This is a genomic window from Hafnia sp. HMSC23F03 (assembly GCF_001816025.1).
In the GTDB taxonomy this organism is placed as follows: domain Bacteria; phylum Pseudomonadota; class Gammaproteobacteria; order Enterobacterales; family Enterobacteriaceae; genus Hafnia; species Hafnia paralvei.
The window spans coordinates 232687-347770 of the sequence record NZ_KV824214.1; the positions used below are offsets into that span (position 1 = coordinate 232687).

The 115084-nt window shown below is 48.6% G+C and carries 112 protein-coding genes and 3 tRNA genes (1 of these 115 cut by a window edge); 46 read left to right on the forward strand and 69 right to left on the reverse strand.

The window, feature by feature from the left end; genetic code table 11:
- Together ftsH and rlmE are read right to left on the reverse strand one after the other, a co-directional pair.
- Positions 1–1769: the 5' portion of an ATP-dependent zinc metalloprotease FtsH gene (gene ftsH / locus HMPREF3091_RS06770; RefSeq protein ID WP_004093707.1), read on the reverse strand. Its footprint begins 175 nt before the window's first position; the window shows 1769 of its 1944 coding nt (coding positions 1–1769); it begins with the start codon at positions 1767–1769; its stop codon lies off the left edge, out of view.
- Between the two features lie 56 nt (positions 1770–1825).
- Positions 1826–2452: a 23S rRNA (uridine(2552)-2'-O)-methyltransferase RlmE gene (rlmE, locus tag HMPREF3091_RS06775; RefSeq protein WP_008814875.1), complete on the reverse strand. Its 627-nt coding sequence runs from the start codon at positions 2450–2452 to the stop codon at positions 1826–1828.
- A 140-nt stretch (positions 2453–2592) separates the two neighbouring features.
- Between rlmE and yhbY the strand changes: the two genes are divergently transcribed.
- Positions 2593–2886 carry a ribosome assembly RNA-binding protein YhbY gene (gene yhbY, locus HMPREF3091_RS06780; protein ID WP_004093705.1) on the forward strand — a complete coding sequence of 98 codons (294 nt, stop codon included), beginning with the start codon at positions 2593–2595 and terminating at the stop codon, positions 2884–2886.
- Positions 2887–3025: 139 nt separating this feature from the next.
- Here the strand turns inward: yhbY and greA are convergent, their stop codons facing one another.
- Complete coding sequence (gene greA, locus HMPREF3091_RS06785; protein ID WP_004093704.1) at positions 3026–3502, reverse strand: transcription elongation factor GreA; 477 nt, start codon at positions 3500–3502, stop codon at positions 3026–3028.
- Between the two features lie 278 nt (positions 3503–3780).
- Between greA and dacB the strand changes: the two genes are divergently transcribed.
- From dacB to pmrB, 3 genes are read left to right on the forward strand one after another with little or no spacing between them, the layout of a single operon-like run.
- Positions 3781–5214, forward strand: coding sequence for a serine-type D-Ala-D-Ala carboxypeptidase (dacB, locus tag HMPREF3091_RS06790; protein WP_070714941.1), 1434 nt, complete (start codon positions 3781–3783; stop codon positions 5212–5214).
- Positions 5215–5259: 45 nt separating this feature from the next.
- A complete protein-coding gene (gene pmrA, locus HMPREF3091_RS06795) occupies positions 5260–5922 on the forward strand; it encodes a two-component system response regulator PmrA (protein WP_004093699.1) in 663 nt (220 codons plus the stop codon).
- Positions 5919–6989: a two-component system sensor histidine kinase PmrB gene (pmrB, locus tag HMPREF3091_RS06800; protein WP_070714943.1), complete on the forward strand. Its 1071-nt coding sequence runs from the start codon at positions 5919–5921 to the stop codon at positions 6987–6989. The genes pmrA and pmrB overlap by 4 nt, the downstream gene beginning before the upstream one ends.
- Before the next feature lie 112 nt (positions 6990–7101).
- Here the strand turns inward: pmrB and cgtA are convergent, their stop codons facing one another.
- The 4 genes from cgtA to rplU all read right to left on the reverse strand — a co-directional run bounded on the left by cgtA (position 7102) and on the right by rplU (position 9965).
- Positions 7102–8280, reverse strand: coding sequence for an Obg family GTPase CgtA (gene cgtA, locus HMPREF3091_RS06805; protein WP_004093695.1), 1179 nt, complete (start codon positions 8278–8280; stop codon positions 7102–7104).
- Positions 8281–8346: 66 nt separating this feature from the next.
- Positions 8347–9288: a DMT family transporter gene (locus tag HMPREF3091_RS06810; RefSeq protein WP_008814871.1), complete on the reverse strand. Its 942-nt coding sequence runs from the start codon at positions 9286–9288 to the stop codon at positions 8347–8349.
- Positions 9289–9377: 89 nt separating this feature from the next.
- The gene (gene rpmA / locus HMPREF3091_RS06815; protein ID WP_004093693.1) at positions 9378–9635 is read right to left on the reverse strand and encodes a 50S ribosomal protein L27; all 258 of its coding nucleotides are present in this window, start codon (positions 9633–9635) and stop codon (positions 9378–9380) included.
- 18 nt (positions 9636–9653) lie between these two features.
- The gene (gene rplU, locus HMPREF3091_RS06820) at positions 9654–9965 is read right to left on the reverse strand and encodes a 50S ribosomal protein L21 (RefSeq protein WP_004093692.1); all 312 of its coding nucleotides are present in this window, start codon (positions 9963–9965) and stop codon (positions 9654–9656) included.
- A gap of 259 nt (positions 9966–10224) precedes the next feature.
- Here rplU and ispB point away from each other — a divergent pair, with 259 nt between their 5' ends.
- Both ispB and HMPREF3091_RS06830 read left to right on the forward strand, forming a co-directional pair.
- On the forward strand, positions 10225–11196 hold the full coding sequence (ispB, locus tag HMPREF3091_RS06825) for an octaprenyl diphosphate synthase (protein WP_070714945.1): 972 nt from the start codon (positions 10225–10227) through the stop codon (positions 11194–11196).
- A gap of 210 nt (positions 11197–11406) precedes the next feature.
- Entirely contained in the window at positions 11407–11706 is a 300-nt protein-coding gene (locus HMPREF3091_RS06830; protein ID WP_070714947.1) for a helix-turn-helix domain-containing protein, read from the forward strand.
- A 63-nt stretch (positions 11707–11769) separates the two neighbouring features.
- Here HMPREF3091_RS06830 and mdh read toward each other — a convergent pair whose 3' ends face one another.
- Positions 11770–12708 (reverse strand): malate dehydrogenase, encoded by a 939-nt coding sequence (gene mdh / locus HMPREF3091_RS06835; RefSeq protein WP_008814868.1) that lies wholly within the window; start codon positions 12706–12708, stop codon positions 11770–11772.
- 467 nt (positions 12709–13175) lie between these two features.
- Between mdh and argR the strand changes: the two genes are divergently transcribed.
- The 3 genes from argR to yhcN (HMPREF3091_RS06850) all read left to right on the forward strand — a co-directional run bounded on the left by argR (position 13176) and on the right by yhcN (HMPREF3091_RS06850) (position 14739).
- Complete coding sequence (gene argR, locus HMPREF3091_RS06840) at positions 13176–13646, forward strand: transcriptional regulator ArgR (RefSeq protein WP_004093684.1); 471 nt, start codon at positions 13176–13178, stop codon at positions 13644–13646.
- 430 nt (positions 13647–14076) lie between these two features.
- Positions 14077–14340 carry a peroxide/acid stress response protein YhcN gene (gene yhcN / locus HMPREF3091_RS06845; RefSeq protein WP_004093683.1) on the forward strand — a complete coding sequence of 88 codons (264 nt, stop codon included), beginning with the start codon at positions 14077–14079 and terminating at the stop codon, positions 14338–14340.
- Positions 14341–14475: 135 nt separating this feature from the next.
- Positions 14476–14739 carry a peroxide/acid stress response protein YhcN gene (gene yhcN, locus HMPREF3091_RS06850; protein ID WP_004093682.1) on the forward strand — a complete coding sequence of 88 codons (264 nt, stop codon included), beginning with the start codon at positions 14476–14478 and terminating at the stop codon, positions 14737–14739.
- Between the two features lie 193 nt (positions 14740–14932).
- Here the strand turns inward: yhcN (HMPREF3091_RS06850) and mpl are convergent, their stop codons facing one another.
- A complete protein-coding gene (mpl, locus tag HMPREF3091_RS06855; RefSeq protein ID WP_004093681.1) occupies positions 14933–16312 on the reverse strand; it encodes a UDP-N-acetylmuramate:L-alanyl-gamma-D-glutamyl-meso-diaminopimelate ligase in 1380 nt (459 codons plus the stop codon).
- Between the two features lie 168 nt (positions 16313–16480).
- On the opposite strand from mpl, the gene fbp reads away from it, so the two are divergent.
- Positions 16481–17485 carry a class 1 fructose-bisphosphatase gene (gene fbp, locus HMPREF3091_RS06860; RefSeq protein ID WP_004093680.1) on the forward strand — a complete coding sequence of 335 codons (1005 nt, stop codon included), beginning with the start codon at positions 16481–16483 and terminating at the stop codon, positions 17483–17485.
- A gap of 272 nt (positions 17486–17757) precedes the next feature.
- Entirely contained in the window at positions 17758–18288 is a 531-nt protein-coding gene (gene ppa, locus HMPREF3091_RS06865) for an inorganic diphosphatase (RefSeq protein ID WP_004093679.1), read from the forward strand.
- A 76-nt stretch (positions 18289–18364) separates the two neighbouring features.
- Here the strand turns inward: ppa and HMPREF3091_RS06870 are convergent, their stop codons facing one another.
- The 3 genes from HMPREF3091_RS06870 to HMPREF3091_RS06880 are packed head-to-tail and all read right to left on the reverse strand — an operon-like array spanning position 18365 to position 24380.
- Positions 18365–18718, reverse strand: coding sequence for a gamma-glutamylcyclotransferase family protein (locus HMPREF3091_RS06870; RefSeq protein WP_004093677.1), 354 nt, complete (start codon positions 18716–18718; stop codon positions 18365–18367).
- Positions 18718–22647 (reverse strand): autotransporter assembly complex protein TamB, encoded by a 3930-nt coding sequence (locus HMPREF3091_RS06875; protein WP_070714949.1) that lies wholly within the window; start codon positions 22645–22647, stop codon positions 18718–18720. The genes HMPREF3091_RS06870 and HMPREF3091_RS06875 overlap by 1 nt, the downstream gene beginning before the upstream one ends.
- The gene (locus HMPREF3091_RS06880) at positions 22644–24380 is read right to left on the reverse strand and encodes an autotransporter assembly complex protein TamA (RefSeq protein WP_035503572.1); all 1737 of its coding nucleotides are present in this window, start codon (positions 24378–24380) and stop codon (positions 22644–22646) included. The genes HMPREF3091_RS06875 and HMPREF3091_RS06880 overlap by 4 nt, the downstream gene beginning before the upstream one ends.
- 264 nt (positions 24381–24644) lie before the next feature.
- On the opposite strand from HMPREF3091_RS06880, the gene msrA reads away from it, so the two are divergent.
- Both msrA and HMPREF3091_RS06890 read left to right on the forward strand, forming a co-directional pair.
- Entirely contained in the window at positions 24645–25274 is a 630-nt protein-coding gene (gene msrA / locus HMPREF3091_RS06885; RefSeq protein ID WP_153188508.1) for a peptide-methionine (S)-S-oxide reductase MsrA, read from the forward strand.
- Between the two features lie 253 nt (positions 25275–25527).
- Complete coding sequence (locus tag HMPREF3091_RS06890) at positions 25528–26874, forward strand: polyamine export protein PaeA (RefSeq protein ID WP_004093671.1); 1347 nt, start codon at positions 25528–25530, stop codon at positions 26872–26874.
- A gap of 119 nt (positions 26875–26993) precedes the next feature.
- Here the strand turns inward: HMPREF3091_RS06890 and HMPREF3091_RS06895 are convergent, their stop codons facing one another.
- The gene (locus tag HMPREF3091_RS06895; protein WP_004093669.1) at positions 26994–27200 is read right to left on the reverse strand and encodes a DUF1107 domain-containing protein; all 207 of its coding nucleotides are present in this window, start codon (positions 27198–27200) and stop codon (positions 26994–26996) included.
- A gap of 331 nt (positions 27201–27531) precedes the next feature.
- Between HMPREF3091_RS06895 and HMPREF3091_RS06900 the strand changes: the two genes are divergently transcribed.
- Complete coding sequence (locus tag HMPREF3091_RS06900; RefSeq protein ID WP_070714953.1) at positions 27532–28089, forward strand: YtfJ family protein; 558 nt, start codon at positions 27532–27534, stop codon at positions 28087–28089.
- 3 nt (positions 28090–28092) lie between these two features.
- Here the strand turns inward: HMPREF3091_RS06900 and cysQ are convergent, their stop codons facing one another.
- Positions 28093–28833, reverse strand: coding sequence for a 3'(2'),5'-bisphosphate nucleotidase CysQ (gene cysQ / locus HMPREF3091_RS06905; RefSeq protein ID WP_004093666.1), 741 nt, complete (start codon positions 28831–28833; stop codon positions 28093–28095).
- A 241-nt stretch (positions 28834–29074) separates the two neighbouring features.
- On the opposite strand from cysQ, the gene HMPREF3091_RS06910 reads away from it, so the two are divergent.
- Positions 29075–31036: a bifunctional 2',3'-cyclic-nucleotide 2'-phosphodiesterase/3'-nucleotidase gene (locus tag HMPREF3091_RS06910; RefSeq protein WP_371328679.1), complete on the forward strand. Its 1962-nt coding sequence runs from the start codon at positions 29075–29077 to the stop codon at positions 31034–31036.
- A gap of 32 nt (positions 31037–31068) precedes the next feature.
- Here the strand turns inward: HMPREF3091_RS06910 and HMPREF3091_RS06915 are convergent, their stop codons facing one another.
- Positions 31069–31872, reverse strand: coding sequence for an aminoglycoside phosphotransferase family protein (locus HMPREF3091_RS06915; protein WP_070714957.1), 804 nt, complete (start codon positions 31870–31872; stop codon positions 31069–31071).
- A gap of 130 nt (positions 31873–32002) precedes the next feature.
- On the opposite strand from HMPREF3091_RS06915, the gene ytfE reads away from it, so the two are divergent.
- Positions 32003–32674 (forward strand): iron-sulfur cluster repair protein YtfE, encoded by a 672-nt coding sequence (gene ytfE / locus HMPREF3091_RS06920; protein WP_070714959.1) that lies wholly within the window; start codon positions 32003–32005, stop codon positions 32672–32674.
- An 84-nt stretch (positions 32675–32758) separates the two neighbouring features.
- On the opposite strand, the gene HMPREF3091_RS06925 is transcribed toward ytfE, so the two are convergent.
- The gene (locus HMPREF3091_RS06925; RefSeq protein WP_004093653.1) at positions 32759–33379 is read right to left on the reverse strand and encodes a BamJ family beta-barrel-assembly machinery protein; all 621 of its coding nucleotides are present in this window, start codon (positions 33377–33379) and stop codon (positions 32759–32761) included.
- A 247-nt stretch (positions 33380–33626) separates the two neighbouring features.
- On the opposite strand from HMPREF3091_RS06925, the gene HMPREF3091_RS06930 reads away from it, so the two are divergent.
- Positions 33627–34316 carry an OapA family protein gene (locus HMPREF3091_RS06930; RefSeq protein WP_070714961.1) on the forward strand — a complete coding sequence of 230 codons (690 nt, stop codon included), beginning with the start codon at positions 33627–33629 and terminating at the stop codon, positions 34314–34316.
- On the opposite strand, the gene HMPREF3091_RS06935 is transcribed toward HMPREF3091_RS06930, so the two are convergent.
- The 5 genes from HMPREF3091_RS06935 to rpsF form a co-directional block, all read right to left on the reverse strand.
- Positions 34313–34675: a DUF488 domain-containing protein gene (locus HMPREF3091_RS06935; RefSeq protein ID WP_070714964.1), complete on the reverse strand. Its 363-nt coding sequence runs from the start codon at positions 34673–34675 to the stop codon at positions 34313–34315. The two genes, HMPREF3091_RS06930 and HMPREF3091_RS06935, sit on opposite strands and share 4 nt — an antisense overlap.
- 130 nt (positions 34676–34805) lie before the next feature.
- Positions 34806–35255 (reverse strand): 50S ribosomal protein L9, encoded by a 450-nt coding sequence (rplI, locus tag HMPREF3091_RS06940; protein ID WP_004093647.1) that lies wholly within the window; start codon positions 35253–35255, stop codon positions 34806–34808.
- Between the two features lie 39 nt (positions 35256–35294).
- Positions 35295–35522: a 30S ribosomal protein S18 gene (gene rpsR / locus HMPREF3091_RS06945; protein ID WP_000135199.1), complete on the reverse strand. Its 228-nt coding sequence runs from the start codon at positions 35520–35522 to the stop codon at positions 35295–35297.
- Positions 35523–35526: 4 nt separating this feature from the next.
- Positions 35527–35844, reverse strand: coding sequence for a primosomal replication protein N (priB, locus tag HMPREF3091_RS06950; protein WP_008814855.1), 318 nt, complete (start codon positions 35842–35844; stop codon positions 35527–35529).
- Between the two features lie 8 nt (positions 35845–35852).
- The gene (gene rpsF / locus HMPREF3091_RS06955) at positions 35853–36251 is read right to left on the reverse strand and encodes a 30S ribosomal protein S6 (RefSeq protein WP_004093642.1); all 399 of its coding nucleotides are present in this window, start codon (positions 36249–36251) and stop codon (positions 35853–35855) included.
- A 376-nt stretch (positions 36252–36627) separates the two neighbouring features.
- On the opposite strand from rpsF, the gene HMPREF3091_RS06960 reads away from it, so the two are divergent.
- Positions 36628–36903 (forward strand): YdgH/BhsA/McbA family protein, encoded by a 276-nt coding sequence (locus HMPREF3091_RS06960; RefSeq protein ID WP_004093640.1) that lies wholly within the window; start codon positions 36628–36630, stop codon positions 36901–36903.
- 143 nt (positions 36904–37046) lie between these two features.
- Here the strand turns inward: HMPREF3091_RS06960 and yjfP are convergent, their stop codons facing one another.
- Positions 37047–37796: an esterase gene (gene yjfP / locus HMPREF3091_RS06965; RefSeq protein WP_070714966.1), complete on the reverse strand. Its 750-nt coding sequence runs from the start codon at positions 37794–37796 to the stop codon at positions 37047–37049.
- Between the two features lie 179 nt (positions 37797–37975).
- Between yjfP and bsmA the strand changes: the two genes are divergently transcribed.
- The gene (gene bsmA / locus HMPREF3091_RS06970; RefSeq protein WP_004093636.1) at positions 37976–38284 is read left to right on the forward strand and encodes a biofilm peroxide resistance protein BsmA; all 309 of its coding nucleotides are present in this window, start codon (positions 37976–37978) and stop codon (positions 38282–38284) included.
- A 172-nt stretch (positions 38285–38456) separates the two neighbouring features.
- Positions 38457–38732 carry a YdgH/BhsA/McbA family protein gene (locus HMPREF3091_RS06975; protein WP_004093632.1) on the forward strand — a complete coding sequence of 92 codons (276 nt, stop codon included), beginning with the start codon at positions 38457–38459 and terminating at the stop codon, positions 38730–38732.
- A 10-nt stretch (positions 38733–38742) separates the two neighbouring features.
- Here HMPREF3091_RS06975 and HMPREF3091_RS06980 read toward each other — a convergent pair whose 3' ends face one another.
- The 15 genes from HMPREF3091_RS06980 to nnr all read right to left on the reverse strand — a co-directional run bounded on the left by HMPREF3091_RS06980 (position 38743) and on the right by nnr (position 57572).
- Positions 38743–40377, reverse strand: a complete 1635-nt coding sequence (locus tag HMPREF3091_RS06980; RefSeq protein ID WP_070715257.1) for an isovaleryl-CoA dehydrogenase — start codon at positions 40375–40377, stop codon at positions 38743–38745.
- Between the two features lie 164 nt (positions 40378–40541).
- Positions 40542–41276, reverse strand: coding sequence for a 23S rRNA (guanosine(2251)-2'-O)-methyltransferase RlmB (rlmB, locus tag HMPREF3091_RS06985; protein ID WP_004093628.1), 735 nt, complete (start codon positions 41274–41276; stop codon positions 40542–40544).
- Between the two features lie 119 nt (positions 41277–41395).
- Positions 41396–43948, reverse strand: coding sequence for a ribonuclease R (gene rnr, locus HMPREF3091_RS06990; protein ID WP_004093626.1), 2553 nt, complete (start codon positions 43946–43948; stop codon positions 41396–41398).
- A gap of 41 nt (positions 43949–43989) precedes the next feature.
- On the reverse strand, positions 43990–44415 hold the full coding sequence (nsrR, locus tag HMPREF3091_RS06995) for a nitric oxide-sensing transcriptional repressor NsrR (RefSeq protein ID WP_008814850.1): 426 nt from the start codon (positions 44413–44415) through the stop codon (positions 43990–43992).
- A 396-nt stretch (positions 44416–44811) separates the two neighbouring features.
- Positions 44812–46110 (reverse strand): adenylosuccinate synthase, encoded by a 1299-nt coding sequence (locus HMPREF3091_RS07000; protein ID WP_070714968.1) that lies wholly within the window; start codon positions 46108–46110, stop codon positions 44812–44814.
- A 98-nt stretch (positions 46111–46208) separates the two neighbouring features.
- Complete coding sequence (locus tag HMPREF3091_RS07005; RefSeq protein WP_016361118.1) at positions 46209–46409, reverse strand: DUF2065 domain-containing protein; 201 nt, start codon at positions 46407–46409, stop codon at positions 46209–46211.
- A gap of 128 nt (positions 46410–46537) precedes the next feature.
- Entirely contained in the window at positions 46538–47536 is a 999-nt protein-coding gene (gene hflC / locus HMPREF3091_RS07010; protein ID WP_004093612.1) for a protease modulator HflC, read from the reverse strand.
- A 3-nt stretch (positions 47537–47539) separates the two neighbouring features.
- Positions 47540–48799, reverse strand: a complete 1260-nt coding sequence (gene hflK, locus HMPREF3091_RS07015; protein WP_070714969.1) for an FtsH protease activity modulator HflK — start codon at positions 48797–48799, stop codon at positions 47540–47542.
- A 70-nt stretch (positions 48800–48869) separates the two neighbouring features.
- Positions 48870–50150 carry a ribosome rescue GTPase HflX gene (hflX, locus tag HMPREF3091_RS07020; RefSeq protein WP_004093608.1) on the reverse strand — a complete coding sequence of 427 codons (1281 nt, stop codon included), beginning with the start codon at positions 50148–50150 and terminating at the stop codon, positions 48870–48872.
- 98 nt (positions 50151–50248) lie between these two features.
- Complete coding sequence (hfq, locus tag HMPREF3091_RS07025; protein WP_070714971.1) at positions 50249–50554, reverse strand: RNA chaperone Hfq; 306 nt, start codon at positions 50552–50554, stop codon at positions 50249–50251.
- A 229-nt stretch (positions 50555–50783) separates the two neighbouring features.
- Positions 50784–51734, reverse strand: a complete 951-nt coding sequence (miaA, locus tag HMPREF3091_RS07030; protein ID WP_070714973.1) for a tRNA (adenosine(37)-N6)-dimethylallyltransferase MiaA — start codon at positions 51732–51734, stop codon at positions 50784–50786.
- A 23-nt stretch (positions 51735–51757) separates the two neighbouring features.
- Positions 51758–53677, reverse strand: coding sequence for a DNA mismatch repair endonuclease MutL (gene mutL, locus HMPREF3091_RS07035; protein WP_070714975.1), 1920 nt, complete (start codon positions 53675–53677; stop codon positions 51758–51760).
- A gap of 54 nt (positions 53678–53731) precedes the next feature.
- A complete protein-coding gene (gene amiB / locus HMPREF3091_RS07040) occupies positions 53732–55498 on the reverse strand; it encodes an N-acetylmuramoyl-L-alanine amidase AmiB (RefSeq protein ID WP_070714976.1) in 1767 nt (588 codons plus the stop codon).
- 3 nt (positions 55499–55501) lie between these two features.
- Positions 55502–55972: a tRNA (adenosine(37)-N6)-threonylcarbamoyltransferase complex ATPase subunit type 1 TsaE gene (gene tsaE, locus HMPREF3091_RS07045; protein ID WP_004093599.1), complete on the reverse strand. Its 471-nt coding sequence runs from the start codon at positions 55970–55972 to the stop codon at positions 55502–55504.
- A 97-nt stretch (positions 55973–56069) separates the two neighbouring features.
- Positions 56070–57572, reverse strand: coding sequence for a bifunctional ADP-dependent NAD(P)H-hydrate dehydratase/NAD(P)H-hydrate epimerase (gene nnr / locus HMPREF3091_RS07050; protein ID WP_070714978.1), 1503 nt, complete (start codon positions 57570–57572; stop codon positions 56070–56072).
- Here nnr and queG point away from each other — a divergent pair.
- Entirely contained in the window at positions 57571–58716 is a 1146-nt protein-coding gene (queG, locus tag HMPREF3091_RS07055) for a tRNA epoxyqueuosine(34) reductase QueG (RefSeq protein ID WP_070714980.1), read from the forward strand. The two genes, nnr and queG, sit on opposite strands and share 2 nt — an antisense overlap.
- 308 nt (positions 58717–59024) lie before the next feature.
- Here the strand turns inward: queG and HMPREF3091_RS07060 are convergent.
- The 3 genes from HMPREF3091_RS07060 to orn all read right to left on the reverse strand — a co-directional run bounded on the left by HMPREF3091_RS07060 (position 59025) and on the right by orn (position 60068).
- Positions 59025–59100: transfer RNA gene (locus HMPREF3091_RS07060), tRNA-Gly, on the reverse strand.
- Between the two features lie 55 nt (positions 59101–59155).
- Positions 59156–59231, reverse strand: a tRNA-Gly gene (locus HMPREF3091_RS07065).
- Positions 59232–59522: 291 nt separating this feature from the next.
- Positions 59523–60068 carry an oligoribonuclease gene (gene orn, locus HMPREF3091_RS07070; protein ID WP_070714981.1) on the reverse strand — a complete coding sequence of 182 codons (546 nt, stop codon included), beginning with the start codon at positions 60066–60068 and terminating at the stop codon, positions 59523–59525.
- A 237-nt stretch (positions 60069–60305) separates the two neighbouring features.
- On the opposite strand from orn, the gene rsgA reads away from it, so the two are divergent.
- The 4 genes from rsgA to HMPREF3091_RS07090 all read left to right on the forward strand — a co-directional run bounded on the left by rsgA (position 60306) and on the right by HMPREF3091_RS07090 (position 66551).
- Positions 60306–61343, forward strand: coding sequence for a small ribosomal subunit biogenesis GTPase RsgA (rsgA, locus tag HMPREF3091_RS07075; RefSeq protein ID WP_004093595.1), 1038 nt, complete (start codon positions 60306–60308; stop codon positions 61341–61343).
- A 246-nt stretch (positions 61344–61589) separates the two neighbouring features.
- On the forward strand, positions 61590–62534 hold the full coding sequence (gene asd, locus HMPREF3091_RS07080; RefSeq protein ID WP_246839967.1) for an archaetidylserine decarboxylase: 945 nt from the start codon (positions 61590–61592) through the stop codon (positions 62532–62534).
- Positions 62535–62646: 112 nt separating this feature from the next.
- Positions 62647–65964, forward strand: a complete 3318-nt coding sequence (gene mscM / locus HMPREF3091_RS07085; RefSeq protein ID WP_070714985.1) for a miniconductance mechanosensitive channel MscM — start codon at positions 62647–62649, stop codon at positions 65962–65964.
- 53 nt (positions 65965–66017) lie between these two features.
- Positions 66018–66551: a hypothetical protein gene (locus HMPREF3091_RS07090; RefSeq protein WP_070714986.1), complete on the forward strand. Its 534-nt coding sequence runs from the start codon at positions 66018–66020 to the stop codon at positions 66549–66551.
- 206 nt (positions 66552–66757) lie between these two features.
- Here the strand turns inward: HMPREF3091_RS07090 and epmA are convergent, their stop codons facing one another.
- Positions 66758–67735: an elongation factor P--(R)-beta-lysine ligase gene (gene epmA / locus HMPREF3091_RS07095; protein WP_004093590.1), complete on the reverse strand. Its 978-nt coding sequence runs from the start codon at positions 67733–67735 to the stop codon at positions 66758–66760.
- A gap of 413 nt (positions 67736–68148) precedes the next feature.
- On the opposite strand from epmA, the gene frdA reads away from it, so the two are divergent.
- The 5 genes from frdA to blc all read left to right on the forward strand — a co-directional run bounded on the left by frdA (position 68149) and on the right by blc (position 72121).
- The gene (gene frdA / locus HMPREF3091_RS07100) at positions 68149–69948 is read left to right on the forward strand and encodes a fumarate reductase (quinol) flavoprotein subunit (protein WP_004093588.1); all 1800 of its coding nucleotides are present in this window, start codon (positions 68149–68151) and stop codon (positions 69946–69948) included.
- Positions 69941–70675: a succinate dehydrogenase/fumarate reductase iron-sulfur subunit gene (locus HMPREF3091_RS07105; RefSeq protein WP_004093586.1), complete on the forward strand. Its 735-nt coding sequence runs from the start codon at positions 69941–69943 to the stop codon at positions 70673–70675. Before frdA ends, HMPREF3091_RS07105 begins: the two co-directional genes overlap by 8 nt.
- A gap of 14 nt (positions 70676–70689) precedes the next feature.
- A complete protein-coding gene (gene frdC, locus HMPREF3091_RS07110) occupies positions 70690–71088 on the forward strand; it encodes a fumarate reductase subunit FrdC (RefSeq protein ID WP_040046331.1) in 399 nt (132 codons plus the stop codon).
- A gap of 17 nt (positions 71089–71105) precedes the next feature.
- Positions 71106–71462 (forward strand): fumarate reductase subunit FrdD, encoded by a 357-nt coding sequence (gene frdD / locus HMPREF3091_RS07115; protein ID WP_004093581.1) that lies wholly within the window; start codon positions 71106–71108, stop codon positions 71460–71462.
- Positions 71463–71572: 110 nt separating this feature from the next.
- Entirely contained in the window at positions 71573–72121 is a 549-nt protein-coding gene (blc, locus tag HMPREF3091_RS07120; protein WP_070714988.1) for an outer membrane lipoprotein Blc, read from the forward strand.
- 29 nt (positions 72122–72150) lie between these two features.
- Here blc and sugE read toward each other — a convergent pair whose 3' ends face one another.
- From sugE to efp, 4 genes are all read right to left on the reverse strand, one after another.
- Complete coding sequence (gene sugE, locus HMPREF3091_RS07125; protein WP_004093577.1) at positions 72151–72468, reverse strand: quaternary ammonium compound efflux SMR transporter SugE; 318 nt, start codon at positions 72466–72468, stop codon at positions 72151–72153.
- 178 nt (positions 72469–72646) lie between these two features.
- Positions 72647–72778 carry an entericidin A/B family lipoprotein gene (locus HMPREF3091_RS07130; protein ID WP_004093575.1) on the reverse strand — a complete coding sequence of 44 codons (132 nt, stop codon included), beginning with the start codon at positions 72776–72778 and terminating at the stop codon, positions 72647–72649.
- 96 nt (positions 72779–72874) lie between these two features.
- Entirely contained in the window at positions 72875–73006 is a 132-nt protein-coding gene (locus HMPREF3091_RS07135; protein WP_004093572.1) for an entericidin A/B family lipoprotein, read from the reverse strand.
- A gap of 88 nt (positions 73007–73094) precedes the next feature.
- Entirely contained in the window at positions 73095–73661 is a 567-nt protein-coding gene (efp, locus tag HMPREF3091_RS07140) for an elongation factor P (RefSeq protein WP_004093570.1), read from the reverse strand.
- 44 nt (positions 73662–73705) lie between these two features.
- On the opposite strand from efp, the gene epmB reads away from it, so the two are divergent.
- The gene (gene epmB, locus HMPREF3091_RS07145; RefSeq protein ID WP_070714990.1) at positions 73706–74740 is read left to right on the forward strand and encodes an EF-P beta-lysylation protein EpmB; all 1035 of its coding nucleotides are present in this window, start codon (positions 73706–73708) and stop codon (positions 74738–74740) included.
- Between the two features lie 75 nt (positions 74741–74815).
- Here the strand turns inward: epmB and hemW are convergent, their stop codons facing one another.
- From hemW to HMPREF3091_RS07170, 5 genes are all read right to left on the reverse strand, one after another.
- Positions 74816–75946: a radical SAM family heme chaperone HemW gene (gene hemW, locus HMPREF3091_RS07150; RefSeq protein WP_070714991.1), complete on the reverse strand. Its 1131-nt coding sequence runs from the start codon at positions 75944–75946 to the stop codon at positions 74816–74818.
- Positions 75939–76532, reverse strand: coding sequence for an XTP/dITP diphosphatase (locus HMPREF3091_RS07155; protein WP_070714993.1), 594 nt, complete (start codon positions 76530–76532; stop codon positions 75939–75941). The genes hemW and HMPREF3091_RS07155 overlap by 8 nt, the downstream gene beginning before the upstream one ends.
- A 52-nt stretch (positions 76533–76584) precedes the next feature.
- Positions 76585–76884 carry a DUF167 family protein YggU gene (yggU, locus tag HMPREF3091_RS07160; RefSeq protein ID WP_035503591.1) on the reverse strand — a complete coding sequence of 100 codons (300 nt, stop codon included), beginning with the start codon at positions 76882–76884 and terminating at the stop codon, positions 76585–76587.
- Positions 76885–76889: 5 nt separating this feature from the next.
- Entirely contained in the window at positions 76890–77444 is a 555-nt protein-coding gene (locus tag HMPREF3091_RS07165) for a YggT family protein (RefSeq protein WP_004093560.1), read from the reverse strand.
- A gap of 64 nt (positions 77445–77508) precedes the next feature.
- Complete coding sequence (locus HMPREF3091_RS07170) at positions 77509–78222, reverse strand: YggS family pyridoxal phosphate-dependent enzyme (protein WP_070714995.1); 714 nt, start codon at positions 78220–78222, stop codon at positions 77509–77511.
- A 22-nt stretch (positions 78223–78244) separates the two neighbouring features.
- Here HMPREF3091_RS07170 and HMPREF3091_RS07175 point away from each other — a divergent pair, with 22 nt between their 5' ends.
- Positions 78245–79270 carry a type IV pilus twitching motility protein PilT gene (locus HMPREF3091_RS07175; RefSeq protein WP_070714997.1) on the forward strand — a complete coding sequence of 342 codons (1026 nt, stop codon included), beginning with the start codon at positions 78245–78247 and terminating at the stop codon, positions 79268–79270.
- Between the two features lie 35 nt (positions 79271–79305).
- Here the strand turns inward: HMPREF3091_RS07175 and ruvX are convergent, their stop codons facing one another.
- From ruvX to HMPREF3091_RS07215, 8 genes are all read right to left on the reverse strand, one after another.
- Positions 79306–79728: a Holliday junction resolvase RuvX gene (gene ruvX / locus HMPREF3091_RS07180; RefSeq protein WP_004093553.1), complete on the reverse strand. Its 423-nt coding sequence runs from the start codon at positions 79726–79728 to the stop codon at positions 79306–79308.
- Entirely contained in the window at positions 79728–80291 is a 564-nt protein-coding gene (locus tag HMPREF3091_RS07185) for a YqgE/AlgH family protein (protein ID WP_070715259.1), read from the reverse strand. Before HMPREF3091_RS07185 ends, ruvX begins: the two co-directional genes overlap by 1 nt.
- A gap of 143 nt (positions 80292–80434) precedes the next feature.
- Positions 80435–81388 (reverse strand): glutathione synthase, encoded by a 954-nt coding sequence (gene gshB, locus HMPREF3091_RS07190; protein WP_070714999.1) that lies wholly within the window; start codon positions 81386–81388, stop codon positions 80435–80437.
- Positions 81389–81397: 9 nt separating this feature from the next.
- Positions 81398–82129 (reverse strand): 16S rRNA (uracil(1498)-N(3))-methyltransferase, encoded by a 732-nt coding sequence (gene rsmE, locus HMPREF3091_RS07195; RefSeq protein ID WP_070715001.1) that lies wholly within the window; start codon positions 82127–82129, stop codon positions 81398–81400.
- A gap of 123 nt (positions 82130–82252) precedes the next feature.
- Positions 82253–82963, reverse strand: coding sequence for a deoxyribonuclease I (endA, locus tag HMPREF3091_RS07200; protein WP_070715003.1), 711 nt, complete (start codon positions 82961–82963; stop codon positions 82253–82255).
- Positions 82964–83091: 128 nt separating this feature from the next.
- The gene (locus HMPREF3091_RS07205) at positions 83092–83625 is read right to left on the reverse strand and encodes a SprT family zinc-dependent metalloprotease (RefSeq protein WP_070715005.1); all 534 of its coding nucleotides are present in this window, start codon (positions 83623–83625) and stop codon (positions 83092–83094) included.
- Between the two features lie 232 nt (positions 83626–83857).
- Positions 83858–84355: a hypothetical protein gene (locus HMPREF3091_RS07210; protein ID WP_070715007.1), complete on the reverse strand. Its 498-nt coding sequence runs from the start codon at positions 84353–84355 to the stop codon at positions 83858–83860.
- 102 nt (positions 84356–84457) lie between these two features.
- The gene (locus HMPREF3091_RS07215; RefSeq protein ID WP_004093538.1) at positions 84458–84691 is read right to left on the reverse strand and encodes a hypothetical protein; all 234 of its coding nucleotides are present in this window, start codon (positions 84689–84691) and stop codon (positions 84458–84460) included.
- Positions 84692–85535: 844 nt separating this feature from the next.
- Here HMPREF3091_RS07215 and cadB point away from each other — a divergent pair.
- Together cadB and cadA are read left to right on the forward strand one after the other, a co-directional pair.
- Positions 85536–86861 carry a cadaverine/lysine antiporter gene (gene cadB / locus HMPREF3091_RS07220; protein WP_070715008.1) on the forward strand — a complete coding sequence of 442 codons (1326 nt, stop codon included), beginning with the start codon at positions 85536–85538 and terminating at the stop codon, positions 86859–86861.
- Positions 86862–86951: 90 nt separating this feature from the next.
- Positions 86952–89171 carry a lysine decarboxylase gene (gene cadA / locus HMPREF3091_RS07225; RefSeq protein WP_004093536.1) on the forward strand — a complete coding sequence of 740 codons (2220 nt, stop codon included), beginning with the start codon at positions 86952–86954 and terminating at the stop codon, positions 89169–89171.
- A 72-nt stretch (positions 89172–89243) separates the two neighbouring features.
- Here the strand turns inward: cadA and HMPREF3091_RS07230 are convergent, their stop codons facing one another.
- Entirely contained in the window at positions 89244–90404 is a 1161-nt protein-coding gene (locus HMPREF3091_RS07230) for a glutathionylspermidine synthase family protein (protein WP_070715010.1), read from the reverse strand.
- Between the two features lie 2 nt (positions 90405–90406).
- Positions 90407–91090 (reverse strand): DUF1190 family protein, encoded by a 684-nt coding sequence (locus tag HMPREF3091_RS07235; protein ID WP_004093532.1) that lies wholly within the window; start codon positions 91088–91090, stop codon positions 90407–90409.
- Between the two features lie 517 nt (positions 91091–91607).
- On the opposite strand from HMPREF3091_RS07235, the gene HMPREF3091_RS07240 reads away from it, so the two are divergent.
- The 4 genes from HMPREF3091_RS07240 to dhaM all read left to right on the forward strand — a co-directional run bounded on the left by HMPREF3091_RS07240 (position 91608) and on the right by dhaM (position 96006).
- A complete protein-coding gene (locus HMPREF3091_RS07240; RefSeq protein WP_004093530.1) occupies positions 91608–92708 on the forward strand; it encodes a glycerol dehydrogenase in 1101 nt (366 codons plus the stop codon).
- A 101-nt stretch (positions 92709–92809) separates the two neighbouring features.
- Positions 92810–93880 (forward strand): dihydroxyacetone kinase subunit DhaK, encoded by a 1071-nt coding sequence (gene dhaK / locus HMPREF3091_RS07245; protein WP_070715012.1) that lies wholly within the window; start codon positions 92810–92812, stop codon positions 93878–93880.
- Between the two features lies 1 nt (position 93881).
- Positions 93882–94511 carry a dihydroxyacetone kinase subunit DhaL gene (gene dhaL, locus HMPREF3091_RS07250; protein ID WP_004093526.1) on the forward strand — a complete coding sequence of 210 codons (630 nt, stop codon included), beginning with the start codon at positions 93882–93884 and terminating at the stop codon, positions 94509–94511.
- A 34-nt stretch (positions 94512–94545) separates the two neighbouring features.
- Positions 94546–96006, forward strand: coding sequence for a dihydroxyacetone kinase phosphoryl donor subunit DhaM (gene dhaM / locus HMPREF3091_RS07255; RefSeq protein ID WP_070715014.1), 1461 nt, complete (start codon positions 94546–94548; stop codon positions 96004–96006).
- Between the two features lie 44 nt (positions 96007–96050).
- Here dhaM and HMPREF3091_RS07260 read toward each other — a convergent pair whose 3' ends face one another.
- The 3 genes from HMPREF3091_RS07260 to HMPREF3091_RS07270 are packed head-to-tail and all read right to left on the reverse strand — an operon-like array spanning position 96051 to position 100465.
- On the reverse strand, positions 96051–97241 hold the full coding sequence (locus HMPREF3091_RS07260; RefSeq protein ID WP_070715016.1) for a glycoside hydrolase family 88 protein: 1191 nt from the start codon (positions 97239–97241) through the stop codon (positions 96051–96053).
- Between the two features lie 59 nt (positions 97242–97300).
- Positions 97301–98590: an oligosaccharide MFS transporter gene (locus tag HMPREF3091_RS07265; protein ID WP_070715018.1), complete on the reverse strand. Its 1290-nt coding sequence runs from the start codon at positions 98588–98590 to the stop codon at positions 97301–97303.
- Positions 98591–98635: 45 nt separating this feature from the next.
- Entirely contained in the window at positions 98636–100465 is a 1830-nt protein-coding gene (locus tag HMPREF3091_RS07270; RefSeq protein ID WP_070715020.1) for a DUF2264 domain-containing protein, read from the reverse strand.
- A gap of 225 nt (positions 100466–100690) precedes the next feature.
- On the opposite strand from HMPREF3091_RS07270, the gene HMPREF3091_RS07275 reads away from it, so the two are divergent.
- Positions 100691–101551, forward strand: coding sequence for an AraC family transcriptional regulator (locus HMPREF3091_RS07275; RefSeq protein WP_070715022.1), 861 nt, complete (start codon positions 100691–100693; stop codon positions 101549–101551).
- 49 nt (positions 101552–101600) lie between these two features.
- Here HMPREF3091_RS07275 and HMPREF3091_RS07280 read toward each other — a convergent pair whose 3' ends face one another.
- The 4 genes from HMPREF3091_RS07280 to HMPREF3091_RS07295 all read right to left on the reverse strand — a co-directional run bounded on the left by HMPREF3091_RS07280 (position 101601) and on the right by HMPREF3091_RS07295 (position 104923).
- The gene (locus HMPREF3091_RS07280; RefSeq protein ID WP_008814808.1) at positions 101601–101948 is read right to left on the reverse strand and encodes a DUF4156 domain-containing protein; all 348 of its coding nucleotides are present in this window, start codon (positions 101946–101948) and stop codon (positions 101601–101603) included.
- 234 nt (positions 101949–102182) lie between these two features.
- Positions 102183–103826: a chaperonin GroEL gene (gene groL / locus HMPREF3091_RS07285; RefSeq protein ID WP_004093509.1), complete on the reverse strand. Its 1644-nt coding sequence runs from the start codon at positions 103824–103826 to the stop codon at positions 102183–102185.
- Between the two features lie 61 nt (positions 103827–103887).
- The gene (locus HMPREF3091_RS07290) at positions 103888–104181 is read right to left on the reverse strand and encodes a co-chaperone GroES (protein WP_008814807.1); all 294 of its coding nucleotides are present in this window, start codon (positions 104179–104181) and stop codon (positions 103888–103890) included.
- A 235-nt stretch (positions 104182–104416) separates the two neighbouring features.
- Complete coding sequence (locus tag HMPREF3091_RS07295; RefSeq protein WP_210403548.1) at positions 104417–104923, reverse strand: FxsA family protein; 507 nt, start codon at positions 104921–104923, stop codon at positions 104417–104419.
- Between the two features lie 365 nt (positions 104924–105288).
- Here HMPREF3091_RS07295 and aspA point away from each other — a divergent pair, with 365 nt between their 5' ends.
- From aspA to HMPREF3091_RS07320, 5 genes are all read left to right on the forward strand, one after another.
- Complete coding sequence (gene aspA, locus HMPREF3091_RS07300) at positions 105289–106725, forward strand: aspartate ammonia-lyase (protein WP_004093504.1); 1437 nt, start codon at positions 105289–105291, stop codon at positions 106723–106725.
- A gap of 236 nt (positions 106726–106961) precedes the next feature.
- Positions 106962–108263, forward strand: coding sequence for an anaerobic C4-dicarboxylate transporter (locus tag HMPREF3091_RS07305; protein ID WP_070715026.1), 1302 nt, complete (start codon positions 106962–106964; stop codon positions 108261–108263).
- A gap of 141 nt (positions 108264–108404) precedes the next feature.
- Positions 108405–108755 (forward strand): divalent cation tolerance protein CutA, encoded by a 351-nt coding sequence (cutA, locus tag HMPREF3091_RS07310; RefSeq protein WP_070715029.1) that lies wholly within the window; start codon positions 108405–108407, stop codon positions 108753–108755.
- Positions 108731–110425, forward strand: a complete 1695-nt coding sequence (locus HMPREF3091_RS07315) for a protein-disulfide reductase DsbD (protein WP_070715031.1) — start codon at positions 108731–108733, stop codon at positions 110423–110425. The genes cutA and HMPREF3091_RS07315 overlap by 25 nt, the downstream gene beginning before the upstream one ends.
- A 59-nt stretch (positions 110426–110484) precedes the next feature.
- Complete coding sequence (locus tag HMPREF3091_RS07320) at positions 110485–111060, forward strand: division control transcriptional repressor DicD (protein ID WP_035503590.1); 576 nt, start codon at positions 110485–110487, stop codon at positions 111058–111060.
- 87 nt (positions 111061–111147) lie between these two features.
- Here the strand turns inward: HMPREF3091_RS07320 and HMPREF3091_RS07325 are convergent, their stop codons facing one another.
- On the reverse strand, positions 111148–111792 hold the full coding sequence (locus HMPREF3091_RS07325) for a YfdX family protein (RefSeq protein ID WP_070715033.1): 645 nt from the start codon (positions 111790–111792) through the stop codon (positions 111148–111150).
- 692 nt (positions 111793–112484) lie between these two features.
- Between HMPREF3091_RS07325 and HMPREF3091_RS07330 the strand changes: the two genes are divergently transcribed.
- A tRNA-Phe gene (locus HMPREF3091_RS07330) sits at positions 112485–112560 on the forward strand.
- Positions 112561–112723: 163 nt separating this feature from the next.
- Entirely contained in the window at positions 112724–113983 is a 1260-nt protein-coding gene (locus HMPREF3091_RS07335; protein ID WP_070715035.1) for a tyrosine-type recombinase/integrase, read from the forward strand.
- 196 nt (positions 113984–114179) lie between these two features.
- Here HMPREF3091_RS07335 and HMPREF3091_RS07340 read toward each other — a convergent pair whose 3' ends face one another.
- Entirely contained in the window at positions 114180–115055 is an 876-nt protein-coding gene (locus HMPREF3091_RS07340; protein WP_070715037.1) for an integrase domain-containing protein, read from the reverse strand.
- Positions 115056–115084: the final 29 nt, after the last annotated feature.

Here is a 115084-nt window from a genome sequence, read left to right on the forward strand (position 1 = left end):
TCAACCTGTGGAGCATCAATCGTTTCATATTTCATCAATGCATCTTTCATTGCATGCATGATATCCATATTTTCTTCCAGTAACTGGCGAGTACGTGCGTAGTTACGTTCAATTAATGCTTTCACTTCCTGATCGATGATGCGGGCGGTTTCATCAGACATGTGTTTAGTCTTAGATACTGAACGACCCAAGAACACTTCACCTTCTTCTTCCGCATACAGCAATGGACCCAGTTTCTCTGAGAAGCCCCATTGGGTCACCATGTTACGGGCAATGGTCGTTGCCTGTTTGATGTCCTGTGATGCCCCCGTAGAAACATTTTCAACGCCGTAAATCAGCTCTTCAGCCAAACGACCACCGTAAGCAACGGAAATCATACTTTCCAGTTTCTGGCGGCTATAACTAATTGCGTCGCCCTGTGGCAGGAAGAAGGTCACACCCAACGCACGACCACGTGGGATAATCGTGACTTTGTGTACTGGGTCATGCTCAGGAACCAGTCGACCGATAATCGCATGGCCTGCTTCATGATACGCAGTAGATTCTTTCTGCTCTTCGGTCATGACCATTGAACGACGCTCTGCGCCCATCATGATCTTATCTTTGGCCTTTTCAAACTCGACCATAGATACCACACGTTTATTGGTACGAGCGGCAAACAGAGCGGCTTCGTTGACCAAGTTAGCCAGATCCGCACCGGAGAAACCAGGTGTACCACGAGCAATAACGGAAGCATCAATGTCAGTTGCCAATGGCACACGACGCATATGAACCTTCAGAATCTGTTCACGGCCACGGACATCTGGCAACCCAACCACAACCTGACGGTCAAAACGGCCCGGACGCAGTAACGCAGGGTCCAGCACGTCAGGACGGTTAGTCGCGGCGATAACGATGATACCTTCGTTACCTTCGAAGCCATCCATTTCAACCAACATCTGGTTCAGAGTCTGCTCACGTTCGTCATGACCGCCGCCTAACCCTGCGCCACGCTGACGGCCTACGGCGTCAATTTCATCGATGAAGATGATACATGGAGCGGCTTTCTTCGCCTGCTCAAACATGTCACGGACACGGGATGCACCCACACCGACGAACATTTCAACGAAGTCAGAACCTGAAATGGTAAAGAATGGAACTTTAGCTTCACCGGCAATGGCTTTAGCCAGCAAGGTTTTACCTGTACCTGGAGGCCCCACCATCAGGATGCCTTTCGGGATCTTACCGCCCAGTTTCTGGAAACGGCTTGGATCACGCAGATATTCAACTAATTCTGCAACTTCTTCTTTTGCTTCGTCACAGCCAGCAACGTCGGCAAAAGTGGTTTTAATCTGATCTTCGGTCAGCATACGAGCCTTGCTCTTACCGAACGACATGGCACCTTTGCCACCGCCGCCCTGCATCTGACGCATAAAGAAGATCCAGACCCCAATCAACAACAACATTGGGAACCAAGAGATAAAAATAGTCGCCAAGAAGCTTGGTTCTTCTGGTGGCTCACCAACAACTTTCACATTCTTAGTTAACAAAGAATCCAGCAGTTTAGGATCGTTAACCGGAATATAGGTTGTGTATTTACCACTGTCTTTCTTGGTAACGTTAATTTCACGTCCATTGATACGGACCTCACGCACCTGATCCTGATTAACCTCAGTTAGGAACGTAGAGTAATCCACCCTACGGCTATTCGATTCGCTGGGCCCAAAGCTCTGGAATACGGACATCAGCACTACTGCGATGACCAGCCAGAGGATTAGGTTTTTCGCCATGTCACTCAAGGGATTAACCTCATATTACAACTGTGTTAACAATAAGCATCAGGGTACTATAGTTTCCGCCCTGTCGCTACGATGTATACTTCCCGCGAACGTGCTCGGGACGCATCAGGCTTACGAATCTTAACCTTCGTAAACAGGGAGCGAATCTGCGTAAGATACTCGTCAAAGCCCTCTCCCTGAAACACTTTCACTAAAAAACTGCCGCCAGGAGCTAAGACATCCTTCGCCATTTCCAGTGCTAATTCAACCAGATACATTGAACGCGGGATATCTACCGATGGCGTACCACTCATGTTGGGAGCCATATCTGACATCACAACCTGCACTTTGTCCTCGCCCACGCGATCGGTCAGCGCTTTGAGAACTAATTCATCACGAAAATCGCCCTGAAGGAAATCGACACCAACGATAGGATCCATAGGCAGAATATCGCAAGCAATCACCCGCCCGCTGTTTCCGATTTGCGTGACCACATACTGTGACCACCCTCCTGGCGCAGCGCCGAGATCAACGACGGTCATTCCCGGTTTAAATAGCTTGTCAGTGCTTTGTATTTCATCAAGTTTAAACCAAGCACGAGAACGAAGTCCCTTTTTCTGTGCCTGAATTACATATTTGTCACTAAAGTGTTCGTGCATCCAGCGGTTTGAGCTGGCGGAACGTTTTTTACCCATCTGATATTAACTCTCTAAACAACAGTTTCATCCACCTAGCTGCTTCGGAGTGTCCATGACAATGTAAGACCGATTTGGTGATACACTGGAGATGGCGGTAGAATGTACCGTTTTCAATCCCAACCTAAGCAAAAAAGACGATGAATCTGAATAACAAGCAAAAACAGCACCTAAAAAGCTTGGCCCATCCGCTCAAACCTGTTGTGCAATTAGGCAACAACGGTTTGACCGAAGGTGTTCTCGCTGAAATTGAACAGGCGCTAGCGCATCATGAACTCATCAAGGTGAAAATTGCCGCTGAAGAGCGCGATACCAAGACCTTGATTGCTGACGCCATCGTCCGAGAAACTGGTGCGTGTCAAGTACAGCTAATCGGTAACGTATTAGTCATTTACCGTCCAAGCCAAGAACGCAAGATCAGTTTACCGCGTTAATACCTTTTCGTATAAAGAAAAGATATAGCACAAACTGAGATGCTTTCTCACCCTAATAGAAAGGCCGCGATGCGGCCTTTTTCTTATCTTTACAAAAGTCATTGCCGGTTGTGCAAATTCTCAGCAATTTTCATAAAAATCAGATGTATTCGACTTTCAGAATTTCGAATTCAACTTCGCCGCCTGGCGTCTTAATCACGACGATATCGCCCTGTTCTTTACCAATCAGTCCACGCGCAATTGGCGAATTTACTGAGATGCGATTTTGTTTAAAATCGGCCTCATCATCACCAACGATAGAATAAGTTTGTTTATCTTCAGTATCGAGGTTTTCAACGCTAACGGTGCAACCAAAAATTACGCGGCCAGTATTTGGGATCTTGGTAACGTCAATCACGTTTGCATTAGAAAGTTTCGCTTCGATTTCCTGAATACGACCTTCACAGAAACCTTGCTGTTCACGAGCGGCGTGATATTCAGCATTCTCTTTCAGGTCACCGTGCTCACGTGCATCGGCAATGTCAGCAATAATTTGCGGACGGCGAGTACCCTTTAAGTACTCCAACTCTTCGCGCAGTTTTTCTGCGCCACGCAACGTCATCGGAATCTGATTCATAATATTAGTCACCTTGAAATCTATTCTGCTTAAGTCGCCCTCATCCTGACGTCATCTTATGATGACAGGAAGCGATCGGATCACAGGTTCGCAAAATGCGTCCCTCGCCCTTGGCGTTGAATAAAAAAATACTAACTCGGGCTAAAAAACCCAAGTTAAGATCGGTTTTGCATTTTGACGGGTATTTTAACGTAGAGTTCAGTAAGTATCATCGTTTACTTTAACCCTAGATGCACCGTAGTATGACAGTCACGTTACTCTGCAGTTATCCCGGGATTATGCAATTTTCACGAATTATCAGTGGATTGGCTTGTGCCTTAGCTTTTAGTACTCAAGCTGCACCCGTCCAAGATTACACGCAATATTTGCCAGATGGCGCCAACTTAGCCCTTTTGGTTCAAAAAATAGGCTCGCCAACACCTGCCATTGACTTTCATGGGCAGCAAATGGCGCTGCCTGCCAGTACGCAAAAAGTCATCACAGCACTGGCTGCATTGCTTCAGCTCGGCCCTGACTACCGCTTTTCTACCACAATGGAAACACGTGGTTCAATCAGTGATGGCAAACTCAAAGGTGATTTGATTGTGCGCTTCGGCGGCGATCCTACACTGCGACGTCAGCATATTCGTAACATGGTTACCGCGCTGAAAAAGCAGGGCATTAATGAAATTACGGGTGACATCCTCATCGACACATCCGTATTTGCTAGCCACGACAAAGCGCCAGGCTGGCCGTGGAATGACATGACTCAGTGTTTCAGTGCCCCTCCGGCCGCAGCGATTGTCGATCGCAACTGTTTCTCTATATCACTGTATAGCGCGCCTAAAGCCGGTGATAACGCGTTTATTCGTGTCGCATCCTACTATCCAGTACACATGTTCAGCGAAGTACGCACGCTGGCCAAAGGTTCACCCGATGCTCAATATTGTGAACTGGACGTGGTACCCGGCGAGCTAAATCGCTTTACCGTCACGGGTTGCCTAACTCAGCGTTCTGAGCCTCTTCCGCTCGCCTTTGCGATTCAGGACGGGGCGAGTTATGCAGGTGCTATTGTCAAAGACGAACTGCGTCAGGCCGAGATTCAAATCGACGGTAACCTACGCCGCCAGACCACGCCAAATGCCGCAGCCACCATTCTCGCTCAGACCCAGTCAGCACCCTTGAGCAGCCTGTTGCACACCATGCTGAAAAAATCTGACAACATGATTGCCGATACGGTATTCCGCACAATCGGCCATGAGCGCTTAGGTGTTCCAGGCACATGGCGCGCTGGCGCGGATTCTGTACGCCAAATTTTGCGTCAGAAAGCAGGTATTAATCTTGGTAATACCATTCTGGTTGATGGCTCAGGCTTATCCCGTCACAACCTGATTTCGCCCGCAACTATGATGCAGGTTTTACAATACATTGCGCAAAACGATCAGCAGTTGAATATCATCTCAATGCTGCCGTTAGCAGGCCACGATGGCACCTTACAGTATCGTGGCGGTCTGCATGAGGCAGGCGTAGACGGTAAAGTCTCGGCAAAAACCGGTTCCCTACAAGGGGTATATAATTTAGCTGGTTTTATCACTACGGCTAGCGGGCAGCGAATGGCGTTTGTGCAATATCTTTCTGGATATGCGGTTCCTCCGCAGGATCAAAAAATCCGTCGTGCGCCGTTGGTTCGTTTTGAAAGCAGGCTTTATAGAGACATATACCAAAATAATTAGTCTATCTAACTCAACAGGCCATACTGAGCGTATAGAATAAAGTATATGAAAATACTGATTGTTGAAGATGATGAACTGATCCAGCAAGGGCTTGCAAAAGCCCTTGGCAACGAAAGCTACGCCTGTGATTGCGCATCTACGGCAGCGCAGGCCAAAAGCTTGCAGCAGGTTGGGCAATATAGTCTGATCATCCTAGACTTAGGATTGCCCGATCTGGATGGCGCCTCACTGCTACGCCAATGGCGACGCAGCGGTGTTGATGTTCCGGTGTTAGTACTCACCGCGCGTGATGCTATAGAAGATCGCGTTGACGGTCTTGATGCTGGCGCAGATGACTATCTGGTTAAACCTTTTGCATTAGTCGAGCTACAAGCGCGCGTCAGAGCATTGATCCGCCGTTTTCAAGGACATAGCGATAATCTGCTACAGGTTGAAAATATTATTCTCAACCTTTCAACCCAGCAGGTTTTGTTTGACGGAAACCAAATTGAACTCACACCAAAAGAGTTTGCATTGCTTTCCCGTCTAATGATGCGGGCCGGTCAGACGGTAAACCGCGAGATATTGCAACAAGATCTCTATTCTTGGCAGGATGATTTAAGTTCAAATACGCTCGAAGTGCATATTCATAACCTGCGACGAAAGCTAGGCAAAGAACGGATTAAAACGGTTCGTAGCGTAGGCTACCGTTTGGAAAGCCAGCTATGATCAGCATGCGGCGTAGTCTGCTAATCATGCTGGCGCTTATTTTGCTAATCACCCAGTTGGCAAGCGCACTCTGGCTCTGGCACGAAAGCCGCGAGCAAATCAGTTTTCTAGTGAATGAAACCCTGAGCGCGAGAGCGCGCGATGCACATGTGGAAAAAGAGATCCGCGAAGCCATTGCATCGCTGTTGGTTCCTTCCCTCGTCATGATGTCTTTTACGCTGATTTTGTCCGCCATCGCCATCAGTTGGATTATCCGCCCGCTTAATAAGCTGCAACAGAGGCTGGATAAACGTTCTGCTGACAATCTCACACCCATCACACTCGATAGCAATATGCTGGAAATTGCTGCCGTTACCGGCACGCTGAACCAGCTCTTCAGTCGGCTTAGCCACACCATCCAACAAGAGCGATTATTTACCGCAGATGCGGCTCACGAGCTACGAACGCCGTTGGCGGGAATTCGGCTGCATCTAGAATTATTGGAGCAAAGTGGTGTTGCCGAAGCCCGAGCGCTAGTGACACGAATTGATCAACTGATGCATACCGTTGAGCAATTGCTCATGCTGTCTCGAGCAGGGCAAAACTTTGCCAGCGGGCACTACCAAACCATTGATATTAGTAAAGACGTCATTCCACCACTTGAGGTGGAACTGGTCGAAATGCTGAAGTTACGGCACCAGAGGCTCGAAATAGATATGCCTGCTAGGGCTGAGGTGCTCGGCGATGCGGTACTGATTCGTTTGATGCTACGTAACCTTGTTGAAAATGCTCACCGCTATAGCCCAGAAAATTCGACAATTCGCATCGTCGCCTTATGTAATGAAAAAGGCGTTGAATTACGAGTGATCGATCAAGGCCCTGGTATCGATGAATCCAAAGCGGGCGAACTAACTCAGGCGTTCCGCCGTATGGATCAGCGATATGGCGGTAGTGGCTTAGGACTCAATATCATCATCAGAATTATTCAGCTCCATCAGGGTAAACTTACGCTGAAAAACGTCGATACCGCCGGTTCAGGGCTTATCGCCAGCTGTTGGCTACCACACAATGTTTTAGCCAAGTTTTAGTTTTAGCTAAATAACACTCTTAGCCAAAAGCATTAAAAAAGGCTGCCATCGGCAGCCTTTTGCTATTCTTCAACGTATGTTTTTCAAACAATATCGTTGAAATAATGCAGGATTACTTCTGATAAATAATTTCGACACCTTCGTCGTCATCTTCATCCCAATCATCATCCCAGTCTTCGTCGGCTTCGGCTTCTGCCTGTTCCAACTGTTCACGATGATAGTCATCCCACATAAACTCAGCTTTCTTCGCTTTTTCTTTCTCTTCTTCCACTTCGGCATCGCGTGGCTGCGTATCTAGGAAGTGCATGACATCCCAGCACAAAGCGTTCACACCTTCACGGTTAGCCGCAGAAATCAGATAGTGTTTATCTTCCCAGCCCAGTGCATCTGCAATCGCCTGTGCGCGTTGCTTAGCTTCTTCAGGATCAAGGATGTCGATCTTGTTGAACACTAACCAGCGTGGCTTCTGAGAGAGTTTTTCGCTGTACTGTCCAAGCTCATTGATAATGACTTTCGCGTTCTCAATAGGATCGCTTTCGTCAATTGGCGCCAAATCGATGAGATGAAGCAGTACACGGCAGCGTTCCAAATGCTTAAGGAAACGAATGCCTAGACCAGCACCTTCTGATGCGCCTTCAATCAAGCCTGGGATGTCTGCAACCACAAAGCTCTTCTCATGATCCATACGCACAACGCCAAGGCTTGGAACCAGCGTGGTAAATGGATAATCAGCAACTTTCGGTTTTGCCGCAGATACAGCGCGGATGAAGGTAGATTTACCCGCATTCGGTAGCCCCAGCATACCCACGTCAGCCAGCAGCAACAGCTCAAGCTTCAGATCGCGCTTGTCACCTTTGGTTCCCATCGTCTTTTGACGCGGAGCACGGTTTACTGATGACTTGAATCGGGTATTGCCCAGTCCATGCCAACCGCCTTTACCCACCATCAGCTTTTGAGCATGGCGAGTCATATCACCCAGCACTTCACCGGTGTCTAGATCGACAACACGTGTTCCCACTGGCACTTTAATCGTGATGTCATTACCGCGTTTACCGGTACAGTCACGGCTTTGACCATTCTGACCGCGTTCAGCACGGAAAGACTTCTCAAAGCGGTAGTCAATCAGAGTGTTTAAGTTTTCATCGGCAAGCAAATAAACATCACCGCCATCACCGCCATCGCCGCCGTCTGGGCCGCCACGCGGAATATATTTTTCACGACGGAAGCTGACGCAGCCATTGCCGCCATCACCGGCTTCGATGTGAATCGCTGCTTCATCTACAAATTTCATTTACTGTCTCCGTAAATCATTTACCGGGCTGCTTAAGCTGAGCAACCTAGCTGTGTAAGCTGTAAGCTAGTTTTGTTCGGCCCGACGCGGCCACCAACGGTGACCCACCGCGGAAAACATCGCTCCGGCTACCACCACAAATGCTCCGATATAGCCCACCGTATTAAGCGATGGGGAAAGGAACAGATCTGGCCATACCAAAGCTAACAAGTCAGAGAACATCAGGGTAAACAGCGGGGTTAACGTCACCACCGCACTGACCTGAGCTGCCTGCCAGCGCGCCATAGCTTCAGCCAGCGCGCCATAACCAATTAACGTATTGGCCCCACAAAATATCAAGCAGGCTAACTGCCAGCCATCCAGCTGAAAAATCACCGCGGGCTTCGCCAACGGAAATAAACATATCGCACATAAAGTGTACAACAGCCACAGGATCTGTTGTGATGCTAATCGCCGTAACAGCACTTTCTGAGCGACACCATAGCTTACCCAAACCGTTGCGGCTCCCACCCCTAAGATCACACCCAGGGTGTATGCCGTCAGTTGAGTAAAGATTTCTTTCAAGCTGACGTTAAAGAACAACAGCAGGCCAGTAATCAGCATACATGCGCCAATCACCTGAGTGATGCGCATTTTTTCTTTTAAAATCAAAACACTGGCAAACATCATCCCAACAGGAGATAGCTGCCCTATAACCTGTGACGCCGTAGGGCTTAAATACTGCAACGAACTGCTGAACAGAACGAAGTTACCCAATAAGCCAAAGGTCGCAATAATGAGCAGGACCAACCAACGTCGATGCTTAAACACGCGCATCGGTGGTAATTGCTTACGAGAATAAAGAATGAAAAACAATCCAACTGATGCGATTAAAAAGCGATACCAGACAATGGTGTAAGGCTCCATCACCTGTAGAACCTGCTTCATTGCAATAGGCAATGCACCCCAGAAAATCGCCGTTGTGAGAGCAAGGCATATTCCCACTCTGACGTTCTGATTGCTTTCCATACTCAGCATCCTTGGCCTATTTGGCCCTAAACGTAAAAAAGCCCCGCAAGATTATTGCGGGGCCTTACATCTATTTAGACGCGAAAAACTTATTCAGCAACGATGCTGATGAACTTACGGTTTTTCGGGCCTTTAACTTCGAACTTGACTTTACCGTCAGCCAAAGCAAACAGAGTGTGGTCACGGCCGCAACCTACGTTGTTGCCAGCGTGGAATTTAGTACCACGTTGACGAACGATGATGCTACCTGCCAATACTGCTTCGCCGCCAAAGCGTTTTACGCCCAGACGTTTAGCTTCTGAATCGCGACCGTTACGAGTCGAGCCGCCAGCCTTTTTATGTGCCATTAATCTGCTCTCCTAGAATTAAGCGCTGATGCCAGTGATCTTAACATCAGTGAACCACTGACGATGACCCTGCTGCTTACGATGATGCTTACGACGACGGAACTTAACGATAGTTACTTTCTCGCCACGACCGTGAGCAACGATTTCAGCCTTAACTTTGCCACCAGAAACAAATGGAACGCCAATCTTGATGTCTTCGCCATTAGCGACCATCAGGATCTGGTCAAACTCAACAGTTTCACCAGTTGCGATGTCCAGCTTTTCCAGGCGAATAGTCTGACCTTCGCTTACTCGGTGTTGTTTACCACCACTTTGGAAAACCGCGTACATATAAACTCCGCATTTCCGCACGCATGGTTCGTTGCCCAATACGCGCTATAAATATTCACAATAGGGCGCGAATTCTACGCAAAAATCATTCAGAAGACAAGGGTAGAATCGGGAGAAAAGAAGAAAAAAAACACAGTTCTCTTCGCGCCGTTTATCTAATACGTTTTTCAAGTACAATCATACTATAGTTGGTGGCTTGTGACAGCCTGCATGCGGGCTTTCGCCCGGCGGAAAATGGAAACACAGTTGAATTAATACAATGAACCTAGAAAAAATTACTGAGTTAACCGCGCAGGATATGGCGGATGTGAACGCAACGATTCTTCAGCAACTGAACTCTGAAGTGAGCTTAATCAATCAGTTGGGCTACTACATTATCAGCGGTGGAGGTAAACGGATTCGCCCGATGATCGCAGTGTTGTCGGCGAGAGCATTAAATTATACGGGTGATAAACACATCACCGTCGCAGCGTTGATTGAATTTATTCATACCGCAACCCTGCTGCACGATGACGTGGTTGATGAGTCCGATATGCGCCGAGGAAAAGCCACTGCTAACGCGGCTTTCGGCAACGCTGCGAGCGTATTGGTCGGTGATTTTATCTATACACGATCGTTCCAGATGATGACCAGCCTGCAGTCATTGCGCGTGTTGGAACTGATGTCTGAAGCAACCAACGTTATCGCTGAAGGTGAAGTTTTGCAGTTGATGAACGTCAATGATCCGAACATCACTGAAGAAAACTACATGCGGGTCATTTACAGCAAAACGGCCCGTTTGTTTGAAGCCGCGGCTCAATCATCAGCGATCTTAGCGGATGCCACGCACGAGCAGGAAATCGCTCTGCAAGACTATGGGCGTTATCTCGGTACCGCTTTCCAACTGATCGATGATTTGCTGGATTATGATGCTGATGGAAAGACTCTGGGTAAAAATACGGGTGATGACCTGAACGAAGGTAAACCAACGTTACCTCTGCTGCACGCCATGCAGAACGGTTCTCCAGAGCGCTCAGCCATGATTCGCCAAGCTATTGAAGAAGGCAATGGACGTCATTTGCTTGAACCCGTTCTCGAAACCATGCATGAAGTAGGCTCTCTGACTTATACCCGCCAGCGAGCCGAAGAAGAAGCAGATAAAGCAATTTCAGCATTAGATGTCTTGCCGGAATCGCCTTATAAAGATGCGCTTATCGGGCTGGCTAACATGGCGGTCGATCGAAAATTCTAATTCTTATTTTTAGAAAAAACGAAGAGCCGAAAGGCTCTTTTTTTATTTAAAATAATATATAAAACAATAAATAAGACATGAGTAATGACTTTCTTATTATTGAAGTAATTGGAAATTAATTGAAATTTAAAGAGTGTTTTTAGATAGTAGCGATGTATGCAAGACTTAGTTTTCTCACCCTGTAAACGTGTCATCGCAAAGGAATGGATTATGGCAGAGAGTCAATGCCAAGAAGATTGGCATCACGCAGATATTATTGCTGCATTGCACAAACGGAAAATTACGCTCAGTGGACTATCAAGAGCCTCAGGGCTTTCTAGCACCACGCTCTCTAATGCATTAACGCGTCCTTGGCCTAAAGGCGAATTTATTATTGCTCAGGCGCTAGGTATTCATCCCTCTGAGATATGGCCAAGCCGCTACTATGATGTCGCCACTCATCAGCCCATTGATAGACAGCAACTTATGCGTGCACGAAGATCGAATAAAAACAAAACCGCTGACGATTAAAGTCAGCGGTTAGATTTAAGCTAAATTAGCGGGTGTCTATAAACACCCGTTTTCTATCAACAATCACTTGTTAACGAAGTTTTCGCCTAGTTCGATATCTTTGTGCAGAACTTCCAGCATACCTTCCAGTGCTTTTTGTTCAAAAGCGCTTAAAGATCCGATGGATTTACGTTCAACGATCCCCTCTTTACCCAGCAGCAGAGGCTGTGCAAAGAAGCGAGCATATTTGCCGTCACCTTCAACATAAGCACATTCAACAACGTTGCTTTCACCTTGCATAGCACGAACCAGTGAAAGACCAAAACGTGCGGCAGCTTGACCCATAGACAGCGTAGCAGACCCGCCACCGGCTTTAGCTTCAACGACTTCAGTACCTGCGTTCTGGATACGCTTGGTCAGATCGGCAACTTCCTGTTCGGAGAAAGTCACACCTGGGATCTGAGACAACAGAGGCAGAATTGTCACACCAGAGTGGCCGCCAATTACAGGCACTTCAACTTCTGCTGGGTTCTTACCTTTCAGCTCGGCCACAAAGGTATTGGAGCGGATAACGTCCAATGTGGAAATACCGAACAGCTTATCTTTATTATACACACCCGCTTTTTTCAGCACTTCTGCGGCAATTGCGACTGTCGTGTTAACTGGGTTAGTGATAATACCGATACAGGCTTTCGGACAAGTGCTGGCTACCTGTTCAATCAGATTACGTACGATACCTGCGTTTACGTTAAACAGGTCAGAACGATCCATACCCGGCTTACGTGCAACACCCGCAGAAATCAACACGATATCTGCGCCTTCCAATGCTGGACGCGCATCTTCACCGCTGAAACCTTTGATTTTAACTGCTGTAGGGATGTGGCTGAGATCGACAGCAACGCCCGGAGTTACCGGCGCAATGTCATAAAGAGAGAGTTCTGAACCTGAAGGAAGCTGAGTTTTAAGAAGAAGGGCTAGAGCCTGACCAATACCGCCGGCTGCGCCGAGAACTGCAACTTTCATTCTATACTCCTTGATTTATCTTTAATTTAAGAGTGCCGTGAATGCATTACCGCGCACCTTAGTCCATCATGTCTTAAAAAACAATCTGTTAACACAAAGATTGGGATATGACGCACTAATTCCATGTCCTACTGCAAGGTTTATAATAAAAAATGGCTTATGCATGAAAGGCATAGGGTTACAAAGTAGGAATTCGTTGCGCACTTATCACAGCTGATTACCCGGCCGTTACATTACACCCTTCCTTTACATCACAACAACATCATTTTAATAACAAACCATTCACCAATGATGAAGACTTAGTCACAGATTCGACTAACATATTCATTTTATGAGCAAGATGATAAAATCCCGCCCTTGCCGGTTTTATTTCTTAATGGCCGACTTAATATTTTTTGCACTTAAATTGCATAAAAATTCATTATTGCGCATAATAATGTCCTCTATTTCTATTTCTACGGTGAAGAATGCGAACTCCAACAAAACAAGAAGACTTGATCAAGGCATTCAAGGCGCTACTCAAGGAAGAGAAATTTAGCTCTCAGGGTGAGATCGTGCAGGCACTGCAAGATGAAGGCTTTGAGAATATCAACCAATCCAAAGTATCTCGCATGCTGACCAAATTTGGTGCAGTCCGCACGCGAAATGCAAAGATGGAGATGGTGTATTGTCTGCCTGCTGAGCTTGGCGTCCCTACGACCAGCAGCCCTCTGAAAAATCTCGTGCTAGACGTCGATTACAATGAATCCGTGGTTGTGATTCATACCAGCCCAGGCGCAGCACAGTTGATTGCACGTTTATTAGACTCATTAGGCAAATCAGAAGGCATTCTGGGAACCATTGCAGGCGATGACACGATTTTCACCACGCCAGCCAAAGGTTTTTCAGTAGAACAGCTGCACGACGCGATCTTGTCACTGTTCGATCAAGAGCTTTAAGCCGACTCTCAGGCCTGATTACTTGTCGGGCCTATTCATTTTCCCACCTTACTTCCCCCACCACTTCTCCGGCTCGGCTTCCCTCTCTTTCTGCTAGGTTAGCGTATGTGTACGGCACAATACTCTGCACCTAATGCTAATGATGGTCTTTTCACTCAACATAGGTCCTGCAACAGGGGGTAAACTCCATGTTCCGCACGTTTTGCAACATGATGTCATTTTATTGATCTTATTAGTATTTAACCCAAAAAGAACAAAATTCACCCGTTTTTTATTCCAATTAAATATATTCATTACATGAATACCAAACAAATAAACCTAAAAAATCATTAGCTCGCTATTAATTTTTCTAGTTACTAGGTGTACACTTCTTTTCGTGACATGAATCACAGTTCAATAACTAAATAAGATAATCTCTGAGGCATACATCATGAAAATTAAAACTTCTATCGCAGCTCTGGCTATTCTCTCATCTCTTTCTTTCGGTGCATTCGCCGCTCAGTTAGTCGATAACGCTCAAGCATCTAACATGCAGCCTATCGGCACTATCAGTGTTAGCGGTGTCAGCGCTGCACCTAGCGATATCAGAGCAGCATTATCAGCCAAAGCTGATGCACAAGGCGCAACCGCCTATCGTGTCGTTGAAGCGCGTAATGAAGGTTCATTCCACGCAACCGCTGAAATCTATAAATAAGATTCTGCTTCACCTGCAAGACGGGGCATAAAGCTTCGCCAGTCAAAATCGTTAACAACCGCAGTGACCAAAAAGAAAATCGTCATTGAATCTAAGATCGAAGTACTGCGGCAGAACTAGAACAGGAAAATAATCATGAAAATTAAAACTACCGTCGCTGCTTTAGGCCTTCTTTCAATGGTTTCTTTTGGTGCGTTTGCTGCACAGTCCATCAGCGCAGAGCAAGCTTCCTCTATGCAGTCATTAGGTACCATTACCACCAGCGGTATTGATGGTTCACCTTCTGATATCAAAGCACAGCTTTCTGATAAAGCCGACGCAAAGGGAGCGACTGCTTATCACATTATTGAAGCTCGTATCGATGGCAACTACCACGCTACCGCAGAGATCTATCGCTAATTAATCGCTCTAACCGTTTCATCATAAGGTCAACGTTTCCTGTGTCTAACTTGAGCTCGTTGACTAATACCCTCGTCTAACCAGACGAACCCCATTGCCTTCGCTTGCGAAGGCTTTTTTTTGCCCTCACCAAAGACAAAAAAGCCGTGGGCAGAGCCACGGCTTTTTACATCAGCGAAAGCATAGAATGATTTTATTCTTGCTCACTAATCTCTTGTTTGTGTTCTAGCGCCTTCAACAGCTTGCTATGAATGCCCTCAAAGCCGCCGTTACTCATGACCAAAATATAATCGCCAGGCTGAGCCGTTTTCGCAATCATATCGACCAATACGTCAATATCCGCACTCCAATGAGCCGGCTGAACGCAGGCTTCAGCCACTTCGGTCACTAACCAAGGAATGTGGTGAGGCTGGAACAAAAAGACCTCGTCCGCTCGACCCAGTGCCGGAGCCAAATCGTTTTTGGATACGCCCATTTTCATGGTATTAGAGCGAGGTTCCAGCACGGCTAAAATACGTGCGGTTCCACCCACTTTGCTGCGCAGAGCAGAAAGTGTTGCCAAAATTGCCGTCGGATGGTGAGCAAAGTCATCATAAACTTTGACACCAAAGGCTTCGCCGCGTAGCTCTAAACGACGACGGGCATTGATGAAGGAATCCAAAGCACGGCAGGCATCAGCAGGCAATACACCGACATGACGAGCTGCAGCAATCGCCATTAAGCCGTTATGCATATTGTGCTCGCCAACTAAACCCCAGTTCACTTCTCCCACCACGTCGCCATCCAACAGCACTTCGAAACGGCTAGCATCTGGATTCAGCTTACGTGCATTCCACGTTCCATCTTCTCCACTCAGCTCTTGCTCACTCCAGCAGCCCATGGCCATGACCTGCTTCAGGTTTGCGTCGCTGGCGGGGGAAATAATGCGGCCTTTACCTGGCACCAGACGTACCAGATGATGGAACTGTTTCTGGATGGCCTTCAGATCGTCAAAGATATCGGCATGATCGAACTCAAGATTATTAAGGATCAATGTGCGCGGGCAGTAATGCACAAACTTAGATCGTTTATCGAAGAAGGCACAGTCATACTCGTCGGCTTCAATCACGAAGAATGGGCTGTTTCCCATCCGAGCTGAAACATCAAAGTTCCCTGGCACACCACCAATCACGAAGCCTGGCTCATAACCGCACTCTTCCAGAATCCATGTGACCATACCAGCGGTGGTGGTTTTACCGTGCGTTCCCGCAACCGCAATCACCCAGCGATGACGTAATACTTCATCATGCAGCCACTGTGGACCAGAAACGTATGGAATTCCCTGCTCCAAAATCATTTCAACACAAGGGTTACCACGCGTCATCGCGTTACCAATGATCACCAAGTCAGGTGCAGGATCCAAATGTGAAGGATCGTATCCTTCCATCAAGGTGATCCCTTCTTTTTCTAGCAGCGTGCTCATCGGCGGATAAACATTGGCATCAGAACCCGTCACTTCATGTCCTAACGTCCGAGCCAGCAAAGCAAGGCCGCCCATAAATGTGCCGCAGATTCCAAGAATATGAATGCGCATATCGTTTCCAGTTGATTACATCGAGTCAGTTCACATTCTAACGCTGAGAACGGCTGACGCGAAATGGAATTACCTAGGAATCACTTTATACATTGGCTAGAATAGCTGCGAAAACGTTGGCGGTTTGTAAATAAATCGCTACTCCTTCGCAGAATCAGGGAATGTGTCATGAAAACTTTAGGCGAGTTTATCGTCGAAAAGCAGCAAGATTTTCCACACGCTACTGGCGAACTAACCGCTCTCCTCTCCGCAATTAAACTGGGTGCCAAGATTATTCACCGCGATATCAACAAAGCGGGCTTAGTGGATATTCTCGGTGCAAGTGGTGCGGAAAACGTGCAGGGTGAGGTTCAGATGAAGCTGGATCTCTATGCCAACGAAAAACTCAAGGCCGCTTTAAAAGCGCGCGGCGAGGTCGCTGGTATCGCATCAGAAGAAGAAGACGACATTGTCATCTTTGAAGGCGACCGTGCCAACAATGGTAAGTATGTGGTTTTGATGGATCCATTGGATGGCTCTTCTAACATCGACGTAAACGTTTCGGTAGGTACGATTTTCTCAATCTATCGTCGTATTACGCCAATCGGACAGCCGGTGACTGAAGAGGATTTCCTGCAACCGGGAAATCGTCAGGTTGCCGCAGGATACGTGGTTTATGGTTCTTCAACGATGCTGGTGTACACCACTGGTAACGGGGTTCACGCCTTTACCTACGATCCATCGCTCGGTGTTTTCTGCCTGTCGCATGAACGCGTACGCTTCCCTGAAAAAGGCAATATGTACTCTATCAACGAAGGGAACTACATTAAATTCCCTCTCGGTGTGAAGAAATACATCAAATATTGCCAAGAACAAGACGAAGCCACACAGCGTCCTTACACCTCTCGCTATATTGGATCTTTGGTTGCCGACTTCCACCGCAACCTGCTCAAAGGCGGCATTTATATCTACCCAAGCACTGCAAGCCATCCAAGTGGCAAGCTGCGTTTGCTGTATGAATGCAATCCTATGGCGTTCTTAGCCGAGCAAGCAGGTGGTAAAGCGACCGATGGTTTCCGCCGTATTCTGGACATCGCACCTGAAAAACTGCACCAACGTGCACCGTTCTTCGTTGGTACCAGTTCAATGGTTGAAGACGCTGAACGCTTCATGAGTGATTTCCCAGACGCATAATCCTGCCAGTACCCGTTTGGTTTTAAGTGACATTAGGCTCGCGACGCGACCTACAGCTTGAAGTATGGCGGGTATATACCCCAAATAATTGGAGTTACATCAAGGCGGCAAGGGAGTGAGTCCCGAATCACTTACTCGAGTAAGTGATTCGGGTGAACGAACGCAGTCAACACAGATGCAACGTCAAGTATGACGGGTATAGGCTGTTCATTTGTGGAGTGACCGCTATAATAGCCGTCACTCCATTTCTGGTTTGATTAAAGGAAACCGACATGAGCTTGATTAATGTCCCTGCTGGCAAAGACCTGCCAGAAGATATCTACGTAGTTATCGAAATTCCAGCTAACGCTGATCCAATCAAATATGAAGTAGACAAAGAAACTGGCTGCCTGTTCGTTGACCGTTTCATGTCTACTGCCATGTTCTACCCATGCAACTACGGCTACATCAACCACACTCTGTCTCTGGACGGCGACCCGGTTGACGTTTTGGTTCCAACTCCGTACCCACTGCAGCCTGGCTCAGTTATTCGTTGCCGCCCAGTTGGCGTGCTGAAAATGACTGACGAAGCAGGTGAAGATGCGAAGTTGGTTGCTGTTCCACACAGCAAAATGACCAAAGAATACGATCACGTCAAAGATGTGAACGATCTGCCTGAACTGCTGCGTGCCCAAATCTCCCACTTCTTTGAACACTACAAAGATCTGGAAAAAGGCAAGTGGGTTAAAGTTGAAGGTTGGGACAACGCTGAAGCGGCTAAAGCTGAAATCGTTGCCTCTTTCGAGCGCGCTAAAAACAAATAATTGTTTTTCTCCGCACGAAAAAAACACCGCCTGATGGCGGTGTTTTTTTATGTCTTTCTGGTCGGAAAGCAACGTTTTATTCGTCGCACTCCTGACCACGCTTCAGCCAATCACCGCATTTAATACGCGGTAAACCTTCTACCGAATATAGATAGATATAGATCCATGCGCTGCCAAATGGCGTTTTGATTAGCTCTCTACGATAGTCCTTACTGTTGCTTTTTAAGTCATCCAGCTCGGCTAAAATAGAAGAGGTAATGCGATAAACCTCGCAAAAGACTTTGCCTTCGCCAGGCACTACCGCTGGATAATGCCCGAGATCGTACATCTCGTAGCCTTCGAGCTCATGTTCACCTAGCAGCATAGCGTTAGTCATCCAGTGACTGTTACCCTGCTTACGACGTAGACTTCCGTATACAATAATTCGCATCACTCAAACTCAAACTGATAGAGCAAATCGAGTGCCTGGTCGAGTCCAGACACCGCTTCCAGATATAATTTAGGCATCAGGCGATAACGTAGCGTCAGCGTTGCCAACGAATCAAATATCCCTACCCCATATTTTACCTGTAATCCTGGTAGTACATAACCACTCACCACAACCTGTGAGCTGTCTCCAACGCCCTGAGCATCCAGAGATAAATTGCTTACGCCAAATGTTTCGCCGATTTTACCCACCAGCTTCCCACTTTGCGCGACCCCCATACCAATCAGCATTGAAGTCATCGCATTACTGTCCGTGCCCGAACTTTCTAATCCCTGACCACGCAGCAGATAAGACAAAGCCATCTGTTGTGACATGGCAGGATCTGAGAATACTTCTAGTTTCGGCTGATCGGCAAGCCCTGTGACACGAACACCGGCAGTAACATCATCTTCCGTAGCATCTGGATTACGAATTGCCTCAATATTGAGCAGCGGTTGTTCTGGCGGTCCGGAGAAGATAAGTTCCCCTTTACGAATCAGCAAATCCTGTCCATAAGCCGCAAAACGCCCTTCAGGAATGTTCACCTGGCCGTTCAAACCGAGTCCGTGCTCATCCTGCACCATCTTCAGATCACCCTGCAATCTCGCCTTCAGACCAAACGCGTCCAAGCGAACATTCGGCCCAATGCTGATGTTCAGGTTGCTATTGATCGGAATAGACGCCGTTGCTGGTTTGATCGGCTGACGATCGTTATTCAGCATCACCTCATCCGAAGATACTGAGACCGCACTCTCCGGTAATTCCTGCACCGTGATGCGAGCCCATGGAATGGCAACTGAACCATTCAGGGCAAACATTTTCGGCGTTGCTTCAAACACAATATCCGGTGAGACATCTAAACGCACCATCGGCGGTACCGTTATGCGAACACGCTCTCCTTTCACTGCGATCTGCGCTCGCCACGCATCAATCACGCGCCAATCAGCGTTACCGGTGAGATTTAGCTGACCGCGAGACGTTTTAATCACCCCTTGCAGCGCTGAGCTCATCCCTTCGAAGTTCACGGCCAAATTACCGTCGGTAATATCAAACGGCATAAACTGACCGTCAATATCCACCTTATCCAGCGCCATACGACCATAAATTTGTGGCTGCTGTGCATTACCCCCTAAACGGAGAGCCGCGTTAAGCATACCCTGTGCTTTTTCGCCGGACATCAATGCTGGATTCAACATCGCCAACGAAATGTTCTTGATATTAACGTTCCCCGACAGATTTCTCCGCCCCTGAGGATCGGCAACCTGCACATTACCGTCTAACTGGCCGTTACCGGCAATCTTGATCAGCCAATCAAGCTGAGCACGACCATGATTCAGCGCGGCGTTCAAATTCAACGTATCAAAAGCAATAGGAAGCGAGTTCCCCTGCACGACCTGTTGAACCTTGACCCCTTTACCACTCAGAGTCACTTTTGCTTCAGGTAATGCTTCTCCCTCTTTCCAGCTCACATCCGCGCGACCGGTAAACACGCCATTTAGCGCAGTGTCTGGGCCTAAGAACGGTTTAATCATCGCCAAATCAAAACGGTTAAGCACTACGCTGGCATTACCACTGGCTCCCGCTTCTATGGTCTTAGGCACACAAACTTCGGCATTCGGGTTCAGCCAACAGTGAGGGCCAACGCTAATTTTTTGCTGGGCATTGAGATAGTCGAGGGCAATAGGACGCGTCAAACGCCACTCACCCACCGGAGTATCAAAGCGAGTATCGTTTAACGTTCCCTGCCAACGTTCTGTAGCTCGATCGAAGCTGCCTTTCAGCGCTAACTGTCCTGAAATGGGATCGCCATTGATTTTCAACTGTAGCTGATGCTGTTTCTCGCTGCCCTTGGCGTCCAGTGTGAGTAAGCTAATCAGGAAATCATCCTGTTTAAGCTGTTCGACACGCACATTCAAATTACCTTCAATTTGTTCAGCGGAGCGAACATCGCCGTCAAGCTTAACGCGGTTGATCGTCAGCGTTTGCCACTGCAAACCAGACGCGGTGAGATCGGCGAGTACCTGCGGCGCCTTAAGATTACCACGCAGTTTCAGCGTACCCTTTGCGGTTCCCGCTAATCCAGGCAGGTTGCCATCAAGGCGCGGAGCATCGATAACCGCATCTAATGCCCACTTATCTGACAGCTCGCCGGTGATATCAATCTTGTTACGCCCCAGACCGATATGCATTTCAGGGATTTTCCACTGCCCAGCCTGATTTCCCGTCAGGTTGCCACGTACATCAACCTGATTTTGCTTCACGTTGCCCGCAAGCTGAAGCACTGGCACGCGTAGCTGCCAATTACCACCGTACAGACTCCCCTGAGTTTCAATCTTGCCATTCAGCTTCGCGGGCCACTCAGGCCATTGTTTCGCGGTATTGATGCCGTCTAAGGTTAGCTTGCTTTTCCAGCTAATCGCCTTACTCCAGTCAACCAGCGCCGATAAATCGGTATTCCCCTGTAGCGCGGCAACACGTAGGCGGTTCAAATTAAACTGCTGGTCGGTGCCTTTACCATCCAGCGTAATTTTAGCTGCTGGGATCTCATTGCCACTGATATCCGTACGCATTGATAGCGCGTAATCTTTTCCACTACCGTTCAGGCGCACTCGGATGTTTTTTGCCTGATATTCAGAGGCTCCCGTCAGCGGCCACTGTACTCCAGGGCTTTCTAAGGTCAGCGCCAGAGGCAGACCTGCCTTAGCCAACTGAGTTTCAGCCGCCAGCGTGGCTTTCAACGGACCAGAGAGATTCGCATCAAGCGTCAATACATCGCGCAGGTTGCCTTTAATACCTAACTTCAGCTTTTCGCCCTTGACGGGATCAACGTTCAGATCTGCATTCAGACGGAAATCCATCGGCCATTGATCGCTCAACGTCGCCTGACCATGCATCGACACATTGCCCTGCGGCGAGCGAACCTCGAGCGTATGTAAACGTAACGCACTGTCTTTAGTGACGGCTCTCACCAACAATGTATTCACCACAATGTCGCTATCACCGGTAACACGCAGTTGGTCACCGGAAATACGCTTAACGGTAAGATCCAATGGCAAACGCAGTTCAGGCAGATCCGGAAGTAGCGGTTTAGCAAATAGCTCCGCCAGCACTTCTCCTAATGGTTTCTCTGGCGCCGTCTTTTCCGCTTCGGCCTGAGCTTCTTTCTGCGCATCAGCCTTGGCCTGCTCTGGCTTGACGACCTGTTTCGCCACGTGTTCCGCAGCGTCACTCGCCGCCTGTTTAGCACTCTCGGCCGCCGCATCCATGGCAGCCTGAGTGACTGGCTTATCTTTGATAGCAACGGCAACGACCTGATCCTGAACCGGTGTAGCAGGCGTTTTCGGTAACGCCACCAGCAGAGATTGAATATGAGTCGGCAACAGCGTCAGGCTGCGATCTCGCCATTCGGCACCAGTGCGAAACTCATCCAGTGAAATGGCGGTATCATCGACGGTAACGTGCACGTTATTGATCCGCAGTAAACGAATCGCAACCGGATAAGGCGCTTTCAGCTCGGTCAGTGGTTCACTGTTGGTTTCTTCTGGAGCAGGTTCTGACGGAGCGAGTTCTTGGGTGTTGATAGCAACATCGATCTGATTCGCCGTCAGCGCATTCAGACACAGCTCACTTTTTTTCAGGCACCCCACATCAACCGCTAGATGGAATTCTCCGGCCTTCACTTTCACGCCCGGCATCTGATAGGAAACACCGGTTAACGTTAGATTACGCCAGCCGCCGGTCACTCCCGCGATATCTAATCCCGGAACCCAACGCGCCGCACTGTTGATAACAAAATGAAGACCCGGTGTACTGATGACTGTTCCAATCAGACCCACCACCAGTAGCACCACAACCAGCAGAAAGATCAGGCTGAATTTGATAACACGTCTCATAGTTCAGGCCCCAATCCGATGTAAAACTGTAGGTCGTGGTTGTCTTTGTCCCCAACCGGTACCGCAAAGTCTAGCTTGATGGGACCAACCGGAGATTCCCAGCGCACGCCAACACCGGCGCCAGTGTAGAAGTTACTACGTTTGATATCGTTCACCGCTTCACCAGAGTCAACAAAGGTGGCTCCCCACCATTTCCCAGTGACGTTATATTGATATTCTAATGAGCCCGTCGCCAGCTTAGAGGCACCGGTCAGCTTGCCGGAGCTATCTTCCGGCGAAATGGATTTGTATTTATAGCCACGAATGCTGCGATCGCCACCGGCGAAGAAACGCAGGTTTGGTGGGACTTTTTCAAAGTCATTGGTTTCAATCCACCCCACGTTACCGCGCACAACAAAGCGATGTTTTTCGGCTAGGGTTCGGATCCAAACCTGTTGCGCCTGTACTACAGCAAAATCGACGTCCGATCCCCACGTGGTATCAGAAACATCAAATGAATAACGTTGGCTATCTCCCCACACCGGCATCAATCCACCACGCGAACGGGTTCGGTTCAACATGATCCCCGGATAGAGCAGCATGGTATCGTTGGTGACTTCGCCCTGCGTAAAGTGGTTAAGGCTCCAACGCAGGTTAACCGAACGCTGCCAACCGCTCGAAAGATCCCAATATCTCGCCACGTTCAACGTCGTGGTATCTTCTTCGGTATCGTTGAGATCGGTACGCTTAAATCCGCCCTGCAACAGATAATATTGCTCGATTGGATTCTTCAGCAGAGGAATTTTATAACTGAAATCCGCTGTTTGTTCTGGGGCTGAAAGGTTAAGCGAGGTCTCGAAGCTGTGGCCATAAGAGTTTACCCACGGTCGCTTCCACGTTGCCTGTACGCGTGGGCCGACGTCGGTAGCATAACCGCCGCCGAGCTCTACGGTATTACGCACCTTTGGTGAAAGCACGGCGTCTAACGGTAGCTCTTTTTCTGGCGTAACCTGTTTGAAATCAGGGGAAACGACGACCGAGTTAAACCAGTTAGTCGCTGACAAGCGGCGGCTAAACTCAGCCAGCTCTTCTGACGTATAATATTCGCCCTGTTTGAAAGGCACTAAACTGCGCAGATACTCTTCGCGGATCTGCGATCCTTCGAAAGTCACATCACCAAAGCGGTAACGTTTACCGCTGTCAAAATCGATATCCCAAAATGCTTTGCGCTCATCTTCAATCACGCCGAGTTGGTGTACCGGCATTGTGGCATCGAAATAACCTCGACGCACCGCGATAGACGTCAGCGAATTTTTAAAGCTATCGTAGGTACCGTGATTAAGCACGGTGCCAATTTTAGGCTCGCCGGTTTTCAAAAGCTCTTTATAGGCTTCATCATCCTTCGCCTGCCCTTGGATTTTCACATCAACGCCAGCAATAAGCACGGGCTCACCCGCCTTCACTTTCGCGATCAATAGCGGACGCTCAGGCGGTTTACGATCCTGAAAATCAAAGTCAATTGTCGGTTGATAATAGCCGAGCGCTTTCAGCCCACGACGGATAGACTCATCAACACGGGCACGAAAACGGCCATCATTGCTGACTTCATCGCTTTCGATGGTGGAAAGACTGGCTCGTACGTTCTGTTCGAGCGACCCGCTTAAACCTTCAACCTTTAAGCGAACTTGCGCTGCATTGGCCAATGGGGATGCCAAAAATAGGCATATAAAGCCAAAGACACGAAATCGTGGCACGCGAACTCCTAACGTTTAACCCTACCTGTAAAACATTCCGCCTGTCAGGGGGACTGCTATCTGACGGAACTCAAAAATGTGCAATTGCACTAGTTTGCATTGCCATTAGTAACATGGTTGCAATAATTAGGCATATTGTGCGCAAAGTAAGTATGAGATACAACTAATGACCGAATTGATTACAAAAGTGCAATCACCAAAGTTATAGATATAACCACAACGTGATGTATAAATCTAAGACAGGAGCCACCTGTGGCAAACACAATTCACAACACCCAAACTCTGACTGCTGAGCAGGCATTACCCGGTCGAAACACACCAATGCCCATCGCGAAAACACATGCGGTCAACGGCCATTCTATGACAGAAGTACCAGAAGGTATGGAAACAGCCATTTTCGCGATGGGATGCTTCTGGGGCGTAGAACGCCTGTTTTGGCAACAGCAGGGGGTTTATAGCACCGCAGCAGGCTATAGCGGCGGTTTTACGCCTAATCCAACATATCGTGAAGTCTGCTCAGGTCAAACCGGACACGCTGAAGCCGTTCGTATCGTTTTCGACCCAAAAATCATTAGCTACGCAAAACTGCTTGAGCTCTTCTGGGAAAACCACGATCCGGCGCAGGGGGATCGCCAAGGAAATGATATTGGTAGCCAATATCGTTCTGCGATCTTTGTGTTAACGCCTCAACAACAAGCTGAAGCGTTAACCAGCGAAGCGCGTTTCCAGAAAGCCATGCGTGAAGCCAACGATTCTCGTGAAATTACGACAGAAATCAGTGCCGCCAAACCGTTCTACTACGCTGAGGATGACCACCAGCAATATTTGTATAAAAACCCGCATGGCTACTGCGGTTTGGGTGGTATTGGCATCTGCCTGCCACCTCAGCTTTAGGATTGAAGGTCGCTTGTTTCGCCATTAAAATTGGCTAATAGCAATGGCTTATGACGAAGTGAGCACCTTTTAATCGCTAGCTGGTTTCTCATGGCTGCTGCTATACTAGACGTGGGTCACAGAAATGTGGCCCTATTACTAGTAGTTAGTGCGCGATGTAGTACGCAAAGACTATGTCGTATTTTGTTAAATTTCTATTAATCACTGCCCTTCACTATTCCCCGGAACCAACACCGGTCGAAGCGGATAAATTATGTTAAACAGTATTTTACTGATCCTGATATTAATCGCGATAAGCGCCTTTTTTTCCATCTCGGAAATTTCACTGGCCGCCTCTCGCAAGATGAAACTGAAAACAATGGCTGACGAAGGTGATATCAACGCATCTCGTGTCATTGCACTACAAGAACAGCCAGGTTACTTCTTCACCGTAGTTCAAATCGGGCTAAACGCCGTTGCTATCCTTGGTGGTATCGTCGGTGACGCTGCATTCTCTCCAACTTTCCGCATTCTGTTTGACCGCTTTATGTCGCCAGAAATTTCGGAACAGGTCAGCTTTGTTTGTTCGTTCGTGTTGGTCACCAGTTGCTTTATTTTATTTGCCGACCTAACACCGAAACGCATCGGTATGATCGCCCCTGAAACGGTCGCCGTTCGGATCGTCAACCCGATGCGCTTCTGTCTGTTGATATTTAGACCTTTGGTGTGGTTCTTTAACGGCCTTGCCAATATGATCTTCCGCTTGTTTAAGTTGCCGATGGTGCGCAAAGACGACATTACCTCCGACGATATCTATGCCGTCGTTGAGGCAGGTGCGCTTGCAGGCGTACTGCGTAAGCAGGAACACGAAATCATCGAAAACGTATTTGAGTTGGAATCGCGCACGGTTCCTTCTTCTATGACGCCGCGTGAAAGCATCATTTACTTCGACCTCAGCGAAAGTGAAGAGAGCATTAAAGAGAAAGTCTCAACTCATCCTCACTCCAAGTTCTTGGTCTGTGATGGCGCAATCGATCATGTGGTTGGCTACGTTGACTCGAAAGACCTGCTTAACCGAGTGCTGGGTAACCAGAGTCTGGTACTGAGCAGCGGTGTGCAGATCCGTAACGTGCTTATTATCCCAGATACGCTGACCCTATCTGAAGGGCTGGAAAGCTTTAAAACCGCGGGTGAAGACTTCGCCATTATTCTCAACGAATATGCGCTGGTAGTCGGTATCATCACGTTGAACGACGTCATGACCACGCTAATGGGCGATCTGGTTGGTCAAGGCCAAGAAGAGCAGATTATTGCCCGTGATGAAAACTCTTGGCTGGTTGAAGGCGTTACGCCTATTGACGACGTCATGCGCGTACTGGACATCGAAGAATTCCCGCAAAACAGCAATTATGAAACCATCGGTGGTTTCATGATGTATATGCTGCGCAAAATCCCAAAACGGACTGACTACGTTAAATACGCTGGTTATAAGTTCGAAGTGGTTGATATCGATAGCTATAAGATCGACCAATTGCTGGTTACACGTTTGACCGAACGCCCTGCGCCTATTATTCCTGATGCCGCAGGCGATCTAGAGAAAGCCAAAGAAGCCAATCCCTAGTAACCATCGTGCTTCACTGACCGCTTAAATCCGCGGTACAACAAAAACACAAACGGCCCGTAAGGGCCGTTATCATTTTTACTCTGGACTAACACTGCTGGGAGCTCTTCCCAATCTGCCTATGCCATTTCGGCCTGCAGTCGCGTTACCTGACGATTAATCTCAGACATCGCACTGAGATGGCGTTTGTCTCGCACCTTCGGAGGAAGAACCTTCCCCATATCGAACTCGAAAGCGCCGACATCCTTGATGTACAACCGTCCACGAAACAGGGTTTTCACATACTTGGCAACAAGAAGCGGATTGTAGCGTTGGAAGATTTTCATTGTTGTGTTTACCTCCCGGTAATGACATGCGGCAGGGTATAAAAATTCACTCAGCCAAAACGGCTGCACTCACCCTATCCGCGTAATGGACTATAAATATAGACCCTATTCACAACTTTGGGTTCCCATTAAGCGCTATTTTTCACTATATTTACCTCAACTGACAGAATGGTATGCAAAAAGTCATACCCAGTATGAAATAATCACGCTAAAAATGGGGTTTTGGCCTTACAGAATAAAACTTTCACTAACACATCAAAACAGGACAGACCTCCGATCACAATCTATGCTTTTGACACGATCACTCTGACTGTTTATTTAGAGAGCCTGCATGAAACGACAAAAACACTATCTTCTTCCTCTGCTACTGTTATCCATGTCAGTATCCGCGCACAACTTCCAGCAGGATCAGCGCGTCGCACCAGTGGGTATCAGTGACCGTGGCGAACTCAATTATCAAAACAACGAGTTTAGCTATAAAAACTGGAATTCCGCTCAGCTTGGTGGAAAGGTTCGCGTTATCCAGCATATTGCTGGTCGTACGTCTGCCAAAGACATGAATGACCCCTTGATTGAAGCCATTAAAAAAGCGGGTTTGCCGCATGATAAATACCAAACGACCACCATTGTGAATACCGACGACACCATCATCGGCACAGGGCCGTTTGTTCGTAGCAGCCTAGAAAGTAGTAAGAAAGAATTCCCTTGGTCACAGTTTATCGTGGATGACACCGGTGCTGCCAAAAAGGCGTGGGATCTACAGCCGAAAGGTTCCGCTATCGTGGTGTTAGATAAACAAGGAAACGTGAAATTTGCAAAAGATGGCGCATTAACGCCGCAGGAAGTGCAGCAGGTCATGGCCCTGCTGCATCAGCTGTTAGGTTCTTAAAAACTAAAATATAGAAACGCGGAACCCCGGATTCAGGAAAGATTCTGCCGGGGTATAATCCAGCGTCTTCCCCTGCCAATCATGAATTTTCGCACCTGCAGCCCGCGCGACAGCATGCCCAGCAGCGGTATCCCAAACATTAGTGGGTCCAAATCGCGGATAAAGCTGAGCCTTACCTTCTGCAACCAAACAGAATTTAAGCGATGAGCCAACAGCAACCGTTTGATGATCGCCCAGCTGCGCTAAATAGTCTCTTAGCTCATCATCCGCATGCGAGCGACTCACCACCACCAGCGGTGGTATAGCGTTGCTCACATGAATTTGCTCACGAACACCCTTCTCTTCTTTCCACGCTTTATCGTGCTCTGCGCTATACAACACGTCATTGACCGGAGCGTAAACCACGCCCATCACCGGAATACCGTTTTCAATCAACGCAATATTCACGGTGAACTCACCGTTTCGGCTAATGAACTCCTTGGTACCATCTAAAGGATCAACCAGCCAATAACGCTGCCAATGCTGACGAATTTCCCACGACGGAGGATCTTCTTCAGACAACAATGGGATCTCTGGCGTTAGCTGCAACAGCCCATCGCGGATCACCCTGTGTGCAGCAAGATCAGCTGCCGTGACCGGTGAATCATCAGATTTATGTTCAACATTAAGAGGTTTATCGTCTTGATAGACCGCCATTATTGCCTCTCCGGCTTCACGCGCCAGTCGGGAAATTTGCTCTAACATATTTACCTCTTTAAACAACGGCTTCTTCTAGAAGACTAGTTTTTTTTGCGGTGAATAGCCATCTTTCACTTACGCTACCTATATACTCACGTACAAAACCTTATCCCCTCCCCAAATAACCACGCCTCATCTGTGAACTCCCCCACGGACACCTCTTTCTTTATCTGGCAGAGTTCACAGTTCTGGGAATACCTTCATCGAAATTACACGTTTAGTTGCGATGCTTGTCATAAATACACTCATGGAGATTACCATGTCCGCTCGTCCCTTCTCTTACTCGCTGGTAGCGTTACTCATTGCCGGCTCGGTACAGGCTGCCACCGTTGATTTACGTATCCTCGAAACCAGCGATTTGCACAGCAATATGATGGATTTCGATTATTACAAAGATCAGCCAACTGAAAAGTTCGGCCTAGTACGCACCGCAAGCCTCATCAACGACGCTCGCCATGAAGCCACCAACAGTGTTTTAGTTGATAACGGTGACCTGATTCAAGGGAGTCCTTTGGGTGACTACATGGCGTCAAAGGGGTTAAAAAAGGGAGAAGTACATCCAGTTTATAAAGCCATGAACACGCTGGATTACACGGTAGGAAACATCGGTAACCACGAGTTTAACTATGGGCTGGATTATCTGAAGAAAGCTCAAGCTGGCGCAAAATTCCCTTATATCAATGCCAACGTGGTTGATGCAAAAACCGGTGAGCCAATTTGGAAACCTTACCTCATCGCAGAAAAGCAGGTAAAAGACCGCGATGGGAAAATGCATACGCTACGCATCGGCTACATTGGTTTTGTACCACCGCAGATCATGACGTGGGATAAAGCTAATCTGGCTGGCAAAGTGAAGGTGAATGACATCACGGAAACCGCTCGCAAGTATGTGCCACAGATGAAAAAAGAAGGCGCTGACCTGATTGTCGCTATTCCCCACTCAGGCTTATCCAGTCTGCCCTACCAAGTTATGGCAGAAAACTCAGTTTACTATTTGAGCCAGGTACCTGATATCAATGCCATCATGTTTGGCCACTCCCATGCTGTGTTCCCAAGCAAAGATTTTGCTGATATCAAAGGCGTCAATCTTGATAAAGGGACACTTAACGGTATTCCAGCTGTGATGCCTGGGCAGTGGGGAGATCATCTAGGTTTGGTCGATCTGGTCATCAACAACGATCAAGGCAAATGGACCGTTGAAGATGCCAAAGCACAGGCTCGCCCAATTTACGATCTGGCTAATAAAAAATCGTTAGCCGCCGAGGATGCCTCTTTAGTTAAGGTGCTAAAAGAAGATCATAAGGGCACCCGTGATTTTGTCAGCCAGCCTATCGGCAAATCCAACGGCAATATGTATAGCTATCTGGCGCTGATTCAAGACGATCCAACGGTGCAAATCGTCAATAATGCCCAGCGCGCCTATGTAGAACACTATATTCAGGGCGATCCCGATTTAGCCGATATTCCCGTGCTATCAGCCGCTGCACCATTTAAAGTCGGCGGCCGTAAAAACGATCCGGCTAGCTATGTTGAAGTTGAAAAGGGCCAGTTGACCTTCCGTAATGCCGCCGATCTTTACTTATATCCAAATACGCTGGTGGTGGTAAAAGTCAGCGGTGCCGATGTGAAAGAGTGGCTAGAGTGCTCCGCAGGACAATACAACCAAATAGACGTCAACAGTAACAAGCCGCAGGAGCTCATCAACTGGGATGGTTTCCGCACCTATAACTTCGACATTATTGATGGCGTGAATTATCAGGTGGATGTTAGCCAACCTGCTCGCTATGACGGCGAATGTGCCTTAATTAATCCAAAATCAGAGCGCATCAAAGGCCTTACGTTCAATGGAAAACCTATTGATCCTAAAGCCCAGTTCCTGATCGCAACCAACAACTATCGCGCCTACGGCGGGAAATTTGCAGGCACCGGTGACCAACATATTGCGTTCGCGTCACCCGATGAAAACCGTGCAGTGCTGGCTGATTACATTCGCGCTGAAACTAAAAAACATGGTGCGGTAACACCACAGGTCGATAACAACTGGCGATTGGCGAAAATTAGCAGCCAAACGCCGCTAGACATCCGCTTTGAAACTTCGCCAAGTGAAAAGGCCAGCAAATTCATCACTGAAAATGCTCAGTATCCGCTGACGAACAAAGGGCAGGATAGCTTAGGCTTTGCGCTTTATCAGATTAACCTGCAGAAATAACCTTAGCCCCCACTACACTCTAGTGGGGGTTTTTAGCAACCCATTTCATCTGCCGCTAGCTTGGCAATAGCCATTCTTCCGGCAAATAAATCCAAATCATCGTCTTCTAAGAACCACGCGGCAGACAAACCGGCATGAGCCATAATCCACATCAACAATCGCTGTTTTTCGATTTTTGCCGTTTGGGTCACCACCTCTAATCGGCGTAAAAATCGCGGCCGCTTCGTCGCTATTGATAGCTCTGGATTACAAAATAAGTTGGCATAGTCATAGCCGCGTTCACCGTATAAACCTTTGGGATCGATTGCCAACCAGCCCCGCGCTTCGAAATCCAAAATATTGTCATGATGAATATCACCGTGCAGCACCACTTCCTCAAGGGGGTCTGAAAGTAGCTGCTCAGCCATTACTCCACAGAGAGACAACAGCGGATCGTGGCTTTGTAGCACGGCATTGCGCAATGCGCCAAAACGCTGGGATAACGTTTCCAATGGCGGCGCTTGGTATGTTCGAGCACGATGCAAACGAGATATCACACGGCAAATAATTTCGCTTGCCTCATCGTCTTGGCCATTCTTAACCATGCTCATCAGGTTTTGCGAACCACATGCACGCTCCATCAGCAAGGCGTCATCCTGCCGCGCTACCACTTGAGCCGCGCCGTCTCCGTTCCACCACTGCATCAGTTCAGCACCGCGGCGCTCCTCTTCTACCCCTGCCAGTTTCAACATCAGAGGTGCGCCATCACATAATACCGGCAAGAGTTGAGCGTTATGCGTCTTAATCAGCTCGCCATCGACCTGCAAATTCCACAATTTTAGCCAGTGGGTAAACATCTAAACTCCTTACCTAAAGTTTGTATCAGTATTGCAAAACCCAGAACAACCCCCAAAGAGTTATGGCTTATTTTATAAAGTGCATTTAAAATGCATTTTATAAATTTTAGGTACTCAGAGGAAGTTCATCATGGCACTACGCGATTTATCACTGGGCGAATTAGCAATTACCATTCCACGCGCCACTCTTCTGTTCCGCCAGCATGACATGGACTTTTGCTGCGGTGGCAAACAAACGCTGCTACGTGTGGCGACCAAGAAAAACCTCAATGTCGATGAACTCGAGGCTGCGCTGGAAAACCTAAAAAATGAACTAAATAATGAAACCGCGCACGACTGGCGGAATACACCGCTAGCAGAAATTACGCCGTTTATCGTTAAGCGCTATCACGATCGCCACCGCGAACAACTGCCTGAACTGATTCTTATGGCTGAAAAGGTTGAACGAGTACATGCGGAAAAACCTGCCTGCCCAAAAGGCTTAGCTAAACAGCTGAACCTTACCTACCAAGATCTCAGCCAACATATGATGAAGGAAGAACGTATTTTATTCCCCCTGATTGAACAGGGTATGGGGGCTCAAGCCGGTGGACCCATTTCGGTAATGGAAAGCGAACATGATGAGGCTGGTGAACAGTTAGAAGTGATCAAATTCCTGACAAACAACATCGTTCCACCTGAAGGTGCATGCAATACCTGGCAGGCACTGTATGCAGGCATTAATGAATTTATTAGCGATCTGATGGAACACATCAGCCTCGAGAATAACCTGCTATTCCCACGCGCGCTGCGCGGCGAATGAAACCATTGCCCTACCGTTATAAAAAAAGCAAAAAGCCGGCAAATGCCGGCTTTCGTCTTATTCAACGCTGCTTAATCGCCTGACTTACAGGATTTCCAGCAATTCAACGTCAAATACCAATGCGCTGTATGGCGGGATTGCTGCACCTGCGCCGCGTTCCCCATAGGCTAAGTTATGCGGGATATACAGCTGCCATTTTGAGCCGACTGGCATCATGGTCAGTGCTTCAATCCAGCCTGGGATCACGCCATTAACTGGGAACTCAGCAGGCTGGCCACGTTCAACAGAACTATCAAATACGGTGCCGTCAACTAAACGACCCGTATAGTGAACACGCACCTGATCCTGACGAGCCGGAATAGTACCTTCGCCTTTTTCTAGCACTTTAAATTGCAGGCCAGATTCAGTAACGGTGACATCATCATTCTTGGCATTCTCTTCCAAGAATTTCTGACCCGCTTCCGCTAAGCCTTTCTGCTGCTCACGACGTACCGCATCAGCACGCTCGTGGATCTCACGCAGCGCACGATGAACGGCTTCAACAGGAACCGCCGGAGCATTCCCCTCCATCGCATCACGCAGGCCTGCCAACAGGGCTTCAGGCTGTAAACCTTCCAGACCAGACTCATTCAGTTGCTGGCCGACTTGCAGACCAATCCCATAACTTGCTTGCGCTTCTATACTGTCAAAAGAAGGGGTCGACATGGTGTTTCCTTTAATCTTTAAAATGTAGAAGGCGAAGCATAGCAGCGCTGGAGCCTAGGGTAAAATCTTGCATCCAGAAGGATGACTTTTGTCGATTAAAAAGAAACAATAACAGTTCATTTACTTGATAAGATAAATGCAGGTTATTACACCAGCTCTGTATATATCTATTTTCAGAGTATTAACCTGTCATTTCGCGTCGATTTTCTCTACGCTAGCGACTAAGGCACCATCAAGAGAGGTCATCATGGGCAGAATCACGCCCAGGAGAAGAAGAAGTACGAGGGTTTATCAACCCATATTGCGTACATGGCTCAACCTACGTCAGCGGAACTCCCCAACACTACAGGAGCCGCAGGATCAGGAAACGGAGCGTCCTATGTCTTCCAAACTGTCAGATAAGCTGAAAGTCGTTACACAGCATCTCTATAACCTATGGCATATGCCTGACCGTTTCGATTGGATGGAGCCATTACCCGCTTTCCACCGCCGCTGGGTGATTGTCGCCACAGTGGTACTTCTGCTGTCACTTCTCTGGCCTTATTCAGATCCTCAAGACTCACGTTACTCCTCTGAACCGCAGCAGGAAAACGACGTCCCTATGCAGGCGGGTATGAATAACAATGACGCTCCTCCACCGCCGCGAGTAGAGAATATCAGCCAAGCCGAGCAAAATGGCTGGCAGGAGTATCACATTCAAGCAGGGCAAACCTTGGCTCAGCTTTTCCGCGACAACCAATTGAATGTCAATGATGTGTTTGCGATGGCGCAGGTTGAAGGCAACGATAAACCGCTGAGCAATTTAAAAGCGGGGCAGGAAGTTGAGATTCAACATAACGCCCAAGGACAAGTGATTGCGTTAAAAATTGAAACCATTAGCAACGAGCAAATTGAGTTCCGTCGCGAGGCTGATGGCAGCTTCCGCCGCATTCGCTAAGATTTCACTCTTTCCAGCAGATACTCACGCAGCACAATGGCCTGATTGTGCTGTTCATCTCGGCTACCGTACAGCAGCGTGAGTGGTTCGCCACGTTTTAAAATGGCGAGCAAAGCATCTCTGGCATCATTAGCATCAAGCTCAGCGCGATATAAAACACCAAACTCATCCCAAGACACCCGTTGTTCGTGAAACGCATGACGAAGATCGCTGCTGGGTGCAACGGTTTTAAGCCACTCAACGCCCTCAAGACGAGCCTTGGAAATACCACGGGGCCATAGACGATCGGTCAGAAATGTATTGGCGGGGTATGGGGGGGGAGCGTCATAAACGCGAGCTACATGGATAACGGCTGACATGAGATCCTCCTGTATAGAACTCATGATAGTTTACGCCGTTTTTCTATTTGGGGAGAACCAGAATAGAATGCAAAACGCCGGCACAAGGCCGGCGCTTTGACGAGTTACATCGTTAACAGCTTTTCAGCTATTACTCTGCAACTACAACGACATTCAGCTGTGCGAATACGTCGCTGTGTACTTGGAAGTGAACTTCGTGATCACCAACAGTACGCAGAACGCCATTCGGCAGGCGAACTTCGCTTTTCGCTACCTGAACACCGGCTGCAGTAATTGCATCAGCGATGTCACGAGTACCGATTGAACCAAACAGTTTGCCTTCGTCACCCGCTTTAGAAGCGATGGTTACAGCACCCAGTTCGTTGATCTTAGCAGCACGAGCTTCAGCAGCTGCCAGAACGTCAGCCAGTTTGGCTTCCAGTTCAGCACGGCGTGCTTCGAAGAACTCGATGTTTTTCTTAGTTGCAGGAACAGCTTTGCCCTGTGGAACCAAGAAGTTACGTGCGTAACCTGCTTTAACGTTAACCTGATCACCCAGGCTACCCAGGTTTGCTACTTTATCAAGCAGAATAACTTGCATTACCTTATCCTCTTAAAGTCGTTAATGGACAGCAGCCGATTACTGATGACGATCAGTATATGGCAGCAGAGAAAGGTAACGTGCGCGCTTGATAGCACGAGCCAGCTGACGCTGGTACTTCGCACGGGTACCGGTGATACGGCTTGGTACAATCTTACCGCTTTCGGTGATGTAGTTTTTCAGCGTAGCGATATCTTTATAGTCAATCTCTTGAACGCCTTCCGCGGTGAAACGGCAGAACTTGCGACGACGGAAATAACGTGCCATATGGCTAGTCTCCAGAATCTATCAATTCAATCTGCTCGGCATGTAACACTAACTTGGTCAAACCATTGCGGCCTTGATGGCTACTAATGAAACCTTGAACCGTTAGCATACTGCCGACCGTTAATCTGTGGGTAGTTGCTTGAAATGCTTGTCCGCTAACAATCACAGGCATTCTGCACCATGCTTGTCGGCTAAATCCGGCTTCCTGCTGTATCGACCTGTGCTCAAGCACAAACTGACAGTGCGGGATCCCAGAGGGACTGACCTTTCGAATGGGAACTTTGCACACTGTGCCAGTCAAAACCAGACGATTTGAGGTCATTGCAGCAATTACTCTTCAGAATCCCCAGCATCAGCATCATCAGCGGTTTCGTTAGCGAAGTCTTCGCGGCGATCGCCACGACGTTCGTCTTTCGCTTTAACCATTGGTGAAGCTTCGGTTACCGCGTGTTTAGTACGCATAACCATGCTACGGATAACGGCGTCGTTGAAGCGGAAGTTAGTTTCCAGCTCATCGATCGCTTCCTGCGGAGCTTCAACGTTCAGCAGAACGTAGTGGGCTTTGTGCAGTTTGTTGATCGGGTAAGCCAGCTGACGGCGGCCCCAGTCTTCCAGACGGTGAATCTGACCAGCAGCGTTAGTGATGGTTGCACTGTAACGCTCGATCATGCCCGGAACCTGTTCGCTCTGGTCAGGATGGACCATAAAAACGATTTCGTAATGACGCATCGAATTGCTCCTTACGGATTATTCAGCCTCCTGATAGGGTCAGCCGCGGCCCATGGAGGCAAGGAACGTGTTTGTGTGCGGCTGAAAAATGACGCGTAATCATACTTGCGTGGGGTAGGAAACTCAAGGCAATTGGTGAAATTATTGTCGAGAGCGAATCAGGTCTAAATTTGCAGCTTGGATGTACGGAATCAGACACTCCGCATTTATGGCTAAAGATATTCAGTTTTTTTGAATTTGGAGAGCAAAAAATGTAGCTATCAATTGAATAAATGAGGACTAAACTAGTTATATCGGCAACGGATAATGCTGTTCACATCACACGTGCTTTACGAAAAGTTATTCAACGTATATCAATAAGATTGAGGAGAATCCGATGAAATCTATCATCGCCCTCGTGACGACATTGACCCTGTTTGCCGCCACCAACGCACTCGCAGCAACTGAGATTACAGGCCGTCAGGCAAACTCGCTGATTGCCAATCAATACGCAGTAGTCAGCGTAAACCATGACGTACAAAACGTGCAGGAAGCACTACCGCAACTACAGCAGGAAGCTGTCGCTCAAGGCGCAAAATATTATCAGGTGATTGTAATGCATGAGCCTGAAAGCAACGGTCAGATGCACGTCAGTGCAGCCCTGTTCCGCTAAAATAGGTTTCTATTAGAACAAACAACGCGTGCCACACCAGAGAAAAAGCCAACAAAAAATTGTGACAACCCTGCCAATAATAACAACGAAAACATCGCTACGTTGCCCCTTATGACACCCATCATACGGGGCTTTTTTTTACCTTATAGATGGCGAGAGAAAAACTGCACGCCCACATCTAAGGCAGAAACCGTAATTTTATGTCCAATCGAGGCTTCAGTTTCAAAGCGAATATGTTCCAACAAACGCTGTTCCGCCAGATCGCGGATTAAACGCCGGCTCTCCTCGGCTGGCACCAAATCATCAGCCAAACCATGCCAAATAAGTAATGGCTTATCTGCCAATTTTTCCAACTGGTGACTAACGTCATATTCAGCTAAAAAACCCAGCTCATCGCTAAGTCGTTGGCGATCTTCAACGGTTTTTACGTCAAACGGAGGGAAGAGCGTTTGTGACAAGGACTCGAAATAACCCGAGCCCATAAATGATGCTGCAGCCTGAATCCACGGATAGCGCACCTTTGCCCCCAGCGTTGTCATTCCCCCCAGGGATGCGCCGCACACGCCAACCCGATCGTCCCAAATTAAACCCTGCCGCTGATAATGCTGATAAATGGCCGGCAGTTCATCTATGTTTGATCTAAGAATGTTCCAGAAATGAGCCATACGGTATGCCTCGTCGCCGTTAAAACGCGAACCGTGCAAATTGGCCTCAGGCAAAATAACGCGAAAACCCGCTTTCGCAAATGCGTAACCAAAATAGGAATACACTTCTTTAGAAGAGGTAAAACCATGATAGAAAAAGAGAGTTGGTAAAGGCTGCCCCTGCTTACCCGCCGGCGCGGCATGCAAAACAGGAAGCCCATCGACCACTTCATCAAACATCTCAATCATTCTTTTATCCTCCCGAGTTTTGCGATTAAGTGACAAATAATGAGCCGGAGGCTTAGCAGAAACAATCACTTCTGGTTCTAAGTTATGAACTACCGGTGAATTCCCGCGTGCTTACTGGTCATTTCCGCGTCATACAGGATACAATTGAAAGACTTGCCTAACTACCGCAGGCCATCAGGATGAAAAAAATTAAACTTTCCCTCGTAATCCTCTTTACGCTGTTTTTAACCGCCTGTGGCGTGATGAACAGCAAGCCCGTTCCACCACCAGCGCCGAGCTCACACGCACAGGAAATTCGTCGCGATCAAACCAGCACGCTAACGCGCATGAGGACAATAAGTGCTCAGGTATATGGCAGCCCGATGAATGCTCAAGAAGTACTGCAAAAACAAGCCGATGAAGCTGGTGCAACTTACTATTACGTGATCATGGTGGATGAGACCGGTGTACCGGGACAGTGGTACGCTCAAGCCATTTTATATAAATAAAACTGCAGGTTTTATTTAACAAATTTTACAAGGCATCGATAAAAGTCTACGCGTTCTGTCTCATTATTAGGCAAAGTGCGTAGACTTTTTTTTATGATCGCGGTGTTATGGAGACGTTAACACACCTTAATATTTTAATCTGGATGATGAAATAAGCATAAGGAGTTCGCTGATGAATAGATCCCCTGTACTCACTACCCTGCTGCTTTCTATTGGCTTAATCAGCGCAACCGCTCAGTCCGCGGAAAACGTGAATGCCGATCTCACCACAGGGCTAAACCAAGTCGGCGTGATCTCAGTACAAGGGATTGTGGGCGAACCGCACGATGTTGAGCGCCTCATTGCACTAAAAGCCGATGAGCAAGGAGCGAGTTACTACCGCATCCTGAGTATGGATGAAAATATGCCGCAGCATACTTGGCATGTCACGGCGGCACTCTACAGCTAACGTAGTGCTCCTAGCAGGCAAGCCCCATCGCTCGCTGTAACAAAAGATCCTGAGTTCGATTATCGATCACGCTTGCACCATCGGATGCGTAATATTGCTGACACCACGCCTCTGCCACCTCTGTAGGCGCAAAGCGCAGCAGTTGTGCCGCTGCATTAATATTAAATAACTCATCGCTGATGATTCGGGCTTGTGCTTCACTCGGATTATGCAGTCGCTTGAGCAAATTTCGCCAAGCCTTGTCCAATAACACGTTCTGTCCTTTTACGTCAGCCAGCTCCAGACTCAGCATCTCCTCCATGTGCGGATTTTTACGCCACACCCTTAATACGTCTAAACACATGATATTGCCAGAACCTTCCCAGATACTGTTCACCGGCATCTCTCGATACAGACGAGGCAGTTCACTTTCTTCGCAATAACCGATGCCTCCTAAAGCCTCCATGGCTTCAGCAACAAAGGGGATACCTTGCTTACAAACAGCAAATTTTGCCGCAGGCGTCATCAAGCGGCCAAACAGCCTTTCACCTTGGACATCAGGCATCTCGAAAGAGCGGCAGAGCCTAAATAACAGCGAGGTTTGCCCTTCCAACCTGAGTGCCATTTTAGCCAATACCTGACGCATCAGCGGCTGCTCTGCCAATGATTTGCCAAATGCTTGCCGTTGTAAGGCATGATAAAAAGCAACGGTGAAAGCTCTACGCATCAGACCGTGGCTGCCGAGCGCACAATCAAAACGAGTCGCACTTCCCATCTGTAATATCAGACGTACACCATCGCCCTCATCGCCCAATAGCCAACCAGTGGCATCCTGAAATTCAACTTCAGCGCTGGCATTTGAGCGATTACCCAACTTCTCTTTCAGCCTTTCGATGCGGATCGCGTTACGCGTTCCATCAGGAAGAATACGAGGAACAAAAAAGCAGGAAATACCGCCGCTGGCCTGAGCCAAAATTAGGTGAGCATCACTTTGAGGTACGGAGAAGAACCATTTATGCCCCACTAAACGGTAAGGCTTGCCACTTCCCTTACCTTCCAGAGCAATTGCCTGTGTCGTGTTGGTGAGGACATCTGAACCGCCTTGTTTTTCCGTCATTCCCATCCCAATCAGCAAACCCTTTTTCTGCTCTGCGGGCAGCGAGTGTGGATCATAACGATTGGATGCCAATCCCATCAGCCAACCATTCATTGACGTAGGCAGGCATTTTTGCAGCAGCGGGATAGCACCAAATGTCATGGTTATCGGGCACAGCGTGCCAGCCTCAACCTGACTATGCAGTAAAAAACGCGCTGCGCGGGCAGCGAAAGATCCGCTAACCGCATTGTTCTGCCAAGGTAAGTTATGCACCCGATTTTCTGTCAGTCCCTGCATCAACATATGCCACGATGGATGGAAACGCACCTCATCCACACGGCGCCCAGCCGCGTCATATCGTAAAAGTTCTGGTAGATTGGCGTTCGCCATCCGACCAAGCTCGAGTGACTCGGCAGATCCAAGCTGCAGACCAACGGCGCTGAGTAAAGCGCTATCCCATCCCGCCTGCTCACGGACAACGGCCTCTTGCAAAGGGGTATCGGAAAGATAAAGATTACTGTTGCTTAGGGGATTGGGTTGATTAAAAACCGTATGCGTTTGCCACGTCATCGTCATCGTCATAGTCCCTAACGTCGCCCCACAAACAGGGCTAGGTCTCTAAGTATGCTCGCTTAGGCTATTTTTGCTGGTAGTCACTTCACAAAAGAAATTCATAAAAAAAGGTGGCCACAGCCACCCTTACAAAAACTCGCGTAGTTTTCAGCACTGAAAAACTATCCGCGCTGACGCACAGCCTCGAACAAACAGATACCGGTCGCAACAGAAACGTTCAGAGAAGAAACGCTCCCCGCCATCGGAATGCTGATCAACTCATCGCAATGTTCACGAGTCAAACGGCGCATGCCATCACCTTCAGCGCCCATCACCAGCGCCATTGGGCCAGTCATTTTGCTTTGATATAGATTATGATCTGCTTCACCCGCAGTGCCAACAATCCAGATATTTTGCTCTTGCAGGAAGCGCATAGTACGCGCCAAGTTAGTCACACGGATCAACGGAACAGTTTCCGCGGCACCACAGGCGACTTTCTTGGCAGTTGCATTTAGCTGTGCGGAGCGATCGCGTGGCACAATAACCGCATGCACACCTGCAGCGTCCGCGCTACGCAAACAGGCACCCAAATTGTGCGGATCGGTTACCCCGTCCAGAATCAATAGGAATGGCGGCTTATCCAGATTTTCCAGCAACGCAGGTAAATCGTTTTCCTGATACTGACGCCCTTCGCGCACGCGAGCGATAATGCCCTGATGCACTGCGCCTTCCACTTTCTCATCCAGCCACTGACGGTTTGCCACCTGGATGACAATGCCCATCTGCTCAAGTTCTGCAATCAGTGGCATCAAGCGACGATCTTCGCGTCCCTTCATCACAAAGACTTCAAGAAAACGCTGTGGATCGCGTTCAAGCAGCGCTTGAACTGCGTGAATACCGTAAATCATTTCGCTCATAATTTTAAAACGCTATAACGTCAGCCGCCTGTGTCCGAGCTTTTGCACAGACACAGGCGGGAATTTAACTTTAGGCAGCAAACAGTTAAGCTTTGCTGCCTGTTATTTAAATCAAACTATCACTCTGCGGCTTTTTTCCCAGCTCGTTTGGCCTTGGTTGCCGCCGCAATTTTCTTGGTTTTCGCCGAAACTTTTTTAGCTTTTGGCTTAGTGCTAGTCAGATCTTTATCTTTGGCATTTTTCGCTGGCTTGGCAGGTTTGCCGGATTTATCAATTTTCACTGACTTATCCTTTTTCCCTGCGCCCGCTTTACCCGCTCGCGCAGGCTTACCGTCTCTATCTTTGCGGAATGCACTATCCGGCTCGAAATTAGCAGGCATCTTACCACCGCGGCGCGACCCGCGAGAAGGCGCTTTGTCTTCTCTTAGCGTACGTTTAGCGCGATCTTTCTCGGTTTTGCCTGCACCACGCGGAGTACGCGTGCTAGAAAGCAGAACAAAATCAATCTTACGCTCGTCCATATGCACGGCATCGACGCGGATTTCCACCTTGTCGCCTAAGCGATACGTTTGACCGGAAGATTCACCAATCAGTCGCTGTCCCACATTGTCGAAACGATAATAGTCGTTGTCCAGCGCGGACACATGCACCAAACCATCGATGAACAAATCGTCCAGACGCACAAAGAAGCCAAAGCCGGTCACGCTAGAGATAATACCGGTGAAGGTTTCTCCAACATGATCCTGCATGAAGTCACACTTCAGCCAATCAGCCACGTTACGGGTGGCTTCATCCGCACGACGCTCTGTCATAGAGCAGTGTTCGCCTAGTTGCAGCATCTGCTCTTCGTTGTAGTGCCAACCACCGGTTTTAGTCCAGCCAGCATGGTCGCCACCGTGCTCTTTCGCCAACAGGTACTTGATAGCACGATGCAGGCTCAGGTCAGGATAACGGCGGATCGGGGAGGTAAAGTGGGCATACGCCGACAGAGCCAAACCAAAGTGACCGCGGTTTTCTGGATCATATACCGCCTGCTTCATGGAACGCAGCAGCATCGTTTGCAGCATTTCGTGGTCAGGGCGATCGGCAATTTCATCCATCAGATCGGCGTAGTCTTTTGGCTCAGGCTTCATACCGCCGCCCAACGTCAGACCCAGCTCGCCCAACACGCTACGCAGCGAGGTCAAATGGTCGTCGCTTGGACGGTCATGGATACGGTACAAAGCCGGTTCTTCGTTTTTCTCTACAAAACGTGCAGCGGCAATATTCGCCAAAATCATGCACTCTTCAATCAGCTTATGCGCGTCGTTACGTACGGTTGGTTCAATGCGCTCGATACGTCGTTCAGCGTTGAAGATGAACTTGGCTTCTTCGGTCTCAAACGCAATACCGCCACGCACTTCGCGCGCATGATCCAGTACTTTGTAAAGGTTGTGCAGCTCTTCCAACGGTTTAACCAACGGACGATAGTGCTCACGCAGCTCCTCATCCCCCGCCAGAATATGCGCGACTTTGGTGTAAGTCAGACGAGCATGTGAGCTCATCACCGCTTCGTAGAATTTAAACGACGTCAGGCGACCCGTTGCAGAAACGGTCATCTCACACACCATGCACAGACGATCGACCTGCGGATTGAGCGAACATAAACCGTTCGACAGCACTTCCGGCAGCATAGGGACAACCTGCGACGGGAAGTAAACCGAGTTACCACGGCTACGCGCTTCATGATCCAGAGCGGTATTTGGGCGCACGTAGTAGCTTACGTCAGCAATCGCTACCCATAAACGCCAACCACCACCGCGTTTTTTCTCACAGTAAACCGCATCATCAAAGTCACGGGCATCTTCACCATCGATAGTCACCAACGGCAAATCACGCAGGTCAACACGGCCTTTTTTCGCCGCTTCTGGCACCTGCTCGCTTAAATCAGCGACCTGCTTCTCCACCTGTTCAGGCCAAGTATGTGGAATTTCATGGGTACGCAGAGCGATATCCACCGCCATGCTGGTGCCCATATTATCGCCTAGAACCTCAACGATTTTCCCCACGGCTTTAGTACGACGCGTTGGCCGTTGAGTCAGTTCGACAACGACCACATACCCCATGCGAGCACCGGCAATCGAGTCAGGCGGGATCAATATATCAAAGCTTAGACGGCTATCATCTGGCACAACAAAACCAACGCCAGCATCAGTGAAATAGCGGCCAACAATTTGGCTCTGCTTAGGCTCAAGCACACGTACGATGCGAGCTTCGCGACGCCCTTTTCGGTCAGTACCAACAACCTGTGCCAGCACGACGTCGCCGTGAATGCAAAGCTTCATCTGTTCTGAAGAAAGGTAGAGATCGTCACGATCTTTGCTTCCTTCAATGCGAATGAAACCGTAGCCATCACGATGGCCAATAACGGTTCCCTTCTTCAAATCAAGACGCTCTGGCAGCGCATAGCACTGACGTCGGGTGAAGATGAGCTGTCCGTCGCGTTCCATCGCTCTCAGACGGCGTCGCAGAGCTTCTAAATCCTCTTCGCTGGTCAGATTTAGTTCACGCGCGATCTCCTCACGGCTAACGGGCGTGGTGTGCTGCGACAGATGCGTCAGGATAAACTCGCGGCTTGGGATCGGTGAGGCGTACTTCTCTGCTTCGCGTTCCTGGAAAGGATCTTGTGACATTGCGGTTCCTCCGTAGTCATCAGCAATTGCCGCTGAATTGATTATTCAACCAGCAGCAACTTATAAAGCGGTGAGTTTTCTTCAATTAAATCGGCCAGAGTGCATTGATCCAACTCGGCCAGAAAAGCCTGCGTGGCTTTTTGCAGAACTTGCTTCAGGCGGCAGGCTGTCGTGATATGGCAAAACTCGTGAGAGCAGTTAACTAGCGTTAAGGGCTCAAGCTCTCTCACCACATCACCAATACGAATATCTTTCGCTGCTCGTCCCAGACGAATGCCGCCGTTCTTACCTCGAACGGCGGTCACAAAACCGGCACGACTCAGTTGATTAATAATTTTAACCATATGGTTGCGAGATACGCCGTAAACATCGGTGACTTGGGTGATGTTTGTCATCTGATCGGCGGGCAGGGATGCCATGTAAATTAGCGCCCGTAAACCAAAATCAGTAAAACTTGTTAACTGCACGGCGACCTCTGAGTCTAGCTTGGCGTTATCTCACGATAACCCAGCATAAAAACGAATTAATCATAGAGATCAATTTCGGGGATTCATCCCAAAAACGGATCTATCTATTTGGATAATAAACCAGCCACAGCAAAAGCGACTAGCTATTTAAGCCAAAATAATTGGAGTGGCATCAAGGCAACAAGCGAGAAAATCACGATGAGCTTACTCTAGTCAGTGATTCGGGTGAACGAACGCAACCAATACCGATGCAACTTCAAGTATGGCGGGTATAACAAGAAGAGTGTATTTCTCAAGATATTTGGCGTTCTAACCGCCAGATTTCAAGTCTGAAGAGGCTAAAAGTAATAAACCGGGCAGAGCCCGGTTCATCAAGAGACAGCACGATGCTAACAATTATGCGTCGAACGGATCGCGCAGAATCATCGTCTCTTCACGGTCAGGACCAGTAGAAATGATATCAACTGGAACACCGGTCACTTCTTCTACACGTTTGATGTAGTTCAGTGCCGCCTGAGGCAATTTACTGTGCTCTTTCACGCCAAAGGTGGTTTCTTTCCAGCCTGGCATCACTTCGTAGATTGGCTCGATGCCTTCCCAGCCTTCAGCGGCCAGCGGAGTGGTGTCAATTTCACGACCATCCGGCATACGATAACCTACACAGATCTTCACTTCGTCTAAGCCGTCCAGCACGTCCAGTTTGGTCATGCAGAAGCCAGACAGAGAGTTCAGCTCTACGGCACGGCGAACAGCAACAGCGTCCAACCAGCCGGTACGACGACGACGACCGGTAGTTGCACCGAATTCGTTGCCTTTAGTACACAGGAATTCACCGACTTCATCAAACAGTTCAGTTGGGAACGGACCTGCACCTACGCGAGTAGAGTAAGCTTTTACAATACCCAGAACGTAATCAACACAGCGTGGACCTACGCCAGAACCGGTAGCTACGCCACCTGCAGTGGTGTTGGAAGAGGTCACATATGGATAGGTGCCGTGATCGATATCCAGCAGAGTACCCTGTGCGCCTTCAAACATCACAAACTCACCTTTCTTGTGAGCTTTGTTCAGCAGATCGGCAACGTCAACCACCATAGCAGTGATGATGTCGGCAACAGCCATAACTTCATCCAGCACGGTCTGGTAGTCAACAGCGTCAACTTTGTAATAGTTAACCAGTTGGAAATTATGGTATTCCATAATCTCTTTCAGCTTAACTGCAAAGGTTTCTTTGTTGAACAGATCGCCAACGCGTAGACCGCGACGAGCGACTTTATCTTCATACGCAGGCCCGATACCACGGCCAGTTGTACCGATAGCTTTCGCACCGCGTGCTTTTTCGCGCGCGTTATCCAGAGCCACATGATATGGCAGGATCAGAGGACAAGCTTCGGAGAGTAACAGACGTTCGCGAACAGGAATGCCACGGGCTTCCAGTTCGGTCATTTCACGCATCAGAGCATCAGGTGCTAATACCACACCGTTTGCAATAATGCTGGTTACGTTTTCGCGCAGAATTCCTGACGGAATCAAATGAAGAACGGTTTTTTCACCGTTAATGACTAGTGTATGACCTGCATTGTGACCGCCCTGGTAGCGCACAACATACTTGGCCCTTTCGGTTAATAGGTCTACGACCTTGCCCTTACCTTCGTCACCCCATTGGGTGCCTAGTACGACGACATTCTTACCCATTTCACTATCACCACGTTGTTAAAAATGGATTCTACCATCACATTTAGGAGCTTTCAGCACTTTTTAGCACACGATTGCGCAAAAAATGTCTTACGCCTTTAGCCACCCATACGGCTACGCAACATGTAGTATATAACTAGGCCTGCAACCACTAGACCTCCACCATAACGCCGTAAAACGCCGTCAGGTAATTGAGCCATCGTTGCAATCATGCGCCGCCAAATGCGTGGAAAAAGCATTGGACCTAAGCCTTCCACGATCAAAACCAACCCTAAAGCCATCCAAATTGTAGAGTTCATATATCTCTCTGAATGTCGGCAAAATCAAAAAACGAGCAAAAAAAAGGCCCGCTGAACGGGCCTTCTCATCAATATTGAGCACTCTGTTTCTAAAAACGTTCTTTTATTCAGAGTCACTCAGGCAAACATTATTTGGCTGCTGCATTACCGTTTGGTGACTTCATGTATTTGAAGAAATCACTGTCTGGGCGCAGAACCATAACGTCTTGACCATTTTTAAAGCTGTTTTCGTAAGCTTTCAGACTACGAATAAAGGCAAAGAAGTCTGGATCCTGACTAAATGCGTCAGCAAACAGTTTCGCCGCAACCGCATCACCTTCACCACGAGTAATACGCCCCTGACGTTCTGCTTCTGCCAGTGTACGAGTGACTTCATAGTCAGCTGTTGCACGCAGTTTCTCAGCTTCTTCCCGACCTTGTGAAATGTAGCGCAGAGCTACAGCTTCACGTTCTGCACGCATACGGTTATAAATTGCATCTGAAACTTCGGCTGGCAGGTTGATCTGCTTAATACGCACGTCGATAACTTCAATACCCAGAGCAGCCATACTGTTCGGGTTAACCTCTGGTTGTTTACCATTGGTTTCGCGCGCAACACGAGCTGCTGCATTAGCAATCGCATTATCTGCCTCGCTGCCAGCATCATCAACTGACCCCGTATTCAGAGCCTCACGCACATCTTCCATCAGCTTACCGCGGGAATCTGTAACGATATCTTTGATATCCAGACGACCTATCTCAGAACGCAGACGGTCACTAAATTTACGTTTCAGCAGCACTTCGGCCTGTAGAACATCGCCACCGCCGGTTGCCAGATAGTAACGGCTGAAATCGCTGATACGCCACTTGATATAAGAGTCAATAATCAGGTCTTTCTTTTCTTTGGTCACGAAACGATCAGCTTGGTTATCCATAGTTTGGATACGGGCATCCAACATTTTGACTGATTCGATAAATGGCACTTTCAGATGAAGACCCGGTGCATACACCAGAGGTTTATTTTCATCATCACGTACCACTTTACCAAAGCGCAGTATGATGCCGCGCTGGCCTTCGTTAACCACAAACAGCGATGAGTACAATACCACCAGAATAACGATGAGAATTAGTAACAGAGACTTACGCATTAGTTATTCTCCTCCCTGACGATTGGTATCATTACGCTGAGCGTTCGCTCGGCGCTGGTCCATCACACTATCGCCGCTTAAATCTACGTTACTTGATGGCTTGGTTACAGATGGTGCCGGATTTGCACTATCCATATCGGTACTCGGCGTGGTCGTTGTGCCAGATTTACCGCCGCGCATCAGTTGATCTAGTGGCAATACCATCAGGTTATTGCTCTTATCATCAATCAGCACTTTACGAGAATTCTCCAGCACGTGCTCCATCGTTTCCAGATACAAACGCTCGCGTGTAATCTGTGGAGACGCTTTATATTCTGGCAGCAACAGCGCTAAACGGCCGACATCACCTTGAGCTTCTAAAATAGTTTTATCTTTATAAGCTTTGGCATCTTCAAGAATACGCTGCGCTTTACCGTTAGCTTCTGGCTGAACTTTGTTGACGTAACCTTCAGCTTCACGGATCGACTGCTGTTCTTTTTCACGTGCAGCAATCGCCTTGTCAAAGGCAGCTCTAACTTCTTCAGGCGGACGCGCAGCCTGGAAGTTTACGTCCAGCACGGTGAGCCCCATTTTGTAAGGCTTGATGGTTTCATCCAACACTTTCTGAGTATCCGTACGAATAATGGTACGGCCTTCAGTCAGGATTTTATCCATCGAGTATTTACCAATGACTGCACGCAGCGCGCTATCAGTTGCCTGACGCAGGCTATCATCCGCATTGGTGACGTTAAACAGGTACTCTTCTGGATTAGTTACACGGTACTGCACGTTCATCTCAACGCGTACCACGTTTTCATCAGAAGTCAGCATCACGCCGGACGCCGCCAGTTCACGCACGGATTCGACGTTTACCGGAGTCACTTCATCAACAAAAGTCGGTTTCCAGTTCAAACCTGGCTGCACCAAGTGACTGAATTTACCAAAACGTGTCACGACGCCACGTTCGGCTTCTTTAATGGTATAGAAACCACTTGCGGCCCAGATGACAACAACGGCTGCAACAGCAAGGCCAACCACTTTGCCACCCATAGGTGCGCGTGGATTACCTGAATTGCTGGAACCCGAGCCTTTACCGCCCAGTCCACCCAGCTTTTTGCTCAGTTTACGGAAGATATCGTCGAGATCTGGCGGCCCCTGATCGCGGCCACCTCGATTATTGTTGTTACCATTATTGTTGTTTCCGCCGGAGTTGCCGCCATCATTCTTGCTGCCCCCCCACGGGTCGCGGTCCTGTCCGTTATTACCGGGCTGATTCCACGCCATGTTTCGCTCCATTCTTCAATGATTGGTGTTCTTCAGACTCATTTGAGTAAGTGATATTAACCAAGTGTTACTAAATAATATACTTTAGTAATTCATGTTCACGTTTACAGAGTCGATGCCACTCCACAATTGGGAGGCGGATTTGTAATCCAATACTGCCATCTTCCTCAACCCACTCTTTTTCTATCGCCTGAAGCTGGTAAAAACGGCTACGTAAACGTCCTGCCGCAGGCGGCAATCGCAGCTCGAAGCTAGCAATCTCACCGCTCAAGCGTTCGGTCAACGCTTGGAACAACAAATCAATTCCTACCCCGGTTTGTGCCGAAACCCAAACCCGTACAGGTAAATTCTCATCGTTCCTATCGATACGCGGCTCGAACTCATCCAGCATATCAATTTTGTTCATCACAAGCAGTACAGGAATTTCATCTGCTTCGATTTCTGCTAATACAGTATTCACCGCGTCAATATTTTCATCAACACGCGCATCAGATGCATCAATTATGTGCAATAAAAGTGATGCTTGACGGGTTTCTTGCAACGTTGCTTTAAAAGCAGCCACAAGATCGTGTGGCAAATGGCGAATAAACCCGACTGTATCGGCTAAAACCGTTGTACCGACGTCGGCTACTTCAATACGACGCAGCGTCGGATCAAGCGTAGCAAACAGTTGGTCGGCAGCATACACATCTGCCTTAGTAATATGGTTAAACAGCGTTGATTTTCCAGCGTTGGTGTAACCCACCAGTGACACCGTTGGAACATCTGCGCGACTACGCGCACGGCGTCCTTGATCGCGCTGTTTTTCAACACGCTCAAGACGAGACAAAATCAAGCTGATGCGATCGCGCAATAAACGGCGGTCTGTTTCAAGCTGGGTCTCACCCGGTCCACGTAAACCAATCCCACCTTTTTGACGTTCAAGGTGAGTCCAGCCTCGCACTAAACGCGTGGCCAAATGGCGTAACTGGGCAAGCTCAACCTGCAACTTACCTTCATGGGTACGCGCACGCTGGGCAAAAATGTCGAGGATCAGGCCGGTGCGATCGATAACACGACACTGGCATAGTTTTTCCAGGTTGCGTTCTTGAGCTGCAGATAAGGCATGATCAAAAAGAACGACGGAGGCGCCTGTTTCCTGAACCGCCTGAGCGATTTCTTCAGCTTTGCCTTCGCCAACAAAATATTTAGGATGCGGGGCCTTGCGGCTGCCGGTAACAACGCGCAATGCTTCAACGCCCGCTGAGGAGACCAGGGACTCAAACTCTCTGAGATCTTCAATATCTCTTTCTTGGGAGAAATAGACGTGAACCAATACGGCCTGCTCGCCGGCTTCGTAACGGTCAAACAAACGTGAAACCTCTCAAACGGATCGGACCGATGAGAACGGAGAGCATCAATGACAAACGATCATCAACACTCTCCGACTGAGATAACAAACGATGCGGCTTATTCAGCGTCATCGCTGTCCTGAGACGACTGTGAAGGCGCCTGATTGCTACCGTGATAGTTGCTGCTGCTGCCAGTTCCCGGATTATTGCTATGATGAGAAACCGGACGAGACGGAACAACGGTAGAAATTGCGTGCTTATAAACCATCTGGCTGACAGTGTTTTTCAACAGAATGACAAACTGATCAAAAGACTCAATCTGGCCTTGCAGCTTAATACCATTCACCAAATAGATTGAAACTGGGACACGTTCACGACGCAGTGCGTTCAGGAACGGGTCTTGTAAAGATTGCCCCTTAGCCATTCTATCTTTTCCTTATTTGCTAGTTGTTTGTTGTATGTTACTAAGAACCCTAGTGGTTCTAATCAAAATAAACTGCGTAAAAATTTGCGCACTGAGTACTTTACTCACAAAGTTCGAGCAACAGACATACGCCTGAAACGAGAGCTATGATGAGTATATGGAGCAAGAATCTCCCTGATTCAAGTACCCATCGGCCTAATTACGGCCCAATCACCTCAATTGTACACAATCAATCAAGCGATGCACTAACAACCTGTGCCACACTTTCCAGAGCCTGTGCAGGTTTGTCACTATCTAGCCACTGCACTGACTCCCAACCGCGCAACCAAGTCATCTGACGTTTAGCCAACTGACGCGTCGCACAAATTCCACGGTAGACCATTTCATCGTAATCGATTTCGCCTTCAAAATATGACCACATCTGGCGGTAACCGACGCAGCGTACAGAAGGTAAGTCTGTATGCAAATCACCACGCTCAAACAGCTTTCTGGCTTCAGCTTCAAAACCCGAAGCCATCATCTGCTCAAAACGCAGGGCAATCCGCTGGTGTAACTGTTCGCGAGTTGCAGGTGCAATCGCAAACTGATGCACATTGTAGGGTAGCGTTTCACCTGAAATTTTAGTCAGTTCAGTTAAAGTTTTACCCGAAATGAGAAAAACTTCCAGTGCGCGACTCAGTCTCTGCGGATCATTTGGATGAATCCTAGCCGCAGCGACCGGATCAACCTGCTGCAATTGACGATGCAACGCATCCCAGCCCAGCTCTTGCGCCTGATTTTCTATCTGCTCACGAATCTGTGGATTCGCCGCAGGCAAAGGCGAAAGTCCTTCAAGCAATGCTTTAAAGTAAAGCATGGTTCCACCAACCAGCAGGGGAATTTTTCCCTCAGCGGTGATGGATGCCATTTCACGCAGCGCATCAGCACGAAAATCAGCGGCAGAATAACTTTCCGCAGGATCGCGAATATCAATCAATCGATGCGGAGCCTCAGCCAACTCTTCAGCAGACGGTTTGGCAGTACCAATATCCATTCCACGGTAGATTAGAGCAGAGTCAACGCTAATAAGTTCCACAGGAAATCGTTGACGCAGCGCCATTGCTAACGCTGTTTTTCCTGACGCCGTAGGCCCCATAATAAAAATGGCAGGAGGATAAATATGATTGGCGTTGTTAGTCATAAAATATTTTATTCAGCTCTTAATCAATCGGCCTGCAACGAAACCATCGCCGGCTTTAAATCTACAGGGTGCAGTAGTGCGGAAGGCGGCGACTTTACCAACTCAGGACAGAGTCGTTCAAGCTCAGCCAATAGTTGAATCGCTTGAGAAACAGTCCATTGCTCACGTTCAGTGATCAGATGGCTGGCGAGCCACTTGCTGATCGTCTCTGATTCGGCGTTAGGCTGCTCGGCCAAAAAGTTCAGAAATGCGGGAATCAGCTGGGGTAAATTTTGATGGCGTAGCGGTAAAGGTACGGCGCGTAATGTCACTCGCTGACGCTCAAGCACCAAATCAATACCTAAGTGTTTAAGCACCTCGCTGCAGCTTTGCACGCCTTTAATTTCATCGGCGCTCAGCGTGAGCTTGACGGGGATCAGCAGCGGCTGTGGTCGCAAACCTTCGATACCAGGCAATAGCTGTACCCGACGCAATTCTATTTCTGCCGCATCCAAGTTCAATAGTGCTATGCCGTGTTGACGCTCAAGCAAGGCAAAATGCTGCTCACAGATAGTAAGAACGCGGCCAAAACTACTCTCACCGTGTTCAAACAACGCGGGCGCTGGCTGTGGGAACAGTTCAGGCTTGCGCGGGTTCACGGCTGGGAGAAGCTCGCTGCTACTCTGTATCTCCTGTGATTGAGGCATCCGCTTTTCGGGTACCTGCATCAAACGCTGATAGAGCTGCCCTTCGCGCTTCTGATAGCCATCGCCGCTGGAAAAATGGCGGCTGTCACCACCCAGCTTTTTCTTATCAGACGCCTGCCCTTGGGCTGAAGAGTGACCGTATGCTGGAGAAGCCTCGCGTAACGATGTTTTACTGAACTGATTCACGCCAGCAGCCACTCGGTTTTCTGGCTCCCAACGGACAGCCTCATCCGCCGCCACTTCCGGTAAAGCGGGTTGTTCAGACTGTTGCAGCACAGAAATAACAGCCTGATAAATAAAATCATGCACTAAGCGCGCCTGATGAAAACGAACTTCGTGCTTGGCCGGATGGACATTCACATCAACCTGATGCGGATCAACGGTCAAATACAATACGTAAGCAGGCTGTTGATCGTCTTTCAACTGATCCTGATATGCCTGCCGGATAGCGTGCGTAATGAGCTTGTCGCGCATCATGCGGCCATTTACATAGCTATACTGCATTTCGGTCAGTTGACGGGAACCAACAGGATCGGCGACCCAGCCGTGGATCGCTAGATCACCATGCTCCCATTTAATCTCTAACGCATGCTGAATAAAGGCCGTACCGCAAATTGAGCCGAGACGGCGATCTTTTTGCCCATCTTCTTTCACCGCGCGGTACTGGCGCATCATTTTCCCGTTGTGATGAAGCTGGATAGTCACATCAAATCGGGCTAAAGCGATGCGGCGCACGACTTCATCAATATGCCCAAACTCAGTTTTCTCGGTGCGCATAAATTTGCGGCGCGCGGGGGTGTTGTAGAAAAGATCCAACACTTCAACCGTAGTACCGACCGGATGAGCCGCTGGTTTGACCGTAACCGCCATGTCACGTCCTTCGGCATAGGCCTGCCAAGCCTCATTCTGCTCAGCGGTACGGGAAGTCATGGTTAAACGCGACACCGAACTGACGCTTGCCAGCGCTTCTCCGCGAAATCCCAGACTCATGATCGCCTCAAGGTCATCTAACGAGGTGATTTTGCTCGTCGCATGGCGCGCTAATGCCAATGCCAGTTCGTCTTTGTTAATACCGCAGCCGTTATCGCGAATGCGGATTAGCTTAGCGCCTCCGCGTTCTATCTCAATATCGATACGTGTAGCTCCGGCATCTAAGCTATTTTCAACCAGCTCTTTAACCACCGAAGCAGGGCGTTCCACCACTTCACCAGCGGCGATCTGGTTGGCAAGCTGCGGAGGTAAAACCTGAATCGGCATATGATTTCCTTGGTTTACAGAACCTAAAATAACAAAGTACGGATCAAGTCGAGTTTAAGCCTGCGGGATCACCAACGTTTGCCCAATCTGAACTTCGCCGGATTTCATTTTGTTCGCCTGCTGTATTTTACTCATGCTGACCCCGTAACTCGCGGCAATCTTGGTTAAAGTATCACCGCGTTTGACCGTATGGGTAACACGTTTTGGCTTGCTGCTCGCGGTCTTGCTTTTTGCCGTTGACGTCGCCGTAGCTGCAACGTTGCTCCCTGCTGGCACTTTTAACTTCTGACCCACCCAAACGCCCTCTTTCTTCAGGCTATTTTGCTGCATCAGCTTGGTCATTGTGGTGCCATAGCGGTTTGCAATACCTAGCAACGTCTCACCGCGTTTCACCACGTGAATTTGCGTTGCTCCAGCGCTGGCGCTGCTATTCGACGTACGGTTATTACTGACAACACGCTGAGGTTCTGTTACTGGGTTGGAGCTACCGGCCGACACTAATCTCTGCGGCCGGTTTTCGACCTTTGGGCCGTTTTGCAACGGATGCGTGACGAAATAGTTTCGCACCCCCTTATAGATAGCCTGCGCGATTTTCTCCTGATAGGCGGCACTGCCTAACAAGCGTTCCTCACCCGCATTACTGATAAACCCAGTTTCTACCAGAAGCGAAGGTATATCTGGCGAACGCAAAACTCCCAAGCTGGCATGCTCAGGGCGGCGCTTATGCAGGTTACCAATTGACTGCATTTGGCGAATAACCTGTACCGCTACGTCATAACCCACTCGCTGTGAGTGACCAAACTGCAAATCAAGAACCGCCTGACTCAAATATTTATCATCGCCGCTATTGGCTAACACATCCCCTGCACCGCCAAGCAATTCAGACTGTTTTTCATGCTGCTCTAGCCAGCCCGCCATTTCGCTATTTGCACGACGATTCGACAACACCCACACCGACGATCCGGTCGCACTTCGGTTTGGCGCCGCATCCGCATGGATAGAAATTAGCAGGTTAGCCTGCTGCTTACGCGCTACGTCAGAACGTCCCATCACCGAGATAAAATAGTCTCCGGTACGGGTCAGCACCGGTTGGAATATCGGGTCGGCATCCATTAAGTTTTGCAAGCGCTTGGCAATCGCCAACGTGACATTCTTCTCACGCAGCCCGTTACCGCCAATGGCTCCCGGATCTTGTCCACCATGGCCAGCATCGATGGCCACCACAATTTTGGAGCCATCATAGCGCGTACTACGGCGTGAAACCGGCACAGCAGGTGTTTCTGTCGTGGTAACGACCGTCGGCTTGGTAGGATTAAACGGGTTAGCGCCTTTGGCACTGGACGTTGTCGCAGGAGCACTACGCACAGCGCTATGAGAAGTGGAGCTACGCGGCTGAGTAAAGACCGGTTTTGGTGCAGCCACCGGTGCATCATATTGCAGCGTAAAGACAACGATTTGCCCCTGATTAGACGCGCTCACTTTCGTTTTGCGTGTCACATCAAAAATTAACTGAACGGTGTTATCGCCGGGAACATTACCAGCACGAATGCGGCTCAGCATATTCTCACCGCTGAAAGTCATGGGCAACCCGCTGGTGATTTTCTTGGTTTCAGTGATATTAACCAACACCCTATTTGAGCTAGGCTGAGAAGAATAAGTGTAGGTTGGTTGTCCGTTGAAACTCAGCGTTACGCGCGCTTCATTTTTTCCATTCGAAACCTGAATATTTGTGAGCTGCGCCGAATGAACCACACCAGAAAGCAGCAGTCCCACCATTCCTAACCACGTTACCGTACAGATTCGCTTCCACATGCGCATCATCGACTACCCTTGTTGCCCGTTCAATCGTGTCAAAATCAACTCACCATGCGGCGTGTGTGCGTCAATCGCGGCTTCACGGCCTTCGCCCTGATAGGAAATATGCAGGCTAAGATCGGGGTTCGGTAAAAAACCTTCGCCCTGCTGTGGCCATTCCACTAAACAAATCGCGTTCTCATCAAAATAGTCGCGGATCCCCATAAATTCGAGTTCTTCTGGATCGGCTAAGCGATAAAGATCAAAGTGGTAAACGTTCATTGGCGTGAGCGCATAAGGCTCGACCAACGTGTACGTTGGGCTCTTAACATTGCCCTTGTGGCCTAACGCCTGCAAAAAACCTCGGCTAAAGGTGGTTTTTCCTGCACCTAAATCACCATATAAGTAAATAACGGTCGCACTATCACAAGCCGCAGCCAGTGAAGTACCCAATGCGATGGTTGCCGTTTCATCCGGCAGAGAAAGTACGATGTTTTTCATAATAGTTATTTCTTACTGGTTCTTTATTAAGGTTTTTCTTTAGGATCAGTGTACGTCAATAACAATTCGATGCTGGCAGGAATTTGGCCTTTCAAGCTCAGTCAGGATTCACATATCGTCTGATAGCCACAAACAAATCCGTCGCCAGTAGACCTCGCTCGCCAAATGCTTTCGCAATTTCATCGGCGGCAGCACCGTGCACCACACAACCTGCGCAGGCTGCATCATACAGCGGAAGCTTTTGTGCCAGCAAACCTCCGATAATACCAGACAAAACGTCGCCCATCCCACCGGTTCCCATTCCTGGGTTGCCAACATCGGCAACGGACACCTTATTCTCGCTGACTATCAGCGTTCCTGCGCCTTTTAGAACAACAACACCACCCAATTTTTGCTGAATACGGGTGGCTGCCTTCACTCTGTCTAGTTCAATATCGGCCACGCTGCAATTCAGCAGGCGAGCAGCTTCTCCGGGATGCGGAGTTAGCACCCGCAGAGGGTTTACATTCGGAGATTTCGCTAAAAGATTAAGCGCATCTGCATCCCACAGCATCGGTTTATCAAAGTGCAGCAGCGCGTTGACTGCATCAAGTGCCCACTTCGATTGCCCCAAACCGGGACCAATGACGATCACATCAGCCCAATCCAATGCGGCTTTAACAGACTCGTCAGTAAGCTCCTGCACCATCATTTCAGGGCACGCAGTTAATAAAGGTGAAACATGCTCGATGTGAGTGAGTACTCGCACCAATCCAGCACCGCTACGCAACGCGGCTTCTCCAGCCATACGTATGGCCCCCGCCATACCGCGATCGCCGCCGATCAAAACGAGTCGACCATTATCGCCTTTGTGCGAACAAGGACGCCGTGGATGTAGCCACGTATTCAGCAAGCTAGCATCCAGCCGCGCAATCGGCGCATTCTGTTTTTCGAGCCAATCTGACAATCCCAACTCATCGCAGTGCAGTTTACCAACATAATCACGCGCTTGCCCCGTGAGCAGCCCCGGCTTACAGACAATAAAGGTCTGCGTGTGCTCCGCATGGATGACCGCACCGGCAGCCCGTCCTGTATCCGCGTTTAAGCCAGAGGGAATATCCAGCGCCAGAATTGCCGCTGGGTGCGCATTGGCTGCCAAAATTAGAGAGGCATAAGGCTCCCGCGGTGCCGCATTTAAGCCAATGCCTAATAAGCCATCGATAATGAGGTCAGCATTCTCAGGAAAATCAGACGCAGAACCGAAGATCTGCCCGCCAGCGCCCAACCATGCATCCTGAGCCTGCTGTGCTTCATACGGCAACGCTTTCGGATGTTCAACCGCAATAAGCGTCACCTGAATGCCAGACTGCCGAGCTAAGCGCGCAACGACATAGCCGTCGCCGCCGTTATTACCGTGACCACATAACACCAGCCAGCGCCGCGTTGTCGGGAAATATTGCCGCGCTCGCTGAAAAGCGGCGTACCCTGCACGTTCCATTAGCTGATACAAAGAAAGCCCCAGCTCAGAGACCGCGCACTGCTCAAGGCTACGGACGCTATCCGCAGGATAAGCAGAGTATGATAAACTGGAACTGAACTGTTTCCGATAATGGCCCGTCATGACACACCCCCTCGATCTCAATCAGTTAGCCCAACATATCAAGCAATGGGGGCAATCGCTAGGATTCCAACAGGTTGGGATTTGCGACACAGACTTGTCTGTGGAGGAACCACGCCTCCAAGCATGGCTCGATAAACAGTACCACGGAGAAATGGCTTGGATGGAGCGTCATGGCATGATGCGCGCGCGCCCTCATGAGCTACAACCCGGCACACTGCGCGTGATAAGCGTGCGCATGAACTACTTACCCGCCCATGCTTTCTTTGCTAAAACCTTAAAAAACCCGCAGTTAGGCTACATTAGCCGTTATGCACTGGGGCGTGATTACCACAAATTGCTGCGTAATCGCCTTAAGCGACTGGGGGAGATGATCCAAGAATATTGTGAAGGCATAGACATAAACTTTCGCCCATTCGTCGACTCAGCACCGATATTAGAACGCCCATTGGCCGCAAAGGCTGGAATCGGCTGGGTTGGCAAGCACTCACTAATTTTAAATCAGGAAGCGGGTTCATGGTTCTTTTTGGGTGAGTTGTTGATCGATCTTCCTCTGCCAGTCGATAAGCCTCTGGAAGAGCAGTGTGGCCGTTGTGTTGCCTGCATGACGACATGCCCGACAGGAGCTATCGTCGAACCTTACGTGGTAGATGCGCGCCGCTGTATATCTTATCTCACCATTGAATTGGAAAGCGCCATACCGGAAGAATTCCGCCCGCTCATGGGCAACAGGATCTATGGGTGCGATGACTGCCAGATGATCTGCCCGTGGAACCGTTTCTCTCAACTAACCAATGAAGACGATTTCAGCCCACGACAAAAATTACATACCCCAGAGCTCATTGAGCTATTCCAGTGGGACGAACCTACCTTTCTGAAAATTACCGAGGGTTCGGCCATTCGTCGTATTGGACATTTACGCTGGTTACGTAACATCAGTGTGGCATTAGGCAATGCCCCCTACGAATCGCAAATCATCCCACTACTTGAATCTCGTTTAGGGATGTCTGACGTTTTAGATGAACATATCGTATGGGCGGGGAAACAGCAGTTGGAAAAACGTGGGGAAAACGCCATTGAAATCCAGACTAGCCAACAGAAGCGTCTGATAAGGGCGGTCGAAAAAGGTCTACCAAGAGACGCATGACCCACTGATAAACGTGAAATTCTCAGCGTTAAATTTTGTCACCCTTCCCTGTGTATAAAAATAAAATTATTTGGATATTCAACGGCAAGACAAAGTGCAAGTGATCCATACTGCATTTTTAACTTTAAATTAATTATTTAAAATCAATTAGTTGAGTTAATGGTCTTGTGCTGGTTCTAGGAAGGTACGACAAAGATTCACAGGTTGACCTGTGGATAACTCTGTTCATGAAATTTGTTCAGGCTGTGACAAATAAGAAAATCGCCCAAGAAAGGCATTTCTGAATTGAGATTTTTTTAGAAGAAAATTGGAGCGGGAAACGAGACTCGAACTCGCGACCCCGACCTTGGCAAGGTCGTGCTCTACCAACTGAGCTATTCCCGCAACTTGGTATCGGTACTGCTTTTTTCATTCAGCCGCAAAAGCGACCTTCTAAATTTGGAGCGGGAAACGAGACTCGAACTCGCGACCCCGACCTTGGCAAGGTCGTGCTCTACCAACTGAGCTATTCCCGCATTGTCGTGCTTTTCGTACCAAACTTTTCGTTTTCACGCTGGATAAAACGATATTCGAAGAACTCGTAAATCCGTATCGGTACGGGGAGCGCATTATACGAGAAATTCTTTCCCCTGCAAGCCCCTAACCAGAAAAATTTTTAATTTTCGTTCGTTTGCCGATAAAAGCGGCAATGAGGGCGAATTATCGCCAACATCCGGATAAAAAACAACAATTCCTTAAATGCCGGTGAAAATACCGAGGTGAAAGCAAGCCATTAGACTTCGCTACCACCCCCGATATTTCATGGTTTAAAGCTGAATAAAATGCTCACGGTAATAAGCAAGTTCAGCGACAGATTCGCGAATGTCATCCAGCGCCTGATGAGTTCCCTGCTTTTTAAAGCCAGCGAGGATTTCAGGTTTCCAGCGGCGCGCCAGCTCTTTCAAGGTGCTGACGTCGAGATAACGATAGTGGAAGTACTGTTCTAACTCAGGCATGTAGCGGAACAAGAAACGACGATCTTGCCCAACACTGTTACCACAAATGGGAGAGACGCCAGCAGGAACCCACTGCTGCAAGAACTCAATAGTTTTTTGCGTCGCAGTCGCTTCATCAAAAGCACTGGCTTTGACGCGCTCCACCAGACCGCTGCCAGTGTGAGTACGAACGTTCCATTCATCCATCAACGCAAGCTGTTCATCCGATTGATGGACCGCAATGACCGGCCCCTCGGCCAGAATATTCAAATTGGCATCGGTCACTAGCGTTGCGATTTCAATGATGCGATCGACTTCAGGGTTTAGCCCCGTCATTTCCAAATCGATCCAGATTAAATTCGTTTCACTTCCACTCATTTCGGCCTCGGCTCTTCTTATTCATCAATAGCGTGTATCATAGTCTTTTTGACGACAACGAGCGATGGTCGTCAATTGCAGATTCGTTTTTGATGTACACCCTAAATGATTCGAGTGGCAGGAAGGCGGCAACGTACATGCAACTTGAAGTATGACGGGTATAGGTTTGAATGCTTACCCAAAGCGGCGTAGCTTCAGACTAACGTCGAGTTCGTTCAAACAAATGAGTGAGGCGCAGTGAGTAAAAACAAACTATCGAAAGGCCAACAACGACGGGTTCAGGCAAACCATCAGCGTCGCCTGACCAAAACTGATAATAAACCAGAACTGGATGACTCCCTGTTTGGCGAGCCACAAGAAGGGATCGTTGTCAGCCGATTCGGCAAACATGCCGACGTTGAAGCCACCGATGGCACTCAGCATCGCTGCAACATCCGTCGAACTATCCGTTCACTGGTCACTGGCGACCGCGTTGTCTGGCGTTCTGGTGCTCAGCCTGGCGTAAAAGGCATTGTTGAGGCGGTACATGAACGCACGTCGATGCTAACTCGCCCCGATTTTTATGACGGCTTAAAGCCTATCGCGGCTAACATTGACCAAATCGTGATTGTTTCGGCTATTTTGCCCGAGCTGTCTCTGAACATCATTGACCGCTATCTGGTGGCCTGCGAAACCCTAGAAATTGAGCCCCTAATCGTGCTCAATAAAATCGACCTGCTTGATGAAGAAGGCCGAGAGTTTGTCGAAGAGGCGATGGATATCTATCGCCATATTGGCTATCGCGTGCTGATGGTTTCAAGCCAAACTCAGGAAGGCATTGTCGAATTACAGGATGCGCTTACCGACCGAATCAGTATTTTTGCGGGCCAATCCGGCGTGGGTAAATCCAGCTTGCTAAACGCCCTTTTGCCTGAGCTTAATCCGATTCTCGTTGGCGCGGTGTCAGATAACTCGGGTTTAGGCCAGCACACAACAACGGCTGCACGCCTGTATCACTTCCCACAGGGCGGCGATATTATTGACTCTCCTGGAATTCGAGAATTTGGACTATGGCATCTCGATCCAGAACAGGTTACGTTGGGTTTCATCGAGTTCCGCAAATATCTGGGCGGCTGTAAATTCCGCGATTGCAAACACGACAACGATCCGGGCTGTGCACTACGTGAAGCGGCCGAGAAGGGAGAGATTGCTGAAGAACGCTTTGATAATTATCACCGCATTCTGGAAAGTATGTCTCAGGTAAAAACGCGTAAAAATTTCTTTAACGAAGACTAGCGCGTATTGATGAATTTTTAATTTATCGATAGCCAACCGCGCCCATCTGGCGCGGTTTCTATGTGACTTGAGTCACCGCAAAAACGTCACGGTTTTGCTTTAGTAGTAGGTTATCCATCGTTTCTTATAAGGTGGAAAAACCATATGCGAAATGTTAAAAAGCAAACCAATTTTTGAGAATGTATTTCGACGGCGCATACTTTTTTCATGAGCCGCCCGAACACTGACCTATTGGAAGAGGCTAACGTGCTCGATAGCATTAAAATTAAACTTCAATATTTACTGCCTAAGCAGGGCTTAACTCGTCTCGCTGGTTGGGGCGCGAACAAACAGGCCGGCTGGCTAACTCAGGCGGTCATCAAAGCCTTTGTAAGCTATTACAAAGTAAATATGAAAGAAGCGCTCTATCCAAACCCTGAGCACTATAAAACATTTAACGAATTCTTTGTTCGCCCGCTGCGTAATGGTGTGCGCCCAGTTGCCGATCACGCCGACGGCTTAGTATTGCCTGCCGATGGCGCAATTAGTCAGTTAGGCAAAATCGAACAAGGTAAAATTTTACAGGCAAAAGGCCATGACTACTCCCTTGAGGCACTTTTAGCAGGTAACTACCTGCTAGCCGAAGAGTTCAAAGATGGCCAGTTTGCGACCACCTATCTGTCGCCACGTGATTATCACCGCGTTCATATGCCATGCGATGGTGTGCTGCGTGAAATGATTTACGTGCCTGGCGATCTGTTTTCCGTTAATCCACTTACGGCGGCTAACGTTCCTAATCTGTTTGCCCGTAACGAGCGCCTGATTTGTATTTTCGATACCGGTTTTGGCCCTATGGCACAAATTTTAGTCGGTGCAACGATCGTCGGCAGTATCGAAACCGTATGGTCTGGAACCGTTAACGTGACCCGCGAAGGTATCATTCAGCGTTGGACTTACCCAACCGCTGGCGAAGGTGCTGTAGCCCTGAAAAAAGGCGAAGAAATGGGTCGTTTCAAGCTGGGATCCACGGTGATCAACCTGTTTGCGGCTAACCGTGTCCAGTTCACGCCAACACTTACCAGCGGTTCTCATACCCTGATGGGAGCTGAGTTTGCACATAGCGTAACTGCGGTGCCAACTGAATCAGTGGTCATGCAGGAAGAGTCCGAAGTAGAACCGAAAGTGCAGCCGGAAACGCCTGCCGCCGAGTAAAACGCTTTAGTGGCAAGCCACTGAATTATCAGGGCTTGCCATCTTTCCCGTCTTTAACCCTCTTTTCAAAAGGGTTAATCAGAGAAACGTTCGCCAAACGAAAGGAAGAGCTATGCGCCTGATTACCAAATTGTTGATAACCGGGTTACTGATGTTATCCCTTCCGCTCGGTGCGAACGCTGCGCTGAATGAAAAACAGCTCGCCCAAGAATTAAAACAGGCCGAGAGCAACAAAAACGCCCCCAATCAGGCTGAAATTGTTGAGACACTGCAAAGTGCTCTCAATTGGCTCAACGAAAGTAAAGAATCAGCGCAGCGCACCCAACAATACCAAAAGTCCATCAGCGACTTCCCTAAGCTCACGCGTGAACTGCGCCAACAGCTTAGCGATGAAAGCACGCCGCCGCTGCCAGCATCCGCAATACCGGCCAATGAAGCGGAACAGCAAATTCTGCAAATTAGCAGCCAACTGCTGGAAGTTTCTCGCCAATTACAGCAAGAGTTGGATCGATCACGTGAAATCAGTGACTCACTCGGTCAGGTTCCACAAAAGCAGGCCACTGCACGTAAAGACTTAACCGAAGCAGAACGTCGGTTACAAAATCTGACCACCACCAGCACCCCGCTATCGCAGGCACAATCTAATCAACTACAGGCCGAAGTTGCCGCACGTAAGGCGCTGGTAGATGAATTAGAACTTGAGCAGCTTTCAGCGAACAATCGCCAAGAGCTCGCACGCCTGCAGGCCGATGTATTACGCAAGCGCCACGAGCGGCTCGATCTCCAGCTACAAGATTTACGCAACACTCTCAACTCCCAGCGTCAACGCGAAGCAGAACAGGCGCTGGAACGCACTCAGCAGCTGGTAGAACAAAGCGGCGATCTCCCGCGATCTATCGCTGAACAACTAAAAATAAACCAAGAACTATCGCGCACCTTGAATCAACAAGCGGCTCGCATGGATGACATTGCCAGCCAGCAACGTATCGCTGCAACACAAACTATTCAGGTTCGTCAGGCGCTCAGCACCATCCGTGAACAGGCTCAGTGGCTAGGTGTTTCAACCGCATTGGGAGAAACGCTACGTGCGCAGGTCGCTCGTTTACCAGATATGCCTAAACCTCAGCAACTTGACGGTGACATGGCAAAACTGCGTGTACAGCGGCTGCACTTTGAAAACCTACTCAACAAAATCGAACCCGTTGCCGACTATAAGCAAAACGACGGTAAGCCTTTAACCGCTGCGCAGCAACGCCTGCTGCAGCCACAGCTCACCACCCAGCGCGAATTGCTCAACTCGCTTCTCTCTGGCTGCGATTCACAAATCTTAGAGCTGACCAAGCTTAAAGTTGCCAATACGCAGCTCATCGATGCGCTCACAGAGATCAAGGATGCAACCCACCGCTATCTCTTCTGGGCGGCTGACGTCGATCCTCTTAGCGTTGCCGCGCCGTTAGACGTGATCCAGAGCCTGAATCGGCTATTGTCGCTTGATACCCTATCGCAGCTCAGCAAAGCGTTTTTGATGATGCTGACCTCTAAGGAAACCCTGTTACCGCTGTTTGGTGCCCTATTGCTGGTGGGCTTTAGCTTCTATTCTCGCCGCCACTATCAGGCATTCATGGAACGTGCAAGCAGCAAGGTTGGCAAAGTCACCCAAGACCACATTTCGCTCACTCTGCGCACCGTTTTCTGGTCGATACTGGTCGCACTGCCGCTCCCTGTTCTCTGGGCCGCCTTAGGTTATGGGCTGCAAAATGCATGGCCTTATCCGATGGCTGTGGCAATCGGTGATGGCGTAACCGCCGCACTACCCGTGCTGTGGGCATTTATGATCAGCGCTGCATTCGCCCATCCAAACGGATTGTTCATTGCCCACTTCCGTTGGGAAGAACAGCAGGTTAAGCGCGCAATGCGTTACTACCGAATGTCTATCTGGTTGATCGTGCCGCTACTGATGGCCTTGGTCACTTTCGACAATATGGACGATCGAGCCTTTGCCGGATCGCTAGGGCGAGCCTGTTTTATCATGCTCTGCGTGGCTCTCAGCCTGCTAACCACCAGCCTGAAACGAGCAGGTATTCCGCTCTATTTGAATAAGCAGGGTGACGGCGAGAATCTGATCAACCACGCGCTGTGGTGGATTTTACTCTGTGCTCCGTTAGTCGCCGCTTTTGCCTCACTGTTTGGCTATTTCAACACCGCACAGATTTTATTAGCCCGCTTAGAGAGCTCGGTTGCGATATGGTTTATTTTGCTCGTGGTGTACTACATCATTCGCCGTTGGATGCTGATTCAGCGTCGCCGCATCGCTTTCGAACGCGCCAAACAGCGCCGTGCAGAGCGTCTTGAAAAACGAACTAAAGGCGAAGAGGAGTCCACGCCGCACAGCGTGGAAGGCAGTCAGGATATTGAAGAGCCCGTCGTCGATCTTGATGCCATCAGCGCACAATCTCTGCGCTTAGTCCGTTCAATTCTGACCATGGTGGCGTTAGTGTCACTCATCTGGCTGTGGTCTGAGTTGCATTCTGCTTTTGCATTTCTAGAAAACATTAGTTTATGGGATGTGACGTCTTCGGCAAAAGGGGTGGAAAGCATCCAGCCGATCACCTTAGGCGCTGTGCTTATTGCCATACTGGTAATGATTGTTACCGTACAGTTGGTTAAAAATCTGCCTGCGCTGTTGGAACTCGGCCTACTGCAACACCTCGATTTAACTCCAGGTACCGGATACGCCATTACCACTATCACCAAATATCTGTTGTTGCTGTTTGGTGGTCTGATTGGTTTCTCTATGCTGGGAATTGAGTGGGCCAAATTACAATGGCTCGTCGCCGCGCTGACCCTAGGCTTGGGCTTCGGCTTGCAGGAAATCGTTGCTAACTTTGCCTCTGGCTTGATCATTCTGTTTGAAAAGCCGATCCGTATTGGCGATACGGTGACCATCCGCGATCTCACCGGCTCAGTGACCAAGATCAATACGCGTGCGACAACGATTTCAGATTGGGACCGTAAAGAGATCATCGTGCCAAACAAGGCGTTTATCACTGAGCAGTTCATTAACTGGTCGTTAAGCGATGCAGTAACCCGCGTGGTGCTCACTGTTCCCGCCGAAGCGAGCGCCAATAGCCAAGAAGTGACCGATGTTTTACTTGAGGCGGCATCAAAATGCTCGTTGGTACTCGATACGCCTGCGCCAGAAGCTTATCTTGTAGATATACAGCAAGGGATCCAAATTTTCGAGCTGCGTATTTACGCCGCTGAGATGGCGCACCGTATGCCACTGCGCCACGAGATCCATCAGTTGATCTTGGCTGGCTTCCAGCAGCACGATCTCAAACTGCCATTCCCACCGTTCCAAGTCAGTACCGATACGTTACGACAGTCACGTAACAGTATGAGAAGAACGTTTACAACAGGAAGTTTGTAAACCGCTCATGAGAATGAAAAGCTCTAAGCACACCACTGAATAAGGATATCCAAGTGACCGACTTTTTAATTAGCGCCGCAGAACTGCTTTTTGAATGGGTAAAAGTGGCAATAGCTCTCATGCTTTTACTGGTAGTGATACTCATGTTTCTCATGCCGCATGTGCGAAAACAACTTGAAAAGAAAAAGCTCGTTGAGCCACGAAGCGTCATAGGATTGGATCTCAGCAGCGTTAAGCTTATTTCTGAACCATCACACTTTATGAAAACCGTTGATGGTAACTCAAGCTACCTTTCAAATTATTACTTCGATTCGCAGTATTTCTATGGTGCCTGCGATGGGGCTAACAAACAGCCAACGGTTTTTATTAAAATCCCGCTAACAGATATTGTTAGAGTGAACCAAGGGACAACAAAATTAGGCAATCGTTATAATTGGTATGTAGAAGCCAAGCCTGACTGTGGCGTAAAACCGATATACTTTTTCCCTAATTACACCCTATTTAATAAAAGCTTTACGGAGTTTTTAGCGGCAGTTAAGCAAGCCAACCCGACTGCTCAAGTCAAAAATTATGGATACTTTTTTTAGTTATGTTCCTAACCGATGGCATCCATCCAAGATGCCATCTCCCTACCTGCGACTCTGCTTTGTAAGACTTAATCAATTAAAAAGGTAGAGAAAACTTTTTTGTGTTGAAAAGTGCATTTTAGAGCTGCCAGCAGGTCAATCGACACGGTAAAAAGCGCGAAAGTCTAGAGGTTGCACGCTGTGAACTGCAACCTCTCGTCGGACGGCTACGCCCTATCCACCGGAAACGCTATCACCTCACTCAATCGCTCGGCCTTCAGCGCCAGCATAATCAAACGATCTACGCCTAACGCGACACCAGAACAATCGGGTAAACCATGCTCCAACGCAGCCAGCAGATTTTCATCCAGAGGATGCTGTGGCAAGCCCAGTGCGGCACGCTTACGGTTTTCTTGCTCAAAACGCATACGCTGTTCGCGAGCATCGGTGAGCTCATGGAAACCATTGGCCAGCTCAATGCCCTTGTAGTACACCTCAAAGCGCTCGGCGACACGATGATCTTCAGTGCTGATTTGCGCTAAAGAGGCCTGAGACGCTGGAAAATGATAAACAAACGTTGGCTTATCACGGCCAATATTCGGTTCCACGCCGAAGGTGAATAGCAGTTGCAGCAACGTATCACGATCTTCTTCCTGATCGGCTACATTACTCAGATCGAGCTTCGCTGCCACTTCACGCAGTTGGATTTTGTCGGCGGACAACGGATCCACATCCAGATGACGAATAAATGCCTGCTGGTAGGAAAGCGTTTCTGCGCTATCGCATTCCAATACCTGTTGTAGAAGATCGTCCACTTCATTCATCAAACGGTACATATCGTAGTGTGGGCGATACCACTCCAGCATGCTGAACTCTGGATTATGGTGACGGCCAGACTCTTCATTGCGGAAGCTTTTTCCCAACTGATAAATAGGGCCACTGCCGGCAGCCAGCAGGCGCTTCATGTGATATTCCGGGCTCGTCATCATGTACAGCGTCATACCCTGTGCCGCCCCAGGCCCCACAAAATGAGTTTGGAATGGAACAAGATGAATATCCGTTACCGTTGCTTGGCTCATCGCTGGCGTATCAACTTCCAAAACACCGCGGTCTGAAAAGAATCGACGGATGGTGGACATTATTGTCGCGCGCTTCAACAAATTGGCGATTGGAGCACTAGGCTGCCAGCTTGCCGTTTCGCTCATGATAATTACTCCGCTATAAAACAGGATGTGCAGTCTACTCGTATCGCCGCAGGCAAACAAATCGAGCTCGGTTAGTGAGCTAATAACTTCAATGCCAAACTATTAACTGCTCTTTATTGGATAAAAAGAACATAAAATACATAAAAACCACTGACTCAGGGAAAAATAGCGCTGAGATCACGTTTTTGTACTACAGTCAGTAGGGAAAAACAGCAAAACAATCGATCACATCAAGTTTCCACTACTTCGTATTAGGTATACTTTCATCACTCGAATTTATAAATCTTAGCCATTCCCTGTGCGTATTAAAGAGAACAAATGTCAGAAACTCTGCTAAACCTCTCTGTATTACGACATTTGGAATGGTTATTCATTTTAATTGATATTGACAATTGATCACCCGGAGGAATGCAGTGCAAACCTTTAACGCAGACCTTGCCATCGTCGGGGCAGGGGGTGCTGGTTTACGTGCAGCAATTGCAGCAGCGGAAGCCAACCCTCAACTGAAGATCGCGCTTATCTCTAAAGTATACCCAATGCGTAGCCACACCGTGGCCGCAGAAGGTGGATCAGCAGCCGTTACTCAGGCTCACGACTCTTTTGATTACCACTTCAACGATACCGTTGCCGGTGGTGACTGGCTTTGCGAACAGGATGTGGTCGATCATTTCGTCCATAATTGCCCTCGCGAAATGGCTCAGCTTGAGCAATGGGGTTGCCCTTGGAGCCGTAAACCCGACGGCTCCGTCAACGTGCGTCGCTTCGGCGGCATGAAGATTGAGCGTACTTGGTTCGCCGCGGATAAAACCGGCTTCCATATGCTGCACACTCTTTTCCAAACCTCTTTAAAATATCCACAGATTCAACGCTTTGATGAGCACTTCGTTCTTGACATTCTGGTCGACGAAGGCAAAGCGCGCGGCCTAGTCGCGATGAATATGATGGAAGGTACATTGGTTCAGATCCGCGCCAACGCGGTCGTTATGGCAACTGGCGGCGCTGGCCGTGTCTATCGCTATAACACGAACGGCGGCATCGTTACCGGCGACGGTATGGGCATGGCGTTGGATCACGGAGTTCCTTTGCGTGATATGGAATTTGTTCAGTACCACCCAACTGGCTTGCCAGGCTCAGGTATCCTGATGACCGAAGGCTGCCGTGGTGAAGGTGGTATTCTGGTCAACAAAGATGGCTACCGCTATCTGCAAGACTACGGAATGGGTCCTGAGACGCCACTGGGCGAACCAAAAAATAAATACATGGAACTGGGTCCACGCGACAAAGTTTCGCAAGCCTTCTGGCACGAATGGCGTGCAGGCCGCACAATTTCTACTCCGCGCGGCGACGTTGTTTATCTGGATCTGCGTCATCTGGGTGAGAAAAAACTGTTGGAGCGTCTGCCGTTCATCTGTGAGCTGTCGAAAGCTTACGTTGGCGTTGACCCGGTTAAAGAGCCAATCCCAGTGCGCCCTACCGCTCACTACACCATGGGTGGTATCGAAACCAACCAAAACTGCGAAACGCGTATTCAGGGTCTGTTCGCCGTAGGTGAATGTTCTTCTGTTGGTCTGCACGGTGCAAACCGTTTGGGCTCTAACTCTCTGGCAGAGCTGGTGGTATTTGGCCGCGTTGCGGGCGAACACGCAGTTCAGCGTTCGCAGGAAGCCACTCCGGCTAACGGCAGTGCGCTCGATGCACAGGCTAAAGACGTTGAAGCACGCCTACACGCGCTGGCTAATCAGGAAGGTACTGAAAGCTGGGCGAAAATCCGTGACGAGATGGGCATGTCAATGGAAGAAGGCTGTGGTATCTACCGTACCACTGAGCTGATGCAGAAAACCGTTGATAAATTGGCCGAACTGAAAGAACGTTTCAAACGCGTCAAAATCACTGATAACTCTAGCGTCTTTAACACCGATCTGCTGTACACCATCGAACTGGGTCACGGCCTGAACGTTGCTGAATGTATGGCTCACTCGGCGATTAACCGTAAAGAATCTCGTGGCGCACACCAGCGTCTGGATGAAGGTTGCACCGAGCGTGATGACGTTAACTTCCTGAAACACACCCTGACCTTCAAAAGCGCTGACGGCCTTGCCCCACGTATTGAATACAGCGATGTGAAAATTACCAAGCTGCAACCAGCAAAACGTGTTTACGGTGCTGAAGCAGACGCTCAGGATGCAAAGAATAAGGAGCAAGCGAATGGCTGAGATGAAAATCTTGAAAATGGAAGTCATGCGCTATAACCCAGAACAGGATGCCGAACCGCATTTCGTGACGTATGACGTCCCGTATGACGAAACGACTTCCCTGCTGGATGCGTTAGGCTACATCAAAGATAATCTGGCTGCCGACCTGTCTTACCGCTGGTCTTGCCGTATGGCAATCTGTGGCTCTTGCGGCATGATGGTTGACCGTGTGCCTAAGCTGGCTTGTAAAACCTTCCTGCGTGACTACCCAACCGGTATGCGCGTTGAAGCGTTGGGCAACTTCCCGATCGAGCGTGATTTAGTGGTCGATATGACCCACTTTATCGAAAGCTTAGAGGCGATTAAGCCTTACATCATCGGCAACAACCGCAAACCAGAAGACGGCACCAACCTGCAGACTCCGGCTCAGATGGAAAAATACCATCAGTTCTCCGGCTGCATTAACTGTGGTCTGTGCTATGCAGCCTGCCCACAGTTTGGTCTGAATCCTGAGTTCATCGGCCCAGCCGCTATCACTCTGGCACACCGTTACAATCTGGACACCCGCGATCACGGGCAGAAAGAGCGTATGCCTGTTCTGAACTCCGATAACGGTGTTTGGACATGTACATTCGTCGGTTACTGCTCAGAAGTTTGTCCGAAACACGTCGACCCAGCCGCTGCTATCCAGCAGGGTAAAGTTGAAAGTGCGAAAGACTTCATGATCGCGATGCTGAAACCGCAATAAGGGAGGATGAATCAATGACGACGTCAACTAAACGCAAACCTTATGTGCGCGGAATGCAGGCAAACTGGTGGCAGAAGCTGGGTTTCTACAAGTTCTATATGCTGCGTGAGAGCTCGGCTCTCGGCAACGTATGGTTCAGCATCGTACTGATTTATGGGATTTTCTCCATGAAAGACGGCGCTGCTGGTTGGGAAAGCTTTGTGGCCTTCTTGCAGAATCCACTGGTGCTGATCCTGAACATCATCTCTCTGCTACTGGCAGCACTTCATACCAAAACCTGGTTTGAACTTGCTCCAAAAGCGGCCAATATCGTGGTTGGTGACACGAAAATGGGCCCTGGTCCGGTGATCAAAGCCCTGTGGGTAGTGACCATCATCGCAACCGTGGTCATTTTGGCCGTTACCCTGCTATAACCGTAAAGGAGAACATTGTGAATAATAAAGTATACAAACGTTCTGACGAGCCGGTTTTCTGGGGGCTATTTGGTGCAGGCGGTATGTGGGGTGCAATCGTTGCGCCTGTAGTCATCCTGATTGTGGGCATCATGCTGCCTCTGGGCTGGTTCCCAGACGCGCTGACCTTCGAACGCGCACTGAGCTTCAGTCAGACATTCATCGGCCGTATTTTCTGGCTGCTGATGATCATTCTGCCGCTGTGGTGTGGCTTACACCGTTTGCATCACATGATGCATGACCTGAAGATCCATGTACCTGCTGGTAAATGGGTATTCTACGGCTTGGCAGCGATCCTGAGCGTTGTTGCGTTGATCGGCGTATTCACGCTGTAAGTCGCCGCTACGACGTAGTATGAAAGCCTCCTTATAGGAGGCTTTTTTATTGGTGAGATTGCCTCTATCGGGTCTACACTTAAACGGTATCCATTTGAAAAGGAGCGTTTATGTCCCGTTGGTCACGCTTTGCAGCCATTGTCACTGCCCTGCTTTCCGTAGGCTGTAGCACAAAACCCCCGTCTGACGTCACTGTTATCAGCGATTTTCAACTGCCAGAATATCTAGGCAATTGGTACGAAATTGCCCGCTTAAACCATCCTTTCGAGAAAGGATTAGACCACGTCACAGCGCACTACAGCATGCGTAGCGATGGCGGAGTAAAAGTGGTTAATCGCGGATACAACGTTGAGAAAAAACAGTGGAAAGAAAGCGTGGGTAAAGCTTATTTCACTCAAACGCCAAACATTGCCTCGCTTAAGGTTTCCTTCTTCGGCCCATTCTACGGCGGCTATAACGTCATTGAACTTGATAAACAGTATCGCTATGCGTTGATTTGTGGCCCCAATAAAAACTACCTGTGGATCCTTTCACGCACGCCAACGCTAGATGATGCGGTGAAGCAACGGTTATTAGCAACGGCACAGAAATATGGATTCAAAACACAGGATCTGATTTGGGTAAATCAATCACCTATCGATATGAACTCGCCTCGCTAGAGGCGAGCTATGACCATCACAGTTGCTGATTAGTGGCTGCTAAACTTCAGACCAAGAATACCAATCACGATCAGGCATAGGCTGAGGATGCGTGGCAGACTGGCTGATTCCCCCAGCAATACAATGCCCATAATGGCCGCGCCCACGGCGCCAATACCGGTCCACACAGCATAGGCTGTACCTGCTGGCAGCGTTTTCATCGCATGCGCTAATAACAGCATACTCACTATCATTGCAGCGATAGTAATAATGCTGGGCGTTAGACGAGAAAAACCATGGGTATATTTTAGGCCAATGGCCCAGACAACTTCTAAGAGACCAGCGACCATCAGAATGATCCAAGACATGCGATTTATCCACAACGATGGGGTCGTCCCCGAATTATGATACGTACACAGGTCGTCCTGCGTAGTTTTTGGAATGGTAAAGCGGGCTTAGGATACGATGTTTTTGCCTAAAAGTTAAGACTGATAGGATCAGGGCGCAGACAGCACGACAACGCCCTTATCGGAATGGCAAAGAGAACTATTGCGCAGCGCGCTGAATTGCCTGACCACCCGCTTCAACGTCTTCACCGGCACCACGAGTGGTATTACAGCCAGCCAGAGCGGCAAGAACTAACAGAGAACATGCTAATGCGATGCTTTTCTTAATCATTGCTATTTTCCTTATCTGCGATTTAAAAAATAATGCCTTTTAAGCATAGACAAGAAATTCAGCACGGGAGAAAAATTCATCATTTATCTTAATTGATTAGCTGGCTACACGAGAAATCGCGCCACCAAGATGTTGTACATCTTCACCAAAACCACGCGCGGTATTGCAGCCGCTGAGCGCTGTGAACGCCCCCACCATCAAAGCCAACATAACTATTTTCTTCATCATGCTTATTACCGTTCCCCAAACGAGCCTTTCAGGCAAAAAAAAACCGCGTCATACGCGGTTTTTTAAAGCAAATTAGCCGTTTTCGCAATTACTTAACGCGAGAAACGTATTCGCCAGAGCGGGTGTCAACTTTGATCACTTCGCCGATCTGTACGAACAATGGAACTTTAACCACTGCGCCAGTGCTCAGGGTTGCAGGCTTACCGCCGGTACCCGCGGTATCGCCTTTCAGACCTGGATCGGTATCAACGATTTCCAGCTCTACGAAGTTTGGAGGAGTAACCTGAATTGGACGGCCATTCCACAGAGTAACGATGCACTCAGCCTGATCCAGAAGCCATTTAGCATTATCGCCAATCGCTTTCTCATCGGCAGCCAGCTGCTCGAAGGTTTCGTTGTTCATGAAATGATAGAACTCACCGTCGTTGTACAGGTAAGTCAGGTTCAGATCGACAACGTCCGCGCCTTCTGCGGAGTCAGTAGATTTAAAGGTTTTTTCAACACGGGTGCCGGTCAGCAGGCGACGCATTTTCACGCGAGCAAAGGCTTGGCCTTTACCTGGTTTAACGAACTCACTGCTTTCTACAGCATAAGGCTCGCCTTCGAACATGATTTTAAGACCGGGACGGAAATCGTTGCTAGAATAAGTCGCCATAAAGGCCCTCTGAATTATTTATAACTGGTAGCTTAGCCAAAAAAATGGCACATATTGTAACTCAAAATACGCAGTCTAGAGAAGATTGGCTGCAACAACTTGCCGATGTTATTACTGAACCGGCAGAATTGCTTGAATATTTAGCACTTTCCGACAGCCCTGAATGGCAAAAAGGCCACGATGCGCGGCGTCTTTTCGCCCTGCGCGTTCCTTACGCCTTTGCGCGACGCATGAAAAAGGGCGACCCCAACGATCCTCTCCTACTTCAGGTCATGACTTCCGCCAGCGAATTTATTACAACGCCAGGCTATTCGACCGACCCACTGGAGGAGCAAGATGATGCCATTGCCGTGCCGGGACTGCTGCACAAGTATATTAACCGAGCCCTGCTATTGGTCAAAGGCGGCTGTGCGGTTAACTGCCGTTATTGCTTCCGCCGTCACTTTCCATATCAAGATAATCAGGGCAATAAGGCTAACTGGCGGCAGGCGCTAGATTATATTCGCCAACAGCCAGAGCTGGATGAAATAATTTTTTCCGGTGGCGATCCCTTGATGGCAAAAGACCACGAGCTATCTTGGTTACTCGACGAAATCGAAACGATTCCCCACATCAAACGCTTACGTATCCATAGTCGTTTGCCAGTCGTCATCCCTGCACGCATCACCGAAACACTCACAAAACGCTTCTCGCAGTCACATCTTCAGATCCTACTCGTCACGCACATTAATCACGCCAACGAAATCGATCGCGAATTGTGCGATGCCATGACAAGGCTAAAACATGCGGGTGTTACGTTGCTTAATCAGGGTGTACTACTGCGCGGTGTGAATGATAATGCGGATACGCTCGCAGCGCTTAGCAACGCGCTGTTTGACGCGGGAATTATGCCTTATTACCTGCATGTGCTCGATAGAGTTCAGGGCGCAGCACACTTCATGGTGTCTGACGATGAGGCACGCGTGATTATGCGAGAGTTGATGACAAAGGTTTCTGGCTATATGGTGCCAAAACTTACGCGAGAAATCGGCGGTGAGCCAAGCAAAACACCGATTGATTTAGGCTTACGTCAGCGTTGATTCTGATATCCCCCATCCGATCCCGATAAGGGCTCGATGGGGGAACTCACAGCATCGATACCGCGGCAATCTGCTCTACAAAAACAGCTCCAGCAGCGAGTTTAAAAACAGCTTGCCGTGCTCGGTGATTTGCCAATATTCATCGGTTTCTACGATGTAATTCTGCGCCAGCGCTTCGTCGAGCTGAGCACGAATAACCGCTTCATCAAGTCCGGTATACAACTGGAACTCCGCACGCGGCGTGGGTTCAAGCAGTCTAAAGCGGTTCATAAAGAATTCGAACGGACGATCGTCATTGACCACTTCATGCTGCTTATCTAGATAGCGCCCCTGCATATATCCACGCGGATGACGCGTTTTCGCGGTACGCAGAATACGGCCATCCTCAAACGTAATCTTGCCATGAGCGCCACAGCCGATACCAAGATAGTCGCCAAAGCGCCAATAATTCAGATTGTGATGGCACTGGTAACCTGGTTTGGCATAGGCCGACGTTTCATACTGCTGATACCCTGCGGCACGCAGCAGTTCGTCGCCTCGCTGAAAAATATCCCACAGCGCGTCGTCATCTGGCAATTTTGGAGGACGCGAACCAAACAGCGTATTTGGCTCAATTGTCAGTTGATACCATGATAGGTGTGGAGGATTAAGCTCAATAGCCTGTCGTAAATCATCCAGCGCTTCATCCAGCGACTGATCGGGTAAACCATGCATCAGGTCAAGATTAAAACTGCGTAGCCCTAATCCTTGCGCCAGATGTGCCGCTCGCTTAGCCTCTTCTGGCCCGTGTATGCGCCCCAGTCGTGTTAACTTCTCCGCGCTAAAGCTTTGTACACCGATGGATATACGATTGATGCCGGCTCTCTGGTAGGCGCTGAAGCGATCGGCCTCAACCGTTCCCGGATTCGCCTCCATGGTCACCTCGGCATTTGATGCCAAAGGTAAACGCGCACGCACGCCATCCATTAAGCGCTGCATACCCTCTGCGCTCAACAAACTCGGAGTCCCACCACCAATAAAGATGGTGCCAATTTCACGCCCAGAAGTGAATGCCACGTCAGCGTCTAAATCGGCCAACAGATGGTCGACATATTCCGTAGACGGGATATCTCCTTTTTGAGCATGAGAATTGAAATCGCAGTATGGGCATTTCTGCACACACCACGGGATGTGAATATAGAGACTGAGCGGGGGAAGCTTAAGCATTACGCATGGCTTCCAGCAGCAGCTTCAATGCCTGCCCACGATGCGAAATCGCAATTTTCTGCTCTTTAGTCAGCTGCGCAGCAGAACAGCCCAGTTCAGGCACATGGAAAATAGGATCGTAACCAAAACCGCCGTCGCCAGATGGCGCGAAGCTGATTTCACCCGCCCAGCTCCCATGACACACCAGCGGCGTTGGATCTTCTGCATGGCGTAAGTAAACCAGCACACAGTGGAACTTGGCTTGGCGTTGATCTGCAGGCACATCTTTCAGCGCATCCAGCAGTTTCTCGAGATTTTGACGGTCGCTAGCCTCTTCCCCCGCATAACGCGCAGAATAGATCCCCGGAGCCCCACCCAGCACATCAACAGCGAGTCCAGAGTCATCAGCAATCGCAGGGAGTCCGGTGATTTGTGCAGCGTGACGCGCTTTCAGAATCGCATTCTCAATAAAGGTCAGCCCCGTTTCTTCAGCAGAATCCACGCCCAGCTCGGTCTGTGCCACAACGTCTAAACCGAAATCAGCCAGCAAGCTTGCGAGCTCGCGTACTTTGCCCGCGTTTCCAGTTGCTAATACAATTTTTTGCATGATAAATCCTATATATAGCACCGGCAGGCCAAAGCCTGCCGGTAGGAGATGGTTACTGAGAGCGTAGCGCTGAGACTACCTCTGGGATTTGTTGAGGCTGACTGATGCGCACTTGCTTATGGCGCCCCAGTTCCCCCTTTTCAATCACCACCTGACTTTTCGCAACCCGAAACTGTTTGGCGATAAACTTTTGCAAATGCGCATTTGCCTGCCCATCTACCGGTGGTGCGGTGATAGCGACTTTTAGCTCATCACCATGTAGCCCAACAATTTGGTCACGGCTGGCTTTAGGTTGAATATACAGCCGCAAAACCAGCGCATCTTTCTCAAACTTTACAGCATCTGTACTCATCGCGATCACAGCAGGAACCAGAGCTGCCCTAACAGATCCATACCCAGATAGTTCAGCATGTACAGAACTAAAATCACCACCATGGCAGAGAAATCTAAACCGCCCATCGCAGGAATAATACGGCGCACAGGCGCCATCAAAGGCTCAGTCAGTTGTAACAGCACATAGTCCATTGGACTACGGCCTTGGCTGATCCAGCTCATGATCGAACGAATGATAATGACCCAGAACACCAGATACCCTGCTGATTTAATTACTGAGATCAGGCCAAATAGAAGGTTATATGGGCTTAGCGAAATTTCCCCGCTTTGGATCAGTAATAGCAGCGGATACTTGATGGTCATGAGCAAGAACGCCACCAGCAGCGAAGACGAATCAATCGGCCCCAAGGACGGAATCACTCGGCGTAGCGGCCCAACAATCGGCTGCGTAACTTTCACGATAAACTGTGACAGCGGATTGTAGAAGTCGGTGCGTGCCCATTGCATCCAGATACGCAACAATAAAATCATGACGTAGAGGTCAATGACGGTTTTGACCAAGAAAGTCAGTGTCAGCATGAAAAGCCCTTTATCCGTTAAATGGTAAGGTAAAGAAAAAAATCAGTACATTAACTGATAATTATTATGAATTTGTGCCGTAATCACGTGCGCCAAAAATTGCCGTCCCGATGCGCACCATCGTGCTACCGGCGGTAATCGCCGCCGCCATATCGTGAGTCATCCCCATCGACAGCGTATCAATATGCGGGTACTGCTTCTTAAGCGCTAAAAATGCCTGTTCCATCCGATCAAACACCGCTTTCTGTTTCACGGGATCTTCTTCCGGTGCGGGGATCGCCATCAAGCCACGCAGACGCAGATTCGGCATTTCGGCAACCTGAGCCGCAAGTGTATCTAACGCCTCCAGTTCAATGCCCGATTTGCTGCTCTCATCGCTGATATTAATTTGGATAAGCACGTTGAGCGCAGCTTTATCTGCAGGGCGCTGTTCGCTCAGACGTTGAGCGATTTTCACACGATCGACGGTATGAATCCAATCAAAATGCTCCGCGACCAAACGGCTTTTATTCGACTGAAGTGGGCCGATAAAGTGCCATTCCAGCTCGTCTGCATACGGAGTCTGAGCAAAATACTGGATCTTGCTAACGCCTTCCTGCACGTAATTCTCACCAAAAGCACGCTGTCCCGCCGCGATTGTTTCTTCGATGTCGCTCACAGGCTTGGTTTTACTGACTGCAAGCAAAGTAACTTCTTCTGGAGACCTGCCGCAATCCTGAGCCGCAGCGCTGATACGGCTCCTGACGGCCTCTAAATTTTGTTGGATATTGCTGTTCATAATTTTTGGCTCAGGAGGTTAAATGGATTTTTGTGATTTATTGGCCCGTAGTGTAAAGCAAAACGCATCAGATCTGCATCTTTGCACCGGATATCCGCCCGTTTTGCGTATCGACGGCGCATTACAAACACTAGAAACTGAGGCAATAACCTCTCGCGAAATCGAGTCGTGGCTTACGATGAATCTCTCCTCTGAAGCTGACGTTGTATGGCAACAACAGCATCAGGTTGATTTCGCCTTAAATCTAAATGGGGGCACTCGGCTCAGAGTCAATGCTTTCCAACAATTACACGGTCCTTCGCTGGCGCTGCGACTCATTCCCAGCACAGTCCCTACGTTAGCGTCTCTCGCTACGCCGGAGGTTCTTCAGGAGCAGCTTACACAAGGCTCAGGGTTGATACTGGTTTGTGGTGCAACCGGCAGCGGGAAATCAACCACGCTAGCAGCCATGCTCAATGAAATTAATCATCACCAGCCATGGCATATTATTACGCTCGAAGATCCGCTGGAGTTTATTCACACGCCGTCCAAATCACTTATCCAACAGCGCGAAATCGGCAGTCACGTGATTAACTTTCACCACGCACTACGTGCAGCACTGCGAGAGGATCCCGACGTCATTTTGCTCGGTGAGCTACGTGACGCAGAATCCATCCGTCTGGCTCTCACAGCGGCTGAAACGGGGCATCTGGTATTGGCGACGCTACACACTCGAGGTGCAGCACAGGCGGTAGAACGGCTAATTGATGTTTTTCCTGCCGAAGAAAAAAACTTTGTACGCACACAAATTGCGGGAAGCCTGCGAGCCGTTTTAGCACAGCAGCTTTTGCCCAAACAGGGTGGTGGCAGGGTCGCCGCTTTTGAGCTGCTGCTGAACACGTCAGCGGTGAGCAATTTAATCCGCGAAGATAAAGCCCACCAGATTGCCTCTATTCTGCAAACCGGCCAGCGCCAAGGTATGCAAAGCTTTGAGCAGCATCTTACCCGCTTAGAAAACGAGGGAAAACTGTATAAAAATAGGAAGATAACCCCAGACAAGACAGACTAATTATCCTGCCTTGCCGATACTCTTATTCATCCGTTTTAGGCAACCTGTTGTTCAAACCAGCTTTCCAAAATGATCACCGCTGAAGCGGCATCTACGCTGCCTTTGTCTAAGGCGCGGTAGCCTCCACCGGCAAAAAGATGGGCGCGGGCTTCTACGGTACTGAGGCGCTCATCGTGCAGAGCGATTTGCACCCCAAAACGACCATGAATCCGGTTGGCAAACTTACGTGCTTGAGCGGTGACAGGCTGTTCAGTGCCGTCCATATTGAGCGGTAGGCCGACAACAACAAGATCCGGCTGCCACTCTTTTAACATTTTCTCTATTTTCGACCAGTCTGGCGACCCTTCATTGGCTTTAAACGAAGCCAATGGGCGTGCGGTACCGGTGACTTCCTGCCCGATGGCTGCACCAATACTTTTCGTTCCAAAATCAAAAGCGATAATTGTTCTGTTACCCATCAAGCGTGTCCTGCTGAAGTGGCCATATTGCGAATGTCTACGCCCAGCTTTTTAGCCGCGTTAACCCAGCGTTCTGAGATTGGTGTATGAAAGAGCAGATTGGCGTCAGCCTCAACGGTAAGCCAAGCATTATCTAACAGCTCTTGCTCCAATTGGCCCGCATCCCAACTGCAATATCCTAATGTAACCAGAACATCCTTGGGTTGATCTTTCGTTCCAAGCGTTTCTAAGACATCGCGTGAAGTCGTCATCATGCACTCAGCGGAAATGGCTACGCTGGAACCAAAATCAGGTTGTGGAGTATGCAATACAAATCCGCGATCTTCGGCCAATGGACCACCGTACATCACCGGCCTATCCAAACGAATTTTTGTATCTCTCGGCTCTGGCGTGATTTTTAGCTTTTCCAATAGTGTTTCCAGAGTGAGCTGTTCCAACGGTTTGTTAATGACTAAACCCATTGCGCCTTCGCTATTGTGCTCACACACATAGAGAACGGTGCGCTTGAAGCGGCTGTCCTGCATAGAAGGCATTGCTATAAGAAAATGATGCGCTAAATTCATCGTAATGGCTTCAACTCGCTGTATTTGTTTATGTGATGACTGAATTTTCAGTATGCGAATTTTTTGGCTGGATGTCACGGGAGAAGCCCCCTATCTGTCTGCTCGCTCAAACATATCGCGAGCAGACTCACAGGAGGAAAAAACTATTTCTTACCAATCCGAGCTTCAATCGCATCCATCAACATGCCGGTCACAGACACATCAGGGAATGCAGCTTCAATCTCGCGTGCGCAGGTCGGGCTAGTAACGTTAATCTCTGTCAAGCGATCGCCAATGATATCTAAACCAACAAAGATCAGACCTTTTTCTTTCAGCACTGGGGCAACTTTGCGAGCAATGGCCCAGTCGCTTTCTGTCAGTGGACGTGCTTCACCACGGCCACCCGCGGCCAAGTTACCACGAGTTTCCCCACTCTTAGGAATACGAGCCAAGCAGTATGGAACCGGCTCACCGTCAACCACCAGAACACGTTTATCACCATCTTTAATCGCTGGCAGGAAATTCTGCGCCATACAGAAGCGGCTGCTATGTTCCGTGAGTGTTTCGATAACGACAGACAGGTTAGGATCTTCCGCTTTCACACGGAAAATAGATGCACCACCCATACCGTCTAACGGCTTAAGAATGATGTCTCCGTGCTTGGCATAGAATTCACGAATATGCTCTGCTTTACGCGTCACCAGTGTGTCCGGCGTTAAATCAGCAAACCACGCGGTAAACAGCTTTTCGTTGCAATCACGCAAACTCTGCGGCTTGTTGACGATGAGCGTCCCTTTATCTTCAGCGCGCTCGAGGATATAAGTGGCATAAATAAACTCGGTATCAAACGGTGGATCTTTACGCATTAAGATGACGTCGAGATCGGACAGAGCAATATCCTGTTCGCCGTGGAACTCATACCAGCCCGCTTTATCTTCCTTCACGCTCAGCAACTGAGTACGCGCGCGCCCTTCGCCGACATACATGTAGAGATCGTTCATTTCCATGTAGTGCAGCTCATAGCCACGGCGCTGTGCTTCTAACAGCATCGCAAAGCTGGTGTCTTTTTTGATATTGATGGAAGAAATCGGGTCCATCACAATGCCAAGCTTAATCATTCTTTTCTCCTAGCCTAAATCGCCAAAGCGAACCTGAAGTGCGGTTATGGCTGTCAGCGCGGTGGTCTCAGTGCGTAATACACGAGGTCCTAACAGAATATCAGTAAATTGGTAACCTGCGGTCATAGCAATTTCATCGGCCGATAATCCACCTTCTGGCCCTATCAGCAGACGAACGCGTTCAACAGGAAGTGGTAATGTGTTGATACTCGCATTGGCGCGTGGATGCAAATTCAGCTTCAAAGAATCATCCTGTTCAGCGCACCACTGCTCCAAGAGCATCGTCGGGCGAATTTCAGGGATCACGTTACGTCCACACTGCTCGCACGCTGCAATGGCAATTTTCTGCCACTGCCCCAACTTTTTCGCCATACGTTCAGCGTCTAACTTAACGCCACAACGCTCGGAAATCAGCGGAGTAATAACGCTAGCCCCCAATTCAATGGATTTTTGAATAGTGAACTCCATCTTCTCACCGCGGGAAATCACCTGCCCTAAATGCAGATGCAGCGGGGACTCACGATCTTCAAGCACGCCTGCCTGCACGCTCACACGCACGTTCTTTTTACTGGCTGCAACAATATGCGCCACGAAAACCTGATTGCTACCGTCAAACAGTTGAATCTCATGCCCTTCGCTCATGCGTAAGACTCGACCCACATGATTGGCAGCCTCCTCACTCAGGTCTATTTCGCAAGGCGCATCAAGGCGTTCAGGGTGATAAATACGAGGGATACGCATGAAATGGCTCATCCTTATGAATGACGAGATAAGCGCCGCAACGCAGCGCTGCTAAAAAAGATATTCGGGATTATAAAGGCTGGAGTAGCGACAATGCTAATCATCACGTCAAACCGCTAAAACTCAGCCTTTAAGATCCTCGCAGGCTTGCTGGACATAAGGGTTATGATTCCCCTGCATGTTTGCAATCCGCTGGTCACGCAGACACTCCCAATTCGTGACTGGATATTGCCGATTCCATACATTAAATAGCTGAGTTTGCTGTTTCGACAACCTAATATTGTACTGGTCACGCATATAAAAGTAGGTTCTCGCAATAGCACCACGAGCACGGGCGGGTGGCTCCGCCTGCTTGTTTTTGAAATCAACTTTCATCGAGCATTGCCCATACTGCCCCTCTCCACCGCGCCATTGACTATACATAAAGTTGTTGCGGTCACCGTTAACCTCTCCCACGGCAGGCTGTAAATTATGTAAATCAGTTTCAATTTTCACGTACTGAGGAATTTTGGCGCAGTTTTTTCGCCCCCCACCCTGCCAACACTGCATTTGATGACCAAACTGCCATGCCGGTACAACGTGCTCCCATTCAATGCGTGAGGCGCGATTCAGGTTTTTACGTGGCTGATAGCCACAACTTTCAAGGTCGGGAATACCTTTTTTCCCCTGCCATTCAATCTTGCAGCCACAGTAAAACGAGCCAGGTGCGTCTTGATTAACCTTAACCGCAGCCGCTTTTGCTTGAGTGAAATTATTAATTTTTTGTGCCTGCCCCGAAAACGGGTAAGCCAGAAGCGTCGATAACGTCAGCGCGTAATAAAATTTGCGAAGCATATTCCAAAAACAACATAAAAACGGAAAGGCCGCAGGGTAGACAATCCGCCTTAGTCACGCAAACTTTGAAGAGATTAAATTGTTAACAAATGAAGATTTGGACGTTTATTGCACATTTTAGGAAAGTTTTAACGCTCAGTAATCGCTCCGGGGCTGAAACTCAAAACCTGACCACATTGTCGACAGCGATACTCTGATTCCTTGCGCATCACTTTATTATGACGACGCACGGTCAGCTGATGCAGCTGGCAGGCACAACGGTAAGGGTAAGTCTTACCACTCACTGAATCCACACCGAACTTATGGGTACGACGCGGTTCAATCCCCAAAACATGCCCCATCATCCACTGCCATTCGCGGCCATGAGGGGAAACCTTACCAAACTGTTTATAGACTAAAAGATGTGCCAACTCATGTGGCACCACTTCATCAATAAACACCTGACCATTCTCTAGTAATAAGACTGGATTTAGGCGAATCTCCCAATCTTGCAGCCATGCGGTCCCCGCAGTGGTACCACGCTGTTGGTAGCTGATTTTGGGTTCAGGATATTGAGTTTTTAGCTGTGCATTTGCGCGAGCCAACGCATTACGTAAGCACTGCATGACAGCCTGCTGTAAAGCAATAGGAAGTCTTCGGGAAACAAGAGCGCGTTGTGTCATGCGTATTAGGATAATCAGAGAAGGAGTCGCTCGCAAGCCCCATGGTTTTGAGACAATAAAGTAGGGGAAAACAGCGCTTACTCAGCATCGTGCAAATCAGTAAAAACATTAAACACTAAAGAATATCTGAACATTCGCCAAGGGTATCTTTGAAGCGCTTTTATCATTAAATTTCTATTCCAGCCAATAGGATGTGAAGCTAACCTATTATATATTTATTGCGACGACATTATTAACGTTGAGTGTTTTTCATTTTTGACGCTTCTTCAACTTTGTGTTGTAGATTGGAAACACGGGCATCGCACTCAGTTGAAGATATGCTGGGCATTGAAAATGCTTTGCTATCTTTAAAATATCGGTCGCAAATAACGGAAACATCTTCAGCGAACTTATTCGAGAAATTTTTCAACATATCCATCTTACTTGTTTTTTTTCGTTTAAAACTTTCAAATGAAAAAGTATCAGGATGATTATTAATTACACTGTATATTGAATATATTTCAACAGATTTACGTCCAGATAACGCATTGCTCATTAACGTATTTTCATCTATGTCTTTAGTCCATTTGAAAATAGTTTTATTTCCGCTATCGAAATTTTTTCTGTCACTTTTTAATAATGCAGAAAATATCTTCCCTGCCTCTGTCTGATAAAAATCAGAAGGAAGAACCGCACTCGCTTTCAAAGACACGCTAGCCAACAACAATAAAATAACAAGATCCTTCTTCATTCCTTCTCCTATGTACCGCAGTTAAATTACAGGCATAGCCAACTGATTTGCAGATGTTTTCATCATCGATATACCTGCAAGCCAGCGTAATAATAAATATTATCAATGTTCATGGTGGTGATGTTTGTCATCGTGATGATAATTATGTTGGTCATGGTTATCACTACTATCATAATTGCTATCATCACCTGAGTCACTCACTGCAATTGCAGCAACAGCACCAACGATAAGAACCAGAGCGCCTAAGGTTTTAAAGTCGTCTCCGCTGAAATTTGCACACCCAACAACTGATAATGAAAGAATACCTACCAGAGAATTCCTTAAAAACTTCGCCATTCATCCCACCTATACATCCATGTTACTTTTCTATTAAAGTAAATATATGTCGAAATTATGCCTATCGACCAACACGCCTACCGCAGTATTATGCTTTAATAAAATAAAAACAACTATAAATAGCATCATTTTTCATTACAAATAATCATTGGATATATATTAAGGGTAATTCATATCGTATAGAAAAACACTATCTTCTCTATTTTCATTCTTACTGAAAATCTACGGCAGTAGAACCGCCTCATCTACCTATCTCTATATTTAGAATAAATCATATTTATTCATTTCTTGCCGATCGCTTATCTCATATATTCATTATTGTTAACGCCGCTAAACGTTCGCCCCTAGAACCATCGACATTACAGCACAAAACGTGTTCACCCGAGATACAACCTCGACGATCAACGCTGCAAATGGATAAATTTTGCTAACCGTATGTTGAGAAGTCACACAAATGTCAGCGCTATAACAACGGATGTAATGCGGTAGTAGCGAGCTGAAAGGCTACCAATCATGCACCTTATGCACAGTCAGCGATGTAATATGACAATTATATTAAAGCTTACATAAAGACCACTGCAAAAAATTAAATTCATATTTATCATTATGATAAAACAATTCCACAATGACCTCTTGATATTATTTTTAACAAAATCATGCATATGGTAATGACATATAGAATGCTGATTTTTTGAATAAAAAGACGACGTCAAAAATGATGGTCACTAAAGCAAAATATGGATTATTACCTATACTTATTTTCGTGGTGTGTATTGCTAAGCAATTGACGCAATAAGATTACGTCTATTTGTCGAGCTTAATATTATTATGGGAGTGGCAGTTTATGGCATCTGCAAAGAAAATTGGCCTCATTGCCTGTACCGGCGTCGTTGCCGGTAATATGATGGGAAGCGGAATAGCATTGCTACCCGCCAACCTCGCAAGCTTAGGGTCTATCGCTATTATTGGTTGGATCGTAGCACTGATTGGTGCAATTTCATTGGCTTATGTCTACGCCAGATTAGCAACCAAAAACCCTCAAGAAGGTGGTCCTATCGCCTACGCTGGTGAAATCGGTCCGGCCTTCGGTTTTCAAACCGGGGTACTCTATTACCATGCAAACTGGATTGGTAACCTTGCAATCGGTATTACCGCCGTATCGTATCTTTCTACCTTTTTCCCCATGTTTAACAACCCGATACCCGCAGGTATCGCCTGTATCGCAATTGTCTGGATTTTTACCTTCGTCAATATGCTCGGTGGCGCATGGGTTAGCCGTTTAACCACCATAGGGCTGATTCTCGTGCTCATTCCCGTTATCGGTACAGGTATCGCGGGCTGGTACTGGTTTGATATGGGGACCTATCAAGCTAACTGGAATACCTCCGGCGGTACCGATTATCACGCCGTCATTAAAAGTATTCTGCTGTGTCTGTGGGCCTTTATCGGCGTTGAGTCTGCGGCGGTGAGTACCGGCATGGTGGAAAACCCGAAACGTAACGTTCCTATTGCTACCATGTTGGGGACATTCCTTGCCGGTATCGTCTACATCGCCGCAACACAGGTGATTGCCGGTATGTATCCTGCCTCTCAGATGGCAGCATCCGGCGCTCCGTTTGCCGTCAGCGCCTCGACGATGGTCGGTAGCTGGGCGGGCCCGGTTGTTTCTGCATTTACCGCCTTTGCCTGCTTAACATCACTGGGCTCATGGATGATGCTGGTTGGTCAAGCGGGTGCTCGTGCTGCCCACGATGGGAACTTCCCGAAAGTGTATGGCGAAATGGATAAAGATGGTATTCCGCGCAAGGGGCTATTCTTAGCTGCCATAAAAATGACGGTGCTGATGATTCTGATCACCGTGATGAATGCCAGCGGCGGTAAAGCCTCAGACCTGTTCGGTGAGCTAACGGGGATTGCCGTCTTGCTGACCATGCTGCCGTACTTCTACTCCTGTATCGACCTGATTCGCTTTGACGGTGCAAACCTGAAAAACATCCTGAGCCTGATTGCTTCAGTGCTGGGCTGCGTGTTCTGCTTTATCGCCCTAATGGGCGCCAACTCGTTCGAACTCGCCGGTACCTTCATCATCAGCCTGATTATCCTGATGTTCTACTCACGTAAAATGGGCCGTGATAAAGAAGCCAGCGCAACCCCAGGTGGTCAATCCTAACTAAGATTTAAATTCGCTAATACATGACACCGAAGGCGAGAAGGCCTTCGGTGTTAATAACCCAGCCCACAGAAGTCTGGAGAGTTTTGCATGAATATCATTGCCATCATGAACGACTTAAGCGCTTATTTTAAGGAAGAACCGCTGCGCGAGCTGCATCAAGAATTGGAAAAGGAAGGCTTCCGTATTGCCTACCCTAAAGACCGTAGTGATCTTCTGAAGCTTATTGAAAACAACTCTCGCCTGTGCGGCGTTATTTTCGATTGGGATAAATACAATCTTGAGTTAAGCGCTGAAATCAGCGAGCTCAATAAGCTGCTCCCTATTTATGCATTTGCAAACACTTACTCGACGCTTGACGTCAACATGAGCGATCTTCGGCTGAATGTTCGCTTCTTTGAATATGCACTAGGCAGCGCACAGGATATTGCCACCAAGATTCGCCAGAGTACTGATCAATATATCGACACCATTCTGCCGCCGTTAACTAAGGCGCTGTTCAAATACGTTAAAGAAGAGAAATACACGTTCTGTACCCCAGGACACATGGGCGGCACCGCCTTCGATAAAAGCCCCGTCGGCAGTCTGTTCTACGATTTCTTTGGCGAAAATACCATGCGTTCAGATATTTCGATCTCTGTATCTGAACTGGGATCGCTGCTCGATCACAGTGGGCCACATCGTGATGCCGAAGAGTACATCGCACGCACGTTTAATGCCGATCGCAGCTATATCGTCACCAACGGCACTTCAACGGCCAATAAAATCGTCGGTATGTACTCCTCACCCGCCGGTGCCACCATTCTGATTGACCGTAACTGCCATAAATCATTGACCCATCTGATGATGATGAGCAACGTGGTTCCGGTGTATCTGCGCCCAACGCGTAACGCCTACGGCATTCTCGGCGGTATTCCACAAAGTGAATTCACCCGTGCCAGCATTGAAGAAAAAGTGAAAAACACGCCAAACGCAACATGGCCCGTGCATGCTGTGGTAACCAACTCCACTTACGATGGCTTGTTCTACAATACCGAGTACATTAAAAAAACGCTGGATGTTAAGTCGATTCACTTCGACTCCGCTTGGGTTCCCTATACCAACTTCCATCCGATTTACCAAGGCAAAGCGGGGATGAGCGGTGAACGTGTTCCGGGCAAAATCATTTATGAAACACAGTCCACGCATAAACTGCTAGCGGCGTTCTCGCAAGCTTCAATGATCCACGTGAAGGGAGAAATTAACGAAGAGACGTTTAACGAAGCCTATATGATGCATACCTCCACTTCGCCGCATTACGGTATCGTTGCATCAACGGAAACCGCAGCGGCCATGATGAGAGGCAATGCAGGTAAACGTTTGATCAATGGCTCAATTGAGCGAGCAATTCGCTTCCGTAAAGAGATCCGCCGCCTGCGTGCCGAATCCGACGGTTGGTTCTTTGATGTTTGGCAGCCGGACAATATCGACGAAGTCGCATGCTGGCCGCTGAATCCGCGCAATGAATGGCACGGGTTCCCGAATATCGACAGCGATCATATGTATCTTGACCCCATCAAAGTTACCCTATTGACTCCAGGGCTTAGCCCGAACGGCACCTTAGAGGATGAAGGGATCCCTGCATCGATCGTTTCCAAATACTTGGACGAACACGGCATTATCGTGGAAAAAACGGGGCCATATAACCTGCTGTTCCTGTTCAGCATCGGGATCGACAAAACCAAAGCACTCAGCCTGCTGCGCGCACTGACCGACTTCAAACGCGTATACGATCTCAATCTTCGGGTGAAGAACGTTCTTCCGTCGTTGTATAACGAGGCGCCCGATTTCTATAAAGAGATGCGGATTCAGGAGTTAGCACAGGGCATCCATGCTCTGGTAAAACATCATAATTTGCCCGATCTCATGTACCGAGCCTTTGAAGTATTACCGCAGCTGGTGATGACGCCGCACGACGCATTCCAAGAGGAAGTACGCGGCAACATCGAACCCTGTGCGCTTGATGACATGCTAGGTAAAGTCAGTGCGAATATGATCCTACCGTATCCTCCGGGCGTTCCGGTGGTTATGCCAGGTGAAATGCTCACGAAAGAGAGCCGCCCAGTACTGAGTTTCCTGCAAATGCTGTGTGAAATTGGCGCACACTACCCAGGCTTTGAAACCGATATCCACGGCGTCCATCGCGATGGAAGCACCGGTAAATACATGGTGGTGGTATTGAAAGAAGGTGCAGATGAGCCTGGTGATAAACCGAGTGATACGGTGAAAAAGGCACCGGGGAAAAAACCTTCGGCCGCTAAGAAAAAGTAACCGTTTAAAGATGTAAAAAAACCCGCCGTTTATGGCGGGTTTTTTCATCGTGAGACAACCGCTAATTCAGCATTAATCTACAATTACGTGCGGATAATAACGCGACAGATCTTGGGTGATCAGGCTGTGATCTTCACGGATACCCATTCCCGCAGGCTGATCGTTGACCAGCCAGCTACCAATCAGCACATAGCTGTCACCGAATTTGGGCAACGGATGGAATTGCTGAATGATCATGCCTTCCTCACCGTAAGGGCCATCGACGCTAGCCACTTCCTGGCCATTCTCCACGATGCGAATATTGGCACCTTCACGCGAGAACAATGGCTTAACCACATAATGATCCAGCTCTGGCTGATTGCCATCGGCAAAATAGGCTGGTAACAGGTTAGGATGATTAGGGAACATTTCCCACAGCATCGGCAACAACGCTTTGTTGGAGATAATGCTCTTCCACGCGGGTTCTAACCAACGCACACCGGCGTCTTCCAGCTTGGTGGAGAAAATCTCGCGCATCATGAATTCCCACGGGTACAGTTTAAACAGGTTGCTAATCACCTGATCCTGCGTATCCGTGAACTGACCACGCTCACCTAAGCCAATATCTTCAATAAAGACAAACTCGGTCGCTAAGCCTGCTTCATGCGCACAATCCTGCAAATATTGCACCGTGCCGCGATCTTCATCAGTATCCTGACAGCAAGCCATATGCAATAGGCCAAAACCATGAGCCTCTTTCAGCTCGGCAAAACGCTCGATCAGTTTCTCTTGCAGACTATTAAACTGGTCAGCGTCCTGCGGCAGTTTTCCGGCAGCAATCTGATCTTCCAGCCAAATCCATTGGAAGAAGGCCGATTCATATAACGATGTCGGCGTGTCAGCGTTGTTTTCCAGCAGCTTAGCCGGATTAACACCGTCATAGGCCAAATCCAGACGCGAATAAAGCGAAGGCTGCTGGGTACGCCAAGAGCTACGCACAAACTCCCAAACATGTTTAGGGATCTGGAATTTAGTCATCAGCTCATCGCTGGCGATCACCTTCTCGACCACTTTCAAACACATCTGATGGAGTTCCGCTGTGGTTTCTTCCAGCTCTTCCACCTGCGCTAGGCTGAACTGGTAGAACGCATCTTCACACCAGTAGGGCTCACCATACATTGTGTGAAATTGGAAACCATACTCCGTGGCTTTTTCGCGCCAGTCCGGACGCTCACTAATAGGTACACGTTTCATGCTTAGCCACCCATGCTGCGGGTGCCAGATTTACTGCTGGTCGCGGCGCTACTACGCTGCATCGCGCTCTGTTTGGCAACGCTCTCACCAAATCCACCGCGGGTAACGGTTGAAGTCGTGGCTGGCTTTGGTGCCATCGCGGTTTTTGGCACGTTCATGGTACGTCCGCCTGCGGTGGCAGGGCCATAGCTCTTACCGGTCGCATCCACAAATTTGCCATTCGCCGGGCTGGTTGCTGATTTAGAGCTAAACAGCGGCTGTTGGTTATAAGCGCCGCCGCCCATCATGCGGCCCATCATATAACCCGCCATCAGAGGCATCCAGAAGCTGCCGCTCTGTTGTGGCTGAGCCTGAGTTTCTCCGTTAGTGCTAGGAGCCATACCTGCCTGAGCGGGTGCCTGAGTACACTGGCCTTCGCCAAACTCAGCAATACAGTCTTCACGCGATGCGTATTTCGGTGCCGTTTTTTCAGCTTCTTTCAGTGCGTTTTGATATGACTCTTTGCACTGCGCGCTCATGGAAGGGTTCGCATTGCTGCAGTCATCTGCGTTTTGATACAGAGAAACCGTCTCATCCGTCTTCTCGCAGCCTGCCAGCATAAACACGGCGCTCACCGCAATCGCTACTGGCGCAAAACGCCAGCTCTTGCGGAAAGCAGCGCGGTTAATATTCTTGGTCCGTTTCATTCGTGGATTTCCTCTTATTTCACAGGCCTGCTTACTTTATACATACCCAAATTAGTTGGAACGGCGTCAAGGCAGCAAATGAGCAAATCCCGACAAACTTATCTCAATAAGCGATTCGGGGGAGCGTTAGCCGCCAACGCAGGAACAGCGTCAAATAAGAAGGGTATACAAAAATTGTGCCTATGTGTTCCAGATACCCGTTAGCATAGGTTAAAGCTGATTAAATTTAAAGCGTAACCGCCTATTCATCGCGTGATTTACACAGCCTGAAATAGGAATGTGCGATAGGTCTCTCTTTCTCTCTTTTCACCCTTTTTAGTGTTCCATTTCGAAACACCACCCCCCACCATGCGTTTCAATATGAAACGTAAATCTGCTTTGTTTTTTGTTCTTTTTTTCGCCGTATAGTCATCAACAGAGAAATAACAGCACCAATAAATATCCCGCTTCCGAAGTTTGGAAGTTACACGCTTAAGTTCTAATCCGATTGCTTAGTGATTTATTGAGGAGCTTTATTATGTTGAAAGTAATCCAATCCCCATCCAAATATATTCAAGGTGCAAACGCGCTGCAGTCTATCGGTCAGTACGCCAAAATGCTGGCAAATAACTACTTCGTCATTGCCGATGATTTTGTCATGAAACTGGCTGGCGACACCGTCGGCAGCAGCTTAAAACAGCACGAAGTAGAAAGCCATTTCGCCCTGTTCGGCGGCGAATGCAGCCATAAAGAAATTAACCGCCTGATTGCTGAGCTGAAAAAACATGGCTGCAAAGGCGTCATCGGTATTGGTGGGGGTAAAACGCTAGATACCGCGAAAGCTATCGCGTTCTATCAAAAACTGCCGGTAATCGTGGTTCCAACCATTGCATCTACCGATGCGCCGACGAGTGCCCTTTCTGTCATCTATAGTGAAGAGGGCGAGTTCGAAGAATACCTGATGTATCCAACCAACCCAGATATGGTGATTATGGATACGGCTATTATCGCCAAAGCGCCAGTACGTTTATTGGTGGCGGGTATGGGCGATGCGCTCTCTACCTATTTCGAAGCTCAAGCTTGCTACGATGCGCATGCTATTAGCATGGCCGGTGGTGAATCGACACTTGCGGCGGTCACGCTGGCACGTCTGTGCTACGAAACACTGCTTGAGGAAGGTTATAAAGCCAAGCTCGCGGTTGAAGCAGGCGTGGCGACCACGGCAGTAGAACGCATCGTTGAAGCCAACACCTATCTGAGCGGCATCGGTTTTGAGAGCTCAGGTTTAGCGGCTGCTCACGCCATCCACAACGGTTTTACCGTGTTAGAAGAGTGCCATCACCTGTACCACGGTGAAAAAGTGGCGTTCGGTACTCTGACCCAGTTGGTTCTGCAAAACAGCAGCAGCGAGCAGATCGAAACCGTCCTCGACTTCTGCTTGCAGGTTGGTTTGCCGGTTACGCTGAAAGAGATGGGCGTGAAAGCCGACGATAAGCTGGAAGAGAAAATCATGGCTGTTGCTAAAGCGAGCTGTGCCGAAGGCGAAACCATCCATAACATGCCGTTCAAAGTCACTCCAGAACAGGTATTCGCTGCCATTCTCGCGGCAGACCGCTTAGGCCAAGCTTGGCTGAAGTAAATCACTGGTCCACGTAAATCAAAGTAAACGACCACAACCCCTTCCCTGTTTGATTTTCAGGGAAGGGTCTATCAAACACAGATTTCTTCGGAGCCTTTTTAATGAAAAAGCTAATCAACCAGGTCGAAACCGTTTTGCAGGAACAAATTCTTGGATTGGTGGAAGCCCATCCTGAATTAACGCTACACCAAGAGCCGGTGTTTGTGACTCGCGCCGATGCCCCAGTGGTAGGCAAGGTCGGAATACTGTCCGGCGGCGGCAGCGGTCATGAGCCCATGCACTGCGGCTTTATCGGGGAAGGTATGCTGGATGGGGCATGTCCGGGGGAAATCTTCACGTCACCTACACCCGATCAGATGTTCGAATGCGGCCAAGCGATTGACGGTGGCAAAGGCGTGCTGATGATCATCAAAAATTATACTGGCGACGTTTTGAATTTTGAAACTGCGGCAGAATTACTGCACGACAGTGGCACTCAGGTCGGAACCATTCTGGTTGACGACGACGTTGCCGTAAAAGATAGCCTATATACCGCTGGGCGCCGTGGCGTAGCAAACACCGTATTGATTGAAAAATTGCTCGGGGCAGCCGCAGCGCGCGGTGACTCACTCGACCAGTTGGTCGAGCTCGGACATAAATTCAATAACGAAGGCCATTCTATCGGCATCGCACTTCAGGCTTGTACCGTTCCTGCGGCCGGTAAGCCCTCTTTTGTACTGCCTGAAAATGTCATGGAATTTGGCGTCGGCATCCACGGTGAGCCGGGTATTGAGCGTCGTGAATTTACCACGCTCAACCAAACCGTTGATGAAATGTTTGCAACCCTGATTGCACACGGAAAATATCAGCGCACGTTGCGCTCTTGGGACCGTAAGGCTGGTGAGTGGAAAGAACAAACGCAGCCTAAACACCCCCTGCAAAAAGGAGACCGCGTCATTGCGCTGGTCAACAATCTGGGAGCAACACCGCTTTCTGAACTCTATGGCGTATACCATCGGCTGCAACACTGCTGCGCTGAGTTTGGCATCACCATCGAACGTAACTTAGTAGGCTCTTACTGCACATCACTCGATATGCAGGGTATTTCAATCACGCTTCTGAAAGCTGACGATGAAACGCTATCCCTGTGGGATGCGCCCGTCAATACACCGGCTTTGCGTTGGGGAATGTAATATGTCACTGACTAAACAACAAATTGTTAACTGGCTCATGCGCTGCGGCGAAGTTTTTGCCGAACAAAAAGACTTTCTGACTCAGCTCGATACCGAAATCGGCGACGCAGACCACGGTCTCAATATGAACCGCGGCTTCAATAAAGTCGTTGAGAAACTGCCATCGTTCGCAGACAAAGACATCGGCTTTATCTTGAAAAATACCGGTATGACGCTGCTTTCCAGCGTGGGGGGAGCCAGTGGCCCACTCTTCGGTACCTTCTTTATTCGTGCATCACAAAGTACCGCAGCCAAACAAAGTTTATCGCTGAGCGAGCTGACCCAAATGCTCAAAGAGGGCGTTGAAGGCGTCGTTAGCCGCGGTAAAGCAGAACCGAATGACAAAACCATGTGCGACGTTTGGTGGCCAGTAGTGGCATCGCTGGAAGCCTCTAGTCAAAAAGATCTGTCAGTACCACAGGCACTGGATCTGGCCGTCGATGCGGCGCGTCAGGCACTCGAAGGCACGATTACCATGCAGGCTCGTAAAGGTCGCGCTAGCTATCTAGGCGAACGCAGTATTGGCCATCAAGACCCTGGTGCGACTTCAGCGTGGCTGATGATGCAAACCTTGGCTGAAGTCACACATTAGTCGTGTATTCCGTTCACTGCTCTAGGGATAAATTATGGTCAACATCGTTGTAGTCTCGCACAGTGCCAAACTGGCCGATGGCGTCGCTGAGCTCGCCGCTCAGATGACGCAAAACGGCTGCCGTCTGGTTGTCGCCGCCGGGGTAGACGATCCCGATCATCCCATCGGTACCGATGCCATTAAAGTGATGCAGGCAATCGAAGAAGTATTCGATCCTTCAGGCGTATTGATCATGATGGATCTCGGAAGCGCATTGTTAAGCACCGAAACCGCACTAGAACTGCTCGATCCTGAAATGAGCGCTCGAGTGAAGGCCTGCTCTGCCCCTATCGTTGAAGGAACTCTGGCGGCGGTGGTTGCCGCTTCAGCAGGGGCTTCATTAGCAGAGGTGGAGCGCGAAGCCCAGTCGGCATTGCAGGCAAAAAAAGCACAGCTCGGCGATGAAGAGCCGCAAGCAAAAGAAATGGCCAGTGAGTCGCCAACGCTGCATAGCGACGAGCGTGGTGTTAGCTGGAAAATTAACAATCCCAATGGATTGCATGTCCGCCCTGCCGCTAAGCTAGCGACGGCTATGGCTCCATTTGACGCGGAGTTGGTTTTATACAAGCTGGATAGTGTCAAAGGCAATCGTCATGCCGATCCTCGTAGCCTTAATCAGCTAGCTCTATTGCAGATACGCAAAGACGATGAGATTCGCTTGGTCGCCAAAGGCTCACAGGCTGATGAAGCCTTAGCTGCATTTAAGCAACTCGCAGAAAGCAATTTTGGTGAAAGCATCGCGCCTGATACAAGCGCAGGGCAAATATTGCAGGGTAAATCCGTTATGGACACCCAAGTCAGCGCTCCCGCATTCGTGCTACCCACGCAAGATGTCGAAGTGCCCGACCGCCAGATCTTATCCGATCGGATTGAAATTGAACAACAACGGCTGCGTCAGGCGATCGTCAAAACCTTGCAAGATCTTAGCCGACTCGCGGATCGCACAAATCAACTGCTCGGCAAACAGCACGCAGGGATCTTCGGTGCACACAGCATGTTAATTGACGATCCCGACTTGCAAAATTCAGCGTTTAGCCGCATTGCCAGCAGTTTGTGCAGCGCAGAAATCGCTTGGCAAACGGAGCTCACCGAGATGGCAGATGCTTACCGCGAGCTGGATGATGAATATTTGCAGGCGCGTGAGCTCGACGTTCGAGATATCTTGCAGCGTACCCTGCTTCATCTGGCCGGTGAAACACAGGAAATTCAAAACCCGAGCGTTCCATCTATTCTTCTCGCTCGCGAACTCATGCCCTCAGACACCATTATGTTAGACCGTCGTCTGGTGCAAGGTATCGTGCTCTCTCAGGGAAATGCACTGTCCCATTCCGCTATTTTAGCCAATGCGCTGGGTATCCCAATGATTGTCGGCGTTGGCGATAGCTTGAAACAAGCACAGGAAGGACAAAAAATCACCCTGAATGCGGCGCGTGGCGAAGTCATTTTGGGCCGTTAATGTCTATCTGGCGGGGTTCTCTCCCCGCCACGATTCTTACCGTCTTACCAATACATCTTCCAAACTCGCGTTGCTCGCACCAACGCTTCGAGATAAAAATAGTCTCCCCAACTGCAGCACTCATCAATGCCCTTCCCTCCGCTGAGGTGATAGACCGAGTGCTTCAATAGGCCATCGGTTTGGTCTTCATCACCCGCTAAATAATTTTGCGTTAGTGAAGATAAAATCCGCAGCGCCATTTCTTCATAATAAGCACGTTCAGGATCGAGAACCGGTAAAGTCTCAAGCAGCTCCAGCAATCCGCAGACAGCAATCGCAGCAGCTGAACTATCGCGATACTGATCTGTACCAAGCAGAGCCAGATCCCAATGGCACACATCATCCTCCGGTAAGCGATTCAAGAAGTAATGTGCTAAACGACGTGAGATCTCAACGAACTCAGATTCCCCTGTGTAGTGATAAGTCAGCAGAAAACCGTAGATCCCCCATGCCTGCCCTCTCGACCAACAAGAGTCATCCGCATAGCCTTGATGGGTATTGCCATAACGGGGCTCCCCGCTGACGGTATCCATATAGTATGTGTGATAGGTCGAAGCGTCTGGCCGAATGATATATTTCGCCGCTTGATGCGCATGAGCCTGCGCAGCTGCCGCAAAACGAGGATCCCCCGTCTGCTCACTCGCCCAGTACAGCAGCGGCAAATTCATATTGCAGTCGATAATCATACGTCCATGCTGATCGGGATCGTTAAGATCGCCCCATGCCTGAATGATCTGTGCCGTTGGGCTATAGCGCTCAAGCAGTGCCTCTGCCGCATGTAAAGCAAAGCAGCGAGCATCACGATTACCGGTTAATCGCCATGCACTCACGCAAGAGAGCGTATAGAGAAAACCGAGATCGTGAGTGTCGGTATCTATACGATGAGTGATTCGATGTCCAAAAGAACGCACTTGTTTTTCTGCCGCTAGTCGAAATTCTTCACGGCCACTCAACTCCCATGCCAGCCAAAGTTGCCCCGTCCAAAAACTGGTCGTCCATTCCACGTTTTCGGTCAGCTTATAGCGTCCTTTTTCACAGGTTTCTGCCGGGAATTTGTCGCCGAAAGCATGGAGATTGTGCGATAGCTTTTGCAGAACACAATTCTGAGCCTGCTGTAATTGGTGCTTGAGCGCAGCGCGATCAATCTGATTTAACTCTATTGGCCGCAGAGGCTCTTTAATAAGATTAATTAACACCAGTTATCTCCCTTAAGTTATCGATAGCCCTAAATCATTCGAGTGCCGAGGTAAAAAGGCTACGCCTTTGAACCGTGAATAGTGTCAGTCCCTGCGGTACGAGGTTCAGGCAAAATCGTCGGTTTAGAACGGCTGCAATGACACTCCGACAAGGTAAAGGCAGAAATTAGCGTGAATACCAGAGCGCAAGAGCCCATTAATAAATAGGTGTGCTCAAAACCAATGCGGTCATACAGATAACCTGCTGGCGGGGCAACAACGATGGAGCCGACGTAAATCATGGCCTGATAGCCGAGCAAATACATGGTGGCATTAACGCGCTTATCGAAATGCTCGGCGATATATTTGAACACCGAAATCAGCAGCATAGAGATTTCCAGCCCATAGAGAGGCTTAATGAAAGAGATCATGATGGGATCGCTAGTTAGCCCCGAGGCAATCAGTCGCGCCCCGACAACGCATCCCGTCATTAGAAGCGTTTTCTTAGCGCCATAACGATTCACCACCCACGGGATCACCATCATCATCAGAAACTCGGTACCGGATTGGGCCGTGCTCAAGTAGCCATACATAGCATTGCCCTGTTCTTTACTGGCGAAAAAAGAAACGAAGTAGCGAGGGAACTGCTGTTCGGCAATAAACATCATCCATGCAACGCCCGCAACGTAGAGACAAAACATCCAGAATTTATGGTTTTTTAAGAGCGCAATCACATCAGAAAAAACAATTTTATCATTGGCAATAACGTTATTATTCTTTAACTTTTCATCGCTAATTTTCAAACTAACCATCACCAACAACATCAATAGCGAAGTGATACTACTCACCATAAAGTTATAGGTTGGCGTAAGGTTAAATAAGATGCCTGACACCGATGCCGCTAATGCCCAACCGAGAGAACCCCACATCCTTATTTGGCCAAACTCCATCTTATAGAGTCGGCTAAAACGATCTGCATAAGACTCTGACGCCGCTACACCAGCATACCAACCTAAACTCAGATAGAGTGCCCCCACCACAATTCCAACAAAAGTATGGGTCAATAACAGAGGCTGATATATGTAAACAAAAAAGGGAGCCATACATGCCGAAATAACGATTACAAAATAGAGTAGCTTTTTACTCATGCCTATTTTATCCATGATATAACCGTATATCGGTTTTAATATCACGGCAAAAACGCCATTAATTGCAAAAACACTGCCAATGGTTACACTATCTAGCCCAACCTTTTGACTCAGCCATAATGCATACAAACCAAAGCTAGATGACCATGTAAAGAAATAAAGAAAAATGAAAGTGCTCATGCGGTAATAAGCACCGCGATTAATTTCAGAAATACTTTTCATGGCCATCTCCTAAGAAATTGGCAAACGGGAAGTCAAACGTGATTTTTACTTTGTGACTGCAAGTAGGATTATTTTATTTTCGCCATTAACCGTAATAGATAAATGCTGTTCCTCTAAGAGCACGTTAATTTCATTTTTATATTCCTCTGTTGGGAAAGTCCCTACGGCACTGATCAGCCAATGCTCTCCACATTCTAAATTCGTTCTCAATACAGGAATTATGGCTCGATCCGCAAAGAGAATATGACTATTCGGCGGAGTTATTACCGTGTCGGCCAAGCTTCCACGGGAAAATGAACGTAGGATACAGAAATCATCCTCGGTGGTAATTTGTACCCGATCGTCTTCAGTTTTCACCTTGGGAAGTGGACGGTGTTTAAGTGCAAACCCTCCGTCAATGGCTTCTAGATGGCGTTCATTAGTAATGTGATGAACTCGGACTTGCCAATGATCAACCGGAATTAGCCACGTTTCGACACTTACGTCCGGCCACGCCTGCCAACGACTATAAATAAAGTCATCATGAGTCAATACAGCATCACAAACGCGTCGAGAACGATAGTAACCATCACATTCACTCAGCAATAAGGCGCTGTCACAACCCGCATGGCTTAGCCCATATCGCCCGCGATCGAGCGTGAAACCGAAGCGATTGGAATAGGCAAACTTGGTATATTTTGCATCCGTATTCACAAAATTATTCAATTCGCGCTGGCCGGAAGTCGTCATCCACACGTGGCGAGAGTCGTCGTTATGAGTCAATATTTGTGCGGCCTCGTGAATCACATGGCCGCCGCTCATCACAGGTAATGGTTTCTCAGCCTCTTGCCAAAAGGCATCTGAATCAGGCAACGCTAAAATAAGAAAGAGTTTGAATGCCCAATATGGTGAGCCAGGTGCATTATAATCCTCGGCCATAATCAGATTCGGATAGGCATAACCGATACTAAGGATGCCATCACGATCAAAGATCGGTTGCTTCATCCACCAACGCAGATGACGTAAAATAAGCCCCTTAATTGTTCCTTTATCTAAAATATCGAGATCAGAAAACGCTACCGCGCTCCAGAATGCAGCCTCTGCAAATCGATAACTGAGACTACGGCCAAAAGGCACCGCAGAACCATCACGTGCAAACATCCAAATGAAATCCTGAGCAAACAGAGTAGCTCGCTGACGTAGTTCTTGTGAGCGCTGTGGATCCTCTTTCTCCATCATCGTTGCATAAAGCAAACCATAATAATGAAAGCCCATGGAAACATAGTAATCACGTGGACGATCTGGCCCATCGGAGTACCAACCATTACCAATATAGTAGGCCTCCATACTGGAAAACCTTTTCTCCACAGCATCTTTATTAAACGGTAATCCTGCTTTCAAGAATCCAACTTGGACTAATATCGGAAAGTAATTCCAGTTATTATTGGGTATTTCTGCGTCCGCACTCTGGTTCAACCAAAGATAAATATTCTCTTGTTCCTTTGAGGTGAAATAAGACAACAGTTTTTTATTTAATAGCGCAAGACCAAGACCATAGACCGCCATTTCAACACATCGCTGATCGTAGTCATTAATATTTCCCCAATAGGCTGGGTGATTGGGATCCGTACCACAACGAATGCCTTGAATGAAAAACTCCCACTGCTCACAGCTACCACCACCGTGAATTAATGGAAATAGCCCCCATAAAACGCGAGAGAAGCCTTCCATTTTAGCGATTTCAGCGCCGTAATGCGTTGTGGTATTCGCAATATCTAAACCACTTTGCTCTACCTGCATTAAAGGCGAAAGTGCAGCAACCATTTCTTTTAGCACTAACTCAGTATCATTCTTATTTTCTAAACTCGGATTTAACGTGATATTAGCTGGTTGCACGATATGGTCTCGCTCTATTTTCACTTCAGTTAGAGGATTATAGAATTAACAGTTATATTTAATATTGCGTGACAGGAATAGTAGACGCTAGACATTAGGCTGAATTGTTATGATGCTCACACTTTTATCATCATTATTAAATTCTGATTGATAAATAAGCTTATTAAGGCGCTAAATTACAAAATAAACGCTAAAAATTATAATCTGTTGTCATGGTGGAAAAGCATGAAGCAGCAAGACCTTCTCGAACGTATTACTCTGAATGAACGCTTCGTATCATTTAACCGTATGCATAATATGAGTGCTAACTACTACCATTGGCATCAGTGTCTAGAGCTATTATTCGTCAGCCAGGGCTACGGCATTGTGATTGTAGATAATCAGCAGTACACGGCAAAACCGGGAAGACTTTTTATGTTCCCTCCTTTTCGATTACACAAAGTTCATGTTGAGCAGAACGATCGTAATATCTACCACCGAACGACGATCCATGTGGATCACACCATAGTAGAAAGCTTTCTCGCCCCTTTTCCTCGTCAGCAAGAGCACTTTCGTTATATTTGCAACTCACAAGGGCTGGCTCAGGTTTACGATCTGGAAGCCGATGCGGCCTTTATGGAACGGTTGCTTGCGCAGTTTGATCAACGTGAACCACAACAGGGTCATCAACTCGCCGAGCTATCTCTGCTTTTAATGCAGATGTTGGAGTTGCTACCGGAAAGCATGGCCACTCATCCAGCCTATGCGCCCACCAACGCCTCACGCATCATGAACTGGATTGAGCAACACTATGCTCAAAAATTTGTGTTAGATGACTTGGCTAAAGCCCTTAATCTTTCAAAGAGCTATACCTCTAGAGTCTTCCGACAAGAGACGGGAGGATCGATTCAAGAATATCTGGCAACTCGCCGTATCAAACGTGCCTGCGAGCTTCTATCAATGAGTGATGAGCCGATTGAAACTATTGCGAGCCAAACTGGCTTTAGAGAAACCTCATATTTCATTACCACATTCAGAAATAAAGTGGGGCAGACACCGCTGCAGTACCGAAAACTTCGCCGCTTACAGGCAAGTTCTGAGCAATAAAAAACCGGAGATAGATGCTCCGGTTTTTCGTGTGTCGTATACCCGTCGATCAGTTCGGGCATTTATACACTTGGCCACTCATTTTGCTGTCTAACGGTGCAAAGCCAGACCAGAAATTTTCGCTTGGGCTAACTGCGCCGTAGATTACGTTCCCGCCCATCGCAGCGGCTTTATTACGTAAATCATTTGCTGCGCCACGCATAGAGCTAGACTCGCCACCTTGCCCAGAAAGCCAGTTGCTTTGGGAGCCAGTGACTTCACCTAATAACTGACATTCAGTACCAGGCTTGGTATCGGTGAATTTAATCTGCTGACCTGCGGTGTCCAGCTGTGTGGTTGAACTACAGCCAGCTAACAGCATCACTGCCGTCAGGCCCAATAAACCTTTAATCCGCATCTTCTTCCCCATTTAATGTGATCCCCATCATTGTTCGAATAGCCTATGCGTTGACTGCAACTCGAATTATCTAGGGCATAGAAAGTTCACGTTCAAATATTACCAGAATCAGGAAATTACGCTTATAAAAAAACAAAACCCCCGCCGAAGCGAGGGTTTTGTCGAATGCCTAGAGCAGCATTTCCTTAAGTCACGGATATTGCAGCATAGCGGCAATGTGAGTGACAGAGGAAATTACATCATGCCACCCATGCCACCCATACCGCCCATACCACCAGCGGCACCCATATCTGCTTTATCATCACGCAGATCGGTAACCATACATTCGGTAGTAATCATCAGGCCAGCGATAGACGCTGCGTACTGCAGAGCAGAACGAGTTACTTTGGTTGGATCCAGAATACCCATTGCGATCATATCGCCGTACTCTTCAGAGTATGCGTTATAACCGTAGCTGCCTTCGCCCGCTTTCACGTTGTTAGCGATAACAGAAGCTTCTTCACCGGCGTTGATAACGATCTGACGCAGAGGAGCTTCCATTGCGCGCAGCGCAACTTTGATACCTACGTTCTGATCTTCGTTAGCGCCTTTCAGACCAGCGATTTTGCCAGCTACACGGATCAGGGCAACACCACCACCAGCAACAACGCCTTCTTCTACCGCTGCGCGAGTTGCGTGCAGGGCGTCTTCAACGCGTGCTTTCTTCTCTTTCATTTCAACTTCGGTAGCGGCACCGACTTTGATGACTGCAACGCCGCCAGCCAGTTTAGCTACGCGCTCTTGCAGTTTTTCACGGTCGTAGTCAGAAGTTGCATCTTCGATCTGCTTACGGATCTGACCAACGCGGCCCTGAATTGCAGCTTCGTCACCGATACCATCGATGATGATAGTGGTGTCTTTGTTGATAACGATACGTTTAGCCTGACCCAGATCTTCCAGAGTTGCTTTTTCCAGCTCCATACCGATTTCTTCAGAGATAACGGTACCACCGGTCAGAGTTGCGATGTCTTGCAGCATGGCTTTACGACGGTCACCAAAGCCAGGAGCTTTAACCGCAGCCACTTTCACGATGCCACGCATGGTGTTAACCACCAGAGTTGCCAGCGCTTCGCCTTCAACGTCTTCAGCGATGATCAGCAGAGGTTTACCTGCTTTAGCAACGGCTTCCAGAACAGGCAGCATTTCGCGGATGTTGGAGATTTTTTTGTCAGCCAGCAGAATGAACGGGCTTTCCAGTTCGATAGAACCGGTTTCTGGCTTGTTGATGAAGTATGGAGACAGGTAGCCACGATCGAACTGCATACCTTCTACTACGTCCAGCTCGTCTTGCAGGCCGGTGCCTTCTTCAACGGTGATAACGCCTTCTTTGCCAACTTTTTCCATCGCTTCAGCGATCAGTTTACCCACGGTTTCGTCGGAGTTAGCAGAGATAGTCCCTACCTGAGCGATAGCTTTAGAATCAGAGCAAGGCACAGACAGTTTTTTCAGTTCTTCAACCGCAGCAACGACAGCTTTGTCGATACCACGTTTCAGATCCATTGGGTTCATGCCCGCAGCAACGGCTTTCAGACCTTCGTTGACGATAGCCTGAGCCAGTACGGTTGCAGTGGTAGTACCGTCACCCGCAGCGTCGTTCGCTTTAGAGGCAACTTCTTTAACCATCTGCGCACCCATGTTTTCGAATTTGTCTTCCAATTCGATTTCACGCGCTACAGATACGCCATCTTTAGTGATGGTCGGCGCACCGAAAGATTTATCCAGAACGACGTTACGGCCTTTAGGGCCCAGGGTCACTTTCACTGCGTCTGCCAGAACGTTCACGCCGCGCAGCATTTTCACACGTGCGTCGCTACCAAATTTTACGTCTTTAGCTGCCATTGTTCTTTCCTTTAAACTTATTCAGTTAAGAAGATTATGCGTTAATAAGAGGAAGCGGTTATTACGCTTCAACCACAGCCAGAATGTCGCTCTCGGACATGATCAACACTTCTTCATTGTCGATCTTTTCTGCTTTCACGCCGTAACCATCGTTGAAAATGACGATGTCGCCAACTTTAACGTCCAGCGGCTTAACTTCACCGTTTTCCAGAATGCGGCCTTTACCTACAGCGACGATTTCGCCACGGGTAGATTTGCCAGCTGCAGAACCGGTCAGAACGATGCCGCCAGCAGATTTGGACTCGACTTCTTTACGCTTGACGATTACACGGTCATGCAATGGACGAATATTCATTGATAGCTCTCCTTTGAGAAGGTCCATATCGTTTAGGGTTGAACGCCGCAGCTTGAGGAATGCCCTCCGCTCTCGGACTCGTGGTTACCAGATTGGGGCAATCAACAACCCCTTCAAGGGGGGACAAGTAAAAAAATTGTGTTTTTCTTCAACCTCTGCGATGCAGAGCTAATAAAAGAAAAGGCGCGGCCGAAATGTGCCACGCCTTTGCTGAGAAGGAAAGACTAATAGTCTGCTATTTGTCGTTTTTGTATTGGTCGTCTTCGTTGTCTAAACGATTATCCAATCGCGGGTGGCTCTCATCTTTGCGTTCAAACTCACCGTCAAAGGTATTGCCGCCTTGGGAACCATTAAAACTGCCACAGCCAAAACCGCCACCTGAGCGAGAAAAACTAAAATAAGGCAGAAGCTTCAAAGTGAGATGCTTTTGTACCGGAGGCAAAATCAGCAGCAGCCCCAAGAAGTCAGTGAAAAAGCCAGGCAGAATCAGAAGAAAGCCAGCCATAACTAAAGAAACGCTTTTCACCATTTCTGCCGCGGGGCTCTCACCCATCGCCATTTTTTGCTGCATTTGCATCAATGTTTTCATTCCCTGATGACGGACCAGCGAAGCACCAAGGCAAGAGGTTAGAACAACGAGCAACAATGTCAGGGCAACCCCGAGCACTGCGGCAACCTTAATAAAAATAGATATTTCTATATAAACAAACAGAAATATCAGTATGAGCGGTAACCAGCGCAACATCGTTCTCCTAAATTACAGTGCCTTCTAATGAGTAGTATTACATTAAAGAACAACTGAAATAGTTAAAATTTAAAATCGTATATGTCAAAAAACAGTCTATATATGACAAGTGGTGGCATTTTATACGTTTTCAACCCTATAACTCTTGTGGGTTATTTTCTTTATCTGTGAGTGTAGTCACAGATATGTAAACGACTGAAACTAGAAGCGCCATATAGTGATCTGGGTTCATGCTTTTCCACGCCAGCAGCATATGATCAGCCACAGAACAGAGAGGACGGATGATCCTTTCGAATTTGAAAATCTAAACGATATAAATCCATTAGCAAGTTTACTATTCGGCATCTATAAAGAAGGTTCTTATGTCAAACAACATTCGTATTGAAGAAGACCTGTTAGGCACCCGTGAAGTTCCAGCAGACGCTTATTATGGTGTTCATACTCTGCGTGCAATCGAAAACTTTTATATCAGCAACAACAAAATCAGTGATATCCCTGAGTTTGTTCGCGGCATGGTAATGGTTAAAAAAGCTGCGGCGTTGGCGAATAAAGAGTTACACACAATTCCACGCAAAATTGCCGATACGATTATTCAGGCTTGCGATGAAGTATTGAACAACGGTAAGTGCATGGATCAGTTCCCTGTTGACGTATATCAGGGCGGTGCAGGTACTTCAGTCAATATGAACACTAACGAAGTATTGGCCAATATCGGTCTGGAACTGATGGGTCACCAGAAAGGTGAATATCAGTACCTGAACCCTAATGACCACCTGAACAAGTGCCAATCCACCAACGATGCCTACCCTACCGGTTTCCGTATCGCAGTGTACTCATCCATCATGAAACTGCTGGATGCAATCAACCAACTGCGCGAAGGTTTCGACCGTAAAGCAAAAGAATTCGAAAACATTCTGAAAATGGGTCGTACCCAGTTGCAGGATGCGGTTCCTATGACTTTAGGCCAGGAATTCAAAGCATACAGCGTGTTGCTGAAAGAAGAAGTGAAAAACCTGCAGCGTACCTCTGAGCTGCTGCTGGAAGTGAACTTAGGTGCAACGGCTATCGGTACCGGCCTGAACACGCCAGAAGGTTACTCTCAGCTTGCAGTGCAGAAACTGTCTGAAGTCAGCGGTCTACAATGCTCTGTAGCAGAAGACCTGATCGAAGCAACCTCTGACTGTGGCGCATACGTCATGGTTCACGGTGCTCTGAAGCGTCTGGCAGTTAAACTGTCTAAAATCTGTAACGACCTGCGTTTACTCTCTTCAGGCCCACGTACCGGTTTGAACGAAATTAACCTGCCTGAACTGCAAGCAGGCTCTTCAATCATGCCGGCTAAGGTAAACCCAGTTGTTCCTGAAGTCGTCAACCAGCTGTGCTTCAAAGTCATCGGTAACGATACAACGGTGACCATGGCGGCTGAAGCTGGCCAGCTGCAGCTGAACGTTATGGAACCTGTTATCGGTCAGGCGATGTTCGAATCCATCTCCATTCTGACTAACGGTTGCTACAACCTGCTGGAAAAATGCATCAACGGTATCACCGCTAACAAAGAAGTGTGTGAGAGCTATGTATTTAACTCCATCGGTATCGTTACTTACCTGAATCCATTTATCGGCCACCACAACGGTGATATCGTTGGTAAAATCTGTGCCGAAACAGGTAAAAACGTGCGTGAAGTTGTTCTAGAACGTGGTCTGTTGACCGAAGCGGAACTGGACGACATCTTCTCTGTTGAGAACCTGATGCACCCTGCTTATAAAGCAAAACGTTACACTGACGAAAGCGAACAATAATAAAGTTCGCTAGTCGAGCTCAGGCACGTCTGTCCCTTGGTCAGCCGTGCCTTTTTATTGCAACCGACATACTTAAAACAAGAATTACACCCGATGTCATTGGGTTGCAGCGAAGCGATGAATGAGAGCGTCCAGAATCACCTACATGTGTAAGTGTTTGTGGAGAACGAACTTCGCCCAAGCAGCAGCTTCAAGGACAAAAGGAATATTATCGTTACATCTTGAGGAGAAACACTATGTTAGTCGTGGAGCTGGTGATCGTACTGCTCGCCATATTTTTAGGTGCCAGACTGGGGGGCATCGGAATAGGGTTCGCTGGTGGCTTAGGGGTTTTAGTCCTTGCCATGATCGGCGTTAAACCGGGCAATATTCCCTTCGACGTTATTTCAATCATCATGGCCGTTATCGCCGCTATCTCTGCCATGCAGGTTGCCGGTGGTATGGACTATCTTGTTCACCAAACCGAGAAACTGCTGCGTAAGAATCCTAAATACATCACGATTCTGGCGCCGATTGTGACCTATTTTCTGACTATCTTTGCGGGTACAGGGAACATTTCTCTGTCTGCACTACCGGTTATTGCCGAAGTGGCAAAAGAACAAGGCATTAAACCATGCCGTCCTCTTTCCACCGCCGTAGTTTCAGCTCAGATCGCGATTACAGCATCACCTATCTCAGCCGCTGTGGTTTATATGTCTTCAGTAATGGAAGGCCACGGTGTTAGCTACATCCACCTGCTCATGGTTGTTATTCCATCAACCTTCTTAGCAGTACTCGTGATGTCTCTCATCGTCTCTTGGTGCTTTGACTCTAAACTGTCTGACGATCCTGTTTACCAAAAACGTTTGTCCGAGGGGCTGATTGAACTGCGTGGCGATAAGCAAGTGGTTATCAAACCTCGTGCAAAAAGCTCCGTATGGCTGTTCCTGCTGGGCGTTGTGTGCGTAGTTTGCTATGCCATCATCAATAGCCCAAGTTTGGGTCTGGTGGAAAAACCACTGATGAACACCACCAACGCGATCCTGATCATCATGCTGAGCGTTGCAACGCTGACGACTATTCTGTGTCGTGTTGAAACTGACAGCATTCTGAACTCTAGCACCTTCAAAGCAGGTATGAGCGCATGTATCTGTATTCTGGGTGTGGCGTGGCTGGGTGATACTTTCGTTCAAGCCAACCTTGAGTGGATCAAAGAAACCGCAGGTTCCGTTATCCAGTCTCATCCTTGGTTGCTGGCAGTCATCTTCTTCTTCGCTTCCGCTCTGCTTTACTCACAGGCAGCAACGGCTAAAGCGCTGATGCCAATGGCACTGGCTCTGAACGTTTCTCCTCTGACCGCAGTCGCTTCTTTCGCAGCGGTTTCTGGCCTGTTCATTCTGCCAACCTACCCAACGCTGGTTGCTGCAGTCCAGATGGATGATACCGGTACAACTCGCATCGGGAAATTGGTCTTCAACCACCCGTTCTTCATCCCAGGTACTATTGGCGTAGCACTGTCTGTTATCTTCGGCTTCGTGCTGGGTAGCGTAATGCTGTAAGCCCTCTTAGCTTCAAACTCGAAAAGGGCGCCTTGGCGTCCTTTTCTTATTCCGCAAACTCAAACCTCGCTGTACTGACAATCTCCGCCCACACAAGGTATAGTGTTGATTCAAAATCATCCACGGCGAGGTCTAGCTTAGATGTCAGATACAGGAAAGTCACAGCTCGATACCATCACTGATGCCATCGTGGTGCTCTGTACTGCGCCAGATGAGGCCAGTGCCCAGCAGTTGGCTTCGCTAGCGCTTAGCGAAAAATTGGCCGCCTGCGTAACACTGCTGCCCGGTGCATCCTCCATGTATTATTGGGAAGGAAAACTAGAGCAGGAATACGAAGTCCAGATGATTTTGAAAAGCGAACGCTCACATCAGGAAGCGCTGCTCAACTTCCTGAAACAGCATCATCCATACCAAACCCCTGAGCTTTTAGTTCTACCAGTTCACGCGGGAGATAAAGATTACCTGTCATGGCTCAACGCTTCTTTACGCTAGTTTTTCTATTTTTATGCACCCTGTTTCCGGCACATGCGGCGCTATTTGATAGCAAAACGCAGTTTGTGCCGGTCGATCAGGCATTTGCCTTTGATTTTAAACAACAAGAGCACAAACTCGACCTAAGTTGGCAAATCAAATCCGGCTATTATCTCTACCGTCAGCAAATTAAAATCGAACCGCGTCAGGCAACGCTCAACGACTTCACCTTACCTACCGGTATTGAGCATCATGATGAGTTCTACGGTAAAACCGCCATTTTTAAAGATGCGCTAACGCTGAATCTGCTGCTGCAAAACGCCAATAAAGGTGCCAGTTTGGTCGTTACCTATCAGGGCTGCGCTGAGGCAGGTTTCTGCTATCCGCCTGAAACCAAAACCATCCCGCTAGACTCGGTAACACCTCTCAGCACAGATGCTTTATCAGGCACTACACCGATATCCGAGCCGACCGCACCGTCCTTACCCTTCTCCCCGCTTTGGGCTTTATTAATCGGAATTGGTATTGCATTCACCCCTTGCATACTCCCGATGTACCCGCTGATTTCCGCTATTATTCTTGGGCAAGATCGCCAACAAAGCTATCGGCGAATATTCGTTTTATCACTGGTATACGTACAGGGGATGGCGCTGACATACACCTTGCTCGGCATGGTCGTTGCCGCCGCGGGATTGCAGTTCCAAGCGGCATTCCAGCATCCTTATGTTCTCATTGGGCTATCCGTTTTATTCGTGCTGCTGGCGCTATCGATGTTTGGCTTGTTCACCTTGCAGCTTCCTTCGTCGCTGCAAACTCGCCTCACGCTCTGGAGCAACAAACAGCGCAGTGGTTCGCTGGCTGGCGTATTTGTGATGGGCGCACTCGCAGGGCTGATTTGCTCCCCATGCACCACGGCACCGCTGAGTGCAATCCTGCTGTACATCGCACAAAGTGGCAATATGCTGGCCGGTGGCGGAACGCTGTATCTCTACGCATTAGGCATGGGCATACCGCTCATCTTAGTGACGACATTTGGTAATCGTCTACTGCCACGCAGCGGTCCATGGATGCAATACGTCAAAGAAGCTTTTGGTTTCGTGATTCTGGCCTTACCGGTATTCCTGCTGGAACGCATCCTTGGGGATGAGTGGGGATTACGCCTCTGGTCATTACTGGGGGTCGCTTTCTTTGGCTGGGCATTTGCGCTCAGTCTAAAATCGTCTCATCGATTCGCGCGTATTATGCAAATCATCATGCTCGGTGCGGCACTTATCTGCTCGCGCCCCCTGCAGGACTGGGCATTCGGCAGCACGTCACAAACCGCGGTTGCTCATCTTCCGTTCCAAAAAATCAATAATATCAGCGAACTGAATCAGGCGTTGGCGAGCGCAAAAGCAGAAAATAAGCCGGTTATGCTCGATCTGTACGCAGACTGGTGCGTCGCCTGCAAAGAGTTTGAAAAATACACGTTTAGCGATCCAAGCGTGCGCCAACAACTGGCCGATACGGTGCTATTGCAGGCCGATGTCACTGCAAATAACGCAGAACATGCGGCTCTGCTCAAGCATTTAAATGTTTTAGGTTTACCGACGATCCTGTTCTACAACGCACAGGGGCAAGAGCAGCCGCAGCAACGTGTTACCGGATTTATGCAGGCCAGCGAATTCAACGCACATTTGCACAATCGCTAACCATCAACGACACTGAGGATCCGATCGTGAAAGATCCGTATATTAGACAGGAGGATCGCGTGCAACGAGAACTCGTGCTCAGTCAGGTGCTCAGCCTGCTGGAACAACAGGGACTGGCGACAACCACCTTGGAAAGACTGGCTCCGCAGCTTGATATTTCTAAGGAAGAGCTAATCCGTTTTTGGCCAGATCGTGAAGCCCTGCTTTACGACAGTTTGCGCTACCACGCACAGCAAATTGATACTTGGCGTCGGCAAGTGTTGCTAGACGAATCACTCTCCGCGCGGGATAAAATTTTAGCGCGCTATCATGTATTGGCTGAGTATGTGCAGCAGCAACGCTATCCTGGCTGCTTGTTTATTGCGGCCTGTAGCTTCTTTCCAGAAGACGATCATCCAATTCACCAGCTTGCCGAACAACAAAAAGCGGCCTCTTATGAGTTCACCTTAACGCTGTTGCAAGATATTGATATGGACGATCCTGAAATGGTCGCTCATCAGATGGAGTTGGTTCTGGAAGGTTGTCTAAGCCGCCTATTGGTGAAACGCCAACTGAAAGATGTCGAAACAGCACGCCGTCTAGCCGAGGATATCTTGCAGATCGCACGCTGCCGTCGTAACGGTGCGTTGAGCTAACGCTCAGTCGCACCAAACACAGTCGAATAAGCCACCCTGAGCAAAGGGTGGCTTATTGAAGGTAGGGAAATACGAAGCAGAACCGAATTAGTTAGCGTCAACCAGTGTTACGCTATCAGTGATAATACCTTCTTCAGCCCCTTTCAGAGCCAAATTAGCTTCATAATATTTGCCATCTTTCAGCAGTTGCTGAGCTTTTTTCACTGCATGCTGAGTTTGTTTCAGAGGCATCAGATATTGGGTTTCAGTTACGCCAACGCCAGCCAAACGCAGCTCTTCCATTGCCCCTTTATGATCCCCTTTCTTGAATTTAGCATTAGCGCTATCAATGGCTTTCTGTTTTTCAGGGGTCGCAACAAAATCTTCAGCTAATGAGATAGAGGCGTTGATGACCACATAGTTGTCGCCTGCCAGCGGCGTTTTCTTATCGGCCTTGATGAACTCTTTCCAGTTGGTGCTATCGTCAGACAGTAGAGTATTTGCTTGATTTACCAGTTTCTGCGCAACGTCTGGATAGCCGCGGAATAAAGACACGCGGGCATATTGCACATCACGCATGGCATTAAAGCCTTGCTGAGCGACTTTAGCGACTTCTTTGGCCTGTTGGGCCGTCAGCACGTTGGTACTTACAGTGGTGGTTGCTGCTGGCACAGTGGCTGCGGAATCAGCGGCCCAGGTAAAAGTAGACATTATGGCAAGAGAAAGTGCGGTTGCTGTAAGTATACGTTTCATAATTATCACACCTGATTTCATTTATATTATTCGGTTATGCGCTCCTCTCAAAAAGGGAGGCTCGCAATCAACAAAATCAAGGTTATATATCGTCAACGATGGCTGTCAACGCACTGGAATTAAAGGCATTTTTTGTAAAACAAGCATGACATTTCGAGGTATAAATAATTTACGGCCTATAGTTAACTATTTAAATTCATTACAAAAGGATAAAAAACCGTCAAATAACGCGATCAAATAAACACCTAACTCATTGTTAAAAAATAAAAATAATTAAAAAACCTATAGTCAGCAAAAGTAAACTCACATCAATATTAGCTCTCTGCATCAGGTGTATTCATTCACTTCACACATAAAAGCGTCAAAATAGGATTCTAATATATAAAATTTAGTCCTATGTTCTCTCGTGCCATATGGTTTCCACCTCTGCAACTCGCTGAAAAATATCCCATGTAATTTTATGTCAGCCTTAGATGTCATCTTTTATCAACTCACACAGTTTTTTTGTATCTAAGGAAACAAACAAGACACCCCGATCGGCCAATTTTTAAAGAGAAAAAGCAAAACATCCTCTGATATGGTGCACATTTCATGCAAAAAAACTAAAAACGACGAAACATTAGGCAACTGAGCAAACTATTGAAGAAATTACGTTGACGCCATCGCACAGATCCAGTTTAATACGCCCCGTTGCCCGGATAGCTCAGTCGGTAGAGCAGGGGATTGAAAATCCCCGTGTCCTTGGTTCGATTCCGAGTCCGGGCACCATATTTTTGTCTTGGGATTTCTCAATAAGTCCGAAGACATATAAAAATCAGTAAGTTAAAGAGGCCCGTTGATATCACTGAATATCAACGGGCTTTTTGACATCCAGAGTTTTTGGGGGCTTAATTGGGGGCCTGTTGGTTCGATAAACTCTGGAGCCCCCGCCATGCCACTCACCGATACCGCCATCCGTAATGCCAAACCGCTCAATAAGCCCTATAAACTCAGCGATGCACAGGGTCTATACCTGTTGATTAAGCCCAATGGATCTAAACTCTGGCAACTCAAGTACCGCTTTGGCGGTAAAGAGAAGAAGCTGGCGTTTGGCGCATACCCGACCGTTACGCTGGCAAATGCGCGTAAACTGCGTGAAGAAGCTCGTGCTGTACTCAGTGCGGGCAACGATCCGGGGGTGAAAAAGCAGCAGGAGAAGCAGGCAAAGAAAAGCGGCAATACGTTTGAAGAGGTTGCCCGCAAGTGGCTGGCAGGTAATATCCGATGGACGGAGCATCACGCGGCGAAGATCCTGCGCTCGCTGGAGCTCCATGTATTCCCGCTGATTGGCAGGATCCCCGTTGCCGACCTGAAAACCGCCGATCGGCTAATTCCGCTACGGGTGACAGAGAGAAAAGGCAATCTGGAGACAGCTGCACGAATTCAGCAGCGTACTACAGCAATCATGCGCTACGCAGTGCAAGAGAGCCTGATCGCCAGCAACCCGGCCAATGATCTTGCCGGAGCCATCGCGCCGCCATCGAAAAACCACTATCCCGCCCTGCCGCTGGAAAAAATACCGGAGTTGCTGGAACGGCTGGAAGGCTATTCCGGCAGGCTGCTAACCCGTCTGGCAGTACAACTTAATTTGCTAATCTTTATCCGCTCAAGCGAACTACGCTTTGCCCGCTGGACGGAGATCGATCTGGATGGAGCAATGTGGACTATCCCCGCCGAGCGTGACCCCATCCCGGGAGTGCGTTATTCAGAGCGTGGCGCGAAGATGAAAACGCCGCATCTGGTGCCATTGTCAAAGCAAGCAGTAACTGTGCTGAAACAGCTAAAACTGTTGTCCGGTAACAGCGAGTTGTTGTTTCCCGGCGACCACGACCCGCGCAAGCCAATGAGCGAAAACACCATCAATAAAGCGCTGCGAGTGATGGGCTATGATACGAAGGTGGATGTCTGCGGCCACGGTTTCCGCACGATGGCCTGTAGTGCGCTGATCGAGTCCGGGCGCTGGTCAAAAGATGCCGTGGAGCGGCAGATGAGCCATCAGGAGCGTAACAACGTGCGCGCCGCGTATATCCACAAGGCGGAGCACCTCGACGAGCGCACACAAATGATGCAGTGGTGGTCGGACTATCTCGACGCCTGTCGGCAGAAATTTGTTGCGCCATATCGGTATGACAGGCAGGTTCAGGTGGCCTGAGCCATTCAGTGAGTTAGCCGGAAAGCAGATCTCAGCGGATCTGCTTTTTTATTTGCACCAGTGCCGAAATCCGTTTAACTGCGCCAGTTCCAGCGTCTACACCCTATGGCCCTTTCCGGTCTGGTGCTGTTACCCTTAATATTCCTTTGCCCTTCCGCCTTTTGCTTTTCATGATTGCACCAGAACAGAAGATTGTTCATCCCCCCACGCCATACACCTGCGCCACATACCGTCCACGCCCGTCGCCATGCCCCAGATCCATCGCCGTCATTGCCAGCGCCTCTTTATGGCTAAACCCCTGCGTCAGATAATGATATATCGCATCCTGCGCCCACGCATAACGCAGTGAATGCGGAGAATATGTGCCAGTTAAACCTATTCGCGCCGCCTGATTGTGCCAGTAGTCCATCGCGCTTTTCAGATCCGGCTTGTTGATTAACCGGTTATTACGGCTTTCTGCTACAGCTAACGCGTTATCCAGCGCTTTTTTAACTGCATCAGCATCCAGAATCAGTGTTTCGCGAGGCCGCCCGCCTTTGGTGCCGAAAACCACGGTTAACCGGGGCTCACCACGATCCAACGCCTGTTTCCACGTTTTCAGTGATTGCACGCATTGCACCGCCTCCTGAGAGCGTAGTCCCATCAGCCGCGCCAGCTCCAGTGCTGCCGCCAGCCCCGGATCTTTCGCGCGGGCCGTTTCCAGCACATGGCGGTAGTGATCCGGTGTGATGGCCTGCCGTGTACCGTTGCGGGATGCGCCGGAAAGCCCGAGGGATTTATTGGTCAACCGCTCATGTTCTGCGATCTGCTTACGTCCGGCCTGTTGCAGTACGGCACGTAACGCGGCCATTTCATTCTGTAGCGTGCGTTTGCCGAGTCCCTGCGCCAGTCTTTCATGAATGTAGCTTTCAATATGGCGAACCTTAATCTGCGCCACCCGCTGGATCTGGACGTTCAGCGCCCGTAAATGGTGGTCGAAACGCTGCACGATATGGATACGATCGTTCACTGTCTTATGGCTGCCGCCACAGTGCTTCGCCAGCGCTTTCATTTCACCGCCTGACTTGCCCATACGTTCCCCCGATTTCAAAACACAAACAG

Bases quoted from the DNA above. Each gene is read 5' to 3' on its own strand.
- yjfP (WP_070714966.1), bottom strand. From the start codon at position 37,796: ATGATTGAGATGTTTGATGAAGTGGTCGATGGGCTTCCTGTTTTGCAT.
- groL (WP_004093509.1), bottom strand. From the start codon at position 103,826: ATGGCAGCTAAAGACGTAAAATTTGGTAGCGACGCACGTGTGAAAATG.
- yhcN (WP_004093682.1), top strand. From the start codon at position 14,476: ATGAAAATTAAAACTACCGTCGCTGCTTTAGGCCTTCTTTCAATGGTT.
- HMPREF3091_RS07325 (WP_070715033.1), bottom strand. From the start codon at position 111,792: ATGAAACGTATACTTACAGCAACCGCACTTTCTCTTGCCATAATGTCT.
- gshB (WP_070714999.1), bottom strand. From the start codon at position 81,388: ATGATTAAGCTTGGCATTGTGATGGACCCGATTTCTTCCATCAATATC.
- aspA (WP_004093504.1), top strand. From the start codon at position 105,289: ATGTCAAACAACATTCGTATTGAAGAAGACCTGTTAGGCACCCGTGAA.
- dacB (WP_070714941.1), top strand. From the start codon at position 3,781: ATGCAATTTTCACGAATTATCAGTGGATTGGCTTGTGCCTTAGCTTTT.
- HMPREF3091_RS07000 (WP_070714968.1), bottom strand. From the start codon at position 46,110: ATGGGTAAGAATGTCGTCGTACTAGGCACCCAATGGGGTGACGAAGGT.
- dhaM (WP_070715014.1), top strand. From the start codon at position 94,546: ATGGTCAACATCGTTGTAGTCTCGCACAGTGCCAAACTGGCCGATGGC.
- orn (WP_070714981.1), bottom strand. From the start codon at position 60,068: ATGAGTGGAAGTGAAACGAATTTAATCTGGATCGATTTGGAAATGACG.
- HMPREF3091_RS06935 (WP_070714964.1), bottom strand. From the start codon at position 34,675: ATGTCAGCCGTTATCCATGTAGCTCGCGTTTATGACGCTCCCCCCCCA.
- HMPREF3091_RS06925 (WP_004093653.1), bottom strand. From the start codon at position 33,379: ATGTCGACCCCTTCTTTTGACAGTATAGAAGCGCAAGCAAGTTATGGG.
- HMPREF3091_RS07315 (WP_070715031.1), top strand. From the start codon at position 108,731: ATGGCTCAACGCTTCTTTACGCTAGTTTTTCTATTTTTATGCACCCTG.
- bsmA (WP_004093636.1), top strand. From the start codon at position 37,976: ATGAAAAAAATTAAACTTTCCCTCGTAATCCTCTTTACGCTGTTTTTA.
- ruvX (WP_004093553.1), bottom strand. From the start codon at position 79,728: ATGGGTAACAGAACAATTATCGCTTTTGATTTTGGAACGAAAAGTATT.
- endA (WP_070715003.1), bottom strand. From the start codon at position 82,963: ATGCTTCGCAAATTTTATTACGCGCTGACGTTATCGACGCTTCTGGCT.
- HMPREF3091_RS07165 (WP_004093560.1), bottom strand. From the start codon at position 77,444: ATGCTGACACTGACTTTCTTGGTCAAAACCGTCATTGACCTCTACGTC.
- hflC (WP_004093612.1), bottom strand. From the start codon at position 47,536: ATGCGTAAGTCTCTGTTACTAATTCTCATCGTTATTCTGGTGGTATTG.
- HMPREF3091_RS07290 (WP_008814807.1), bottom strand. From the start codon at position 104,181: ATGAATATTCGTCCATTGCATGACCGTGTAATCGTCAAGCGTAAAGAA.
- rpsR (WP_000135199.1), bottom strand. From the start codon at position 35,522: ATGGCACGTTATTTCCGTCGTCGCAAGTTCTGCCGTTTCACCGCGGAA.
- hfq (WP_070714971.1), bottom strand. From the start codon at position 50,554: ATGGCTAAGGGGCAATCTTTACAAGACCCGTTCCTGAACGCACTGCGT.
- HMPREF3091_RS06960 (WP_004093640.1), top strand. From the start codon at position 36,628: ATGAAATCTATCATCGCCCTCGTGACGACATTGACCCTGTTTGCCGCC.
- miaA (WP_070714973.1), bottom strand. From the start codon at position 51,734: ATGACTAACAACGCCAATCATATTTATCCTCCTGCCATTTTTATTATG.
- cadA (WP_004093536.1), top strand. From the start codon at position 86,952: ATGAATATCATTGCCATCATGAACGACTTAAGCGCTTATTTTAAGGAA.
- HMPREF3091_RS07175 (WP_070714997.1), top strand. From the start codon at position 78,245: ATGGATTTTTGTGATTTATTGGCCCGTAGTGTAAAGCAAAACGCATCA.
- greA (WP_004093704.1), bottom strand. From the start codon at position 3,502: ATGAATCAGATTCCGATGACGTTGCGTGGCGCAGAAAAACTGCGCGAA.
- HMPREF3091_RS07210 (WP_070715007.1), bottom strand. From the start codon at position 84,355: ATGAAGAAGGATCTTGTTATTTTATTGTTGTTGGCTAGCGTGTCTTTG.
- ytfE (WP_070714959.1), top strand. From the start codon at position 32,003: ATGGCACTACGCGATTTATCACTGGGCGAATTAGCAATTACCATTCCA.
- HMPREF3091_RS07230 (WP_070715010.1), bottom strand. From the start codon at position 90,404: ATGAAACGTGTACCTATTAGTGAGCGTCCGGACTGGCGCGAAAAAGCC.
- argR (WP_004093684.1), top strand. From the start codon at position 13,176: ATGCGAACTCCAACAAAACAAGAAGACTTGATCAAGGCATTCAAGGCG.
- rnr (WP_004093626.1), bottom strand. From the start codon at position 43,948: ATGTCACAAGATCCTTTCCAGGAACGCGAAGCAGAGAAGTACGCCTCA.
- amiB (WP_070714976.1), bottom strand. From the start codon at position 55,498: ATGATGCGCATGTGGAAGCGAATCTGTACGGTAACGTGGTTAGGAATG.
- HMPREF3091_RS07185 (WP_070715259.1), bottom strand. From the start codon at position 80,291: ATGAATTTAGCGCATCATTTTCTTATAGCAATGCCTTCTATGCAGGAC.
- HMPREF3091_RS06915 (WP_070714957.1), bottom strand. From the start codon at position 31,872: ATGTTTACCCACTGGCTAAAATTGTGGAATTTGCAGGTCGATGGCGAG.
- HMPREF3091_RS07005 (WP_016361118.1), bottom strand. From the start codon at position 46,409: ATGAACTCTACAATTTGGATGGCTTTAGGGTTGGTTTTGATCGTGGAA.
- HMPREF3091_RS06930 (WP_070714961.1), top strand. From the start codon at position 33,627: ATGGGCAGAATCACGCCCAGGAGAAGAAGAAGTACGAGGGTTTATCAA.
- mdh (WP_008814868.1), bottom strand. From the start codon at position 12,708: ATGAAAGTTGCAGTTCTCGGCGCAGCCGGCGGTATTGGTCAGGCTCTA.
- HMPREF3091_RS07205 (WP_070715005.1), bottom strand. From the start codon at position 83,625: ATGACACAACGCGCTCTTGTTTCCCGAAGACTTCCTATTGCTTTACAG.
- rpmA (WP_004093693.1), bottom strand. From the start codon at position 9,635: ATGGCACATAAAAAGGCTGGCGGCTCGACTCGTAACGGTCGCGATTCA.
- pmrB (WP_070714943.1), top strand. From the start codon at position 5,919: ATGATCAGCATGCGGCGTAGTCTGCTAATCATGCTGGCGCTTATTTTG.
- rplU (WP_004093692.1), bottom strand. From the start codon at position 9,965: ATGTACGCGGTTTTCCAAAGTGGTGGTAAACAACACCGAGTAAGCGAA.
- efp (WP_004093570.1), bottom strand. From the start codon at position 73,661: ATGGCGACTTATTCTAGCAACGATTTCCGTCCCGGTCTTAAAATCATG.
- queG (WP_070714980.1), top strand. From the start codon at position 57,571: ATGACACACCCCCTCGATCTCAATCAGTTAGCCCAACATATCAAGCAA.
- cutA (WP_070715029.1), top strand. From the start codon at position 108,405: ATGTCAGATACAGGAAAGTCACAGCTCGATACCATCACTGATGCCATC.
- pmrA (WP_004093699.1), top strand. From the start codon at position 5,260: ATGAAAATACTGATTGTTGAAGATGATGAACTGATCCAGCAAGGGCTT.
- hemW (WP_070714991.1), bottom strand. From the start codon at position 75,946: ATGCTTAAGCTTCCCCCGCTCAGTCTCTATATTCACATCCCGTGGTGT.
- HMPREF3091_RS07135 (WP_004093572.1), bottom strand. From the start codon at position 73,006: ATGATGAAGAAAATAGTTATGTTGGCTTTGATGGTGGGGGCGTTCACA.
- HMPREF3091_RS06910 (WP_371328679.1), top strand. From the start codon at position 29,075: ATGGAGATTACCATGTCCGCTCGTCCCTTCTCTTACTCGCTGGTAGCG.
- HMPREF3091_RS06810 (WP_008814871.1), bottom strand. From the start codon at position 9,288: ATGGAAAGCAATCAGAACGTCAGAGTGGGAATATGCCTTGCTCTCACA.
- priB (WP_008814855.1), bottom strand. From the start codon at position 35,844: ATGACCTCAAATCGTCTGGTTTTGACTGGCACAGTGTGCAAAGTTCCC.
- hflK (WP_070714969.1), bottom strand. From the start codon at position 48,799: ATGGCGTGGAATCAGCCCGGTAATAACGGACAGGACCGCGACCCGTGG.
- HMPREF3091_RS06895 (WP_004093669.1), bottom strand. From the start codon at position 27,200: ATGAAAATCTTCCAACGCTACAATCCGCTTCTTGTTGCCAAGTATGTG.
- HMPREF3091_RS06900 (WP_070714953.1), top strand. From the start codon at position 27,532: ATGAAACGACAAAAACACTATCTTCTTCCTCTGCTACTGTTATCCATG.
- HMPREF3091_RS07275 (WP_070715022.1), top strand. From the start codon at position 100,691: ATGAAGCAGCAAGACCTTCTCGAACGTATTACTCTGAATGAACGCTTC.
- rlmB (WP_004093628.1), bottom strand. From the start codon at position 41,276: ATGAGCGAAATGATTTACGGTATTCACGCAGTTCAAGCGCTGCTTGAA.
- HMPREF3091_RS07130 (WP_004093575.1), bottom strand. From the start codon at position 72,778: ATGATTAAGAAAAGCATCGCATTAGCATGTTCTCTGTTAGTTCTTGCC.
- frdC (WP_040046331.1), top strand. From the start codon at position 70,690: ATGACGACGTCAACTAAACGCAAACCTTATGTGCGCGGAATGCAGGCA.
- mpl (WP_004093681.1), bottom strand. From the start codon at position 16,312: ATGCGCATTCATATTCTTGGAATCTGCGGCACATTTATGGGCGGCCTT.
- HMPREF3091_RS06875 (WP_070714949.1), bottom strand. From the start codon at position 22,647: ATGAGACGTGTTATCAAATTCAGCCTGATCTTTCTGCTGGTTGTGGTG.
- yhcN (WP_004093683.1), top strand. From the start codon at position 14,077: ATGAAAATTAAAACTTCTATCGCAGCTCTGGCTATTCTCTCATCTCTT.
- yggU (WP_035503591.1), bottom strand. From the start codon at position 76,884: ATGAGTACAGATGCTGTAAAGTTTGAGAAAGATGCGCTGGTTTTGCGG.
- rplI (WP_004093647.1), bottom strand. From the start codon at position 35,255: ATGCAAGTTATTCTGCTTGATAAAGTAGCAAACCTGGGTAGCCTGGGT.
- rlmE (WP_008814875.1), bottom strand. From the start codon at position 2,452: ATGGGTAAAAAACGTTCCGCCAGCTCAAACCGCTGGATGCACGAACAC.
- HMPREF3091_RS07105 (WP_004093586.1), top strand. From the start codon at position 69,941: ATGGCTGAGATGAAAATCTTGAAAATGGAAGTCATGCGCTATAACCCA.
- rsmE (WP_070715001.1), bottom strand. From the start codon at position 82,129: ATGCGTATCCCTCGTATTTATCACCCTGAACGCCTTGATGCGCCTTGC.
- HMPREF3091_RS07265 (WP_070715018.1), bottom strand. From the start codon at position 98,590: ATGAAAAGTATTTCTGAAATTAATCGCGGTGCTTATTACCGCATGAGC.
- cadB (WP_070715008.1), top strand. From the start codon at position 85,536: ATGGCATCTGCAAAGAAAATTGGCCTCATTGCCTGTACCGGCGTCGTT.
- HMPREF3091_RS06980 (WP_070715257.1), bottom strand. From the start codon at position 40,377: ATGACGTGGCAAACGCATACGGTTTTTAATCAACCCAATCCCCTAAGC.
- HMPREF3091_RS07280 (WP_008814808.1), bottom strand. From the start codon at position 101,948: ATGCGGATTAAAGGTTTATTGGGCCTGACGGCAGTGATGCTGTTAGCT.
- yhbY (WP_004093705.1), top strand. From the start codon at position 2,593: ATGAATCTGAATAACAAGCAAAAACAGCACCTAAAAAGCTTGGCCCAT.
- nnr (WP_070714978.1), bottom strand. From the start codon at position 57,572: ATGACGGGCCATTATCGGAAACAGTTCAGTTCCAGTTTATCATACTCT.
- HMPREF3091_RS07335 (WP_070715035.1), top strand. From the start codon at position 112,724: ATGCCACTCACCGATACCGCCATCCGTAATGCCAAACCGCTCAATAAG.
- HMPREF3091_RS07235 (WP_004093532.1), bottom strand. From the start codon at position 91,090: ATGAAACGGACCAAGAATATTAACCGCGCTGCTTTCCGCAAGAGCTGG.
- HMPREF3091_RS07340 (WP_070715037.1), bottom strand. From the start codon at position 115,055: ATGGGCAAGTCAGGCGGTGAAATGAAAGCGCTGGCGAAGCACTGTGGC.
- ppa (WP_004093679.1), top strand. From the start codon at position 17,758: ATGAGCTTGATTAATGTCCCTGCTGGCAAAGACCTGCCAGAAGATATC.
- dhaK (WP_070715012.1), top strand. From the start codon at position 92,810: ATGAAAAAGCTAATCAACCAGGTCGAAACCGTTTTGCAGGAACAAATT.
- rpsF (WP_004093642.1), bottom strand. From the start codon at position 36,251: ATGCGTCATTACGAAATCGTTTTTATGGTCCATCCTGACCAGAGCGAA.
- HMPREF3091_RS07240 (WP_004093530.1), top strand. From the start codon at position 91,608: ATGTTGAAAGTAATCCAATCCCCATCCAAATATATTCAAGGTGCAAAC.
- fbp (WP_004093680.1), top strand. From the start codon at position 16,481: ATGAAAACTTTAGGCGAGTTTATCGTCGAAAAGCAGCAAGATTTTCCA.
- tsaE (WP_004093599.1), bottom strand. From the start codon at position 55,972: ATGAAAAACATCGTACTTTCTCTGCCGGATGAAACGGCAACCATCGCA.
- HMPREF3091_RS07215 (WP_004093538.1), bottom strand. From the start codon at position 84,691: ATGGCGAAGTTTTTAAGGAATTCTCTGGTAGGTATTCTTTCATTATCA.
- HMPREF3091_RS06870 (WP_004093677.1), bottom strand. From the start codon at position 18,718: ATGCGAATTATTGTATACGGAAGTCTACGTCGTAAGCAGGGTAACAGT.
- cgtA (WP_004093695.1), bottom strand. From the start codon at position 8,280: ATGAAATTTGTAGATGAAGCAGCGATTCACATCGAAGCCGGTGATGGC.
- HMPREF3091_RS07155 (WP_070714993.1), bottom strand. From the start codon at position 76,532: ATGCAAAAAATTGTATTAGCAACTGGAAACGCGGGCAAAGTACGCGAG.
- dhaL (WP_004093526.1), top strand. From the start codon at position 93,882: ATGTCACTGACTAAACAACAAATTGTTAACTGGCTCATGCGCTGCGGC.
- mutL (WP_070714975.1), bottom strand. From the start codon at position 53,677: ATGCCGATTCAGGTTTTACCTCCGCAGCTTGCCAACCAGATCGCCGCT.
- epmB (WP_070714990.1), top strand. From the start codon at position 73,706: ATGGCACATATTGTAACTCAAAATACGCAGTCTAGAGAAGATTGGCTG.
- HMPREF3091_RS06830 (WP_070714947.1), top strand. From the start codon at position 11,407: ATGGCAGAGAGTCAATGCCAAGAAGATTGGCATCACGCAGATATTATT.
- cysQ (WP_004093666.1), bottom strand. From the start codon at position 28,833: ATGTTAGAGCAAATTTCCCGACTGGCGCGTGAAGCCGGAGAGGCAATA.
- HMPREF3091_RS06890 (WP_004093671.1), top strand. From the start codon at position 25,528: ATGTTAAACAGTATTTTACTGATCCTGATATTAATCGCGATAAGCGCC.
- sugE (WP_004093577.1), bottom strand. From the start codon at position 72,468: ATGTCTTGGATCATTCTGATGGTCGCTGGTCTCTTAGAAGTTGTCTGG.
- HMPREF3091_RS06975 (WP_004093632.1), top strand. From the start codon at position 38,457: ATGAATAGATCCCCTGTACTCACTACCCTGCTGCTTTCTATTGGCTTA.
- epmA (WP_004093590.1), bottom strand. From the start codon at position 67,735: ATGAGCGAAACGGCAAGCTGGCAGCCTAGTGCTCCAATCGCCAATTTG.
- mscM (WP_070714985.1), top strand. From the start codon at position 62,647: ATGCGCCTGATTACCAAATTGTTGATAACCGGGTTACTGATGTTATCC.
- HMPREF3091_RS07170 (WP_070714995.1), bottom strand. From the start codon at position 78,222: ATGAACAGCAATATCCAACAAAATTTAGAGGCCGTCAGGAGCCGTATC.
- blc (WP_070714988.1), top strand. From the start codon at position 71,573: ATGTCCCGTTGGTCACGCTTTGCAGCCATTGTCACTGCCCTGCTTTCC.
- ispB (WP_070714945.1), top strand. From the start codon at position 10,225: ATGAACCTAGAAAAAATTACTGAGTTAACCGCGCAGGATATGGCGGAT.
- HMPREF3091_RS07305 (WP_070715026.1), top strand. From the start codon at position 106,962: ATGTTAGTCGTGGAGCTGGTGATCGTACTGCTCGCCATATTTTTAGGT.